Source organism: Streptomyces sp. NPDC038200 (genome assembly GCF_055600785.1).
Map to the genome: position 1 here is coordinate 57,134 of NZ_JBVJYH010000001.1, position 111,610 is coordinate 168,743.

Sequence of the window (111,610 nt, forward strand, 5' to 3'; positions counted from 1 at the left end):
CGGTCATCGGGTGCCCCGCTCGGTGTACTCCGCCAGCGCGGACGCCTGGTCCCGGGTGATGATCTGGGGGCCGGTCAGCACGGGCTTGCCGCCGCCGAGGACGTCGCCGTTGTACTTGTACAGCCACAGCAGGTCGACGGCCTGATAGCCCTGGAGGTACGGCTGCTGGTCCACGGCGAAGCCGAGGGTGCCGGCCTTGAGCGCCGCGGCGACCTTGGCGTTGAGGTCGAAGGTGTCGATCTCGGCCTTGCTGCCCGCGTCCGTCCTCGCCTTCACCGCGGTGTCGGCGTAGGGCGCGCCGAGGGTGACGACGGAGTCGATGGACCGGTCGGCCTGCAGCTTGGCCTCGATCGCGGACTGCACGTCGGGCATGTTGGTGCCGTTGACGTAAAGCTTGCGCAGCGTGCCGCGGAAGGTCTCGGCGACGCCGTCGCAGCGCTGCTCGTGGCCCACGTTGCCCTGCTCGTGCAGCACGCACAGGGCCTTCTTCTTCCCGCGCATGTTCAGCTCGTCGCCGACCGCCTCGCCCGCGATGGTCTCGTCCTGGCCGATGTGGGTGAGGGCACCGAAGTCCTTGGACTCCGCGGAGCCGGAGTTCACCGTGATCACCGGGATGCCGGCCTTCTCGGCGCGGGCCACGGCGGCCTTCATGGCGTCCGGCTTGGCGAGGGTGACGATGATGCCGTCGACCTTCTTGTCGACGGCCGCGTCCACCAGCTGTGCCTGCTGCTGGGCCTCGTCGTCGTGGGAGTACAGGAACTTGATGTTGTCCTTGAGGGCGGCCTGCTTGGCGCCGCTCTGGACGATGTCCCAGAAGGTGTCGCCGTCTCCCGAGTGGGTGATCATCGCGAAGGTCCAGCGGGGGGTGTTCACCGCCGCCCGCCCCTGGGCGGCGGCGGCCTTGCGGGCGTCCTCCGCCCGCTTGCCTCCGGTGCTGCTGCACGCAGCCAGGGACACGGAGAGTGCCCCCGCCAGCGCTATGCCTACCCAGGTCCGAAACCGTGCCACGAGGCCGTGCCCCTTCTCGCTGTGCTCTTGCTCTGCTCCGACGTGCGTAAGGGGCGGGCGACCTCACCGTGGGTGTGTCCCGGCGGCGACCTCACCAGCCCCAAACACTTCAGTATCGGACACGGGGAACGCGCATGACACGACCGGGGGACCGCAGACCGGTCACATTGTCAGGACATTGCGACGAAGGTCGGAGTGCCCTCAGGGCCGGACGAGCAGCTGGAACTCGAAGGAGTAGCGGCTCGGGCGGTAGGTGTGGTCGCCGAACTCGACCGCGCGGCCGGTGTCGTCGAAGGTGGTGCGCTGCATGGTGAGCAGCGGGGCCCCTTCGGTCTCGGTGAGCCGCTCGGCCTCGGCGGCCGTGGCGCCCCGGGCGCCGATGGACTGGCGGGCGCTGTGCAGGGTGATCCCGGCGGACCGCATCAGCCGGTACAGGCCCGTCGCCTCCAGCTGCTCGGTGTCGAGATCGAGCAGGCCGGGCGGCAGGTGGTTGATCAGGTAGGCCATCGGCTCGCCGTGCGCGAGACGGAGCCGCTCGACGCGGTGGACGTCACCGCCCTCGGTGACACCGAGCGCGGCGGCGACCGTGGCGGAGGCCGGGACGACCGTGTTGACCAGCACCTTGGTCGCGGGGCGCTGGCCGGCCGCCTCCAGGTCGTCGTAGAGGCTGCTCAGTTCCAGCGGGCGCTTGACCTGACTGTGCACGACCTGGGTGCCCACACCCCGGCGCCTGACGAGGAGCCCCTTGTCGACGAGGGACTGGATGGCCTGCCGGACGGTCGGCCGGGACAGACCGAGCCGCGCGGCCAGCTCGATCTCGTTGCCCAGCAGGCTGCCCGGGGTGAGGCCGCCCTGCTCGATGGCGGCCTCCAGCTGCTGGGAGAGCTGGAAGTACAGGGGCACCGGCGAGCTACGGTCCACACGGAGATCGAGCGACACGGTCGGGTCCACATCTGGTTTCGGCACGGGCCCGAGCGTAGCCCCGTGCATGGTTGACGGGAAGTTGTGTAGTCCGGTTGTCCGGACATACCCATTGACAGGGTACGGGGTCCGCCCTCACTTTGATTCCATGCGCATCGGGGTCATCGGTACGGGCCGCATCGGCACCCTTCACGCGAGGACGCTCAGCCGTCACCGTGAGGTCGGGTCCCTGATCCTGACGGACGCGGAGCCGGCGCGGGCCCAGGCGCTGGCGCACCGGCTGGGCGAGACGGTGGCGCCGGGCGTCGACGAGATCTTCACATGGGGCGTGGACGCGGTGGTGATCACCACGGCGACGGCCGCCCATGCGGAACTGATCGGCCGGGCGGCCCGCTCGGGGCTCCCGGTCTTCTGCGAGAAACCCATCGCCCTCGATCTGCCGGGCACCCTGCACGCGCTCGCCGAGGTGGAGACGGCCGGGACCGTGCTGCAGATGGGGTTCCAGCGGCGGTTCGACGCCGGGTACGCCGGCGCCCGCGAGGCCGTCCGCACGGGCCGGCTCGGCCGGCTGCACACCGTACGGGCCATGACCTGCGACGCGTCCCCGCCCCCCGCGGAGTGGCTGCCGCTGTCCGGCGGGCTGTTCCGGGACACGCTGATCCACGACTTCGACGTGCTGCGCTGGGTGACCGGCCGGGAGGTGACCGACGTGTACGCCACCGGCTCCGACGCCGGTCCCGCCATGTTCCGCGAGGCCGGGGACGTCGACACGGGCGCGGCGCTGCTCACGCTGGACGACGGCACCCTGGCCACCGCGACGGCGACCCGGCTGAACGGCGCCGGCTACGACGTCCGCATGGAGCTGGCCGGGGAGCGCGACACGGTGGTGGTGGGCCTGGACGACCGTACGCCCCTCGCCTCCACCGAGCCGACCGGGCCACCGCCCGCGGACAAACCGTGGACGGGGTTCCTGGAGCGGTTCGGGCCGGCCTACGAGGCCGAGCTGAACACCTTCGTGCAGGTGGTGCGCGGTGAGCGGGCCAACCCGTGCGACGGCTGGGAGGCGTTGCAGGCGCTGCGGATCGCGGAGGCGTGCGAGATCTCCCGGCGGGAGCGCCGCCCGGTACCGCTCGCGGAGGTCCCCGACCGGGCGCAGCCGTCGTCCGGCTGAGAACGAGCGGGAACCGCCGGACGCACCGGCGGCGGAGCCGGCCAGGAGTCCCGGCGGTCCCCGGTTCGTCTAGCGCCCGTCGTCGTCGTCCTCCAGGAGCCCCGCGTCGTAGGCGAGCAGAGCGATCTGGACCCGGTTGTCGAGGCCGAGTTTGGCGAGGATGCGGGAGACGTGGGCCTTGACGGTGGCCACGCTGAGGAACAGCTCCGCGGCGATCCCGGCGTTGGCGAGTCCGCGGCCGACCGCGACGGCGACCTCGCGTTCGCGGTCGTTGAGGGCGGCGAGCCGTTCCCGCGCGCGGGTCTGCCGGGTGTCGGCGGCGGTACCGGCCGCGTGCCGCATCAGCTGCCGGGTGACGGTCGGCGACAGGACCGGATCGCCGGCGGCGACCCGGCGCACGGCGTCGACGATCGCGGCGGGCGGGGTGTCCTTGAGGACGAAACCGGCGGCACCGGCGCGCAGGGCGTGCAGGACCTGTTCGTCGGCGTGGAAGGTGGTGAGCACCACGACCTGCGGTGCGTCCGGCCGCGCGCGCAGCCGTCGGGTCGCGGTGATGCCGTCGACCGACGGCATCCGGAGGTCCATCAGGACGACGTCCGGCCGCGTCCGCCGCACGGCCTCCTCGGCCTCCGCGCCGTCGGCGGCCTCCCCGACGACCTCGATGTCCCCGGCCCCGCCGATCATCAGCGCCAGCCCGGCGCGTACGAGGGGGTCGTCGTCCACGAGAAGGAGTCTGATCGGCGTCGCAGTCATGGGGTCACGTAATCACGGGCGGGGAGCGGGGGCGGAGGAATCGGTCAGGACCGAGGGGTCACACGGGCGCGTGCGGGGTGGGCGTGCGGGGACCGGCACGGCGGACGCGGGGGCGGGCACGTGCGGAGACCCCCGGACACCCGCACCTCCTGCCCCGCACCCGCCCGCCCCCCTCTCTGCTCCGCACCCCGCCGCCCCGCACCTCGCTGCCTCGCACCTCGCACCCTGCCGCCCCACACCTCGCTGCCCCGCACCCTTCCACCCCGCACCTCCCGCCCCGCGCCCTTCCGCGCACCCCACACCTCGGCCGCCCTGTCGTTCAGCCCCGCGGCCACGGCAGCCAGCCCCGTACCTCGAAGCCTCCGTCGGGCCGGGCCTCGTGTTCCAGGCGGCCTCCCGCCAGGGTGGCTCGTTCGATGAGGCCGATCAGGCCCTGGCCGGAGCCGGGGACGGGCGGGACGTCGGCGGGCGGGGCGGGGTTGGTGACGGTGACGGTCAGGCCGTCGCCGGGGGTCCCGGCGAGGCGGACCACGACCTCGGTGCCGGGGGCGTGCTTGCGCGCGTTGGTCAGGGCCTCCTGGGCGATGCGGTAGGCGGTGCGGCCGACGGAGGCGGGAACGGCGGCCGGTTCGGCGACGCGGTGGTCGAGGGCGACCTCCATCCCCGCCTCCCGGCACTCGGCGACGAGGGCGTCCAGCCCGGCCAGCGTGGGCTGGGGGCGCCCGCCGGACGGTTCGTCGGACTCGCCGGCCCGCAGCACCCCGATGATCTCCCGCAGGTCCTGGAGGGCCTCGTGGGCGCTCTCCCGGATCACCCCGGCGGCCCGTGCGATCTCCTCGCGGGGCGCGTCCGGCCGGAACTCCAGGGCACCCGCGTGCACGCTGAGCAGGGTGAGCCGGTGGGCGAGCACGTCGTGCATCTCGCGGGCGATGGCCTCGCGGGCCAGCCGCTGGGCCTGCTCGGCGCGGAGCCGGGCCTCGGTCTCCGCCCGGTGGGCACGGTCCCGGAGACTCAGCATCAGCATCCGCTTGGCGCGGACGAACATGCCCCAGCCGATGATCGTCACGGTGAGCAGCGCGGTGAACGCGACGACCCCGGCGTACGGCATGTCCGGGTCGGGGCGCAGCCAGTAGAAGAGCGGGACCAGCGCGAGCTCGACCCCACCGACCCAGGCGACGTACCGGAAGGGCCGGTGCACGGTGAGGGTGAACAGGACGACCAGCTCCGCGCCGCCCGCCGAGTTGGACAGGAAGCCGACCGGGACCAGGGCGACGGCGAGGCCGACCGGCCACCGGCGCCGCAGCCAGAGCGCCGCGCAGGCGAGGGCGCCCAGGACCTGGTCGAGGACGGCCAGGGGACCCGGCAGCCCGGGTTCGCGGGCCAGCGTCACGGCGGCGGCCAGTCCGAGGCCGACCGCCAGGAGGAAGCAGGAGAAGTCGACGACCCAGTCGCGCGCCGTGCGTCTCGGCCGGCGGCCCGCGGCCCCGGCGTCCGGGTCCAGCTCGTGGATGAGGGCGGAGGGGAACAGCCACCGGCGGCCCGCGAACTCCTTCGGCGCCCGCGCCTGCTCGTCATTGGTCACGGTCGGCCAATCTACGCACGGACCGCTCCCCGGCGCCGCCCCCGCCCGGGATCGCCGACCGAACGCCCGGGGTCAGCGACCAAAGTCGCACCGCTGTCGACTTCGGGTGCCGCCCGCCGGCGCGGGCGCCGACTTTCGGCGCCGTGCGGGCGCCCGGTGGCCGACGCGCGCAAGGATGCCGCCGGGCGAGAGTCGTACCGTGAAACAGGTACGGGAACTTCTCGGGTTCATCGCCCTGGTGCAGGGCGCGCTGGGGCTGGTGCACGAGCTCACCGACTGGCACGTGGGTCTCGTCCAGCGGCTCGGCTTCCTCGACGGCTACGGGATCTACGCGAGCGTGGCGCTCGTGGTCCTCGCGTTCGCGCTGTTCGCCGTGGCGGAGAGCCAGGGGCCCGGCTGAGCGAGGTTAACTTCCCGAAAACTCATCGGACTTGCCGGGAGAATCTTCCGGATTGTCATTGACATGCCATCCTCTACGCGCGTCATCATGGCGCCATGAGATTCCCCCCACGCATCACCCGTATCGGCGCCGCGGCCGCCGTCCTGTCCGCACTCCTCGTCGGCGGCACCGTCACCGCCACCCCGGCGGCCGCCGCGGTCGGCGACATCTGCTACGGCGACCTGCCGTCCCAGGCGCACGACACGCTCGGCCTGATCGCCCAGGGCGGCCCGTACCCGTACTCGCAGGACGGCACCGTCTTCCAGAACCGCGAAGGCGTCCTCCCCCGGCAGACCTCCGCCTACTACCACGAGTACACCGTGAAGACGCCGGGCTCCTCCACGCGCGGCGCACGCCGGATCATCACGGGCAAGCAGTACGAGGAGGACTACTACACCTCCGACCACTACGCGACGTTCGATCTCATCGACTTCGACTGCTGACATCCGGCATCCCCCCACACCTGGAGGCCCGGCGCACGGTGCGCCGGGCCTCCTGGCGTCCGCGCACCGGTGCCGGCTCAGGCGTCTTCCGGGGACTCGTACGACCCGTACTCGGGGCTGCCCGCGAAGTCGTACGTCTGGAGGGAGACCCCCGCGGGCGTGACACGTCCGGCGCGGTGCGTGAAGCGGGCGGGGACCGCGCCGTCCGCGAAGAGGCGGCGGCCGGCACCGAGGACGACCGGGAACGTCAGCAGGTGCAGGGTGTCGACGAGCCGCAGGTCCAGCAGCGAGCGGACCAGGGCGCCGCTGCCGTGGATCTGCAGTTCGCCGTCCGTGCGCTCCTTGAGGGCGGTGACCTCCTTGGCGAGATCGCCCGAGACGACGGTGGTGCCGGACCAGCGCGGCGCCTGGAGGGTGGAGGAGACGACGTACTTCGGGAGGCCGTTGAGCTTGGCCGCGATCGGGTTCGCGGGATCGGTCACCTTCGGCCAGTAGGAGGCGAAGATCTCGTACGTACGGCGGCCGAGCAGGAAGGCGCCCACCTGGTCGAAGAGCCCGGTGACGAACCGGCCGGAGTCGTCGTCCCCGAGCGGGAAGCTCCAGCCGCCCTGGCCGAAGCCGCCGCTGGGGTCCTCCTGGGGGCCGCCGGGCGCCTGGTAGACGCCGTCGAGGGTGACGAAGACGGTGGAGACGAGCTTGCCCATGGCGGGTGCCTTCTTCCGGGGAGCGGGGTCTGCTGTCATCTCCTCGGACCCCGCTCGCGCCGGGAACTCATCGGTTCAGCCGGCGTGCGTCGAGAACAGTCCGCCGGTCGGGCCCTGCTTGTCGCCGCCCTGGGCCTTCTTCAGGGCGTTGGCGAGGCTCTCGATGGTGAGGGACTGCAGGATCACGCGTCCGTTGCCCTCCAGGGTGGCCAGGGACAGGCCCTCGCCGCCGAACACGGCGTTCATGATCCCCTGGCGGTTGAGGCCGCCGACGCGCTGGACGCCGTACTGGATGCCCTCCTCGAAGGCGACCACGCAGCCGGTGTCGACCTCGATGCGGCCGCCGAAGTCCGCCGGGTTCAGGTCGATGAAGTTGCCGGCCCCGGCGATGATCACCGTGCCGTGCCCGGTGAACTTCTCCAGGACGAATCCCTCACCGCCGCTCGTGCCGGTCCGGCCGCCGGCGAAGGCGATGCCGAACTCGACGGTGGACTCGGCGGCGACGAAGGCGTCCTTCTCGGCGAACCACGCGCGTGTGCCGTCCAGCTCCAGGGCGCGCATCTCGCCGGGGAGCACCCCCGCGAAGCCGACCGTGCCCTCGCCGCCCTGCGCGGTGAAGTACTGGAACGCGAGCGACTCGCCGGCGAGCATCCGCTGGCCGACCTGCATGGCGGTGCCCATGGCCTGGCGCAGCAGACCGCCCATGCCACCGCCCGAGCCGCTCTGCTGCTGTCCGCCGCCTCCGGACGGGCCGGACAGCCGCGTCTCCATGGTCACGTCCACCGTCTTGAACAGGAACTTCCCGGCCTCGCAGTACACGGTCTGGCCGGGACGCAGGTGGACGACCGCCATCTGCATGGCGTTGCCGACGATCTCTTGCTGAAGGGTCACGTGGGAGACAACGCGGGAGGTGGACGGAAGAGTTCCGGACCACGGGGACGGGGGGCCGCGGGCGTGACGCGTGGGGCGCCCCGGTGCTGTCCGGCCGGGACGTCCCACGCGGGCGCGTGGGCGGCGGTCAGCCGCCCAGTTCCTGGTGGCGGGCGGCGAGACCGCTCGCGCCCCGCTCGGTCAGGGAGCCGAACAGCCGCAGGCGGGAGATGCCGCCGTCGGGGAAGATGTCGATCCGCGCGTGCGTGCCGACCGCCGGCTCGGGCAGGACGAAGCGGTGGTTGGTGTCCGGCTGGAGGCGGGTGCGCGGGAGGACCTCGGTCCACTCGCCGTCCTCGCCGTCCTTGACCGAGACCGCCGCCCAGCCGGCGCTGTTGCCCTTCAGATAGGCGGTGTCGATCTCGACCGCCCGGATCCGGGACTGCGCGACCAGCCGGTAGCGGATCCAGTCGTTGCCCTGGTCGCGGCGGCGGCGGGTCTCCCAGCCGTCGTCCATCTTGCGGGAGCGGCCCGGCTGGATGGTGTGGGTGGCCGGGGAGTAGAAGAGGTTCGAGGCGTCCTCGACCTGGCCGCCGTTCTCCAGGGCCACCACGTCGAGGGTGCCGAGGACCGCCAGCCACTCCGGGTCCGGGACGACCTCGCCGTACACGCGCAGGCGGGCGATGCCGCCGTCGGGGTGCTGGTTGATCCGCAGGTGCGTGAAGCGCTGCTCGGCCGAGACGGCGAACCCGTTCGCCGCGTGCCCGCCGACCGCGGTGCGCGGGACCAGGGTGGTCCACTTCACGTCGTCGCCCAGCAGCTCCTCCGGGGACGGCGAGCCGGGTACGGAGGCGCCCTCGACGGAGACGGCCTGCGGGTAGTTGCCGCGGAAGTGGGCGGTGTCGACGACGATCCCGCGGATCACGCCGGGCGCGCCGAGGCGGACCAGCGCCCAGTCGTGGTCCTCGGCGGCCGGCCACGGGTGCCCGGCGGAAGCACCGCGCCGGCGGCGGGTCTCCCAGCCGTCCATGATCTTGCCCTTGTGGCCGAAGTGCTCGGGGTCGAACTCGGCCCGCTCGGGCACCAGCAGGTTCTCCCGCTGGGCGAAGAACTCGTCGTTGGCGGCGATGACACCGGCGCCGAGCTGCCGGTCGGCGAGGTTGGCGTACTGGGTGAAGGGGAAGTCGGCGGTGCGGTAGTCCGCGTACGGGTCGCCGCCTCCGTAGGGGTGCGCGTCGCCGGTGAAGCTCGGTATCGCCGTCACGGTGATCAGGGGGTCCTTTCCGGAGTCGGGCGGGTGGGGTGCGGGGGGGCTTACTGGGGGCGGGCGAGCAGCGTGCCCTTCGGCTCGGTGAACTCGCCGTCGGCGACGATGCGTTCGCCGCGCAGCCAGGTGGACTTGACGACGCCGTACAGGGTCCTGCCGGCGTAGGCGGTGACCCGGTTGCGGTGCTGGAGGCCGGCCGGGTCGACGGTGAAGGTCTCGTCGGGGGCGAGCACCGCGAAGTCGGCGTCGCGGCCGGCCTCGATGGCGCCCTTGTGGCCGAGGCCGGCCAGGGCGGCGGTCCGCGTGGACATCCAGCGGACCACGTCCTCCAGTCCGTGGCCGCGCCCGCGGGCCTCCGTCCACACGGCGGAGAGGCTGAGCTGGAGGCCCGAGATGCCGCCCCAGGCGGTGGCGAAGTCGTGGGTCTTCAGGTCGGCGGTGGAGGGCGAGTGGTCGGTGACGACACAGTCGATGGTGCCGTCGGCCAGCGCCTCCCACAGCAGGTCCTGGTTGGCGGCCTCGCGGATCGGCGGGCAGCACTTGAACTCGCTGGCGCCGTCCGGGACCTCCTCGGCGGTCAGGGTGAGGTAGTGCGGGCAGGTCTCCACGGTGAGGCGGACGCCCTCGGCGCGGGCGGCGCGGATCAGCGGCAGCGCGTCACCGGAGGACAGGTGCAGCACGTGCACACGGGCGCCCAGCCGCCGGGCCTGCCCGATCAGGTTCGCGATGGCCGTGTCCTCGGCGTCGCGCGGGCGGGAGGCGAGGAAGTCGGTGTACTTCGGGCCGCCCTGCTGCGGGGCGGCGGCCAGGTGGTGCGGGTCCTCGGCGTGCACGATCAGCAGCCCGTCGAACCCGGCGATCTCGGCCAGGGACTGGGCAAGCTGGTCCTGGTCGAGGTGCGGGAACTCGTCCACGCCGGACGGGGAGAGGAATGCCTTGAAGCCGAAGACGCCGGCGTCGTGCAGCGGGCGCAGGTCCTTGACGTTGTCGGGCAGGGCGCCGCCCCAGAAGCCGACGTCGACGTGCGCCTTGTCCCGGGCCACGTCCTGCTTGATCCGCAGATGCTCGACCGTGGTGGTGGGCGGCAGGGAGTTGAGCGGCATGTCGACCAGGGTGGTGATGCCGCCGGCCGCCGCGGCGCGGGTGGCGGTCCAGAAGCCCTCCCACTCGGTGCGGCCCGGGTCGTTGACGTGGACGTGGGTGTCGACCAGGCCGGGCAGCAGGACGTGGTCGCCGACGTCCTCCAGCCGGGCCGTGGCCGGGATCTCGGCGTCGTACGGCAGGACGGCCGTGATCTTCCCGGCGGACACGGTGACCGTGGCGGCCCGTGTCCCCTCCGGAGTGATCACGCGCGTCGAGCGCAGCACCAGTTCAGCGTCGGACACCCGAACCCCTCTCTCCACCGCCGTTTTACGTCCAGGAAACGGGATTTACACCCACGAAACGGATTTCAACGTTCTGTTGAAGGAGTCTTCACTCCCGCTTCCCCGCCGTCAAGAGGCACACTTCCGGGCAACGCGACGGGGCCCGCCCTCTGGACGTTTCCACAAAGCGGAATTAGAATTCCAGCAAGCAGAACGTAGCTATGTACAAGCGGGGAGTCAACCGGCCGCCGGGTAGGCTTCTGCCCTCCTGTCAGTCCCGAAAGGAACGCGCCGTGCCGACGTCCAGCGCCAGCACCACCGACTCCGCCAAGCCCTCCGCCGCCGGCGGGGTGCAGTCCCTGGAGCGTGCCTTCGACCTGCTCGAGCGGATGGCGGACGCGGGCGGCGAGGTGGGCCTGAGCGAGCTGTCCGCGACCAGCGGGCTGCCCCTGCCGACCATCCACCGGCTCATGCGCACGCTGGTCGCCTGCGGCTACGTACGCCAGCAGGCCAACCGGCGCTACGCGCTCGGGCCGCGGCTGATCCGGCTCGGCGAGTCCGCGTCCCGCCTCCTCGGCACCTGGGCCCGGCCGTATCTGGCCCGGCTGGTGGAGGAGACCGGCGAGACCGCGAACATGGCGCTGCTCGACGGGGACGAGATCGTGTACGTGGCGCAGGTGCCGTCGAAGCACTCGATGCGGATGTTCACCGAGGTGGGCCGGCGGGTGCTGCCGCACTCCACCGGTGTGGGCAAGGCGCTGCTGGCCGGCGTCCCCGATGACGAGGTACGGGCGTTGCTGGCGCGCACCGGCATGCCCGCGGCCACCGAGAAGACCATCACCACACCCGAGGGGTTCCTGGCGGCACTGGCGGATGTGCGGCAGGCGGGATACGCCGTCGACGACAACGAGCAGGAGATCGGGGTGCGATGCCTCGCGGTGTCCGTGCCGGACTCCCCCACCGCGGCCGCCATCTCCATCTCCGGGCCCGCGGGGCGCGTCACCGAGGCGGCCACGGACAAGATCGTGCCGGTGCTCCAGCAGATCGCCCTGGAGCTCTCCCAGGCCCTGGCGAGTTCGGGCGCCTGACGGCCCGGAGGCGGTGACCGCCGGCGGGGACGGGCGGATGGCGGCTCGTCCCGCGGTTCCCCGCGCCCCCGGTCAGGCCGGGGCGCCCCGCGCCGTCACGGGCGCGACGTCTCCCCGAAGAGGTCCACCGCCGCACGCACCCCCCGCAGTCCCCCCGCCAGGGCGCTCATCGAGCCGATCGCACCGGCGATCAGTAAGAGGGAGCCGCGCAGCCGCGGGATCTCCGGAAGGCCGCCGGCGGCCATCGCGGCCAGGGCCGCCAGCTCGTCCTCGGCTATCCCCCGGTCGGGGAAGTCCGCCGGGAGGGCGGCGAGTTCGCGGCGCAGCCGGGACACCGCGGTCCGCAGTTCCGCCACCCTCGGGTCCTCGTCGCTGCCGGTCACCGGCCTCTGCCCCAAGCTCCGCAACTCAGCCCTCCCCCTGGCACGCCTTCGTGCGCGGGACAGTAAACGCCACGTCGTGCGGGAGCGCCACAGGGCGGACCGAAATTCAGCCCAACGGAATCGGCGCCGGAAAAACCGGCCGGTTCCGTCGCCGTCGGGTATGCAGGACCCATGACGGACAAGCAGGATCTTCAGGGGGATGTCGCGGGGCTGCTGCTCGCCGCTGGCGGCGGCAGACGGCTCGGCGGGCGCCCCAAGGCGCTGCTGCCGCACCGGGGGCGCCTGCTGGTGGAACACGCGGCCGGGGTGCTGCGCGCGGCCGGGTGCGGGCGGATCCATGTGGTGCTGGGCGCCCGGTCCGACGAGGTGCGCGAGCGCGCCCGGCTGGACGGCTGCGTGCTCGTGGACAACCCCGACTGGGCGGCGGGCATGGGCTCGTCCCTGCGCGCCGGGCTGGCCTCGCTCGCCGGCACCGGGGCACCCGCGGCCCTGGTCAGCCTGGTCGACCAGCCCGGCATCGGCCCCGCCGCGGTGGCCCGGGTACTGGGCGCGTACGAGGACGGGAAATCGCTGGTCTCGGCCGCCTACGACGGGGTGCGCGGCCATCCCGTGCTGTTCGGGGCCGCGCACTGGGCGGGCATCGCAAAGACGGCCACCGGGGACCGCGGGGCCCGGGCCTACCTCGCCGCGCACGCGACGGAGATCCGGCTCGTGGAGTGCGCGGACGTCGCCGAGCCCTACGACATCGACACCGAGGCCGACCTGAGCCACCTTGAGTGAACGAGGTGGCACCGAGCGCCACCTTCCCTCGACTCAGAGAATCTCGACATCAACAAACCATTGAAGTTCCACGATGAGGAAACTACTATCCACTGCTCAGAAGCGCCTGACCGCACAGCCGGCGCTGACTGTCCTGTTTGTGCCACTTGGCACCCGGTGCCACCGCTGAAGGAAGTGACAGCTCATGTCCGCACCAGCGCCGTCCCCGCTGGCCATCGTCGACGCCGAGCCCCTGCCCCGGCAGGAGGAGGTCCTCACGGACGCGGCGCTCGCCTTCGTGGCGGAGCTGCACCGGCGGTTCACCCCGCGCCGTGACGAACTCCTGGCCCGCCGGGCCGAGCGCCGCGCCGAGATCGCCCGCACCTCCACGCTCGACTTCCTGCCCGGGACGGCCGCGATCCGCGCGGACGACTCCTGGCGGGTCGCCCCGGCCCCGGCCGCGCTGAACGACCGGCGCGTCGAGATCACCGGCCCCACCGACCGCAAGATGACCATCAACGCCCTCAACTCGGGCGCGAAGGTCTGGCTCGCCGACTTCGAGGACGCCTCGGCTCCCACCTGGGAGAACGTCGTCCTCGGCCAGGTCAACCTGATCGACGCCTACACCCGGTCCATCGACTTCACCGACGAGCGCACCGGCAAGTCGTACGCCCTGCGGCCGAACGAGGAGCTGGCGACCGTCGTCATGCGCCCGCGCGGCTGGCACCTGGACGAGCGGCACCTCGTCGACCCCGACGGCAAGGCGGTCCCCGGCGCCTTCGTCGACTTCGGCCTGTACTTCTTCCACAACGCGCAGCGGCTGCTCGACCTCGGCAAGGGCCCGTACTTCTACCTGCCGAAGACCGAGTCGCACCTCGAAGCCCGCCTGTGGAACGACGTGTTCGTCTTCGCCCAGGACTACGTCGGCATCCCGCAGGGCACCGTCCGCGCCACCGTCCTGATCGAGACCATCACGGCCGCGTACGAGATGGAGGAGATCCTCTACGAGCTGCGCGACCACGCGGCCGGCCTGAACGCGGGCCGCTGGGACTACCTGTTCTCCATCGTGAAGAACTTCCGTGACGGTGGGGCCAAGTTCGTCCTGCCGGACCGCAACGCGGTGACGATGACCGCCCCGTTCATGCGGGCGTACACCGAACTCCTCGTGCGCACCTGCCACAAGCGCGGCGCGCACGCGATCGGCGGCATGGCGGCCTTCATCCCCTCCCGCCGGGACGCCGAGGTCAACAAGGTGGCCTTCGAGAAGGTCCGCGCCGACAAGGACCGGGAGGCGCACGACGGTTTCGACGGCTCCTGGGTGGCCCACCCCGACCTGGTGCCGATCGCCATGGAGTCCTTCGACAAGGTCCTCGGCGACAAGCCGAACCAGAAGGACCGGCTGCGCGAGGACGTGCACGTCGAGGCCGCCGACCTGATCGCGATCGACTCGCTGGCGGCCAAGCCGACGTACAACGGTCTCGTCAACGCCGTCCAGGTCGGCATCCGTTACATCGAGGCCTGGCTGCGCGGCCTCGGCGCCGTCGCCATCTTCAATCTGATGGAGGACGCGGCCACCGCCGAGATCTCCCGCTCCCAGATCTGGCAGTGGATCAACGCCGGCGTCGAGTTCGAGAACGGCGACAGGGCCACGCCCGAACTCGCCCGCAAGGTCGCCGCCGAGGAACTGGACGCCATCCGCAAGGAGATCGGCGAGGAGGCGTTCACGGCCGGGCACTGGCAGGAGGCGCACGACCTGCTGCTCCAGGTGTCCCTGGACGAGGACTACGCCGACTTCCTCACCCTGCCGGCGTACCGGCAGCTCAAGGGCTGACCCCCTACGCGGATCCCTCCGAGTGGCCCAGGGACTTCCCCGGGGCCACTCGGTCGCGTACGCGCCGCTTCACCGCCGTCGGCTCCGGGAAGCCGTCCTCGCGGCGGTCCCACACCACCTCGTCGTCCACGCGGACGACGAAGACGCCGCCCGTCCCCGGCTTCAGCGACAGCTCGGCCAGCTCGGCCTCGAACGTCGTGAGCAGCTCCTGCGCCAGCCAGGCGGCACGCGGCAGCCAGCGGCACTGGGTGCAGTACTCGATCTGGACCTTCCGGCTCATCCCAGATGCACCGACCAATCCTGTTCCGCCGCCGGCTTGCCGTGCAGGTCGGGGACCCGCTTGAGCCAGTCCGGACGGCCCGCCTGCGTCTTCGCCGTACGGGCGGCCTCCTCGGCCGCGAGTTCCTCGCGGCTCGGGAAGTCGGTGGGCAGCCACTGCGGCGAGAGCCGGACCCGGTCCAGGAGATAGCCCACGTAGGCGTCCCGGACGTCGTCGGGCGTGGCGAACCCGGCGTCCTCGGCGAGCCAGGCGTCCGGCACCTCGGCGACGATCCCGCGCAGCAGCTCCTCCGTCACCCGCGGCGCCAGCTCGGCGTCGGCGGCGCGCACATCGGGGGCGTAGTGGCCGAGGGCGTGATGCCGGAAGTCGTACTTCTTGCCCGGACTCGTGGTGTCCCAGCGGTGGTGGAAGACGAGGGCGGCGCCGTGGTCGATCAGCCACAGCCGCGGGGGCGCGGTGCCGAGCGTGGGCCAGACCATCAGGTTGGAGCTGTGGACCGTACGGTCGACGTTGACGGTCAGCGCGTCCAGCCACACGATCCGGCCGGCCTCCAGCGGGTCCACCGGGAAGACCCCGGCGATCTCCGGAGTGAAGTCCCGGGCGCCCGGCAGGTAGTCCATGCCCAGGTTGACGCCGGCGCTCGCGCCGTGCAGCTCCCGGACCTCCTGGTGCGGCTCGTCGGCGGCGATCACCGGGTCGAAATGGACGAGGACCAGTTCGGGGAAGCGCAGACCGAGCGCGCGGGCGAGTTCACCGACGATGATCTCGGCGACCAGCGCCTTGTGGCCCTGGGCCGAGCCGGTGAACTTGACGACGTACGTGCCCAGGTCGTCGGCCTCGACGATGCCGGGCACGGAGCCGCCTGACCGCAGGGGTGCGACGTAGTGGGTGGCGGTGACTTCAGTCAGCATTTTCCCAGCCGATCCGACTCTCCGACCTTGCGATCAACGACCAGCCTCGGACGAGCGCACCCCGTAGAGGTGGCATGAAGTGTTCATTTTAACCGAGCGTGACAGCTGACGACGCCCCCGCCGGGACCCTCCGGCGGCGGCACGGAGCTGACCAATCTGGAACTCACGCGGCTTCTCCTGAGGGAATTCGACTGCACCACGGACATGATCGAGCCGGTCCCCGACCGCCTCGGCCACGACCGCCGCTATGCACTCGACGACTCGAAACTCCGCGCTCTCGGATACCGGCCCGGCATCCCCTTCGAGGAAGGACTGCGGGCGACGGTGGCCTGGTACCGGGAGCACACCTCCTGGTGGAGGGCGCTCCTGCCCTGACGCGGAGTCCGGAGGACCGCACGCGTGGAGCCTCCTCGCCCCGGCGGGAGCCGGTCTCCGCTCAGCGGTCCGCGGCCCGGGCCAGCGGGTTCGGCAACGGCAGATAGCGGGCGTCCGCGCCGTCCGCGCCGGTCCAGCGCAGCAGCAGGTTGGTCTTGCCGGGCAGCGTGGGCGCGGTGAGCAGGGCGGGGATCTCGGGCAGGGCGTGCCGGGCGAGTTCCCGGCGGGCGGCGGGCCAGGGATCGAGGCCGGGATGGTGGTCGGCGAGGGCGCCGGCGATCTCGGTGAGGTGGTTGACGACCAGGCAGTACACCAGCCGCTCCCAGCCGGCGGCGCGGGAGACGTCCGGCAGCAGCTTCGTGCCCTCGGCGTCCCGGAACAGCGCCTGTACGGGCGTGCCGGACGCGTCGACGGCGACGAGGGTGTTCTGCAGATGGGCCTCCAGGACGACCCCGTGGTCGTCGAAGGCGGCCAGGGCGGGCGGCACGACCTGCCGCAGGTACGCCTCCCACCAGCCGGCCGGATCACCGGTGGCGGCGAGCGGGCTGCCGTCGAAGCCCTCGGCGAGGCCCGCGGCGAGCAGCGGGGTGGCACCCGGCAGGAGGTGGCCGCGCAGCCCGTCCCGGACGAGGACGGCCAGCTCCTCGAAGGCGAAGGCCGCGGTGCGGTAGCCCCGGTCGCTCAGCCAGGCCGCGGGCGGGCCCATCGCGGCGAAGGCGTGCCCGGCGGCGGTGTCGGTACGGCGCAGCCGGCGCAGATCGTGACGCCACAGCCGGCGGATGTCATTGGTGATGCGCACGTCCAGGCTGAACTTCAGGAACAGATCGCGGCGGGGCTCGTACACCGTGCGGACGGCGGCCGTGGGCCAGGTGTCGGACGCGGTGGTGCCGAGCCGCAGCAGGCGGCCGTCGGCGAAGGCGGGGGCGAGGTCGCGGGCGGCCAGGTCGAGCTGCCAGGGGTGGGCGGGCAGCAGCCGGTAGCCGGGCGGGGCGGTACCGAGGGCGTCGAGGGCGGTGGTGTCGCCCTCCTCGGCCACCTGGTCCTCGCGGACGCCGAGCAGCGCCAGCGGGAAGCGGGCGTGCGCCTCCGGGGCGTACGGCAGCCAGGAGGCGACCGGGCCGCCGCCGCGCGCCTTGGGGGCCGGATGGTACGGATGGCCGGTGAGCAGGGACTGCTCGGAGCGCAGATACGGGTCCTCGGGTGCGGCGGCCCGGGCGCGGGCGGCGAGCAGGGCGGCGACCGTGTCCCGGCTGTCGATCATCTCGGCGGGCAGGTCGCCGCCGGGCAGCCCGGTGTGCCGACGCAGCTCCTCCGCGACCAGTTTGACCAGCTCCGGATGGCCGATCGGGTGCCAGGCCCCGGCCGAGTACACCTCGGGGTCGGCGGGCCGCCGCCCGGCACGCACCCGCAGCAGGCGGCCGTCCGGCAGCCGGTGCACGCGGCGGCCCCCGGTGTCCGGCAGCGGCTGGGCCACCTCCCGGAGCAGACAGTTGAGCAGGGGGGCTGCCGCGTACGCGTCGGCGCGGCGGCCGGTCTCGCCGGTGGGGGGTGAGAGGTCCACGCGTTCCCTTCGTCCGTCGTCCAGGGGGCCCGCGGTCGTCCCTGCGCACGCCGGGTGCGCCGTCCGGGAGCCGGTGATGATCAGTATGGCTGTCGTCCCCGGCAGTCCCCGACAATCGTGCCGTGCCCGCGTACCCGAGGAGCCGACCGTGCACCGTCCCCCCACCGCCGAGGCCGAGATCGCCGAGGAGCTGGCCGCCGTCCGGCCCGGTCTGCTGCCCCGGTACGCGGCGGAGCTGCCGGGTGCCCGGGCCGCCGTGCTGACCCGGCTGTGGCGGGCGCTGGCCCATGAGCCGCTGCCGTGGCTCGCCGGCCGGGCGTCCGGGGCGCAGGGGCTCGCCCTGCGCCTGGCCGACGGCCGGACCCTGCGCGGGCCGCACGCGGACCCGTACGCCACGAGCGCGTACGTCACCGCCGTGCGCCTGGACCGGGAGCGGTACGACGATCCGGCGCGGCTGATGACGGCGCTCGGGGTGCCGCACGCGTCCGGGTTCGCGGCGGAACTGGCGCACAGCGTGGCCTCGCTGGCGTTGTCCCGGGCCGGTGCGGACCACCCGAAGGAGTGGCCCGAGCAGGACTGGGAGTGGGAGCAGCGGGTGGTCGACGGCCACCCGTTCCATCCCAACTGCCGTTCCCGGCCCGGTTTCTCGGTGGCCGACCAGCTGGCGTACGGCCCGGAGCACGGCCCGGTGGTCGAGCTGGGAACGGTGCCGGTACCGGGGGCGGACTGCGTGGTCTCCGGACACTGGCCGGCCGAACTCCGTGCGGGCGAAAGCCTGTTGGTGCCGGTCCACCCCTGGCAGGCCGCGCACGTGCTCGGGCGGCCCTACGACGGCTGGCGGCCGGCCCGGCCGCTGATGTCCCTGCGCACCCTGGCGCTGCCCGGCGGCCCGCACGTGAAGACGGCGCTGAGCGCCCGGCTGACCTCCTCGGTCCGGGACATCTCCGGCTACTCGGTGCGGGCCGCGGCGACCCTGTCCGACTTCGCCGAGGACCTGGCGGCGCGCACGGACGGTCTGCTGCACATCACCCGCACGCTGGGGGCGGTCACGGCCCACTCCCCCGACCTGGCCGCGCTGCTGCGGGAGTCACCGGAGGTGTACGCGGCACCGGGCGAGCGAGTGCTCCCGGTGGCCGCGCTCGCCACCACGGCCCTGCCCGACTCGCCCGCCTGGCTCGCCGCGTTCGCCCGGCTGGCGCTCACGGTGGGGCTGCGGCTGCTGGACCTCGGCGTGGCCCTGGAGGCCCACGGCCAGAACCTCCTGGTCGTCCTGGCGGCCGACAGCGCTCCCCTGCGGCTGGTCTACCGCGACCTGGCCGACATCCGGATCAGTCCCGCCCGCCTGTCCCGCCACGGCATCGCCCCGCCCGCCCTCACCGGCCGCCTCGTCACGGACGACGAGACCGCCCTGCGCCGCAAGCTGTTCGGCTCCCTGGTGGCGGGAGCCCTGGCCGGCACGGCGGGCTCGGGGCCGGCCCTGGCCGGGGCCCTGGCCACGGCCCTCCCCGACCTGCCGCACACCCCCGACCTGCCGCCCCTGCGCGACGCCCCGGTACCGGCGAAGGCCCTCACCCTGATGCGCCTCTCCCCCGACCGCCCCGGCGACCTGTGGACGGGGCTGCCTCATCCCTGCGCCGCACCGCTTCCGGACACACGCTGATTTCGCGTCACGTCGTCGGTCGAAAAGTCACGTCGGCCTTCCTTGCGCCCGGGGGTGTACCTCTGGGACAGTCCGCGCCGGCCGGTGTCCGTCACCGCCCTACGCCCTGAAGGGAGACCACATCCCGTGCGAGCCATGGGGATCGAAGGTGCCTGGGTCCATGAGCCGCAGGTCTTCGACGACGCACGTGGAACCGTCGACGAGTGGTTCCGGCCCGACGTTCTGCGCGCCTCCACCGGACGGTCCATGAGCGTCGCCCAGGCCAACCGATCGGTGCCCCGCCGCGGCGTCGTCCGGGGCATCCACTACAGCGCCGTACCGCCCGGCCAGGCCAAGTACGTCACCTGTGTGCGGGGAGCGGTCCTCGACGTGGTCGTCGACCTGCGCACGGGAGGCGCGGCACTGGCCCGCCCCGCGCCGCGTCCGTCCCACAGCGTCCTGGGACACTCTCGGTGGGCGGAAGCGGGTCTGCGCCCGCTCGGCTCCTGGCAGTCGGCTCCGGCCCGGGCACCGCCCACTCTCGTCACACTCGACTCACACTCCCGGAACGTCGAGCCAACCCGGTGTGACGGTGGGGCGAACCGAACCGGACGGACGGTGTCCCGGGCAGCCGGCAGGGCCGCCGTTTTGAAGTGCGACCTGTCTGATCAATAAGATCCGGCGATGATCAGAAGACAACGGCTGGCGGCGGGAGTATGTGCTCTGCTCGCCGCCCTGACGGCCGGGATCGCGTTCCCCGCCGGAGCGGTCGCCGATGAGACGGAACAGGCCGCTCCGCAGGTCGAACTGGTGCTGGACGTCAGCGGTTCCATGCGCACCCGCGACATCGACGGCGGCACCCGGATGGCCGCGGCGAAGCAGGCGTTCAACGAGGTGCTGGACGCCACCCCCGAGGAGGTCCGGCTCGGCATCCGTACGCTCGGTGCCAACTACCACGGCAACGACCGCAAGGAGGGCTGCAAGGACACCGAACAGCTCTACCCGGTCGGGCCGCTGAACCGGACCGACGCGAAGACGGCCGTGGCCACGCTGGCCCCGACCGGCTGGACCCCGATCGGGCCCGCCCTGCTGAAGGCGGCGGACGACCTGAACGGCGGCACCGGAACCCGCCGTATCGTGCTGATCAGTGACGGCGAGGACACCTGCCAGCCGCTCGACCCGTGCGAGGTGGCCCGCGAGATAGCGGCCAAGGGCATCGGACTGACCATCGACACCCTCGGCCTGGTGCCGGACGCCAAGACCCGGGCCCAGCTCAGCTGCATCGCGGACGCCACCGGCGGTACGTACACCGACGTGCGGCACAAGGAGGAACTGTCGGACCGCGTGGGCCAGTTGGTCGACCGGGCGGCCGATCCCGTGGTGACTCCGGTGGCCACCGAGGGCGCGGACCGGTGCGAGAAGGCGCCGGCCCTGAAGTCCGGGCTGTACACCGACCGCGAGGAGTTCGGGCAGCAGCGCTGGTACAAGGTGGACGTCGAGCCCGGCCAGGAGCTGCGCGCCTCGGTGAGCGTGGCGGACGACCGGGCCGTCGCCCCGAACTACGGGGTGCTGCTGCGGGCGGTGACCCTGCACGGGCGGGAGATCGTGCGCGGTGAAGCCGCGGGCACCGGCCGTACGGACGTCGTCTCCACCGGTCTGCGGTACCCGAAGGCGGAGAGCGACGACGACTCGGCGCCCGCGGAGACCGTGTGTCTGCAGGTCACCCAGTCGTTCTCGGCGGCCTCGGGCGTGAAGACGACGCCGGGTCTGCCGCTGGAGCTGACCGTCGACGTCGTGGACGGGCCGTCGGGCCACCACGACGTGGCCTCCTTCGGTCTCGGCCGTGGCTGGTGGCTGCTCGGCGCGCTGGTGCTGGTCGGCTTCCTGGCGGGTCTGGTGTGGGGCTGGCTGTCGCGTTGGCGGGTCGCGGTCTGGAGGACGAACTGATGCGGATGACACGAGTGCTGGGCGCCGCCCTGCTGGCGCTGGGACTGGCCGCGGGGCCGGCCGCCGCCGACTCCTCGCCCTCCCCGAGCGCCTCCGACGACGGCAAGGCGCCCACGCAGGCCGGCACGTCGTTCCGTACGGCGACGGAGATCGAGCAGGGGCAGCGGGCCACCGCCGCCGCCTCCGCCGGCGACTACCTCTACTGGTCGTTCCCCGCGGACACCGGGCAGCGCCCCACCGTCAAGGCGACGGTGAAGCTCCCGGACACGCACGCCGCGCAGACCTGGCAGCTCGATGTGTACGACGGGCTGCGGCGCCGCCAGGCGTGCCAGTACGGCGCCACGACCCGCGCCGCCGAGCAGGGTGCCTCCTCGGTCGAGCTGGCCTGTGTGCTACGCACGGTGCGCGGCTGGTCGGAGCCGTGGGCCGACGACCCGCTGCCGGGCACCTACTACGTCCGGCTGACGGTGGTGGACCTCGGCGCCGCCGACCTCGGCAAGCCGGTCGGCGCCGAGGTGCGCGTCGACTCCAAGGACATCGGCGGCGCGGCGGCGGTGGACGGTTCGCTGGGCAAGCCCCTCGTCCCCGGTATCGCCGTCACGTCCGAAAAGGACGAGGACGGTTCGAAGGCGGCCGTGCTGTCCAGCTTCGGTTCGGACGACGGCTGGTCGTCGGGCTGGTGGTCCGACCGCTGGGTGTGGACCGCGATCGGCGGCGTGCTGGCCGCGCTCGCCGGCATCGGCGGCTACGCGCTGACCCGTGGGTCGGGACGGCCGTCCGCCGTGCCGCCGGGCGTCTGAGCCGTACGACTCCCGCATCCCTGTCGAAGGCCCGCCGCTCCGGCGGGCCTTCCGCTTGTTCAGGCCTCTCGCAGGGCCTTGGCGAGCGCGCCCTCGCCGGTCACCGTGACGCGGCCGGACCGGACGGCGTCCAGCAGCGTCGACTCGCCCCGGGCCACGGTCTCGCAGGTCTCCGCGTCCAGTACGAGCCGCGCGTCCGGCTCGCCGGGAGCGGGCCCGTCGGCGTAGACCGGCCCGTCCGCCGCACCGACGTGCAGGTGGAAGTCGCCCTCTTCCAGGGCGACTTCCACGACACCCTGCCCGTCCAGGGCCCGCAGCAGCGGCAGGGCGAACCAGTGCGCGCGCACGGCGTCGGTGGGCCTGCGCTCGCCCAGCTCCCCCTCGCCCCAGGCGCCCAGCGCCTGCAGCACGGGCAGCAACTCCCGCCCCCGTGGGGTGAGCTCGTACACGTAGGCGACGCCCGGCGGAGGCAGCCGTCGGCGGCCGGCGAGGCCGTCCCGTTCCATGTCCTTCAGCCGGGAGGCGAGGACATCGGTGCTCACGCCGGGCAGGTCCGCATGCAGATCCGTGTAGCGGCGGGGGCCGGCGAGCAGCTCCCGGACGATCAGCAGGGTCCAGCGGTCGCCGACGAGGTCGAGGGCGCGGGCTGCGGAGCAGTACTGGTCGTAGCTTCGGCGAGGTGGCATGCGACGCAGTCTAGACATGTTGTTGGACTTTCCAAGCTCCTACTTGGTAAAACCAAGCAACACGAGTTTCGGAGGGGCGCATGGAGTTCCGGCAGTCCAACAAGCTCAGCGAGGTGTGCTACGAGATCCGCGGTCCGGTGATCGAGCACGCCAACGCGCTGGAGGAGGCAGGGCACAGCGTGCTGCGCCTGAACACCGGCAATCCCGCGGCCTTCGGCTTCGAGGCGCCGGAGGAGATCCTCCAGGACATGATCCGGATGCTGCCGCGGGCGCACGGCTACACGGACTCCCGTGGCGTCCTCTCCGCCCGCCGCGCGGTCGCCCAGCGCTACCAGAACCTGGGTCTCGACGTCGACGTGGACGACGTCTACCTGGGCAACGGCGTCTCCGAGCTGGTCTCCATGGCGGTCCAGGCCCTGATCGAGGACGGCGACGAGATCCTCGTCCCGGCACCGGACTTCCCCCTCTGGACGGCCGTCACCACCCTGTCCGGCGGCAAGGCCGTCCACTACCTCTGCGACGAACAGGCGGACTGGAACCCCGACCTGGCCGACATGGCGTCGAAGATCACGGACCGGACGAAGGCCGTGGTCATCATCAACCCGAACAACCCGACCGGCGCGGTCTACCCGAAGGAGGTCGTCGAGGGAATCCTCGACCTGGCCCGCCGGCACGGCCTGATGGTCTTCGCCGACGAGATCTACGACCAGATCCTGTACGACGACGCCGTCCACCACTCGGCCGCGGCCCTCGCCCCCGACCTGGTCGTCCTCACCTTCTGCGGCCTGTCCAAGACCTACCGGGTGGCGGGCTTCCGCTCCGGCTGGCTGGTCGTCACCGGTCCCAAGCAGCACGCCAAGGACTACCTGGAGGGCCTGACCATGCTGGCCTCCATGCGGCTGTGCGCGAACGCGCCCGCCCAGTACGCCATCCAGGCCGCGCTCGGCGGGCGCCAGTCCATCGGCGAACTGACCGTGCCCGGCGGCCGGTTGTACGAGCAGCGGAACGTGGCCTGGGAGCGGCTCAACGAGATCCCCGGCGTGTCCTGCGTCAAACCCAAGGGCGCGCTGTACGCGTTCCCGCGCATCGACCCCAAGGTGCACCGGATCCACGACGACGAGAAGTTCGTCCTGGACCTGCTGCTGCGCGAGAAGATCCAGGTGGTCCAGGGCACCGGCTTCAACTGGCCCTCCCCCGACCACTTCCGGATCCTGACGCTGCCGCACGCGGACGACCTGGAGGCGGCGATCGGCCGGATCGGCCGGTTCCTGAGCGGGTACCGGCAGGAGTGACCCGTTTCCCCCGTGCGCGCGAAGATCACCCGTCGGTACCGCCCGGCACCGCACCGGCGGCGTGATCGACATCCGGGTCCGCACCACGGTGCTCACCGCGGCCCGGGTCCGCACCCCCCTGCCTCCGTACCGGGGGCCGGAGGGCACGCTGCCGGGCTGCGCGCACGCCGGCGCGGGGCCGCGCTCAGGGTCGCCGGCGGCCCCGGCCGCGCCCGGGACGCCAGCGGCCGTCTGGCGCAGTCCGTCCTGCGGGCGGCGGCCACCCTGTGGCACCGTGCCGTCATGGGTGACCTCTTCCTCGTCCGGCACGGTGAGACCGAGTGGTCGCGGTCCGGGCGGCACACCGGCTGCACCGACGTACCGCTCACCGAGCACGGCCGGGACGAGGCGCGCCGGCTGGTGCCGCTGATCCGCTCGCACCGGATCGGCGCGGCCTTCGTCAGCCCCCTGCAACGGGCCCGCGAGACCGCCCAGCTCATCGGGATCCCGGACGCACGGGTCGACGCCGACCTGCGCGAGTGGGACTACGGCGGGTACGAGGGCGTGACCACCCCGGAGATCCAGCGGACCCGGCCCGGCTGGTTCCTCTTCACGGACGGTGTCGCGCCCGGTCCGCCGGACCACCCCGGGGAGACCCCGGAGCAGGTCGGGGAGCGGGCCGACCGGATGCTGGCCAAGGCCGAGGCCGCCTTCGCCAACACCGAGGGAGTCGTCGTCCTGATCGCCCACGGCCACTTCCTCCGCGTCCTCACCGCCCGCCGCCTCGGCCTGCCACCCCAGCAGGGGGCGCTCTTCCAACTGGCCACGGGGGCCCTGGGCCGGCTCGGCACGGAGCACGACCGGCCCGTGGTGGCGGGCTGGAACATCCGGCCCCGGGAGTAGGGGGCGACCGGAGACCGGACACGGTTCCGCGCCCGGACCGGAGAGGCCGCGCCGCCCGACCGGGGCGAGTCCGAGTACGTGCTGCCGGGCGTGGTCGGGGGGGGGAGGGGCGTTGTCGGACCCGGGCCGTACTCTGCGAAGGGGCCGTCTCTCCGGCGGTCCCGTGGAGCCACGTCGCCGGAAGGAGCATTCCGTGACCCGACCGCCGACCGCCGCGCAGCGGCGGGTGATCGAGGCCGCCGATCCGGTCACCGGCCGGCTGCGCGGTACGGAGACCCAGCTCGCCGCACTGGTGAAACGGGGGCTCGCCTTCCGGCACCCCCGGCCGCCGCACGACCACTTCCTCACCCCGACCGGCCGTCGTCTGCGTGAGGAGACCCCCGAGGCGACGGTCGAGTCCGTGCCGGACACCGGGGTGTTCGCGGCCCGCGTCGGTGGCGAGGAAGCGCCGCCCGCCTCCGGTCCGGCCCGGCGACGCGAGGTGCACAGCGCCTGGCAGGGACTGCTGGAGCTGCGCCGGATGACGAATCCGGACGGCGCCGTGGACCGGCCGTGCGGGTGGGAGCGGACGCATCTGGTGCAGGCCGCGGCGCTCGCCCTGGAGGCGGCCGGACACCGTCCGGCGGGCGGGGAAGCCGACGGCTACCGGGTCCGGGCGACACCGCAACCGGAGGCGGTCGCGGTGTACGCGCCGGACACGGAGACGCTGGCGGCCGGCGCGGCCACGCTGGAGCGGGCCGGCTGGCAGACCGGGGAGTACACCGAGCCACGGTCGAGGGCCCGTTATCTGCTCGCCTCGCCCCGCCGGGTGTGACCGGCGTGCCAAGATCGATCGACCGGAGATCCGAACTCGAGAAGGGCCGGCAGTGGCCGAACCGTATTCCGTCCGTGTGACCGTCCGCGGCTACGAGACCGACACCCAGGGCCATCTCAACCAGGCGGTGTACCTCAACTACGCCGAGCACGCCCGCTGGTCGCTGCTCCAGGCGGCCGGGATCAGCCAGGCCCGGCTCGTGAGCCAGGGGGTGGGCCCGGTGGCGCTGGAGACGAACATCCGCTACCGGCGTGAACTGCTCGCCGGTGACGAGGTCGACGTGACCTGCGAGTTCGAGTGGGGCGACGGCAAGACCTTCCGGATACGGCAGGAGATACGCACAACCGACGGCACCCTGGCGGCCGAGGTCACCGCGGTGGGCGGCCTGCTGAAGCTGGAGGAGCGCAAGCTGGTCGTCGATCCGCGGGAGGTGTTCAAGGAACTGGCGACGGACCACGCCCTGTTCGGCCTGTAGCCGGCGGCCGCCCACGTGTCGAGCGATCCGTGCCGCCGCTCGGCGCCGCGGGCCGCCCCTGTCTCGCCGCCGCGCCGGCGGGCGGATCAACTCCCCTCGAAGGCTGCCCTGTTGTCCCTCGCCCAGGCCCGGTAGGTCCGGGCCGTCCTGCCCAGCACCTCGGGTACGTCCTCGGTGACCACCGCGTTGCCGCCCCCGCGGACGTAGGTGACCCCGGCCAGCACGCCCTCCGCCCGTTCCGCGTCGAAGCCCCAGGCGGTACGGAGGAACTCGCGCGTCTCGTCGGGCGAGAGATCCCGGGTGGGGACGGGGCGGCCCAGGACCGAGGCGAGCACGGCCGCCTGCTCCGGGACGCTGATCGCCTCGGGACCGGTCAGGGTGTACGTCCGTCCCGCGTGCCGCCCGTCGAGCAGGGCCCGTACCGCCACCGCCGCGATGTCGAGCGGGTCGATCACACCGGAGGCCCCGTCGCCTGTCATGTTCGGCACCGGCTCGCCCGCCCGGAGCGCCGCGCCCCAGCTCAGCGTGTTGGTGGCGAACGAGGAGGGCCGCAGGACGGTCCACTCGGCCCCGCTCTCCCGGACGGCCCGCTCCCCCGCCGTGTGCCACGCGCCGGACGGGCCGGACCGCGGGTCGCCGGTCGCGATCGCCGAGAGCTTCACCAGCCGGCGCGCTCCGGCCGCACGCGCCGCCGCGACCGTGACGGCGTCGTGCCCCTCGTCCGGGCCCGCGGGCCGGAGCAGGAACACGGCCGTCACTCCGGCCATGGCGCCTTCCAGGGCTTCGGGGTCGCCGTAGGAGCCGCGCACCGCCTCCACGCCGTCGGGCACCCGGGCCCGTCCGGGGTCGCGGGTCAGGGCCCGCACCTTCTCGCCACGCGACACCAGCTGTCGCACCACTTCGCCGCCGATGGTGCCCGTGGCACCCGTCACCAGAATCATGGCTCCACGCTGACTCCTCGACGGCGTCCGGCTCTTGTAGATTCCGGCACGGCCGGGGCCGCCCCGGAACGCGTCGGCGCCCTTACCGTGGAGGCATGCCGCAGCCCATCGCCGAGCAGGACCTGGCCACACCCGAGGTCCTCCGCCCCTGGATCGCGGGGGTACGGACCGCGTCCTACGCCGACCCGCCGCAGGAGGCCCTCGTGCGCCTGCCCGACGCGGTGACCAGGGTGGTGCTCCGCGTGGCGGCCGACGGACACCGTGACGTGCTGGTCGTCGGGCCCCGGGTGCACGCCTCCTACCACCGGGGCAAGGCGGACCTGACCTGTGTGGAGGTGCGCCTGTCGCCGGGCACGGTCCGTCCCCTGCTGGGGGTGGCGGCCACGGAACTCGTGGGCCGGGTCGTGCCCTTGCGGGCGCTGCCGGGCGAGACGCCGCGCCGGCTGGCGGACGCGCTGCGCTGGCTGGAGCCGGCGGACGCCGTGCCGCAGCTCGAACAGTCGCTGCCCGCACTGCTCTCGGCGTCCGCGGACCCGGCGCGCGCCGCGCTGCTGCGGGCCGGGGTGGCGGCGCTGTCGGTCCGGACGGACCGGGCGCCCGCGCAGGTGCGTGACGTGGCCCGGGAGATCGCGGTGAGCGAGCGCCAGTTGCGCAACCTGTTCGCCGAGGGAGTCGGGGTCTCCCCCAAGCAGTACGCCCGCATCGACCGCGTCCGCGCGGTCGTCACCGCAGCCCCGACCACCCCCTGGTCCCGGCTCGCGGTGGCCACCGGCTACTTCGACCAGGCGCACATGTCGTCCGACTTCCGCGCCCTGATGGGTGTGCCGCCGCGCTCGTACTTCACCGGCCGGCTGCCTGCCGTCACCCCGTGCCGGGCGAGCCACCTGGCCCGGGACGGCAGCCGGTGAGGGGTGGCGGCCCGGACCGCTCGCCCACCACGTGCGAGGGCCGGGGGTCACGGCGTCGTTCCCGTGTCCCCCGGCCTCCTAAGTCCTGACCGTCGGCTTCAGTGCGCAGCGGCGATCTCCTCCCCCGCCTCCATGGGATGGGTGACGTCCTGGGCTTCGCGGCCCCTGCCCACGTGGTTGAAGAGAAGGTTGAGCACCACCGCCGTGACGCAGCCCGTGGAGATGCCCGAGTCCAGGACGATCTTCGCGGTCTCGGGGAAGGCGTGGTAGAAGCCCGGCGCGGTGATCGGGATGATGCCGACCGCGAGGGACACGGCGACGATCAGGACGTTGTTGTCCTTGTCCAGCCCTGCCCGGACCAGGGTCTGGATGCCGCTCGCGGCGACCGAGCCGAACAGGACGACGCCGGCGCCGCCGAGCACCGGGCGGGGCACGACCGCGATGAGCGAGGCGGCCATCGGGCACAGGCCCATCAGGACCAGGAAGCCGCCGCCGGTGGCGACGACGTACCGGCTGCGGATCCTGGTCATCGCCACGAGCCCGATGTTCTGGGCGAAGGCGCTGCACATGAAGCCGTTGAACAGCGGGCTGAGTGCCGAGCCGAGGGTGTCGGCGCGCAGACCGGCCGCGATGGTCTTCTCGTCGGCGGGGCGTTCGACGATCTCGCCGAGCGCCAGCATGTCCGCGGTGGACTCGGTCATCGAGACGACCATCACCACGCACAGCGAGAGGATCGCGGCCGGCTGGAACCGCGGCGCGCCGAAGTGGAACGGGGTGGGGAAGCCGACCACGTCGGCGTGGGCGACGGGGCTGAAGTCGGTGACGCCGAACGGTATCGCCACGAGCGTGCCGACGACGAGACCGAGCAGGACGGCGATCTGCTTGACGAAGCCGCTGGTGAAGCGGCGCAGCAGCAGGACGATCAGCAGGGTGACGCCGGCGAGGGTGAGGTAGGTCGTCGAACCGTAGTCGCCGGCGCCGGGATCGGGGCCCTGGGCCCAGCCGAAGGCGACCGGGAGGAGGGAGACACCGATCAGGGTGATGACGGATCCGGTGACGACCGGCGGGAAGAAGCGGACCGCCTTGCAGAAGACGGGGGCGGCGAGGAAGCCGAGGAGTCCGGCGACGATGACCGCGCCGAAGATGATCGGCAGGGCGTCGGACTTGTCCTCGGTCGAGGCGACGATCGCGGTCATGGGGGCGACACCGGCGAAGGTGACGCCGTTGACGAAAGGCAACCGGGCGCCGATCTTCCAGAAGCCGAGCGTCTGGAGGAAGGTGGCGAGGCCCGCGGTGAACAGGCAGGCACCGGTGAGGAAGGTCAGGTCGGTGGCGGACAGGCCGATGGCCGCGCCGACGATGAGCGGTGGGGCGACGACTCCGGCGTACATGGCGGCCACGTGCTGCAGACCGCTGGTCGCCATTTTGAGGGCGGGGAGTTTCTCGTCAACTGGATGGGCGGCCACGGCGGCTCCTCCGGGCGGGTAACACGTCGTCTTCGACGTGGGTTTCATGGAGGTGGTGCGTGTGGTCGTGCGGGACCATGACGGGGGGTGACGAATGAGCGGTGGGCGAGCGGTGCGGGGGTGACCGTCTCCGGGGCGCGTGCGTCCGCACGAACCCCGGAGACGGCGTGCCGTGGATCCCGCTCGGATCCACGTCCCGGCCGAGAGCCGTCCCTCCCGGCCGGAGTCTGGGGGCACCCGGAGCGGATCAGCCCTGTGCGGCGATCCGGGCCAGGCGCTGGGCCTCGTCGCGGGTGGCCGCGGCGATCGCGTCCTCGTCCACGGTCAGCAGACGGCCGTTCTCGACGATCTGCCGGCCGTTGACGAAGGAGGCGGTGACCGGGGCGGCCGCGCCGAAGACCAGCGCGGTCACCGGGTCGGCGATGGAGGCGTGGGCGAGCGTGTCCATCTTCCAGAGCACGAGGTCGGCGAGCTTGCCCGGCTCCAGCGAGCCGATCTGCTCGGCCCGGCCGAGGACTCGGGCACCGCCGTGGGTGCCGAGCCGCAGCGCCTGACGGGCGTTGAGCGCTGCCTCGCGGTGGGCGCCGAGGCGGTTGATCAGCAGGGCGTTGCGCAGTTCGGTGTGGAGTTCGCCGGACTCGTTGGAGGCGGTGCCGTCGACGCCGAGGCCGACCGGGACGCCCGCCTTCAGCATGTCGGGCACCCGGGCGATGCCGGCCGCGAGGCGGGCGTTGGACGACGGGCAGTGGGCGACACCGGTCTTCGTCCGGCCGAACGCGGCGATGTCGGAGTCGGTCATGTGGACGCAGTGCGCCATCCACACGTCCTCGCCGAGCCAGCCGGTGGACTCGAAGTAGTCGGTCGGGCCCATGCCGAACAGCTCGTGGCAGAACTTCTCCTCCTCCACCGTCTCCGAGCCGTGGGTGTGCAGCCGGACGCCGAGGCGGCGGGCCAGCTCGGCGCCCTGGCGCATGAGTTCGGTGGAGACGGAGAACGGCGAGCAGGGGGCGACCGCCACCTGGGTCATCGCGTCGAAGGAGGCGTCGTGGTGCTTCCTGACGGTCTCCTCGGTGGCGGCGAGCGCGCCCTCCAGCGTCTCGACGGCGAAGTCCGGCGGCAGGCCGCCGTCCTTCTCGCTGCGGTCCATCGAGCCGCGGGCCAGCGTGAAGCGGACGCCCGTCTCGGCGGCGGCCCGGATGATCGAGCCGGACAGGTCGCCGGAGCCGTGCGGGTAGACGTAGTGGTGGTCCATGGCGGTGGTGACACCGCCGCGGGCCATCATCGCGAGGGATCCCTGGGCGGCGGTGTACGTCATCTGCTCGTCGATGCGCGCCCAGGTGGGGTAGAGCGCGACGAGCCAGTTGAACAGGTTGTGGTCGGTGGCCAGGCCCCTGGTGATCCACTGGTAGAAGTGGTGGTGGGTGTTGACCAGGCCGGGCGTGGCCAGGTGGCCGCTCGCGTCGATCCGGCGTACCACGTTCTCCAGGCCCTCGGGGGCCTTGCCCGCGCCCACCGACTCGATCCGGTTGCCGGCGAGGACGAGGTGTCCGGAGGCGTACTCCGTGTCGCCCGCGTCCACGGTGGCGATCGCACAGTTCTCGATGACGATGCGCTGGGCTGCCGATGCTGCCATCGTGCTTCCTTGTCTTTCAGTGGCGGCCCGCGGACCGAAGGGGTGTCCGCGGGGAGGGCACGGCAGGACCCTAGGAGGATTTGAGTGCCGGGGCCGGTTGCCGCCCCCGGGTGCCGAGATGGTGGAAGAACAGGTTCAGCAGGACCGCGACGAGCGCGCCCGCGCTGATGCCGGAGCCGAGGACGGTCTGTGCCCAGGCCGGGAAGTCGGCGTAGAAGGTCGGTGCGGCCAGCGGGATGATGCCGGCGCCGAGGGCCACGGCCACCAGGATGATGTTGGAGCTGTCGTCCAGGCCCGCCTCGGACAGCGTACGGATGCCGCTGACGGCGATGGAGCCGAACAGGACGATGCCCGCGCCGCCGAGGACCGGCATGGGGACCAGGGAGACGACCGTGCCGAGGACCGGGAAGGCGCCGAGGACGAGCAGGGCGCCGCCGGCGACGGCGACGACGTAGCGGCTGCGCACCCGGGTGAGGGAGACGACGCCGACGTTCTGGGCGAAGGCGGAGGTGGGGAAGCCGCCGAAGACGGGGCCGAGCAGGGTGGCGATGCCGTCGGTGCGCAGGCCGCGGGTGATGGTCCCGGCGTCGGTGCGGCGGTCGCAGATCTCGCCGAGGGCGAGCATCCCGGCGCTCGACTCGGTCATCAGGACCAGCATCACGATGCACAGCGAGAGGATGGCCGCGGGCTGGAACTCGGGGGCGCCGAAGGCGAACGGGGCGGGCAGCGCGGCGATCGGCGCGGACTTCAGGCCGCTGAAGTCGGCCATGCCGAAGGGGAGTGCGGCCAGGGTGCCGATGAGCAGGCCGAAGAGCAGGGCGATCTGCTTGACGAAGCCCTTGCCGAAGCGCTGGATCAGCAGGATGACGGCGAGGGTGAAGCCGGCGAGCGCGAGGTGCCGCATGGCTCCGAAGTCGGCGGCGGTCTTGTCGCCGCCCTGGGCCCAGCCGACCGGGACGGGCATCAGGGTGACGCCGATCAGGGTGATGACGACGCCGGTGACCAGGGGCGGGAAGAAGCGGAGCAGCCGGCCGAAGAACGGGCCGAGCGCCAGGCAGAAGGCGCCGGCCACCATCACCGCGCCGTAGATGGCGGGGAGTTGGTGCCCTGTGCCGTTGGTCTCGGCGATCGCGAGGATCGGGGCGATGCCGGCGGAGGAGGCGGCGTTGACGAAGGGCAGCCGGTTGCCGACGTATCCCTTGACGCCGATGGTCTGGAGGATGGTCGCGATGCCGGCGATGAGCAGGCTCGCGGCGATGAGCCGGGTGCGGGCCGCGATGTCGAGTCCGCAGGCCTGGCCGATGATGAGCGGAGGAGTGACGACGCCCGCGTACATCGCGGCGATGTGCTGGAGCGCGGCGGGGACCAGCCGTGTCGGGTGCAGCTTCTCGTCCACCGGGTGCACGGACGTGACGGCGTCCTCGGTGTGCACCGGCGGGGTGGAACACGGGGCTGTGGCGGGCCCCTTCGCAGGCTGTGCCATTTTGTTCCCTCCGGTGTCGCGTGCCCCGGCCCGGGTGGCGGGGCCGGGGCGCGCGTCCCGCGTCAGAGGTTGGTCATGTCGACCGGGATAAGGGCCTCACAGCCGTCCCGCAGGACGGTGGCCTCGATGAGGCCGTAGGGGCGGTCGGCGGCGAAGTAGACCTCGTTGTCGTTCTTCAGTCCGAACGGCTCCAGGTCCACCAGGAAGTGGTGCTTGTTCGGCAGCGAGAAGCGGACCTCGTCGATCTCGCCGCGGTTGTTGATGATGCGCGCGCCCATCTGGTACAGCGTCTGCTGCAGCGAGAGGGAGTAGGTCTCGGCGAAGGCCTGGAGCATGTGCTTCTTGACCTGCTCGTAGGACTTCTCCCAGTGGGGCGCCTTCTGCTCGTCGTCGGTCCAGTTGAACCGCCAGCGGGCGGAGACCTGGGTGGCCAGGATGCGGTCGTACGCCTCCTGGAGGGTGGTGTACTTGTCCTTGACGTAGCCCCAGAACTCGGAGTTGGTCGAGTTCATCACGACCAGGTCCTTCAGGCCGGAGACGACCTCCCACTTCTCACCGTCGTAGGTGATCTGGGTGAGCCGGGTCTCCTGGCCCTTGCGGACGAAGGAGTGCTTGACCTCGTCGGCGCCGATGAACCGGGAGTTGGCGTCGGAGGTCTCGATCCGCTCCCAGGCGTACTCCTCGATGCGGATGCGGGCCTGGTGGATCGGCTCCTGGCTGGTGACGAAGTGCCGGGCGAGGTGGATGCCGAACTGCTCGGCGGACTCGATGCCGTACTCCTTGGCGAACGCGTACACCGTGTTCTTGGTGGTGTCGGTCGGCAGGACGTTGGCGTTGGAGCCGGAGTAGTGGACCTCTTCCATGTCGCCGCTCAGCGCCACGGATACGTTGAGGTCCTTGATGTGATGGGTGGCGCCGTCCCGCGTGATCTTTACGACTCGGTTCTCGGCCTTGCCGTACTGGTTCTGTCCCAGGATGGTCGGCATGAGCTAGCTCCCTCGGTAAACGGAGTAGCCGAACGGGTTGAGCAGCAGCGGTACGTGGTAGTGCTCGCCCGGTACGACGGCGAACGTGATCGCCACCTCGGGGAAGAACACGGACCGCGCACCGCTGTCCCGATTCGCGGGGGCGTCCTGCTGCGCATCGGCTTGCTTCTTCTCGAAGTACGGCTCCACCGCGAAGTCGAGCCGTACGTGGGTCGTCCCTTCCGGCAGCGCCGGCAGGTCCTTGCACCGGCCGTCGGCGTCGGTCGCGGAGCCGCCGAGCGCCTGCCAGTCCGCGTTCCGGCCCGGACGGGCGGACAGGTGGATGGCGACGCCCTCCGCGGGGCGGCCGATCGAGGTGTCCAGGATGTGCGTGGACACGGAGGCGGTGGTGCTGGTGCTCATGGTGTCAGGCGTCCTCTTCGACGAGTCGGGCCAGTCGGATGCGGTTGATCTTGCCCAGCTCGGTGCGGACGATCTCCCGCTCCTGCTCCGGCGCGTTGCCGATCCGCTCCTTGACCGCGTCGCGCATCTGCTCGCCGGTCCGGCCGGTGGCGCAGATGAGGAAGACATGGCCGAACTTCTCCTGGTAGGCCAGGTTGAGTTCGAGCATCTCCGTCTTGAGCCGGTCGGAGGCGCCGGCCATGCCGCGCTGTTCGCGGGCGGAGGTCGGGTCGCCGGGCTTGGGGCGCCCGATCGGCGGGTGCCCGGCCATCGCCTCCTCCAGGTCCGCGCCGGTCAGCTCGGCCATGGCGGCGTCACTGGCGGTGTAGAGGTCCTCCGCGGTGGCGTACGGGCGGGCGGCGAGCAGTCGCCGGGCCCACTCGGTGGAGGCGCACGCCTCGTGGAGAGCGGCGAGGGCCGCACGCTCCTCCAGATCGTTGAACCGGGCCAGGCCCGGGGGCGTGGAAGTCGACGTCACGGGAGCCTCCGTGGCCACGATGGGCCGTCGTGCTGAACGGGCTGCCGATAGCTAACGCCCTCGGAAACATCCCGTCAACACTTTGTTGAAAATTCCGCGTAACAAGCCGCCGGACTCCAGGGCGGCCGTGTCGCGAGGGGGCGCGGGGGCCGCGCGACCAGCCGCGACGGACGCGCGACGGCGGGGCGAGGCACTCCGCCGGCGGGCCGTGCCCCCTGCGGGTTTACGCGCCCTTCTCCCGGTTGAGGTAGTTGTAGACCGTGAAGCGGCTGACGCCGAGCGCGCTCGCCACGGTCTCCACGCCGTGCCGTACGGCGAAGGCGCCCCGCGCCTCCAGCGTGCGCACGATCTCCTGCTTGGTCCTGCGGTCCAGGTCGGCCAGCGGCCGACCCCGTCTGCGTTCCATGGCGGCGAGGATGTGGTCGAGCGAGTCGGCGAGCTGGGGCAGGCGCACGGCGACGACGTCGACTCCCTCCCAGGCGAGGACGACATCCTCGGGGCCCGCCTCGTCCGGCGGGAGCATCGCCCCGCCCATGGCGTCGACCAGCGGCTTCACCGCCGCGATGAAGGGCTCGTCCCCGGTCACCTATCGCCCTCCCCGATCCCGTCGCCGATCACGTTGACCTGGAGCGAGACCCGGGTGGCACCCGCCTCCAGGGACTTGCGCAGCAGCGCGTCCACCGCGGTGAGCACACGGTCGGCACTTCCCTCGGCCGTGTTGCCGAAGGGGCCGACGTCGACGGCGTCCAGCTCCGCCGTCTCGATCACCTCCCGCGCCACCAGGGCGTGCGCGGGCGCCTCGTCCAGGTCGAAGGGTTCGGTCGTGAACTCCACTCTCAATCGCACGCGCTCAACCTAACGCCCGGCAGGTCTTTTCGGGCGGCCGGCGGCCCACCCCCCTTGACAAGCGGCGACGCACGGCGGCAATCTTCCGTTAAGCAGAAACGAACTTCCGTAATACGGAATATCAACCACGGAAGGGAGCGCGGCCCGAATGGGATTCGCAGACCAGCGCTTCAACGTCAACCTGTCGATCCTCTTCACGGAACTCCCGCTCCTGGAGCGTCCCGCGGCCGCCGCCGCGGCGGGCTTCTCCGCGGTCGAGCTGTGGTGGCCCTGGATCGACTCCCCCACCCCGCCCCGGTCCGAGCTGGACGCCCTGAAGACGGCGATCGAGGACGCGGGCGTGCGGCTCACCGGGCTGAACTTCTACGCCGGACGGCTGCCCGGCCCGGACCGCGGCGCCCTGTCGGTGCCCGGCGAGGAGTCGGAGAGGTTCCGCGCCAACATCGAGGTGGCCGCCGGCTTCGCGCGGTCCCTCGGCTGCACGGCCCTCAACGCCCTCTACGGCAACCGGATCGAGGGCGTGGACCCGGCCGAGCAGGACGCGCTCGCCCTGGAGAACCTGACCCTCGCCGCCCGCGCGGCCGACCGGATCGGCGCGGTCCTGCTGATCGAGGCCCTCAACCAGCCCGAGTCGCCGCTGTACCCGCTGGTGTCGGCGCCGGCCGCGGTCGGGGTCGTCGACAAGGTGAACGCGGCGACGGGCCTCGGCAACGCCAAGTTCCTGATGGACCTGTACCACCTGTCCATGAACGGCGAGGACCTGCCGGCGGTCATCGAGACCTACGCGGCGAAGACCGGGCACGTGCAGATCGCCGACAACCCCGGCCGCGGCGCCCCCGGAACGGGTTCGCTGCCGCTGGAAGAGCTGCTCGACCAGCTGCGGAAGGCCGGTTACGACGGCTGGGTCGGCCTGGAGTACAAGCCGGGCGACCGCCCGAGCGCCGAGGCCTTCGACTGGCTCCCGCGCGAAGCGCGCACCGCGCGCTGACCCCCCGACTTCGCACAGCAGTGAGAGAGGCACCCCCAACCATGAGCAACCTCCCCAAGATCGCCTGGATCGGCCTCGGCATCATGGGCTCCCCCATGTCCGAGAACCTGATCAAGGCGGGTTACCAGGTCACCGGCTTCACCCTGGAGCAGGAGAAGCTGGACCGGCTGACCGCCGCCGGCGGCACGGCCGCCTCCTCCATCGCCGAGGCCGTGCGCGACGCCGACGTGGTGATCACCATGGTGCCCGCGTCCCCGCAGGTCGAGGCCATCGCCTACGGCCCGGACGGCATCCTGGAGAACGCCAGGCAGGGCGCCCTGCTGATCGACATGTCCTCGATCACCCCGCAGACCTCCGTGGATCTGGCCGCCGCCGCCAAGGACAAGGGCATCCGCGTGCTGGACGCCCCGGTGTCCGGTGGCGAGGCCGGCGCCGTCGAGGCCGTACTGTCGATCATGGTCGGTGGTGAGCAGGCCGACTTCGACCAGGCGAAGCCGCTCTTCGACGCCCTGGGCAAGACCATCGTGCTGTGCGGTCCGCACGGCTCGGGCCAGACCGTGAAGGCCGCCAACCAGCTGATCGTCGCGGTGAACATCCAGGCGTGCGCCGAGGCCGTGGTCTTCCTGGAGAAGTCGGGCGTGGATCTGAGGGCCGCGCTGGACGTCCTCAACGGCGGCCTCGCCGGCTCGACCGTGCTGACGCGGAAGAAGGACAACTTCCTCGACCGCGACTTCAAGCCGGGCTTCCGCATCGACCTGCACCACAAGGACATGGGCATCGTCACCGACGCCGCCCGCAACGTCGGCGCGGCCCTGCCGGTGGGCGCCGTGGTCGCCCAGCTGGTGGCGTCGCTGCGCGCCCAGGGCGACGGCGGCCTGGACCACTCGGCCCTGCTGCGGGCCGTGGAGCGCCTGTCCGGCGCCCAGGTCTGACGGCCCTCCCCGGACTTCCGGGTCGCGGCGCCGCCGACACCTGTCCTGTCGCGCCCAGGCGGCGTCGCGGCCCGGAATCTACTTCAACAAACTGTTGACGCTCAGAACACCCCCCTCCTAGGCTCCACAAAGCGGAAACAGGTTTCCGCTGACTCCCGCACGGAAGGTCCACGATGTCGAAGCGCGTGCTCACGACAGAGTCCGGCGCACCGGTCGCCGACAACCAGAACTCCGCCTCCGCCGGCGTCGGCGGCCCGCTCCTGATCCAGGACCAGCACCTCCTGGAGAAGCTCGCGCGCTTCAACCGCGAGCGGATCCCGGAGCGTGTGGTGCACGCCCGTGGCTCCGGCGCGTACGGCCACTTCGAGGTGACGGACGACGTCACCGGCTACACCCACGCCGCCTTCCTCGGCACGGTCGGCAAGCGCACCGAGGTGTTCCTGCGCTTCTCCACGGTCGCCGACTCCCTCGGCGGCGCGGACGCCGTCCGTGACCCGCGTGGCTTCGCGGTGAAGTTCTACACCGAGGAGGGCAACTACGACCTCGTCGGCAACAACACCCCGGTGTTCTTCATCAAGGACCCCATCAAGTTCCCCGACTTCATCCACTCGCAGAAGCGGGACCCGTTCACCGGCAAGCAGGAGCCGGACAACGTCTGGGACTTCTGGGCGCACGCCCCCGAGGCCACGCACCAGGTGACCTGGCTGATGGGCGACCGCGGCATCCCGGCGTCGTACCGGCACATGAACGGCTACGGCTCGCACACCTACCAGTGGACGAACGCCCAGGGCGAGGCCTTCTTCGTCAAGTACCACTTCAAGACGAACCAGGGCGTCCGCAGCCTGTCCACCGAGCAGGCGCAGGAACTGGCGGGCAAGGACGCCAACTCGCACCAGACCGACCTGCTCCAGGCGATCGAGCGGGGTGTGCACCCGTCCTGGACCCTGTACGTCCAGATCATGCCGGCGGCCGAGGCGGCGGACTACCGCTTCAACCCGTTCGACCTGACCAAGGTGTGGCCGCACCAGGACTACCCGCTCCAGCGGGTGGGGCGCCTGGTCCTCGACCGCAACCCGGACAACGTGTTCGCCGAGGTCGAGCAGGCCGCGTTCTCCCCGAACAACTTCGTGCCCGGCATCGGCCCGTCCCCGGACAAGATGCTCCAGGGCCGCCTGTTCGCCTACGCGGACGCCCACCGCTACCGCCTGGGCGTCAACCACACCCTGCTCGCCGTGAACGCCCCGAAGGCGGTCCCGGGCGGCGCCCGGAACTACGGCCGCGACGGCCTCATGGCGGTCAACGGCCAGGGCCGCGGCGCCAAGAACTACGAGCCGAACTCCTACGACGGCCCGGCGGAGACCGGCCGCCCGCTGTCGTCCCCGCTGGCGGTGGCCGGCCACACGGGCACCCACGCGGCTCCGCTCCACGCCAAGGACGACGACTTCTTCCAGGCCGGCGAGCTGTACCGGCTGATGTCGGAGGAGGAGAAGTCCCGCCTGGTCGCGAACATCGCCGGCAGCCTCTCGCAGGTCTCCCGCGACGACGTGATCGAGAAGAACCTGGCCCACTTCCACGCCGCCGACCCCGAGTACGGCAGGCGCGTGGAGGAGGCGGTCCACGCCCTGCGCGAGGACTGAGCACCGGGAACCACGAGCAGCGTACGGGATCTGACGGGAGGTCACGATCTCCGCACGCGGCCCGCGCAGCACGCCCGGCGGCCCGGATGAGGGGTGGCCGGCGGACGGAGAGCGCGGGCAGGGCGAGGACCGCGGCGGCATGCGAGCCAGTGCGGTGGTGAAGGATCCGAGTGCCCTTCTCGACCAGAGGGAAGGGCTCCCGGCTCCGTCGCATCCACCGCGGTCCCACCCAGCCCCCTTCGCGGGGCCACCCGCCCCGTCCGGCGGCGCGAACGACCTGTCGCGCCCAGCCTCGCGCCGTCGGACGGCCACCACGTGACACCGGAGCGCCCCCCTGGCCAGGGGGGCGCTCCGCGCTGTTCCGGCTCCGGCGTGCGCACCGGGCGCTTCCGCAGGACGCTGATGCCATGGGCAATCCGACGCACCACCCGCACATCGTGGTCCACTCCCCGGCCCTGGACGGCTCCCGGCGGGTCACCGAGGGGGACGTGACGCTGGGGATCGCCTCGCATCTGGACGACGTCGTGGAGATCCTGCGGCTGGCGGACCTGGACCGCATCGAGGTGGAGGAGAACGACCTGATCGAATGGCAGGGCGGCGGCCCGGACGACTGGCCCGGCCTGTCGGAGCACGAGCTGTAGCGGCGACGCGTACGGCAGGGGCCGTAGCCGGGCTACGCAACCCTCACATCGACCTCTGAACAGCGCGGCCCAGGCTTCGACGCCCCGGCGAGCGGGCACATCAGGGGCACACGGGGCCCGTCGGCACGGGGCGGCGGGCCCGGCACCGGGGGGTGTCCCATGGGCCGTACGACGTCTGTTCCACTGGATCCGTGCGCGGTCGCGCTGCTGCGCGGGGGCGACCGCGCCGCCGTGACCGTGGCCGTGCTCGGACTGCATCTGCGCGGCGCGGTCGAGGCGGGCCGGCCGGGCACGCTGCGCAAGGCCGCCACGGGCGGCGCCGAGGCCGTCCGGCACCCGCTGGAGAAGGCGGTCCGCACCGGCCTCTACCGGCCCGCCGGACCGCGGGAGCTGCCCGGCCGCGCGGTGGTGCGGCGGGCGCTGGCCCGGATGCGCTCCGAGCTGGCGGCTCAGGGGCTGCTGCGCGCACTGCCGCCCGGCCGTACCCGCGCCGCCCGCCGCGAGCTGGCGGAGCTGCGTGAGCGCCGCCCGCTCCCCGAGGCGCCCGACGGCCTGCCGGAGGCGGAGATGCTGCTCGCCGTCGCGCTGTACGGCGAGCGGGCCCTGACCGTCCTCGTGCCGCGCTTCGCCCGCGAGGCCGGGCTCACCGGCCGGGGCGCGCTCGCGGACGAGGGGCGCTTCCCGTTCGGCCGGGGCGACGATCTCCGCCGCCTGTACGACGACTCGGACCCGGCCGGCTGGGACGGCGACGGTCACGGTCACGGTGGTGGTGCGCACGGGGGGCACGGCCACGGGGGCCACGACCACGGGGGCGGATGCGGAGGCGGCGGGTTCGACTGAGGGACGGCCGGGCCCGCGGGGTGGGCATGCCGCAGGGGCGGCCCGTCTCCCCTGGACGGGCCGCCCCTGCTCGCCGGAGGTCTGTCAGACCTTCAGCGTCCTGATCGACGTCGGCGCGTGGCCGGGCTCGGTGGCCAGGTCCTCGAACTCGCTGATGTCGCTGATGTCCATGGTGCGGCTCATCGAGATGTTGGTGATCCGCTCCAGGATCGCCTCGACGACGACCGGCACCCGGTACTCGGCGGCCAGCTTCTTCGCCTGCTCGAAGGCGGCGCCCAGCTGGTCCGGCTCGGTGACCCGGATCGCCTTGCAGCCCAGGCCCTCGGCGACCTTGACGTGGTCGACGCCGTACACGCCGATCTCGGGCGTGTTGATGTTCTCGAACTCCAGGTTCACCTGGAAGTTGATGTCCAGACCGATCTGCGCCTGGCGGATCAGGCCCAGGTAGGCGTTGTTGACCAGGACGTGCACGTACGGGATCCGGTGCTGGGCGGCGACCGCCAGCTCCTCGATCATGAACTGGAAGTCGTAGTCGCCGGAGAGCGCGACCACCGGGGAGTCCGGGTCGGCCTTGGCGACGCCGATCGCGGCCGGGATGGTCCAGCCGAGCGGGCCGGCCTGGCCGCAGTTGATCCAGTGGCGCGGCTGGTAGACGTGCAGCATCTGCGCGCCGGCGATCTGGGAGAGGCCGATCGTGGTGACGTACCGGGTCTCGGGGCCGAAGGCCTTGTTCATCTCCTCGTACACGCGCTGCGGCTTCATCGGCACGTTGTCGAAGTGCGTGCGGCGCAGCAGGGTGGCCTTGCGCTCCTGGGTGGAGGCGACCCAGCCGGCCCGGTCGGGCAGTCTGCCCTCGGCCTTCAGTTCCTTGGCGACCTCGACGAACAGCTCCAGGGCGGCCTTGGCGTCGGAGACCACCCCGTAGTCCGGCGGGAAGATCTTGCCGATCTGGGTGGGCTCGATGTCGACGTGGACGAACTTGCGGCCCTGGCGGTAGACGTCGAGCTTGTAGCCGGTGTGGCGGTTGGCCCAGCGGTTGCCGATGCCGAGGACGAAGTCGGACTCCAGGAAGTTCGCGTTGCCGTAGCGGTGCGAGGTCTGGACGCCGACCATGCCGGCGTTGAGGTCGTGGTCGTCGGGCAGGGTGCCCCAGCCCATCAGGGTCGGCACGACCGGGGTCTGGGTCAGCTCGGCGAACTCGACCAGCAGGTCGGAGGCGTCGGCGCCGATGACGCCGCCGCCGGCGACGATGACCGGGCGCTCGGACTCCAGGAGGAAGGAGAGGGCCTTCTCGATCTGGGCACGGGTCGCGGTCGGCTTGTAGACCGGCAGCGGCTCGTACGTCTCCGGGTCGAACTCGATCTCGGTGAGCTGGACGTCAATCGGCAGGTCGATCAGGACCGGGCCGGGGCGGCTGGAGCGCATCAGGTGGAAGGCCTGCTGGAAGACGCCGGGGACCTGCGCGGCCTCCAGGACGGTCACCGCCATCTTGGTGACCGGCTTGGCGATCGAGGCGATGTCGACGGCCTGGAAGTCCTCCTTGTGGATGACGTTCGTGGGCGCCTGCCCGGTGATGCACAGGATCGGGACGGAGTCGCCGATGGCGGAGTACAGACCGGTGATCATGTCCGTGCCGGCCGGGCCGGAGGTGCCGATGCAGACGCCGATGTTGCCCGGCCGGGTGCGGGTGTAGCCCTCGGCCATGTGCGAGGCGCCCTCGACGTGGCGGGCGAGGGTGTGGCTGATGCCGCCACCCTCTTTGAGTGCCTTGTAGAACGGGTTGATCGCCGCGCCCGGCACACCGAAGGCGTCGGTGACGCCCTCGCGCTTGAGGATCTCAACTGCCGCGCGGGCAGCGGTCATACGAGCCATCGAGTACTCCTGCTTCGGCTTCTCGGATGCGTACTCCCGTCGCGCCCCGCGGTGAGCACAGTCTCCAGATGATCGATCTCCGCATTTCCGTATTGCGGAACTCAACTTCTACTATCTGGAAGCAATGTAGGGAAGTGGGCGGAGGTCGTCAAGAGCGGTCCGGACACCGGCAAGCGCCGGACAGGAGCGTCCGGGGAGGAGCACCATGGGGAGCGCCGTCCCGACGCGACGCCTTGGAGTGGGCCATGCCCGAGAGCGTTCCGGTGCGCTGTCCGATCTGCCGGCGCGCGCACGTCTACACCGCGCCGGCCTATCCCTGCGTCTGCGGGACGCCGGCCGCCCCGCCGCTGGATCCGGCGGCCGAGCCGGCCGTGGCGGCGCACCGCGCCTGGGAGGAGGAGTGGCTCACCGTGCCGTGCGCGGCCTGCGGGCGCCACAACCACTGGCCCCGACCGGAGCTGGGCTGCCCGTGCGGCACGGTCCTGCGCGTTCCGGTGGCGGCGGCGCCCTCCGGCGGCCCGGCGGCGGCGCAGGGCGACGGTCCGCCGGCACGGGCCGCCGGCCACCCACCGGCCGACGGCGGCACCCGGGAACCCGGTGACGCACCCCGGCCGGCCGGGCACCGGCCTCCGTTCCGGCCCCGCAGCATCCGCACCGCCCGCGACGCCGTCACCACCGCCGCGCTCTACTTGCGCTGGCTCGGCTACCAGGGCATCCGCCGGGCCGACCAGCGGCCCCCGAACGGCATCGGGCTCGCCGCCCGCGGACTGCTCGCCCAGGTGGACCCCGGCGTGCGCCCGGCCGCGCCGCGGGACGTGGAGTGCCTGTGGCTGACGGCGATGACCGAGAGCGCCGGATGCGTGTACTTCTCCCTCGCCGGCTACACCGACGCCGCCCGGTCCGGTGCGGACACGCTCGGGATCCCGTTGTTCGTGCTGGACCTGGCGGGAGTGCCGCAGCCGGTGAACGACCCGGCCGAGACCCTGCACGTCACGGGGGCGCCGGTCCCGGGGAGGCGGGCGCGGGACGGGCGGGCCTGACCCTCCCGCGGACGCGGCCGGCGCGGCACCCCGGGCGCGGCCGCCGGCCGGACAGTCCCGACGCCCCCCGGGGCGAGTACGCCGCCGACGGCGCGCTCACCCGGGGAGCGCCGTGGAACACTCAGCGCATGCTCGTTCGCGGGCGTTTCACACCCCGTACTTCTCCCGCAGTTCCACCTTGCGCACCTTCCCCGACACCGTCATCGGGAAGGAGTCGAGGATCCGCAGCCGACTGGGGATCTTGTAGTGCGCGAGCCGGCCCGCGCAGAAGTCCCGCACCTCCTCCAGCGTGAGCGGGTCGGCGGGGTCGCGCGGGATGACGCAGGCGAGGACCTCCTCGCCGTACCGCTCGTGCGGCACCCCGACGACCTGGACGTCCCGGATCTTCGGGTGGGCGTAGAGGAACTCCTCGACCTCGCGCGGGTAGATGTTCTCGCCGCCCCGGATGATCATGTCCTTGATCCGGCCGACGATCTCGACGTAGCCGTCCTCGCGCATCACCGCGAGGTCCCCGGTGTGCATCCAGCGGCCCGCGTCGATCACCTCGGCCGTCTTCTCCGGCTCGTCCCAGTAGCCGAGCATCACGCTGTAGCCGCGGGTGCACAGCTCGCCCGCCGTGCCGCGCGGCCGGGTGACGCCGGTGGCCGGGTCGACGACCTTGACCTCCAGGTGGGGCAGGACGCGGCCGACCGTGGCGGTGCGGTGCTCCAGGTCGTCCTCGATCCGTGTCTGCAACGACACCGGTGACGTCTCCGTCATGCCGTAGCAGATGGAGACCTGCTCCATGTGCATCTCGGCCACCACCCGCTTCATCACCTCCACCGGGCAGGGCGAGCCCGCCATGATGCCGGTGCGCAGGCTGGAGAGGTCGTAGGAGGCGAAGTCGGGGAGGTTCAGCTCGGCGATGAACATGGTCGGGACGCCGTACAGGGACGTGCACCGCTCCTGCTGCACCGCCTCCAGCGTGGCCCTCGGGTCGAAGGACGGGGCCGGGATGACCATGCAGGCGCCGTGCGAGGTGGCCGCCAGGTTGCCCATGACCATGCCGAAGCAGTGGTAGAAGGGCACCGGGATGCAGATCCGGTCGCGCTCGGTGTAGGCGATCGACTCCCCCACGAAGTAACCGTTGTTGAGGATGTTGTGGTGGGAGAGGGTGGCGCCCTTCGGGAAGCCGGTCGTGCCCGAGGTGTACTGGATGTTGATGGGGTCGTCGCAGGACAGCTCCGGGTAGGAGACGTCCGGGGCCGCCCGTCCGAGCAGCGCCTCCCAGCTCGGGTCGCCGAGGTACACGACCTCGCGCAGCTCGGGGCACTTGCCCCGCACCTGCTCGGCCATCGCACGGTAGTCGCTGGTCTTGTGGCGGAGCGAGGCGACGAGGAGGCGGACGCCGGCCTGCTGGAGGACGTACTCGACCTCGTGGGTGCGGTACGCCGGGTTGATGTTGACCATGATCGCGCCGATGCGGGCGGTGGCGTACTGGACCAGGACCCACTCCGGGCAGTTGACCGCCCAGATGCCCACCCGGTCCCCCTTGGCGATCCCACTGGCCATCAGGGCCCGCGCCAGCTCCTCGACCGCCGCGCCGAACTCGGCGTACGTCCAGCGCCGCCCCGACTCCACGTCGACCAGGGCCTCCCGGTCCGGCCAGGCCGCCACGGCCCGGTCCAGGCTGGCGCCGATGGTGTCGCCGAGCAGGACGGTCGGACTCGTCCCGTGCGTGTAGGACTGCTGCGCGGTCACCGGAAGTCCTCCTCGCGGTACTCGTCACGCGAGCCGGCGGCCGTGGCCTCGCGCAGCTCGATCCGGCGGATCTTGCCGGAGACGGTCTTGGGCAGGGCGCCGAACTCCAGCCTGCGGATGCGCTTGTACGGAGCGAGCACTTCCCGGGAGTGCTCGAAGAGCACCTTCGCGGTGTCGGGTCCCGGCGTCCAGCCCTCGGCGAGGACGACGTAGGCCTTCGGCACGGCGAGCCGCAGCTCGTCCGGGGCGGGCACGACGGCCGCCTCGGCCACCGCCTCGTGCTCCAGCAGCGCGCTCTCCAGCTCGAACGGACTCACCTTGTAGTCGGAGGCCTTGAACACATCGTCGCTCCGGCCGATATAGGTGAGATACCCCTCTTCGTCCCTGGACGCGATATCACCCGTCCGGTAGTAGCCGCCCGCCATGACCTCCGCCGTGCGGTCGGGGTCACCGTGATACCCGGTCATCAGGCCGACCGGGCACTCGGAGAGATCGAGGGCGATCTCGCCCTCCTCGGCGCCGGGCGCTCCGGAGACGGGGTCGAGGAGTTCCACCCGGAAGCCGGGGCTGGGACGCCCCATGGAGCCGGTCTTCAGCGGCTGGCCGGGGCTGTTGGAGACCTGCACGGCGGTCTCGGTCTGCCCGAAGCCGTCCCTGATGGTCACGCCCCAGGCGCGCCGGACCTGTTCGATGACCTCGGGGTTGAGCGGCTCGCCGGCGGCCACGGCCTCCCGGGGCGGGGTGCCCAGCCGGCCGAGGTCGGCCTGGATCAGCATGCGCCACACGGTCGGCGGGGCGCAGAAGGTGGTGACCTTGGCCCGGTCCATCTCGGCCATCAGCCGGGTCGCGTCGAAGCGGGTGTAGTTGAAGATGAAGACGGTCGCCTCCGCGTTCCACGGCGCGAACAGGTTGGACCAGGCGTGCTTGGCCCAGCCGGGCGAGGAGATGTTCAGGTGCACGTCGCCCGGTGCGAGACCGACCCAGTACATGGTGGACAGGTGCCCGATGGGGTACGAGGTGTGGGTGTGCTCGACCAGCTTGGGGCGGGCGGTCGTCCCCGAGGTGAAGTAGAGCATCAGCGGGTCGTCGGCCAGGGTCGGGCCGTCGGGGACGAAGTCGGCGGGGGCCACGTACGCGTCCTCGTACGGCTCCCAGCCCTCCTCCGGCAGGCCGCCGACGGAGATCCGGGTGTAGGTGCCGGGCACGTCGGCGAACTTGGCGGTGTCCTCGGCCCGCACGATCACATGCTTCACCCGGCCCCGGTCCACCCGGTCGGCCAGGTCGGCCGGGCCGAGCAGCGGGGTGGCCGGGATGACCACCGCGCGCAGCTTCATCGCCGCCAGCGCGGTCTCCCACAGCTCGGCCTGGTTGCCGAGCATGACGAGGATGCGGTCCTCGGCGGCGACCCCGCGCTCGCGCAGCCACCGGGCCACCCGGGTGGAGCGTTCCGCCAGCTCGGCGAAGGACAGCCGGATCTCGGAGCCGTCCTCCTCGACGATGTGCAGCGCCGTGCGGTCGTTGCCGGCGGCGATCACGTCGAACCAGTCCAGCGCCCAGTTGAAGTGGTCGGGCCGGGGCCAGCGGAAGCCCTCGTAGGCGGTGGCATAGTCCTCGCGATGCTCCAGCAGGAAGTCCCGTGCGCTCCTGAAGGCATCCGTCGCCGTGGTCATCAGCGTCTCCCCTGCTCGTCTGGTCGTTCCCCTGCGGGCGCTCCCGGCCGGTGGCGAGTCCGCGACCGTGCTCGCCCCCCGGGGCGCGCTCGCGTCCTCGCCGCCGGCGTGCCCTCGGTTCACTCCCGTGTTCCGGACCATTGCCGGGCGGCTCTCTGGCATCGTCTAATCCGTGATGCAGGTCTCACTACCCCCGAACGGGGGTGTGGGCGGCCGAAGGGGCGGAAAGGTGACGGCAGACGCGGTGGGGGCGGTGGAGATCGGCGGCGCGCTGGCCCGGCTGCGACGCCTGACGGGGCTCCCCGTCGCCTTCGGCGGCCTGGTGGAGTCGGGCAGGCCGCAGATCCGCATCAGCGAGCTGAGCGGCACCACCACGGCGGCCCTGCGCTCCCTCGCGGTGACCTCCGGCAACGGGCTCGGCGGCAAGGCGGTGGCACTGGCCCGGCCCTGCGCGGTCCCGGACTACTCCAGCTCCCGGCAGATCAGCCACGAGTACGACGTACCGGTGGCCGCCGAGGGCATCCGGTCGGTGCTCGCGGTGCCGGTCGTGGTGCGGCGCCGGGTGCGCGGGGTGCTGTACGGAGCGCTGCGCTCGGCCCAGCCGCTCGGCGACCGCACGCTGGCCGCGGCGATGGCGGTGGCCCGGGACGTGGAGCAGGTGCTGGTGGTGCGGGACGAGGCGCGGGGGCTGCTGGCGGCGGCCCGGCCGGAGCGGACCGGCCCCGATCGGGGTGCGGCCTGGGAGCAGGTGCGCGAGGCGCATGCGGCGCTGCGGGCGCTGGCCCCCCGGATCGGCGACCCTCGCGTGCGGGCGGAACTGCTGGCCGCGTGCGGTCTGCTGACCGCACCGCCGCGAGCCGAGGGCGTGACCCTGGCGCCACGCGAGCTGGACGTGCTGTCCTGGGTGGCGGCAGGGGCCACCAACGCGGCGGTGGCCGAACGGCTCGGCCTGCGCCCGGAGACGGTCAAGGGCTATCTGCGCTCGGCGATGCGGAAGCTGGGCGCGCACACGCGAGGGGAGGCGGTGACCGCGGCCCGGAGGGCGGGGCTGCTGCCGTGACCCGAAGGCGGCGAGGAAACCTGCCCATTCATTCAGCGCCGCTTTGAATTTACTTATGCTTGACCGTTTGTTATTTCCCTCACCACGGCTTCCGTCCGAATTTCAAGGATCGTTGCCTAGAATTTGGCCCGGACACGACACACGAGGGGAGCGGTGACCGTGCGACGGGACTTCCAGGAGCCTGCAAGGTGCCGCCCCGACCTGGTCATCGGCCGCGAGGAGCTGTCCGCCGGCGCCCGCGGGCAACTCGCCTCCGGGGGCAGTGTGCTGCTCCACGGCCCCGCGGGAATAGGAAAGTCCACCGTCCTGCGGGCATTGGCCGAGGAATACGGCGCCACCGCGCGCACCGTCTTGCGCTGCTCGGCGACGGAGTCCGAATCCCATCTCCCCTTCCTCGCCCTCGCCGACCTCCTCGGCCTGGTCCTCGACGAGGTCTCCCCCCGGCTGCCCGCCGCCCAGCGCACCGCCCTGGAGTCCGCGCTCACCGGTCGCGGCGAGTCCAGCCTGCAACGCGACGGCCTCGCCCTGCGCCTCGCGGTGCTCTCCGCGCTGCGCGCGCTCGCCGCCCACGGCCCGGTCCTGGTCGTCGCCGACGACCTGCAGTGGCTGGACCCGGCCAGCGCCGAACTCCTCGGCTTCGCCGCCCGCCGCCTGGAGGGCACCCCCGTACAACTGCTGTGCGCGGTCCGCACCGAGGGACAGGAGAGCCAGGAGTACGACCGCCACCTGCGCGCCTGCCCGCCGGACACCCGCGCGGTCCGGCTGGGCCCGCTGACCCGCACCCAGGTCGCCCAGCTGCTCGACCACCGCGGCCACGGCGCCCTGACCCGCTCCACCGTCCGCGAGATCCACCGCACCAGCGGCGGCAACCCGTTGTTCGCCCTGGAACTCGGCCGCGCCCTCGCCGAGAACCCCACCCCGCCCCGGCCCGGCGAGCCGCTGCCGGTACCGACCTCGCTGCGCGCCCTGGTCCTCAGCCGCCTCGACATGCTGTCCGTGGAGGCCCGCCGCACCCTCCTGGTGGCCAGCGCGGGGGCCCGCCCCACCCCGGCGCTGCTGCTCGCGGCCGGCCGGGACAACGCCGAGGCCGAGTGCGCCCAGGCCGCCGAACTCGGGCTGCTGGCCACCGAGCCCGACGCCCCGGCCGTACGGTTCGCGCACCCGCTGATCTCGGCCGCCCTGTACGCGGAGGCCCCCGCGCACGAACGGCGGGCCGCCCACGCCGCGCTGTCCACCGCCGCCTCCGACCCGATAGAACGGGCCCGGCACCTGGCGCTGGCCACCACCGGCACCGACCCCGAGGTCGCCGCCCGGCTCGCCGAGGCCGCGGCCCTCGCCCGGGACCGCGGAGCGCCGTCGGTCGCCGCTCAACTGGGGCTGCTCGCCGCCCGGCACACCCCCGCCGACGGCACCCCGAGCCAGGAGGAGCGCCGGCTCACCGCCGCCGAGGACGCCATCACCGCCGGCGAGGTCGACCTGGCCCGGGACATCGCCCGCGAGGTGCTGACCCGGGCGACCGTGCCCGCCGACCGGGTACGGGCCTGGATCATCGTGATCGACACCGCCGGGCACACCATGGCCGAGGTCGACGCCGTCTTCCCGCAGGCCCTCGCCGACGCCGGCGACGACCCCCGGCTGCTGGCCCTCGTCCACTACCAGCTGGCCTGGCGGGCACTGATCGTGGAGGGCGACTTCACCGAGGCCCGGGAGGCCGCCGCGCACGCCGCCGAGCTGGCCGCCCGCGGCCGGGAGCGGCGCACCGAGCTGCTCGCCCTCGCCTTCCAGGCCCAGACCGAGACCCTGATGGGCCATCCGGAGGCACCCCGCACCATCAAACGGGCCCTGAAGGAACCTCAGGACCCCCGGGTCGCCTGCCATCACAACGGCGCGGGCAGCGCCCGGTTCCGCTGGCTGGTCATGGGCGACCAGCTGGCCGAGGCCCGGGCCACCGTCACCGCGCTGCTGCGCGAGGTCCGCCGGCGCGGTTCGGTGGAGAGCGAGGTGCACTTCCTGCGCGGCCTCGCCGAGACCGAACTGCGGGCCGGGCACTGCGGGCGCGCCCTCGACCTGGCCCAGGACAGCCTGCGGCTGGCCCGGGACTCCGGGATCGGCGAGACCGCCTCGGCGATGCTCACCTCGCTCGCGGAGGCATCCGGCGGCGACGTGGACCGGGCGCTGGCGCTGGCCCGGGAGGCGGTGGAGCACGCCGAGGAGGACGGCGACCAGATGTACCTCTCCCGTGCGCTGGGCGCCCTCGGATACGCCCAGCTGGTGGCCGGGGACCCGGCGGGCACCGTGCGCTCGCTGCGCCGGGTGCGCAGCCTGGAGCTGGCGCTCGGCATCACCGACCCGGCCCGCGGCCGCTGGCACGGCGACCTCGCCGAGGCGCTCGTCCGGATCGGTGAACCCGCCGAGGCGCAGGACGTCATCGACGTCAGCCGCGAGCACGCCCTGCGGCTCGGCCGGGAGAGCGTGCTGGCCGTGCTCGACCGGTCCGAGGCCCTGGTGCGCGCCGCCCAGGGAGACCTGGAGGCGGCCGTCGCCCAGCTGACGTCCGCTCAGGACCGCCTCGGCAAGCTCGGCTACGGCCTGGAGGAGGCGCGGGCCGCGTTCGCGCTGGCCCGGCTGCGGGGCCGGCGCCCGGCCGAAGGGGCCCGTCCGTGGCAGGAGACCGAGCGCACGGAGGCCCGCAGGCCCGAGCACGGCCGGTATCCGGCCACGGGCTTCGGCACCTCGGACGCCCGGAAAGGCACGGCCGCGGCGGCCTTCGACGAGGCCACCCGCATGTTCCGGCGCTGCCGGGCGCTGCCCTGGCTGCGCCAGGTGGACGAGGCCCGTACCGTCCGCGAGCCGGAACCGGCGCCCGCCGTGCCGGACACCCTGGGCGCCCTGGACGCGCTGGCCGCGATGGAGCGTCAGGTCGCCGCACTCGTCATGGAGGGCGCCACCAACCGGGAGATCGCGGCCCGGCTGTTCATCAGCGTGAAGACGGTGGAGGCGACGCTGACCCGGGTCTACCGCAAGCTGGGGATCCGATCGCGCGTCGACATCGTCCGATTGGCGGCGGCTCGCCGCGCGAAGTGAGAACACGGCCGGTTAACTGAACCGGACCGAGGGTTTTCCCTCACCCAACCCCTTAGGGGGTTCCCTCATTGGGAGCCGAGGGTTCCGGGTCCTAGCGTAAAGGGCGTGCCGCTCGCCCGGGCACATGGGGGTCGGTCCCGCGACCCCCATGCAGAACCCCCACACCCGCGCGACCCCCCACCGGTGCAACCCCCACTGAGGAGACTCATGTTCGGGCTCAGACGTGCCAGAAAGACCGCCGCGACCCTGGTGGCCACCGCCGCCGCCGCGGCGACCGCGCTGCTCGCCTCCCCCACGGCGAACGCCGCCCCTCAGCCCATCGTCGGCGGTACGACGACCACGACGACCGCGTACCCGTTCATGATGCAGATCACGGACGCGTCCCAGAACCAGTTCTGCGGCGGCACCCTGGTGGCGCCCAAGAAGGTCGTGACCGCGGCGCACTGCATGGTCGGCGAGACCACGAGCAGCGTCCGCGTCGTCGGCGGCCGGACGTATCTGAACGGCACCAACGGCACGGTGAGCCGGGTCAGCAAGATCTGGATCAACCCGGACTACTCGGACGCCACCAACGGCGACGACGTGGCCGTGCTGACCCTTTCGACGTCGATGCCGTACACCACGGCGTCGTACGTCTCCTCCTCCCAGACGAGCGTCTACGCGGCCGGCACCACGGCCCGGATCCTCGGCTGGGGGACCACCTCGGAGAACGGCAGCTCCTCCAACCAGCTGCGGACCGCGACCGTGCCGATCGTGTCCGACTCCAGCTGCCGTTCCTCCTACGGATCGGACTTCGTCCAGTCCGACATGGTGTGCGCCGGATACACATCCGGCGGCGTAGACACCTGCCAGGGCGACAGCGGCGGTCCCCTGCTCATCGGGGGCGTCCTGGCAGGGATCACTTCTTGGGGCGAGGGGTGCGCGGAGGCCGGTTACCCGGGTGTCTACACCCGGCTGACCACCTTCTCGAACCTGGTGACCACGCAGGTCAACTCGTAACCCGGAAGATTTCCCGAGCACCCCTCGGGTGATTGCCAGGGGGCGTTGCGAGCCACCACGAGCGGCCCGCAACGCCCCCTATCCAATGCCCGGCTCGCGCCGGACCGCGGCCCACGCACGCCCGCACCGCCCGCCGGCGGCGACGAGGCGCCCCGCCGTGCACTCCGCGCCGCCGGGTCTCACCGCCGCGGCACCTCCCCGAACCGGATGGCGTACGACGCCCCCGGGTGCGGCACGCGCAGCATCCGCTCCCCCTCCGCGGCCACCTCCTCCCGCCGGGCCTTCGTCAGCTCACCGAAGACTTCGACGACCAGGGCGTCGGGTTCCAGCTTCCACAGACCGGCCAGGAAGCCGTCGACCAGCAGGGTGCGATGGGCTGGTGCACGGCCCACACGGCCCCGGATCTCCTCGCAGGCGGCCACCCTCTTCGTACCGGCCCTCGTCGGCACCACGGTCCGGCGGCGGGGAATGCGCGCGGGCCCGTCCGGTGTCGTACGCAGGGATCAAGGACGTGACGGAAGGGGTCCGTATGAACGGGGCGTTGGTGCTGGGTGGCGGTGGCGTGGGCGGGATCGCCTGGCTCACGGGGCTGCTGGCGGGACTCCGCGACGCCGGGCAGGACGTGACGGGGGCCGGTCTGCTCGTGGGGACCTCCGCCGGGTCCACCGTGGCGGCCCAGGTGGGCAGCGGGCTGAGCCTGGAGGAGCTGTACGCGCGGCAGACGGACCCCGCGTTGCAGAGCGCCGAGATCAGGGCCGAGATGGACCTGGAGAAGTTCGCCGCGGAGATCGGTGCCGCCATGGAATCCGCCGCCTCCGTCGCGGACTTGCGGCGGGCGGTCGGTCAGGTGGCGCTCGCGGCGCGGACGGTGTCCGAGCCGGAGCGGCGCGCGGTGATCGCCTCGCGGCTGCCCGCCCACGGGTGGCCGGAACGGGCCCTGAAGGTCGTCGCGGTGGACGCGGCGAGCGGTGAGCCCCGCGTCTTCGACCGGTCCTCCGGGGTGCCCCTGGTGGACGCCGTCGCGGCGAGCTGTGCCGTGCCGGGCGTGTGGCCGCCGGTGACGATCGGCGACCGCCGGTACGTGGACGGCGGGGTGCGGTCGATCGCCAACGTCGACCTCGCCGCCGGTGCCGACCGGGTGCTGGTGCTGGTGCCGCTGGGCGCCGTCGAGCCGTTCCCCAGCGAGCAGCCGCTGGAGCAGACCGTGGCGGAGTTGCGCGCCCGGGGCGCCGAGGTCGTCGTGGTCGCTCCCGACGAGGCGTCGGCCGCGGCGATCGGCGACAATCCGCTGGACCCGGACACCCGCCGGCCCGCCGCGGAGGCGGGCCGGGCGCAGGGGCGGGCGCTCACGCTCCCCTGGGGACGCGGCTGAGCCTGCCGCCCCGTCCGGGGGGGGCCGGGCGTACGGCGCCGCGCGCCAGGGGTTCACGGCGAGCGGTCGCACACCGACGGCAGCCAGGTCTGGTCCCGGGTCCGGCTGAGGGTGTCCAGGGAGCGCAGCAGGGCGTCCAGGTGGCGGGGGTGGGCGAGGAACTCGATCGTCGCCTCGGCGAACGCGTCGCGTACCGCGGGCGGCATCGCGTCGGAGGCGTCGAAGCAGTGCACCGCCCGCTCGTCGCGGAGAGCGAGCGCGAGCGAGCGGTGCCAGGCCGAACCGGCGTCACCGGGGGCGGCGGGCCGGACGCCCGCGTGGACGGAGAAGCCGGACTCCTGCTCGCTCCAGGCGCGCTGGGTGTCGGCGGAGGCGAGATGGCGGATCAGCTTCTTCGCCTCCGGGGTGGCGTGCAGCAGGGCCACCAGGTCTCCGGAGACCTCCCACGCGCGGGGACCGGCAGCCCCGAAGATCAGCCGGGCGGAGGACTCGTAGCGGCCGTCGGCGTCCTGCCACACGGGCCGGTTGCGGATGAACGACGCCTGGTGTTCCAGCGTGCAGCCCCGCGGGGACCGGGCGACGGGCTGCGACGCGGCCTCGTACGGGGTCTTCAGGGTCCGCCGCACCAGGCCGGGGTCGCCCCCGGCGCCGACGAGGTCGCCCCAGGCGGTCCACGCCGCCTTCACCTGCTTGGAGTGCCAGGGCAGCTTGCCGCCCGCCCACTGCTGGTAGACGCCGGGGCCGTACCGCTGGAGCAGGATGTCCTCGATCCAGTCGGTGCCGGGCCAGCCGCTGGTGGCGCCGGAGCCCATGCCGACGCACCACGCGGCCGGCCGGCGCACCGCCTGTTCGCGCTGCCGCTTCCCGACGTCGGCCGGGTACCAGACGATGCTCTTCAGGTCGGCCTTGAGCGGGAACCAGTACACGTGCCCGTCCGCCAGCGGTGTGGCCCAGGACTTGCCGAAGTCCGCGCGATCCACCAGGCCGTCGAGCGGCAGGAGGTGCTTCTGCCGGGCGTACTGGGCGAGTTCGCCGGGGCCGGTGAGCACCACCACGTCGGGTGGCGTCCCGGCCTCCACGTCGGCGCCGAGCACCTGGCTCTCGGCGTTGCTGCCCTGGTAGTCGACGTTGATGTGGTACTTCCGCTCGAAGGGCGCGATGACCGCCTCCCGGAAGTTCGTCTCGTCGTCGCCGGTCCAGTTGGCCAGCAGGGTGACGGTCGGCTCCTGCCCGAGGGCGCGTACGCCCGCCACGAGAGCCGCCGCCAGGACGGCCAGACAGCTCGCCACCACGGTGACGGTGCGGACCAGGCGGCGGCCGGGCCGGGAAGAGGTGCCGGGGGCGGCCGTGGCGGGCCCGCCGGGGTGCGCGCTCACCGGGGCCTGAACCGGTAGTCGTCGATGTGCCGTCGCAGGCCCGTCTCGGCCAGTGCCATGAGCAGGACGCCTCCTATCAGGATCCACACCGCCGCCGCCGCGCGGAAGCCGGTGTGCGCCAGGTACGAGGCGGTGCGCCGCCCCGCGTCGGGGATGAGCCGCCCGGACAGCGGGCGGTCGAGCAGGGCCCGGGTGTCCGCCATCCCCTGCTGGGTCCAGACGGTGAACAGCACGGTGACGGCGATCCCGGCGAGCAACAGGACGGTCGCGGCGATGAGCCGGCGGTTGTAGCGGCGCCGGAAGCGGTGGCGCAGGAAGCGCTGGGTCTCCAGCAGCGCCGCGCCGAGGGCGAGGGTCAGCAGCACGGTCGCGCTCCAGGCGGTCCACAGCAGCGGGCCGAACGAGGTCTGCCGCTCCACGGCGGCGCGCTGCTTTCGTTGCAGGCCCTTCAGGCGGGCCTGTATCCCGGAGCGCTTCTCGGTCAGGATGCTGGTGGCGTAGCTGAGGTAGGCCTCGCGCAGCACGCTGCCGTCGGGCTGGAGTTGGGACTGCTGGACCTTGACGGCGTAGACGGTGATCAGCCCGGCGACCGTCTGCAGGGCCTGCCGGCCCGCCGGCCGGCCGATGTCGTCGTCGGCCGCCGCGGCGGCGAGGCTCTGCGCGGCGACCGAGATCTGCTTCTGGAAGTCGCTGGTCGGGGCCGGCGCTCCGGCGTCCTGCTGGGCCTCGCCGAGTGCGTACAGCGCGGTGTCGAGCGACAGCACGGCCGGGGCGCTGGAGGTGCGCAGCGGGTTCGCGTCGGCGTGCACGCCCTGGTACGACAGGAACAAGGACAGCGTGAGCAGGGCCGACAGGGCCAGCAGCAGGCGGCGGCGGACGGCGAGTTCGTGGGCGGTGGTGCTGCCGTCCGCCGGTGGCCGCGGCCCGGCGCCGGTGAGCCGGGCGAGCGGTGCGGCGAGGCGGCGGGCGGCCGGGCCGGGTGTGCGCCGGCCGGCCGGGCGCACCCGCGGCTGTGCCGGGGTGGTGGTGCCGCTGCCGTCGCCCGCGCGGGGCGTCGTGCCTCGGCCGGCGTTCATGCGGGCGTCCCGCGCAGCAGGCGCCCGCAGTCGCCCCCGCAGTAGACCGAGTCGGCCGGGCCGAGCCACTTGCAGTCGGGGCATTCGACGAGCCCGTCGGGGCGGACGGGCACGGCGGAACCGGAGACGTCGGGCGGGCCTGCGGTGTCGGGCGGTGTGGCGGCACGGGGCGGGGCGGCAGGGGGTGGGGCGGCGGCATCGGGTGGGGTGGCGGTGTCGGCCGCGGGCGGAGCGGGAGCCCCGCCTCCGGCCCGCGCGGCGGTGCCCGCTCCGCCCGGTCCCGCCGCCGGTGCGGGCGCCGGGGGTTCCGGCGGGGTCGTCAGGGCGCTGGAGAGGATCAGGTGCTGCCAGTCGACGTCCTTGAGTCCGGACCGGACCCGGCCGGAGCCCGGCGCCGCCTCGATCAGCCGAAGCGCCCGGAGCAGCTGGGCGTCGCCCAGTTCACCGGCGAGCGCCAGCGCGCGGGCGAGGGCGCGGTCGGCCGTGTCGCGGCCTTCCGTACCCCGCAGCCAGGCCCGGTAGGCCTGCGCGACGGCAGCGCTCGCCTGCTGGTACAGCTCGTGCCGGCGGACTCCCGGATGCTGCCGGGAGGCGTCGAGCGGGTTGTCGGTCCAGCGCACCAGGACGGGCTGCGGCGCGGGCAGCCGTACCGGCCGCCGGGTGTCGGGTACGGCGATCTCCACGGCGGCCAGCTGGAGGTCCTCGCCGGTCTCGCGGCCGGTGGGGTCGGCGCTCAGCACGACCTGGAAGTGCCGTACCTCGTCGCCCCAGGCGCGGGTGACGTACTCCGCGCCGCGCCCGCCGGGGCCGGCCGGGACGGGTGACAGCTCCTGCTCGTTCGGCACCACCTGCTTGACCTGGCGGATCACCGTGCCGGGGGTGGGAGTGATCCGGACACGCAGTTCGGGCACCGCCGTACCGAGCAGTCCGGCCACCAGCTCCTCGTAGGCCGCGGCCAGTTCGGACTCGGCGCGGACGGCTCGGGCGCGGCCGTCGAGCCGTCGGGTGATGCGCAGCAGCAGTTCGGCGTCCCAGTCGTCGCCGATGCCCCAGGCGTCGCAGACGAACCGGCCGGCGCAGGCGTCGAGGACGGTGTCCAGCGGCCGGTCGGAGCGGTCGTCGTGCTCGTTGCGTCCGTCGGTGAGCAGCAGGACGTGGCGGACGGGCGCGGGCTGGTCCTTGAGCAGCCGCCGGGCGAGGTCGAGCCAGGCGCCGACGGCGGTGCCGCCGTCGGCGTCCAGGATCCGTACGGCTCGCTCGGCGGCCTCGCGTTCGCCGGGGCCGGCGACGGCGAGCACCTGACGGCCGGGCCCGGGATGGACCACGGTGGCGTCGAACCGCCCGGAGAGGACGGCGAAGGCGGTGCCGTCGGGCAGCATCCGCACCGCCGCCACGGTGGCGTCCTTGGCCGCGTGCAGCTTCGCGGCCGGGTGGAGCATCGAGCGGGAGGTGTCGACGATGAGCACCTCGGCGAGCGCGGGACCGGTGCCGGGTGCGGGCGCGCCGGTGCGTTCCGCGCCGCCCGGGCTCCTGACGCCGATCTCCAGGATGGCGTGCATCTCCCGGTCCGGGCGGTGCCCGGCCGTGTCCGGCACGGCGGGCAGCTCCTTCTGCTGGCCGACCGCGAGGGTCACCTCGGTCTCCTCGGCCACGGTCATCGCCGCCTCTCCCCCGGGCTCGTGTGTGGTCAGAAGGTGGTCATCGGCCGGACCGCGTGGGCCAGGTCGAGCAGCCGGCCGTGTTCCCCGGCGGTGCGGGCCTGCGCGGCCAGCTGCCGGAAGGAGTGCTCCAGCCGGACGCGCAGACCGTCCTCGTCCCCGGGGCCGAGGAGGTCCCCGGCGGGGAAGTCCGGTCCCCAGCCCTGGGCCGGCCGGCTGTGCAGGGCGTTCTCGCGGACCTCGGCGACCAGCCGGGCCCGGGACTCGCCGTCCGCGGCCCCGCCGTCCAGGCGCAGTTCGGGCAACCGCCGGGCGGCGTCCCGCAGTCCGGCCGGGGTGGGCGGGCTGCCGTGCAGGATGCCGGCCCGGATGCGGACGGCCGCGATGCGCGCGGCGTCGTGGTGGCGGGAGGTGGCGGGGACCTCGTCGAGAACGCGGACGGCGGCGTCCCGGTCGCCGCCGGCCAGGTGGCCGCGGGCCAGGCCGAACGCGGCGGCGGTGTGCGCGGAGTCCCGTTTCCAGACGGCCTCGTGGTACCGCATGGCCCGGGCCGGGCGTCCGCCGCCGGTGTGCTCGGCGCAGTGGCCGAGAGCGAGCTTGGGCACGTACTCGCCGGGCAGGGCCTGGTACACGGCGTCGAAGCGGGCGCCGGCCCGGTCCACCTCGCCCTTGCTGAGGTGCAGGACGCCGTGGTGCCAGGCGATGCGCCAGTCGTGGGCGGCGGCGCGTTCCCCGAGCTGGGTCTCCGCCTCGGCGAGCCAGTTCTCCGCCGCGTGCAGCTCGCCCGCTCTGAGGTAGGCGCGGCACAGCCACAGCGCGGTCTCGGGGGTGCCGAGGCGGGATTCGCGGGGCCACTGCCGGGCGACCCGGTCGGGGGCGTCGGGTGGGAAGGTGTCCAGGAGCAGGGCGGCGCCGTCGTCGGGGTCGGGGACCGGTTCGGGCAGGGCGCCGGCCACCTCGGCGGGCGGGGGCGGGGTGACGTCCAGGCCGGCGGGGCGGTCGCCGGGGCGGCCGGTCCAGTGGGCCAGGGCGGGGATCGCGCCGAGCCCGGCGTCGAGGCTGGCGCCGGACGCGCGGAACCGGGTGGAGCTCTCCGGCAGCTGCTCGCCGAACTGGAGCGAGCGGAACTCGCGCAGGACCTCCCAGAGTTGGCGGGACATCTCGGCGGCCGAGCGGAACCGGGCGCGGGGTTCGGCGTGGGTGGCGCGGGCGATGAGGCGGCGGAAGGAGTCGGGGGCCAGGCCACGGGCGGGTTCGGTGCCGCGGGCCAGGGCCTGGAGGGTCATGCCGACGGTGTAGAGGTCGCTGTCGACGTGCCAGCCGCGGCGGTCGATCTCCTCCTTGGGCGGGGCGAAGCCGGCCGTGTAGACGTAGGCGGAGGTGCGGTCGCCGATGGCACGGACGGCGCCGAGGTCGATGACCTTGACGGCGCGGCCGAAGTGGATGACGTTGGCGGGCTTCATGTCGCAGTAGAGCAGGCCGCGTTCGTGCATGTACTGGAGGGCCCCGAGGATCTTGCAGCCGTAGGTGAGGACGTGGTCGAGGCGCGGGCGGCCGTGGAAGATCCGCTCGACGTCGCCGGCGTCGAGGAGCTGTTGCAGGGAGCGTCCGCCGATGTAGTCCATGACCAGGTAGCCGCCGGGCGGGCGGCCGGGGACCTGGTGCTCGGTGTAGGTGATGATGCGGACGATGTCCGGGTGGTGCAGATCGGTCAGGGAGCGGCGTTCCTCGACGGCGGCGCGGCGGGCGAGGGTGTCGTTCACGTTGATCTGGCCCTTGAGGACGACCCGGTGGCCGTCCGCGTGGACGTCCTCCGCGAGGTGGACCCAGCCGAGGCCGCCGTGGGCGAGGCAGCCGAGGACCTTGTAGTGGTCGCCGACGACGGTGCCCTCGGTCAGCTCGGGCAGGAGGGAGTACGGCGTGCCGCAGCGGGGGCAGCGGCCGGTGGGGCGGGCGGGCTGGCCGCCGTAGCCGATGCCGATGGTCATGGTGCAGCCGTCGGCGCCGCACCGGCGGCCCCCGGTGGGCGGGCGGGGGTCCGCCAGGAGTACGTCGTCGGGGACGGGGACCTCGGGCAGGACGACCAGTCCGTGCTGGTCGAGTTCGCCGAGTCCGGCGACGGCGTGGACGGCCGCCGGGCCGGGGGTGTCCTCGGTGGTGCCGGCCGGGGGCCGGGCCGGGGGTACGGTGCGCGGCTCGGCGTGCCGGTGTCCGCAGGTGTCGCAGTAGCCGGTGGCCATGATGCGGCCCGCGCAGCCGGGCCGGATGCACGAGGTCATGACGCGCCTTCCTCTCCGGATGCGGTGGCGGAGCAGAAGCCCACGAACCGCTCGACGGCGGCCTCGGCCCGCTCGATGTCGCAGGGGGACTGGCGCAGCAGCGACACGGCGTGTTCGTAGAGCCGGTAGGCCGCCATGACCCGGTCGCCCTGCGCGGCGGCCCGTTGCCGGCACAGCGGCCACTCGGCGCCGACCCGGCCGAGGAGTTCCGCACGGCGGCGCAGCCGGGCGTCGAGCAGGGCGATGGCCTGCTCCAGGCGCCGGCGGCGGCGGCCGACGGCGTCCTCGAAGGTGAACAGCAGGTCCGCGCGGCCGGGTTCGCGTTCCTGGTCGGGGGCGTGGGCGAGCCAGGCGCGCAGCATCCGGGTGCGCCGTACGCCCGCCTCGGCCTGGTCGAACAGGGTCCCGGGGCCGGGGCCGGGGAGCACGCGGTCCCGGCGGACGTCCAGGGCGGGACCCAGCTCGTCGGTGATCCGGCGGAGTTCGGCGTGCAGCCGGGTCCAGCGGTCGCGCAGCGGGCGGTGCACGAGGGTCTCGGCGGTCCGGGTGACGCGCTCGCCGGGGCGGCGGAACGCCAGCAGCAGCCGGGCGCCCTGCCGGGCGAGCCGGTCCAGCAGGGCGAGCAGGGCGTCGGGGTCGTCCGCCCGGTCCACGGCGACGAGTACGGCGGTGAGCGGGACGCGCAGGGTGCCGAGCCGTTCGGGGCGGGGGTCGTCGCGGATGCCGAGGCGTTCGGCGATCCGGTCCATGACCTCCGCGACGGTCATCCCCTCGACGTCGAGGGCGAGGTCGTGGGCGCCGGCCGGGGGGACGGTCTCGGGCGGGTCGTGGCTGACGGCGCTGGTGTTGCGGAGGGTGCGCAGCTCGCGGTCGGCGAGGGTGACGGCCCGCTGCAGGGTCCAGGCGCGGTCGCCGCGGGCGGGGACGACGGTGACGAGCACCGGCCAGCCCTCGCCGCGGAACCAGGAGGCGAGCTGGGTGGCGAAGGGGACGTCGAGCCGGCCGGCGGCGGTGCCGGTGCCGTCGCGGAGCCGGGGGTCGACCGCCTCGGCGCCGTCGCTCCAGGCGGCGACCTGCGGCAGATGGCTGAGGATGGTCTCGGTGGGGCTCATGTAGCTGAAGGCGGAGCGCGGTCCGTCGTCCACGCTGAGGACGATCCCGATGACCTGGTCGGTGGCGTGGTCGACGACTCCGCCGCCGCTGAAGCCGGGGGCGGCGAGTTCGCCGGCGGTGAGCGGCCGCAGTTGCACCTGGCTGTCCCGGCCGCGGGCGGCGACCAGGGTGGCGCCGTGCCAGCGCCCGCCGTCGTCGCCGTCCGGGAAGCCGTACATGCTGACGGGTCCGTGCGGGGCGGCGAGGCGGTAGAGCCGGGTTGTGTGTTCGGCGGGCAGGGGTGCGGCCAGGCGCAGCAGGGCGAGGTCGCCGCTGCGGTCGCCGAAGGTGTCCTCGCGCTGCGGCACGTGCTCGTCGGGGCGGACGGTGGCGGCCACGGCGGCCAGGCCGGGGACGCCGACCAGCCGTACGGTGTAGGGGTGGCCGGGGCTGACGACGTGGGCGGCGGTGAGGACCCGCTCGGGAGCGAGCAGCACGCCCGCGCCGAGGACCCTCCCGTCCGGCGCCTCGATGCGCGCGATCCAGGACGGTGTCCGTAACCGTGATGTGACGACTCGCTCCCCCGTGCGCGTCATGGTCCTGAGGTTACTCCGCGTACCCGTCCGGTACCACTGGTGTGCACGGGGTCGTGGCTCAGGCCCGGGGCCGGTCTCGCGGGTGCGGTGCGGGACGGCCGCGCGGGCGGGGACGCGTCGGCCTCAGAACTGCCGCAGGGCGGCGAGCACCTGGACGTCGCTGAGCTGGTCGAAGTCGTCGTACCACTGGCCGACCGCGGCGAAGCCGGCCGGGCGGTGGGGGCAGACGACGATGTCGGCCTCGGTGGCGAGGGAGCCGAGGGCGTCCGGGGCGCCGACCGGTACGGCGAGGACGAGGCGGGCGGGGCCGTGGCGCCGGACATGGCGCAGGGCGGCACGGGCGGTGGCGCCGGTGGCCAGTCCGTCGTCGATCACGATCACGGTGCGGCCCTTCAGGTCCGGCGGGGGCCGGTCGCCGCGGTAGCGCCGCTCGCGGCGGTGCAGTTCCCGCCGCTCGCGCTCCACGGCCGTGGCGAGGGCGTCCTCGGTGAGGCGGAGCCGGGCGAGGGTGTCGTGGTCGAAGAGCGGCGGGTCGTCCGCGGCGAGCGCGCCGACGGCGAACTCCCGGTGCTGCGGGGCGCCGATCTTGCGGACGACCAGTACGTCGAGCGGGGCGCCGAGGGCACGGGCGACGGGCTCGGCGACGGCCACTCCGCCGCGGGGCAGGGCGAGGACGACGACCGGGTCGGCGAGGGCGCCCTCGTCGCGCAGGGCGACGAGGAGTCCGGCGAGTCTCCGGCCGGCTTCGGCGCGGTCCCGGAAGCGCATGGGGGTCCTTCCGCCGGGGCGTGTCCGTCCCCTCTCCCCATGGTGCTACGGCACCGGTCCCACCCCTCGGGATTCGAACGCATGCACTATACACACAGTGTATAGTCCCGGCATGCACTTTACGACCGACACGATCCCGACGCCGCAGCACGCGACAAGGAAGATGCGCGGAACGGCCCGGAGGTTGCGTGGCTGGGCACTCGCGTCCGCCGCGGCCTGCCTGGCGTTCACGCTGTCCGGCTGCGCGCAGGTCGACACGACCGCCCCGAGCAGCGCACGGGCCGGGGCGGCGCACGGGGCGCCCGCCCGGTTCGGCACCGTCGACTGCCGCGAGGCCAAGTGCATCGCGCTCACCTTCGACGCGGGGCCCAGCGAGAACTCGGCGCGGCTGCTCGACATCCTCAAGGAGAAGAAGGTCCCGGCCACCTTCTTCCTGCTCGGCAAGCGGCACATCGAGAAGTACCCGGAGCTGGTCAAGCGGATGGCGGCCGAGGGCCACGAGGTCGCCAGCCACACCTGGGACCACAAGATCCTCACCCGCATATCGGACGCCGAGATACGCAAGGAGCTGAAGCGGCCCAACGACGCGATCCAGCGGCTCACCGGCCACAAGCCGACGCTGATGCGCCCGCCGCAGGGCCGTACCGACGCCAACGTGCACGAGATCTGCAAGGAGCTGGGCCTGGCGGAGGTGCTGTGGAGCGTGACCGCCAAGGACTACACGACCGACGACTCGGCGCTCATCACCAAGCGCGTCCTCGACCAGTCGTCCCGGGACGGGATCATCCTGCTGCACGACATCTATCCCGGTACCGTGCCGGCCGTGCCCGGCATCATCGACGCGCTGAAGGCACGCGGCTACGTCTTCGTGACGGTCCCCCAGCTGCTGGCGCCCGGCAAGGCCGAGCCCGGCAAGGTGTACCGCCCCTGAGCGGGGAGCGGACGGCCACGGGGCTCGCCGGTCACAGTCCGCCGAGCCCCGGCGGGTCGTTGACGACGTACTCGGGCTCCGGGGGCGGGGGCGCGAGCACGTGGCTGAGCGGCAGCGCCCGTCTGCTCGCCAGGGCGACCCGGCCGAGCCGCTCCGGGGCGCCTCTGTCCGACATGGCGCCTCCCCCGGCCGGCTCTGCCGCGAGGGCGGCCTACCCGCGGCCGTGCACCGGAACGCCGCTTTCCTCGCGAGCGGCGGAATCGGGCGGCTGCCGGAGCCGCCGCCCGGTGGCCCACGGGTCCTGGCGACGGCCGGCGGGCATTGCTCCGAACCGGTGAGCCGACGGTGAACGCGCAGGCCGGGGCCGCCCGTTCCCTACGATCGTGCCGTGCCCTTCTTCTCGCTCGAACGCACCGTGCCGCTCCCCCTCGACGAGGCGTGGCGCCGGCTCACCCAGTGGCCCCGCCACGCCGACGCGGTCCCGCTGACCCGGATCGAGGTGCTCACGCCCGCGCCCACCCGTGAGGGCACGCGCTTCGTGGCCCGCTCGGGCTTCGGCCCGCTCACCGTGGCCGACGTCATGGAGGTGACGGTCTGGCGGCCGCCCTCCGACGGAGAGGGCGGCCTGTGCCGGCTGGAGAAGCGCGGCCGGGTGGTCCTCGGCTGGGCGGAGATCGAGGTGCGGCCGGGACCCGGGGGTCGTAGCCGGGTGGTGTGGCGGGAGGAGCTGCGGGTCCGGCTCCTGCCCGGCGCCTTCGACGGCGTACTGGAACGAACGGCCCGTGTCGTGTTCGGCCGGGCGGCGAACCGGCTGCTCAGGCAGCCCTGAACGGCACCGGTCCATCCGTCCGTGCGACTCGCCACGGCGACCGTCGGTCCCTGCGGCCCGTCACGGCGACCGTCAGTCCTTGCGGCCCGTCACGGCGACCGTCACGCCCAGGCCGATCATCGTCAGCCCGCCCGCCCCGCCGACCGCGGCCAGGCGCCGGGGCGAGCGGGCGAACCAGTCGCGGGCGGCCGAGGCGGCGAGGCCCCAGACGGCGTCGGAGACCACCGCGATGGCGTTGAAGACCAGCCCGAGCAGCAGCATCTGCGCCGGGACGTGCCCCTGCTCACGATCCACGAACTGCGGCAGCACGGCGGCGAAGAACACCATCGTCTTGGGGTTGGCCACGCCGACCGCGAACCCCTCCCCCAGCGTGCGCAGGCCGCCGTGCGCGGGGCCGGGCTCCGCGACCGCGGCCCGCAGCGAGCCCCGCTGCCGCCACGCCTTGACGCCGAGATGCACGAGATAGGCGGCGCCGGCGAGCTTCAGGACGGTGAAGACGAGGACCGAGCGCTCGACGACCGATCCGATGCCGAGCGCCACGGCCACGACGAGCAGATACGCGCCGAGCGTGTTGCCGACGACGGTGGTCAGCGCGGCGCGGCGGCCGTGGGCCAGGGCCCGTCCGACCACGAACAGCACGCTGGGGCCCGGCACCACGATGAGCAGGAAGGACAGGGCGGCGAAGGCCGCCAGCCGGTCGGGGGACACCATGGCCTCATGCAAGCACGGGGACGGCACCGGCCGGCAACCCCTTTTCCCGGCCCACCGCCCGGCAGGCGTTCCCGCCTCGGCCCCCCTCAGGCCACTGCGGGGCAGGCGTTCCCGCCGCGCCCCCTCAGGCCACCGACCCGATCCGCCCCGCCGGCCGCGCGTCCGTCTCGTGGTGGATGGGGGTGTGCGCGCCGGTCAGCGAGAGCCCGCTGCCGCCGCGCCGGCCGGCGACGATCTCCGCGGCGATGGACAGCGCCGTCTCCTCGGGCGTACGGGCGCCGAGGTCCAGGCCGATCGGGGAGCGCAGCCGGGCCAGTTCCAGCTCGGTGACGCCGACGGCGCGCAGGCGCTCGTTGCGGTCCAGGTGGGTGCGGCGGGAGCCCATCGCGCCGACGTAGGCGACCGGCAGCCGCAGCGCGAGCCGCAGCAGCGGTACGTCGAACTTGGCGTCGTGGGTGAGGACGCACAGGACGGTGCGGCCGTCGACGTCGGTGCGCTCCAGGTACTTGTGCGGCCACTCCACGACGATCTCGTCGGCCTCGGGGAAGCGGGCGCGCGTGGCGAACACCGGGCGGGCGTCGCACACCGTGACGTGGTGGCCGAGGAACTTGCCCACGCGGACCAGGGCCGACGCGAAGTCGATGGCCCCGAAGACGATCATGCGGGGGGCGGGGACCGACGACTCGACGAGGAGCGTGAGCGGGGCGCCGCAGCGCGAGCCCTGCTCGCCGATCTCCACGGTGCCGGTGCGGCCGGCGTCCAGGAAGGCGCCGGCCTCGGCGGCGACCGTGCGGTCCAGCTCGGGATGGGCGCCGAAGCCGCCGTCGTACGACCCGTCGGAGCGGACGAGGAGGGCCCGGCCCCGCAGCTGCGCCGGACCCTCGGCGATCCGCGCGACCGCCGCCGCCTCCCCACGAGCGGCGGCGGCCAGCGCGGCCGCGAACACCGGCCGGGCGGGACCGTCCGCCCGCACCGGCGTGACGAGGATGTCGATGACGCCGCCACAGGTCAGGCCGACGGCGAAGGCATCCTCGTCGCTGTACCCGAAACGTTCGAGGACGGTTTCCCCGTCTTCGAGCGCCTGTTGGCACAGCTCGTACACGGCGCCCTCCACGCACCCGCCGGAGACCGAGCCGACGGCCGTGCCGTCGGCGTCCACCGCGAGGGCGGCGCCGGGCTGGCGCGGGGCGCTGCCGCCGACGGCCACCACGGTGGCGACGGCGAAGTCACGGCCCTGCTCGACCCACCGGTTCAGCTCCTCGGCGATGTCCAGCATCTGTCGGTCTCCTTAGGCGAGTGCGTGGTCGGGGACGGGGGCGGCTAGTGGACGCCGAGCCAGCCCTCGATGGGATGAAGGGCGAAGTAGACGAGGAACACGACCGTCAAACCCCACATGAAGGCGCCGATCTCGCGGGCCTTGCCCTGGGCCGCCTTGATGGCGACGTAGGAGATGACACCCGCGGCGACACCGGTGGTGATGGTGTACGTGAACGGCATCAGGACGACGGTCAGGAAGACGGGGATGGCGGTCGCGCGGTCGGCCCAGTCCACGTGCCGGGCGTTCATCAGCATCATGGCGCCGATGACGACCAGGGCGGCGGAGGCGACCTCCTGCGGGACGATCGCGGTGACCGGGGTGAAGAACAGACAGGCCGCGAAGAACAGACCGGTCACGACGGAGGCCAGGCCGGTACGGGCGCCCTCGCCGACGCCGGTGGCCGACTCGATGAACACCGTCTGGCCGGAGCCGCCCGCCACACCGCCGATCGCGCCGCCGGCGCCGTCGATGAACAGCGCCTTGGACAGGCCCGGCATCCGGCCCTTGTCGTCGGCGAGGTTCGCCTCGGTGCCGACGCCGATGATGGTGGCCATCGCGTCGAAGAAGCCGGCGAGCACGAGGGTGAAGACGATCATGCCGACCGTCATCGCGCCGACCTGGCCCCAGCCGCCGAACTCGACGTGCCCGAAGAGCGAGAAGTCGGGCATCGAGACCGCGTTGCCGGGCAGTTCGGGGGCGCCGTTGGCCCACTGCTCGGGGTCGATGACACCCAGTCCGTTGAGGACGGCGGCGACGGCCGTCCCCGAGACGATGCCGATGAGGATGGCGCCGGGGATGTTCCGGGCCTGCAGCATGAAGATCAGCAACAGGGTGCCGGCGAAGAGCAGCACCGGCCAGCCGGCGAGTTCACCGGTGGGGCCGAGGGTGACCGGGGTGGCCTTGCCCTGGTGCACGAAGCCGGCCTTGTAGAAACCGATGAGGGCGATGAACAGGCCGATGCCCATGGTGATGCCGTGCTTGAGCGCGAGCGGGATCGCGTTCATGATCATCTCACGCAGGCCGGTGACGACCAGCAGCATGATGACCACGCCGTACATCACGCACATGCCCATGGCCTGCGGCCAGGTCATGTGGGGTGCGACCTGCGAGGACAGGACGCCGGAGACGGAGAGGCCGGCGGCGAGGGCGAGCGGTACCTTGCCGACGAAACCCATCAGCAGCGTGGTGAAGGCCGCCGCGAACGCGGTCGCGGTGATCAGCGCCTTCTGGCCGAGTGTGTCCCCCGCCGCGTCCTTGCCGGACAGGATGAGGGGGTTGAGCAGAAGGATGTACGACATCGCCATGAAGGTGGTGATGCCGCCGCGCACCTCACGCGCGACCGTGGATCCTCTTCTGGATATGTGGAAGTACCGGTCGAGCCAGGACCGCCCGGCCGGGACGCGGCTGCCATCGCCCGCGTCGTCGGCTGCGGTCCTGGGCTCCACTGACTGCTGGGTCATGGTGCCATCTCCCAAGGTTCACAGGGGCACCCGTGCAACCGCCCTGACGGTCACGGGATTTGGGAATGGACGACCCGGGGGACGGCCCGAGACGAACGAATTTCCTGGTACTTCAAGGACCGCGAGCGGAGCGGAACTCAAAGGGGTTCCCCCGGGCGGCGCGGCGGAGTGTGTGACGTTCCCTGCGCCGCCCGGAGAGCTTCGGTGTTACGCGGTTCCCGTGAGGTGCTCGGGCCGCACCGGCGTGCGGTTGAGCTCCAGCCCGGTCGCGTTCCGGATCGCCGCGAGGACGGCCGGGGTGGACGACAGGGTCGGGGCCTCGCCGATGCCGCGCAGCCCGTACGGAGCGTGCTCGTCGGCGAGTTCGAGCACGTCGACCGGGATGGTCGGCGTGTCGAGGATGGTGGGGATCAGGTAGTCCGTGAAGGAGGGGTTCCTGACCTTGGCGGTCTTGGGGTCGACGATGATCTCCTCCATCACCGCCACGCCCAGGCCCTGGGTCGTACCGCCCTGGATCTGGCCGATGACGGAGAGCGGGTTGAGCGCCTTGCCGACGTCCTGGGCACAGGCCAGTTCGACGACCTTGACCAGGCCCAGCTCGGTGTCGACCTCGACCACGGCGCGGTGCGCGGCGAAGGAGTACTGGACGTGTCCGTTGCCCTGGCCGGTGCGCAGGTCGAAGGCCTCGGTCGGACGGTGCCGCCACTCCTCCTCGACCTCCACGGCCTCGCCCTCCAGGACGTCGACCAGGTCGCCGAGGACCTCGCCGCCGTCGGTGACGACCTTGCCGCCCTCCAGCAGGAGTTCGGCCGTCGCCCAGGCGGGGTGGTAGGAGCCGAACTTGCGGCGCCCGATCTCCAGCACCTTCTCGCGGACCAGCTCGCAGGCGTTCTTCACGGCACCGCCGGTGACGTACGTCTGCCGGGAGGCCGAGGTGGAGCCCGCGGAACCGACCTGCGTGTCCGCCGGGTGGATGGTCACCTGGGTGACGCCCAGCTCGGTGCGGGCGATCTGCGCGTGCACGGTGACACCGCCCTGGCCGACCTCCGCCATCGCGGTGTGCACGGTCGCGACCGGCTCACCGCCCACGATCTCCATGCGCACCTTGGCGGTGGAGTAGTCGTCGAAGCCCTCGGAGAAGCCGACGTTCTTGATGCCGACCGCGTAGCCGACCCCCCGTACGACGCCTTCTCCGTGCGTGGTGTTGGACAGACCGCCGGGCAGCTGCCGTACGTCGGCGCCCTCGCTGGACTCCCACTGGCGCTCGGGCGGCATGGGCATCGCCTTGATGCGGCGCAGCAGTTCGGCGACGGGGGCCGGGGAGTCGACCGGCTGCCCGGTCGGCATGAGGGTCCCCTGCTCCATCGCGTTCAGCCGCCGGAACTCCACCGGGTCCATGCCGAGCTTCTTCGCCAGCTTGTCCATCTGCGCCTCGTAGGCGAAGCACGCCTGGACCGCGCCGAAGCCGCGCATGGCGCCGCAGGGCGGGTTGTTGGTGTAGAGGGCGATGGCCTCGATGTCGACGTCGTCGATGACGTACGGGCCGACCGACAGCGAGGAGGCGTTGCCGACGACCGCCGGGGAGGCGGAGGCGTAGGCGCCGCCGTCCAGGACGATCCTGCACTTCATGTGCGTGAGCTTGCCGTCCTTGGTGGCGCCGTGCTCGTAGTGGAGCTTCGCCGGGTGCCGGTGGACGTGCCCGAAGAAGGACTCGAACCGGTTGTAGACGATCTTCACGGGCTTGCCGGTGCGCAGGGCCAGCAGGCAGGCGTGGATCTGCATCGACAGGTCCTCGCGGCCGCCGAACGCGCCGCCGACGCCGGCCAGCGTCATGCGCACCTTCTTCTCGGGCAGGCCGAGGACGGGTGCGATCTGGCGCAGGTCGGAGTGGAGCCACTGGGTGGCGATGTAGAGGTGGACGCCGCCGTCCTCCTCGGGCACGGCGAGGCCGGACTCGGGGCCGAGGAAGGCCTGGTCCTGCATGCCGAAGGTGTACTCGCCCTTGACGATCACATCGGCGCGCCGGGCGGCCCGGTCCGCGTCGCCGCGGACGATCGGCTGGCGGTGGACGATGTTCGGGTGCGGGACGTGGCCCGAGTGGTGGTCGTCGCGGCCCTCGTGGACGAGGATCGCGTCCGGGGCGGTCGCGGAGGCCTCGTCGGTGATGACGGGCAGCTCCTTGTACTCCACCTTGATCTTGGCGGCGGCGCGGCGGGCCGTCTCCGGGTGGTCGGCGGCGACGATCGCGACCGGCTCGCCGTGGTGGCGTACCTTGCCGTGCGCGAGGACCGGGGTGTCCTGGATCTCCAGGCCGTAGTTCTTCACCTCGGTGGGCAGGTCGTCGTACGTCATGACGGCGTAGACACCGGCCATGGCGAGGGCCTCGGAGGTGTCGATCGAGACGATCTCGGCGTGCGCGACGGTGGAGCGCAGGATCTGCCCCCACAGCATGTCCTCGTGCCACATGTCGGACGAGTACGCGAACTCGCCGGTGACCTTGAGGGTGCCGTCCGGGCGGAGCGTGGACTCGCCGATGCCGCCCTTGGTCCGGGAGCCCTGCGTGATCTTCGTAGGAGCGCCGTTGGTCGGCATGTCTGTCAGACCCCCTCGGACTGGCGGGCGGCCGCCAGGCGGACCGCGTCCATGATCTTCTCGTAGCCCGTGCAGCGGCACAGGTTGCCCGACAGCGCCTCGCGGATGTCGGCGTCGGACGGGTTCGGGTTCCGCTCCAGGAGTTCGTCGGAGGCGACGAGCAGGCCCGGGGTGCAGAAGCCGCACTGGACCGCGCCGGCGTCGATGAACGCCTGCTGCACCGGGGAGAGTTCGGTGCCCTCGCCGGTCTGGGAGTCGGTGCCCTTGGCCGCCCACTGCCGGGCCTCGTCGAGCGCGGTGCCCTTCGTGCCGCAGGACTCGCCGCAGGAGCGCTGCTCGGCGAAGTCCGCGAGGCCCTCGACGGTCACGACCTCCCGGCCCTCGACCTGGCCGGCCGCGACCAGGCAGGAACACACCGGCACGCCGTCGAGGCGCACGGTGCAGGAACCGCACTCGCCCTGCTCACAGGCGTTCTTGGAACCCGGCAGACCGAGGCGCTCGCGCAGCACGTACAGCAGGGACTCGCCCTCCCAGACGTCGTCGGCTTCCTGCGGACGTCCGTTGACGGTGAAGTTGACGCGCATTACGCAGCTCCCTCCGAGGCGTGGCGGGTGCCGCGGTACGACTCCCAGGTCCAGGTGAGTGTCCGGCGGGCCATGACGCCGACCGCGTGCCGGCGGTAGCTCGCGGTGCCCCGGACGTCGTCGATCGGGTTGCAGGCGGCCGAGCACAGGTCCGCGAACTGCTTGGCGACCGACGGGGTGATGATCTTTCCGTTGTCCCAGAAGCCGCCCTCCTCCAGGGCCGCGTTCAGGAACTCCTCGGCGGCCTTGGCCCGCACCGGGGTGGGGGCGGCCGAGCCGATGCCGGTGCGCACGGTCCGGGTCTCGGGGTGCAGGGCGAGCCCGAAGGCGCACACGGCGATGACCATGGCGTTGCGGGTGCCGACCTTCGAGTACTGCTGCGGGCCGTCGGCCTTCGCGACATGCACGGCGCGGATCAGCTCGTCGGGCTGGAGCGCGTTGCGCTTGACGCCCGTGTAGAAGTCGTCGATCGGGATCAGCCGGGTGCCGCGGGCCGCCGACTCCACCTCGACCTCGGCGCCGGCCGCGAGGAGGGCGGGGTGGGCGTCGCCGGCGGGGGAGGCCGTGCCGAGGTTGCCGCCGACGCCGCCGCGGTTGCGGATCTGCGGGGAGGCGACCGTGTGCGAGGCGAGCGCCAGACCCGGCAGCTCGGCACGGAGATTCTCCATGATCCTGGAGTACGGGACGGAGGCACCGAGCCGTACGGTCTCCTCGCCGACCTCCCACTCGTAGAGGTCACCGACGCGGTTGAGGTCGAGGAGGTACTCGGGCCGGCGGTGGTCGAAGTTGATCTCGACCATCACGTCGGTGCCACCCGCAATCGGCACAGCGGTGGGGTGCTCGGCCTTCGCGGCGAGCGCCTCCTCCCAGCTGGCGGGGCGAAGGAAGTCCATGACCGGCTCTCTTCTTCGTCTCGTGGGTCGTTCAGATTGAGCCAATCCGTGTGCGGCGGGCCCGGCTCGTTCATGTCCTGTTAACGCGGAGTGGACTCAGTACACCGCTCCGTACTCCAGCGGGGTCAGTCACCGAAACCATGAAGGAGTTGGCTGGCCAGGCCGGGCATCTTGTAGATTCGTATGAACGGAGGTCATCGGTAACCTCTCCGTTTTCCCGGGGAAACGCGAGAAACAGCACGGAGGCCGCGCCACGCGCCCCCCGGGCGTCCGGTTCCGGGTGGCTCACCTCCCACCCTCAAAGATCCATCGTAGGTTTCGAGACAAAGAACGGCGGCGACGAGATGCGGCTGCGCGCACTGCTGGACACCGATGCGCTGGGCCTGCGGCTGCTCGGCGGCGAGGACGAGCTGGACCGCACGGTGCGCGGGGTCATGACGACCGACCTGCGCGACCCGAGCCGCTACCTCTCCGGTGGCGAGCTGGTGCTGACGGGACTGGCCTGGCGGCGGGACGCCGCCGACGCCGAGCCGTTCGTCCGGATCCTGGTGCAGGCCGGGGTGGCGGCTCTCGCGGCCGGCGAGGCCGAGCTGGGCGATGTGCCGGACGACCTGGTGCTGGCCTGCGCGAAGCACCGGCTGCCGCTGTTCGCGGTGCACGAGTCGGTGGCGTTCGCGACGATCACCGAGCATGTCGTCCGGCAGGTCTCCGGCGAGCGCGCCGGTGATCTGGCGGCCGTCGTGGACCGGCACCGCCGGATGATGACCTCGGGCCCGGCGGGCGGCGGCCCGGACGTCGTCCTGGACCTGCTCGGCTCCGACCTGGACCTGCGCGCCTGGGTGCTCTCCCCCACCGGCCGGATGATCGCCGGCTCCAAGGAGGCGGGCCCGGCGCTGCCCGCCGAGACCTGCGCCCGGCTCGCCGCCGAGCATCTGGCGGCCACCCGCACCGGCCGGCGCGGCCCGCACCGGGTCCTGCTGCACGGCACCACCTACTCCCTCTTCCCGATCCGCTCCTCCGGCCGCTCCCCGCAGGCCGCCCGGGACGTCCGGGAGACGGTCCTGTCGGACTGGCTGCTGGCCGTGGAGGCGGACGCGGGCGACTGGCCCGGGGAACGGCTGGATCTGCTCCAGGGCGTCACGCAGCTGATCGCCGTCGAGCGGGACCGCCGGGACGCGGCCCGCACGGTCCGGCGCCGGCTCGCCCAGGAGGTGCTGGAACTGGTGCAGACGGGCGCCGCGCCCGCCGAGATCGCCGCCCGCCTCCGGGTCGCGGCGCCGGTGCTGCTGCCGGGCCTCGGAGCGGCCCCGCACTGGCAGGTCGTGGTGGCCCGCGTGGAGTGGGAGGGCGAGGAGGTCGACGGCGGCCCGGTCGCCCAGTCCCTGCTGGAGGAGGTGCTGGTCGACCCGCTGGCGACCGGTCCGGAGCCCCTGGACCGCATCGCCGTGGCCCACACGGGCGGCGAGGCGATCGCCCTGGTCCCCCTGCCCGCGGTCTCCGCCGAACACGACGGCTCCGAAACCGGTCTGCTGGCCGATTCCCTCCTCCAGGCGGTACGGGAGCCGCTGTCGGCGGGCCTGGACGACGACGGCCGGCTCACCCTCGGCGTCAGCGCGGCCGTGCACTCGGCGGAGGGCCTGCGCGGCGCCCTGGAAGAGGCCCGGCACGCCCGCCGGGTCGCCGCCGCCCGCACCGGCCGGGTCTGCGCGGCCGGCCACCAGGAGCTGGCCTCGCACGTCCTGCTGCTCCCGTTCGTCCCCGACGACGTCCGCCGCGCCTTCACGGCCCGGCTGCTGGACCCGCTGCAGGACTACGACCGCCGGCACCGGGCCGAGCTGATCCCGACCCTGGAGGCGTTCCTGGACAGCGACGGTTCCTGGACCCGCTGCGCCACCCGCCTCCACCTCCACGTCAACACGCTGCGCTACCGGGTCGGCCGGATCGAGCAGTTGACGGGACGCGACCTCTCCCGCCTGGAGGACAAGCTGGACTTCTTCCTGGCACTGCGCATGAGCTGAGGTCAGTGGGGGCGCGCGGGGATCGAACTCGGTCACGCCCGCGCCCCTCCACTTTGTGAAATCTTTCACCCACCCTCTTGGCCCGGCCCCGCGATTGGTGCTGGAATGCCGCCACCACTCAACAGCTCGATGGCGCGCTCGGGGAGGGCAACGTGGCGTATACCGCCATGTCTGGTAACGGAACCACCGGTGACGATCCCCTCCAGACCGCGGTATGGCGGTTGCGAAGCCGGGCCTGCTGGGTCGACGCGGCGGCCCTGCTGCCGGCCGACGATCCCGCGCCCGCGCTGCAGCGGGCCGCCCTGCTGGCCGAACGGTGTCTGTACACCGAGCGGGGCTGGGAGGACGCGGAGGACGCGCTGCGGACCGCGGAGGCGGTGGCGCACAGCGACGAGGAACGGGGGGCCGCCGCCTGCGAGCGGGGCTACCTGGCCTACGCCGCCACACTGCTCGGCGTGCGCGACCGGGCCGACGAGGCGCGGGCCGCGCTGGGCCGGGCGGCCGCGCTGATCCCGCCGGGGGCCGCGGGACGGGCCCAGCTGGACTTCCGGCGCGGGCTGGTGGCCCAGAACCTGGCCGGCGTGCCGCAGGCGGCCCGCGCCGCGTTCCGCCGCGCCCACGCGGGCGCCACGGCGCACGGCGACCAGCTCCTGCTGTCGTTCACCTGGCGGCATTTGGCCGGACTCGCGCTGCGCGAGGGGGAGTTGGCCGAGGCGCGGCACGGCTTCGCCGAATCCCTGCGGATCCGAGAGGAGTTGGGCTACCTGGTGGGCACGGCACCGGCGCTCGCCTCGCTGGCCGACACGGAGGAGGAACCGGAGGCGTCCCGCCTGCGGGAGGAAGCCCGCCGCCTGTTCCGGCTGCTCGGCGGGGTGCCGACCTGGCTGGCCCGGCAGTTGGCACCGCCTGCGCCGGGGGCGGCGACGGCGTAGGGGGCCGGGGGCGACACAGGGCGGCGGTGACGGCGCAATGGGCCGGGGCGACACAGGGAGCGAGGCCCAGGGGCGGCGGGCGGCTGGAGACCCGGGGGCGGCGGACGGCTGGAGACCGGGGGCGGCTGGAGACCGGGGCGGCTCAGGGAGCTGGGCTCAGGGGCGGCGGCTGGAGGGCGGCGCTTCCGGTACGGCTCAGCCCGTGCCCGCGAAGTGCTCGCCCACCAGCCTGCGCACCACATCCAGGTCCCCGTCGGCCAGCGCGTCCAGCAGCGCCAGGTGTTCGGCCGCGTCCGCGACCAGGCCGGCCCGGCCGTGCCGGACCGGCGGCCACTGGGCCCGGCGGTGGAGGTCCTCGGCGATGCGGACCAGCTGCCGGTTGCCCGCGAGGGCGAGCAGCGCCCGGTGGAAGGCGCGGTCGGACTCCGCGTACGTCGCCGCGCAGCCGGTGGCCGCCACGCGTACCGTCTCCTCGGCCAGGGGCCGCACCTCGGCCCACCGCTCGGCCGGCACCGTGCGCGCGAGCCGCAGCATCACCGGCACCTCGATGAGCGCGCGCACCTCCGCCAGCTCGGCCAGCTCCCGCGCCCCGCGCTCCACCACCCGGAAGCCGCGGTTGGGCACGACCTCCACGGCGCCTTCCAGCGCCAGCTGCTGCATGGCCTCCCGCACGGGCGTGGCCGAGACGCCGAAGCGTTCCCCGAGCACCGGCGCCGAGTAGACCTCGCCCGGCTTCAGCTCGCCGCCGACCAGGGCCGTGCGCAGCGCGTCCAGGATCTGCCCGCGCACCGAGGAGCGCCGCACCTCGGCCCGCGGCCCGGGGAAGGGCCGCTCGGCGTGCGTGTGCTCGCCCCGCGCCGCGCCGGGGACGGCGGCGTCCCGCTCCCGGCCGGGGTCGGCCTCGGCCGCCGGGCGCTGCTGCGCCGGCACCCGGGCGGCGACCGGCGCGCCCGGGGAGCCCTGCACGCCCTGCTTCACGGGTCCTCCTGGCGGCTTGTCGGCACTTGGGGTCATTGACGACGGGTTGTCGCTTGTCCGTCAAGCACCTTAGGCGCACCCGGCGGTAGTTCAAACTCCGACAACGACGGGTAAGGTAAGGCTTACCTATGCAAGCCTGTCCGCGCTCGCGGACGCGTCCAAGGATCGGTGGTTCCGCCATGCCCGCTGCGGCCTCGCCGCTCACCGCCGCGTACGACCGCCTCCGCGCGGCCTTCCCGGGGCTGACCGTGACCGAGCTGGGCCCGGACGACCCGGCGCCCTCGGGCGGGGGCTGGGTCGGCACCGCGGAGCTCGCGGCGGGCGACACGGCACTGGACGCCTTCCTGGCCTGGGACGCGGCCCAGGTGGTGCGGGACTACGGCCGGCCCGCCCGTCCGGACGTCGTGGCGAGCTTCGGCCTGCACCGCTACGCCTGGCCCGCCTGCCTGCTGATCACCGTCCCGTGGTTCCTGCACCGCCGGGTGCCCCGGCTGCCCGTGACGCAGGTCTCGTACGACCGCACCGCCGGCCGGATGGCCGTGCGCCCCGCCTCCGTCGCCTGCCTGCCGGACGACCCCGCCGCCGCGCTGCCCGGCACCGTCGTCGTAGCGGACGAGGAGGCGCTGCGGGCCGAGGTGCGGGCCGCCGTGGCCGAGCACCTGGAGCCGGTGTTGGCCGCCTTCGGGCCCCGGATGCGGCGGCGCGGGCGGGCGCTGTGGGGCATGGCGACCGACGAGGTCGTGGAGGGGCTGTGGTACGTCGCCGGGCTCCTCGGCGAGCGGGAGGCGGCGCGAGCCGTGCGCGAGCTGGAGCTGCTGCTGCCGGGGACGACCCTGCCGTACGCCGGTTCGGCCGGGTTCCGGGTGCTGGCGGCGCCGGACGGCTCCCCGCTGCCCACCCGGGACCGGGCGAGCTGCTGCATGTTCTACACCGTTCGACCGGAGGACACCTGTGCGACGTGTCCCCGCACCTGCGACAGTGCGCGGATCGCCAAACTGGCGGCGGCCGTGGCGGCTTGACGGGAGCTCAGGTCGAGAGCACCGCCCGCGGTCCACTAAGATCGCCGCCACAGGACCGCCCGCCCGCGAACCGGCTCACGCACAGGTTCGCGGACCGGCTCCCGGACCGTCCCCGGACAGGTGATTCACACCTTCCTCACTTGCCGCGGGAACTTTCCGTGGAACCACCCGTACGGGTAGTCTTATTCGAACTCAACTCCCGCCCCTCACGCGGCAGTTCGAGCAGAACGCCGCCCTGGGCATCCCCTTGCACCTCCTTGGCGGCCTCTTGCCCCGAAACCCCCTGAGGGCCCTCGGGAGTGGGCCACTATGGCGGGCGTTACGCCCTGATCCCAATGCAAGGGACCCCTGATGAGACTGACCGACATATCGCTGAACTGGCTGCTTCCGGGCGCCGTACTGCTCCTGGGCGTGCTGGCGGCGGTGGCGGTGCTCGCGCGCGGCAAGCGCTCCTCCGGGGAGAGCACGAGCGCCGACGACTCGTGGGAGCGCAGCGAGGAGCGCCGCAGGCGCAAGGAGGCCATCTACGGCACGGCCTCCTACGTCCTGCTGTTCTGCTGTGCGGCGGTGGCGGCGGCCCTGTCCTTCCACGGCCTCGTCGGCTTCGGTGAACAGAACCTCGGGCTGACCGACGGCTGGCAGTACCTGGTGCCGTTCGGCCTGGACGGCGCGGCGATGTTCTGCTCCGTCCTCGCGGTGCGGGAGGCCAGCCACGGTGACGCGGCGCTCGGCTCCCGGATACTCGTGTGGCTGTTCGCCGCCGCGGCGGCCTGGTTCAACTGGGTGCACGCGCCCCGGGGCGTGGGACACGCCGGTGCGCCGCAGTTCTTCTCCGGCATGTCGCTGTCGGCGGCCGTGCTGTTCGACCGGGCGCTGAAGCAGACCCGCCGGGCCGCGCTGCGCGAGCAGGGCCTGGTGCCGCGTCCGCTGCCGCAGATCCGGATCGTGCGCTGGGTGCGGGCGCCCCGCGAGACCTACAGGGCCTGGTCCCTGATGCTCCTGGAGGGCGTGCGCAGCCTCGACGAGGCGGTCGAGGAGGTCCGCGAGGACAAGCGGCAGAAGGAGGAGACCCGGCAGCGGCGGCGCGACCAGCAGCGTGTGGAGCGGGCCCAGCTGAAGGCGATCAGCCGCGGCCACCGCGGATTCGTCGGCCGGGGTGCCGGCCGGCAGGTCGAGGTGCAGGCGGTGGAGCGGGGGGCCGCCCCCGCGACTGCGGAGCCTGCCATATCGACCGCGGAGCAACTGCCCGTCCGCGCCCGGCCCTCCCTGCAGCCGGTCCGCAGCGGGGCTGAGCCGGTGACCGTCGACCTCACCGCCGAGGACGACACCATGGCCCTGCCCCGCCTGGACTCCCTGGAGCGCAAGCTCAAGGACCTGGAGCAGCAGTTCGGCTGAGAGCCGGGCACCTGCGGTGTGACCGCAGTACGGGACGGGGGCGTGACCGCGCGGGTCACGCCCCCGTCCCGTTGCCGTCCGCGCGAGCCCTCACGCCGCCTCGGCGCCGAGCTCGAACCACACCGACTTGCCCACGCCGTGCGGCCGTACCCCCCAGGCGTCGGCGAGGGACTGCACCAGCACCAGGCCCCGGCCGTGGGTGTCGTCGTCCGTGTCCGGGGCGTGCAGCTCGGGTCTGCGGGCCACGAAGTCCCGCACCTCCACCCGCAGTCCGCCGGTTCCCACGACGGCGATGAGGACGGCGTCGTCGTCGGTGTGGACGAGCGCGTTGGTGACGAGTTCGCTGGTGAGCAGTTCGGCGATCTCCGAGCGGCCCGGTCTGCCCCAGTGCCGCAGCAGTTCGCGCAGCTCCCGGCGGGCCTCCGGCACCGCCTTGAGATCCGCCCGGCCCAGCCTGCGCCGGAGCCGTCGCGCGTGTTCCGTGATGGTGTCGGTCTCTTCCCCCGTTGTCGCCGAGGAGGCCCCTATGGTCACGGGACCGCCCCCTCGCGCCTGCCTCTTCATGACCCCCGCCCGCACGCCGCTGGACCCTGTCCCTCCTGGTCGAACACGTTCACGGGGGATGCTTGCCCAGCACGCTCGCGGGCAGTCCTGGCCCCTGCCCGAGGCCCGGCGGTTCGGCCATATCCGCACCCCACCCCGGCCGGCCACCGGACTCCGCTTTCCCCCCGCCTCGGGCACCCCGGGCGGCGCTGGACGCCACGGACGCCCCGTGACAGCGGTCCGGCTCCGTCCGGCACATGCGGTCGGCACGTCGCCATGTGCCGTGAAACTGGCCGAAATCCACTCCCTCCGGCCGGCGCTCAGGGACGCGGTACGTTGCGCAGGTTGGAGCGGGCCATCTGGACCATCCGGCCGACCCCGCCGTCCAGCACCATCTTGGAGGCGGACAGCGCGAACCCGGTGACCATCTCGGCGCTGATCTTCGGCGGGATGGACAGGGCGTTGGGGTCGGTGACGATGTCCACCAGGGCGGGTCCCTTGTGCTTGAAGGCGTCCTTGAGCGCCCCCGCGAGCTGCTTGGGCTTCTCCACCCGCACCCCGTGGGCACCGCAGGCCCGGGCGACGGCGGCGAAATCGGGGTTGGTGTTGGCGGTGCCGTACGAGGGCAGTCCGGCGACCAGCATCTCCAGCTCGACCATGCTCAGCGAGGAGTTGTTGAACAGCACCACCTTGACCGGCAGGTCGTACTGCACCAGCGTCAGGAAGTCGCCCATCAGCATGGAGAACCCGCCGTCGCCGGACATCGACACCACCTGCCGGCGCCGGTCGGTGAACTGCGCGCCGATCGCCATCGGCAGCGCGTTCGCCATCGAACCGTGCGAGAACGAACCGATGACCCGGCGGCGGCCGTTGGGCGAGATGTAGCGGGCGGCCCAGACGTTGCACATGCCGGTGTCGACGGTGAACACCGCGTCGTCCGCGGCGACCTCGTCCAGGACGGCGGCGACGTACTCGGGGTGGATGGGGACGTGCTTGTCGACCTTGCGGGTGTACGCCTTGACCACGCCCTCCAGCGCGTCGGCGTGCTTCTTCAGCATGCGGTCGAGGAAGCGGCGGCTGGTCTTCTCCCGCACCCGCGGGATCAGGCACCGCAGCGTCTCGCGCACATCGCCCCACACGGCCAGGTCGAGCCGGGAGCGGCGGCCGAGCACCTCGGGACGCACGTCGACCTGGACGATCCGCACGTCGTCGGGCAGGAAGGCGTTGTACGGGAAGTCGGTGCCGAGCATGATCAGCAGATCGCACTCGTGCGTGGCCTCGTAGGCGGCGCCGTAGCCGAGCAGCCCGCTCATGCCGACGTCGTACGGGTTGTCGTACTGGATCCATTCCTTGCCACGCAGCGCGTGGCCCACCGGGGACTTGATCTTCCCGGCGAACTCCATCACCTCGGCGTGTGCGCCGGCCGTGCCGCTGCCGCAGAACAGGGTGACCTTGCCGGCCGCGTCGATCATCTCCACGAGCCGGTCGATCTCGGCGTCACCCGGCCGCACGGTGGGCCGGGAGGTGACGAGCGCGCTCTGCGCGGCCTTCTCCGGGGCGGGCTCGGCGGCGATGTCGCCCGGCAGGGACACCACGCTCACCCCGCTCTGGCCGACGGCGTGCTGGATGGCGGTCTGGAGCAGCCGGGGCATCTGCTTGGGGCTGGAGATCAGTTCGCTGTAGTGGCTGCACTCCTGGAACAGCCGGTCCGGGTGGGTCTCCTGGAAGTAGCCCAGGCCGATCTCGCTGGACGGGATGTGCGAAGCGAGGGCGAGCACCGGGGCCATCGAGCGGTGGGCGTCGTACAGGCCGTTGACGAGGTGCAGGTTTCCGGGGCCGCAGGAGCCGGCGCAGGCGGCCAGTTTCCCGGTGATCTGGGCCTCGGCACCGGCTGCGAAGGCGGCGGTCTCCTCGTGCCGGACGTGGATCCAGTCGATGGCCGCGTTGCGCCGGACGGCGTCCACGACCGGGTTGAGGCTGTCGCCGACGACACCGTAGAGGCGACGCACCCCGGCCCGGACGAGGATGTCGACGAACTGCTCGGCGACGCTCTGTTTTGCCATGGCTCTCGTCTGCCCCTTCACTGTCCCGGGATACGTCCCTCCCGTTCCATGAATCCACAGGGGCCGCGGTCACGCCTCCCACACGGCCGCCGCCGTACGGTCGTCGGCGTAGCCCTTCACCCGTACCTGGGCGTCGGCGAGGAACCCGGCGAGACCGGGCGGGGTACGGCCGGACCAGCGGCGGGCCAGGTAGGCGCAGAGGGCGGGCTCGCCGCGCAGCGGCTCGGCCAGGCCCGCCGTGCACATCACCAGCGCATCACCCGGCCGGGCTACCGAGGCACGGAACCGGAAGGGCTCGCGGGGCGGCTCCGGGGCCGGCTCGAACGGGCTCGGCGGGGTCGGGATGCCCAGGTCCCTCGTCAGCCGGTCGCCCGCGGGCGTCCGTTCCGGCGGGGAGCCGAAGCCGACGACGGGGTCGCCGCTGGTGCCGTCGGGTGACACGCGCGGTTCGATGTCCTGCCAGACGCCGTCCCGCAGCCGGAACAGACCGCCGTCGCCGACGCCGAAGAACACCCGCGTACGGCAGTCGGGGTCGGCGGGCAGCAGCAGGCAGCGCAGGCTCGCCGTGTACTCCTCGGGGCCGACGCCCTGTTCCGCCGCGCTCGCCCGGAGCTTGCCGAGGCTGCGGTCCGCGAGCCGGTGCAGCCCCGACTTCAGATCGCCGCGCCGGGCCGCCCGGAGGTCCTCCACGAGCCGCTGGTGGCTGCGGCCCACGGCACGTGCGATCCCCCGGCACGCCTCGGCCGCCGCCAGGTGCGCGGCGGGGGCGCCCCGCGCGCCGGTCGCCATCGCGACGAGGAGCAGCGCCTGTTCCCCCGTACCGAACCGTGCGGTGAGCAGCGCGTCCCGGCGCGGCTCGCCCCGGTAGCGGGCCGAGTCCCCGCGCAGCGACACGGCGCGCAGCGTGCACGCTCCGTACCGGGCACCGTCCAGCACGGTGTCCGCGACCAGCTCTCCCAGCCGGTCCGGGTCGGCGAGCGGAAGCGCGGTGGGCTCGGGATCGTAGGTGGGAGGCCCTGAGCCGACGTAGTCGACGGAGGGAGCCGGGACCACCGGCGGCACCGGGGCCGCCGGCGGCTGGGCGGGCGGACCGGCGCCGACGGAGACGGAGACGGAGACGGACCGCTCGGCGGGCGGAACGGCGTCGTTCGGTCGGGACCTCCCGGTGGGCGGCACGGCGTCCGTGGGAGCGGGCGGCTCGGCGAGCGGGGCGGAGCCGGCGGGAGGGACCGGCCCGGCCGACGGAGCCGAGTCGGTCGGCGTGACCCGGTCGGTCGGCCTCGCCCCGTCAGTCGCCGTAGCCCGGTCCGTCGGCGTCGGCGGGCCTGTCGGCGTGGCCGGGTCGGCCGGTGCTCCTTGCGGTGTGGGCGCGGGCGGGTCGGCCGGTGCTCCTTGCGGTGTGGGCGCGGGCGGGTCGGCCGGTGCTGCCCGCGTCGTCGGCGCGGGCGGATCGGTCGGTGGCACCGGTACGGTCCGCTGGGTCGGCACCGCCGGTCTCGGCGACGGTGGCCGGGCGGATGCCGGTTCCGGCGGCGCCGGATCCACGGGCGCCGGCTTCCGGGCCTTCGTCGGCCGTCCCGCCACCGTGTTCCGGGCCGAGGCGAAGCGGTCGTCCAGGGAATCGGGCGCCGCCGTGGGACCCGTGTCCTGGGTGGAGTCGTCGTACAACTGCCCCCACCAGTCGTCCTCGTGACGGGCGGGTCGTCCCCCCTGCTGGCTCATGCCCCTGATTGTCCACCGCAGGGGCCGTCTGAAAACGGGGCATCCGGAAAATCCGGCCCACCGAACGTCTCGCAGGGCGTGTCGGGTGAGCGGCTGAACAGCCGTACGAACCACGGTTGGTGGCCGCCGGGCGGCCCCACCCCCCACGGGAGGACCGCCCGGCGACGTCCGGAGTGGCCCGGCCCCGCATCCCCTTCGTGCGCTCGCACACGCCCGGGCCCGGGCCACGGTCTGGTGACCGGGCCGCGACGAGCGGCACCGGTCGGGACGGCGAGATCACGGCTGGGTTTCCTGGGACGCGGCGGTGCACCGGACACCGGCCGCGCGTCCCCCGGTGCTGCCACCTTGGCAGATGCGCCACCGGAACGGCGATGATGTTCGGCGGCGGGTTTGCGCCGTGGCCGGTTTCCGCCAGGCCGCTCCGCCACCGATGGTCTGTTCGCAGGGGAGGGACGCGGGGCGATGCTGGCAGCGATAGGGCTGGACGAGACGCACGAGGCGGCGTACCGGGCGCTGGTGTCCGTGGGCGCGGCCGACGTGGCCGATCTGGCCCGGCGCCTGACGCTGACCGAGCACGACACCGAGCGGGCGCTGCGCCGGCTGGAACGGGAGGGCCTGGCGGCCCAGTCCTCGGCACGGCCGGGCCGCTGGGTGGCGGCGCCGCCCGGCGTGGCGCTGGGCGCGCTGCTCACCCGGCAGCGGCACGAACTGGAGCAGGCGGAGCTGGCGGCGGCGCTGCTCGCGCAGGAGTACCGGGCGGCGGCGGCCGAACCGGCGGTGCACGACCTGGTGGAGGTGGTGACCGGCGCCTCCGCGGTCGCCCAGCGCTTCCTCCAGCTCCAGCTGGGCGCGGCCGACGAGGTGTGCGCGCTGGTGACCGGCAACCCGGTGGTCGTGTCCGGCACGGAGAACGACGCGGAGGAGCAGGCGGCCGGACGCGGGGTGCGCTACCGGGTGGTGGTGGAGCGAGCGGTGCTGGACCTGCCGCACGGGCTGACCGAGCTGACCGCCGCGCTGGGCCGGGACGAGCGGGTCCGGGTGGTCGACCGGGTGCCGACGAAACTGGTGGTGGCCGACCGCTCGCTCGCGATGGTGCCGCTGACCTCGAAGACCGCGGAGCCGGCCGCGCTGGTGGTGCACTCCAGCGGACTGCTGGAGCTGCTCGCCGGGCTGTTCGAGTCGGTCTGGCGGGATGCGCTGCCGCTGCGGCTCGGCGCCTTTGGGGTGACCGAGGAGCAGCCGGACGGCCCGGACGCCACCGATCTGGAGGTGCTCTCGCTGCTGCTGGCGGGGCTGACCGATGCCAGCGTGGCCAAGCAGCTCGACCTGGGCCTCAGGACCGTGCAGCGCCGGGTGCGGCGACTGATGGAGCTGGCCGGGGTGACGACCCGGCTCCAGTTGGGCTGGCACGCCTGCGAGCGGGGCTGGGTGACCCGGGAGGACTCGCGCTGACCCGCGCCGGCGTCCGTTCCTCGGCACTCCGGGCGGGCGGACGGCGATGCGGCCGGGCGGCTCGGGCGTGCCGGCGGAACGGTTCACCCGCCCGCTGATCGCGGGGGCGTGGCGGGGTGCGGTGCTGTGGGGGTGACGGGTGTGGCCGGCCGGGTGCCGCCCGTCAGGACGGGTCCGACCGGGCGGCGGATCAGCACGCGGTGGACGGTGTCGGCGACGGCGGCCATGCCGGTGTCGTTGAAGTGCAGGTGGTCGCCGGGGTCGTAGGCGGGCAGGATGCGGGTGGGGTCGGCCGGGTCGCGGACGGCGGCGTCCGCGTCGGCGACCGCGTCGAAGGCGCCGCCGGTGCGGATGAAGCCGTTCACCTGGAGCCGTACCGCCTCGCGGGCGGGGGTCCAGGCGGAGTAGCCGCCGTAGGGGGTGAGGGTGACGCCGACGACCCGGACCCCCCGGGCGTGGGCGCGGGCCACCAGCGCGCGGTAGGCGTCCGCGTAGGCGCCGGCGTCGCTCGCCTCCGGGACGCCCTTGATGTCGTTGATGCCCTCGAAGACGACCAGGACCCGTACCCCGGCCCGGTCGAGCGCGTCCGTGTCCAGGCGGGCGAGGGCGCTCGGTCCCGTGCCGTCGTGCAGCAGGCGGTTGCCGGCGACGCCCGCGTTGAGGACGCCGAGCCGGTACGGGCGCAGCCGCTGGGCGAGCCGGTCGGGCCAGCGGCGGTTGGCGTCGGGGGTGGAGCCGTTGCCGTCGGTCAGCGAGTCCCCGAACGCGACGACGCTGCCGGCGGTGACACCGCGGACGTCGACGCCGGTGACGTAGTACCAACGGTTGATGGTCGCCGTGTACGCGGTGCCGTCCTCGTCGGCGGCCCGGCCGGCGCCGGCCCGCGCCAGGTAGCTGGTCTGCAGGGCGGTGCGGTGGTAGGTGGCGGGCCCGGAGTCGTCCGGGGTGTGGACGGTGACGAGCAGGTCGGCGGCGGCCGGCACGGTCAGCCGTACCGGATCGGTGACCGCTTCCGCGCCCGGCGGGACGGTCACGTCCCGGGCGCCGTGGAAGGTGGCGGTGCGCAGGCTGCCGGGTACGGCGTCGGGGCCGGCCGCCCGGCGCAGCGCGACGGTGACCGCGCCGAGGCGCAGGGGCCGGGTGCCGAGCCGGTTGCTGAGCCGGACGCGGACGGCGACACCGCCGACGCTGAGGTGGACGACGTTGCGGACGGCGGCGCCGGGCAGCGCGGCGGCGGTCCCGGAGGGCGCGGTCTCCCAGCTGCCGGTCCAGGGCAGCGGGGCCGGCTCGGCGACGGCCGGCACCGTCAGGCCCGGCAGCAGCGCCGGGAGGAGAACCGCGAGGACCCGTACGACCGTGGCCATGTGTGCCGCCCTTCCCGGTGGCTCGTCGGAGGTGACCGTGCCACACGACGGGACCGCGCCACCGGAACGTCGGCGCCGGTCCACCCGCTCGGCGCAACGCCTCCGGCGAGCGGTACCGGCCGCCACGGGAAGCACACCTCCGGCCGGGCACCGCACCCCTGCCCGACGCCCCCTCCCGCATCCGCATCCGCACCGGCACCGGCTCCGGCAGGCGGTGCCTCAGCGCAGGACGCCCTCCAGGGTGAGCAGCCACGTCTTGCGCTCCAGGCCGCCCGCGTATCCGGTCATCGAGCCGTTCGCGCCGATCACCCGGTGGCAGGGGCGCACGATCAGCAGGGGGTTGGCGCCGATCGCCCCGCCGACGGCGCGGACGGCCGCGCGGGGTGCGCCGATCCGGGCGGCGATCTCGCCGTACGTGGCGGTGGCGCCGTACGGCACCTCGTCCAGGGCGGCCCACACCCGCTGCCGGAAGTCGGTGCCGGACGCCCGCAACGGCAGCCGGAACTCCGCCAGTTCGCCGGCGAAGTAGGCGGCGAGCTGGTCGGCCGCGGCGCGGAACGGCCCGGGGTCGTGCCGCCAGTCCTCCTGGACGGTGCGCCCGCCCTTCTGTCCGGGCACGGACAGCGAGGTGAGCGCGCCGTCCGCGTCCGCGGTGAGCAGCAGCCGCCCGACGGGCGCGGCCAGGTGGGTGCAGTAGACGGTGGTCATCGGATCGGCTCTCCCGCCACGCGCAGATGCTGAAGGGCGTACGACCGCCAGGGCCGCCAGGTGTCGGGGACGTCGGCGCCGGGCGGGGCGACGTCGGGGTCGCCGAGGGCGCGGACGCGGACGGTGGCGACGGTGGCCGGATCCATGCCGTCCAGCGCGAGCAGGGCCTTCTCGGCGTCGTGCCGGTCGGCGCCCGGGTCCAGCCGGACGACGCCGTCGGCGAGGGCCGCGGCGAGCGCGCCCAGCGGGCCGTCCGGTTCGGCCTCGGCGAGGACGGCGGGCTCCGGGAAGAGGTGGGTGAGGCCCCCGTGGGGCGCGTCGAGCACCTTGCCGTAGCGGTGCACCAGCCGCTCGGCTCCGGCCCGGCCCACCAGGGCGTGCACGACGGGCTCCAACGGGTCCACGGCGCCGGGCGAGCGCAGCCCGGGGCGGGCGGCGACCAGCGGGGCGAGCCGGGGGTCGGCGCCGAGCCGCTCGTCGACGGCGTACGGGTCGGCGTCGAGGTCGAACAGCCGGCGCAGCCGCTGCACGGCGGTGGTGAGGTCCCGGGGGTCGGTGAGGTGCAGTCGTGCGTCGAGCCAGCCGCCGAGGTGGGTGCCGGTGCCGGTCCTGGGGGCGTGGGTGCGTTCCTGGACGGCGGCGAGCGCGGTGCCGTACGGCAGCCGGAGGGTGCGCCGGTAGGTGCGGGCGCCGGGGGCGCCGGTCACCTCCTCGACACCCGGCACGGCCTCCCGCGCGAGCTGGTCGAAGACGGCGGCGGCCTGGTAGGGGCCGCGGTGGGCGAGCCGCAGGGGGATGCCCGCGCCGGGTGCGGCGCGGCGGGCGGCCCGGCCGCGGGGGGCGGTGGCGCGCACCTGGGTCGGTGTTCCCGCGTACACCTCGCGGATGGTGTCGTTGAACTGCCGCACGCTGGCGAACCCGGACGCGAACGCGATCTCGGTGACCGGCAGCTCGGTGGTCTGGAGCAGGACGCGGGCGGTGTGTGCCCGCTGGGCCCGGGCGAGTGCCACGGGCCCGGCGCCCAGCTCGGTGGTGAGCTGGCGCTGCACCTGCCGGGCGCTGTAGCCGAGCCGCGAGGCGAGCCCGGCGACGCCTTCGCGGTCCACGACGCCGTCGGCGATCAGGCGCATGGCCCGGCCGACGACGTCCGCGCGGACGTTCCACTCCGCCGAGCCCGGTACGGCGTCCGGCCGGCACCGGCGGCAGGCCCGGAAGCCGGAGCCCTGCGCGGCGGCGGCCGTGGCGAAGAACCGCACGTTGTGTCGTTTCGGTGTCACGGCCGGGCAGCTGGGGCGGCAGTAGATCCCGGTGGTCTCGACGGCGAAGAAGAACACCCCGTCGAACCGCCCGTCGCGGCTGCGCACCGCCTCGTACCTGCTGTCTTCGTCCTTCACGTGTTCCAGTGTGGGCCGGGGCCGAGGGGGCGGGCCAGCGGAAATCGGACGTGACGTTCCCGACCACGCCCGCCACCCCGCCCCCGGGCAGCGGCAGCGGCAGCGGACGCCTGCCCGGCCGCACCCGCCGGACCGCCCGGCCCGGGCACGGGACGCCGGCCTTCGGCGCCCCGTGTCCCGCCCGGTCCCGGCACGGCGTGCCCGACTACTTCCAGCGCCCCCGCTTGGCCTCCATCGCCGCCCTTCCCTCCGCCCCCTTCCGCTTCCAGTCCCGCTTGATCTCGGCCCGGAGCCGGGCGTCGGTCTTGGCCACGATCCACTGGTTCTCCCGCATCAGCTTGCGGTAGCTCTCCAGCCGCCGGAGGGGAAGCTCCCCGCTCTCCACGGCGGAGCGCACCGCGCAGCCCGGCTCGGACTCGTGGGAGCAGTCGTGGAACCGGCACCGCTCGGCCAGTTCCTCGATCTCGGCGAACACCTGCCCGACGCCGCTCTCCGCGTCGAAGAGGCCGACGCCCCGCAGCCCGGGGGTGTCGATGAGCACCCCGCCGGTGGGCAGGGCGAGCAGATTGCGGGTGGTGGTGGTGTGGCGACCCTTGCCGTCGACGTCCCGCGCGGCCTGCACGGCCATGACGTCGGTGCCGACGAGCACGTTGGCGAGGGTGGACTTGCCCGCGCCGGACTGGCCGAGCAGCACGCTCGTGCCCGAGCCGACGAGCGCGACGAACACGTCGAGTCCGTCGCCGTGCAGGGCGCTGACGGGGAGCACGGGCACGCCGGGGGCGCTGGTCTCCACGTCCTGCACGAGGTGGGCCAGGGTGGCCGGGTCGGGCACGAGGTCGGCCTTGGTGAGGACGACGACGGGCTGGGCGCCGGACTCCCAGGCGAGGGCGAGGAAGCGCTCGACGCGGCCGAGGTCGAGTTCCACGGCGAGGGACACGGCGACGACGGCGTGGTCGACGTTGGCGGCGAGGACCTGTCCCTCGGAGCGCTTGGAGGAGGTGGAGCGGACGAACGCGGTGCGGCGCGGCAGACAGGTCCGCACGTACCGCGGGTCGCCGTCGGGGTCGACGGCCACCCAGTCCCCCGTGCACACGACCTTCATCGGGTCACGGGGCACGACGAACTCGGTGTCGGCACGGACGGTGCCGACCGGTGTGACGACGTCGCACTGACCGCGGTCGACCCGGACGACCCGTCCGGGCAGCAGCCCGTCGGCCTCGTACGGAGCGAACGCGTCGGCCCAGGTCTCGTCCCAGCCGTAGGGAGTCAGCGCGGAGGACACAGCAGAGGTGGAAGTCAAGGGAGACCCTTCACAGGGTGGCCCCGGGCAGGCGCGCAGGTGCGCGGTGGGTTCAGCCGGTGGCCACGGAGGTGGACTTGAGGAGTTCCTGGATGAGGGCAGCGCCCAGCACAGTGACAGCCATCGGTCGACACCTCCTCGTCCTCGCTCGCGTTCGCACACACCACCTCGGCGTGCCCGGCAACTGTAGCCCGTGGGCGGGGACGTGCGTCAACGTATTTTCCGCACGTCCCCGAACGTCCCCGCCGTCGGCCTCAACCCGCGGTGCAGGGCTCGCCGTTGAGCGTGTAGTCCCGCGGCGAGCGGTTCTGGTCCCGCCAGGAGCCGAGGAAGCCGAAGGACAGGCTGGAGCGGGCCGCGACCGTCTTGTTGTAGTCGGCGGCGGTGGCGGTGACGCGGGAGCCGTCCTGGTGGACGGTGGCGTCCCACATCTGACCGACCTGCTGGCCGTCGCGGAAGGTCCAGGACACCTGCCAGCCGGTGAGGGCCCGGTCGGTGGTGACGGTGACGGTGGCCTGGAAGCCGTCGGGCCACTGGCTGTCCAGGTCGTAGGCGACGTGGCAGGCCGGGGCCGGCTCCGTCGTGCGGCCGGGCCCCGCGCCGGCGCCGGCGGTCGTGGAGGAGGTGCCCTGGGGTTCGGGGTCCGGCTTCTCCCGGCGGGGCGTCCGCGGGGTGGTGACGGTCGTCGAAGGCCGGGCGGAAGGCCGGGGGGAGGGCGAGTCCGTCGCGGTGGGGCGGGCGGCCTCGGTGCGGGAGACGTCCGGGTCGGCGACCGGCTGCCGGTCCTCCTGGGCGGCCGCGGTGCCGTCGCCGGAGCCGTCGAACGGCATCATCGACACGCCGAGCGCCAGCGCCGACAGCAGGGCCGCGGTCACGAGCAGCCCGCCGCGCAGGACCCGGCTGCGGCCCGCGCCCTCGTCGGGGTCGGCGGGGGCGGTGTCGGGGCGGCCCGCGCCGAGGCGGACCTCGGTGGCGCGGCGGCGCCGTTCCAGGTAGGCGAGGCCGCCCCAGCCGATGACCCCGCCGGCCAGTGCGGCGGGCAGTCCGCCGCCGTGCAGGCGCAGGCAGGCGGCGGCCTCGGCGCACTGCACACAGGTGGCGAGGTGCCGCGAGAGGTCACCGGGGGTCTCGGCGGAGGGCGAGCGGGTGACGGCGTCCAGGAGGCGGGCGTAGCTGCGGCACTGCGCGTCCATCGGGGAGTCGAGGTGGGCGCGGTGGCAGCGGTCGCGGAACAGGGTGCGGACCTGGTCGAGTTCGTCGGCGACGGTGGCCGGGTCCAGTCCGAGCCGGCGGGCCACGGTGGGCAGCGGCAGGGCCTCCACCTCGGCCAGCCAGAGCAGCGCGGCGTCCGCCTCCTGCATGTCCCGCAGTGCGCGCAGCGCGACCGGGCGCCGCAGCGGCGGCCCCGAGAACCGGGCGGCGCCCTCGGCGTTGAGCCACAGCCGCAGATCGGGGTCGAGCCGGTGCCCCTGTCCGTCGGCCTCCCAGGCGGCGGCGGTGTTGCGTACGGCGGTGAGCAGCGCCGGGATCGTCGGCAGCCGTGCGGTGCGCCGGCCGCCGCGCACATGGGTGCTCGCGGCGGCGCGGACCTCGCGCATGCCGAGCGTGAACGCCTCGGTGGCGAGTTGATGGGCCGTCAGTGACCCGGAGGTGCACAGGTCCGCGTACGAGAGCACCGCGTCCCAGCACTCCGAGAACAGTGCGGCCTCGATGTCGTCCTGAGGGGTCGGCAGGTCGGGCATGGAACTCCTGCATCCACGAGCGAGGTCAACTCACCAAAGGGATAGGCGAGTTGCTGGGAACCTCGCGGCAGGCACAGAGCCTTTCACGTCTCCGACACAACTGACAAGCGGCCTGTTCACATCCGGTTACCCTCGGTGTCGGCCCGGCCGCGTGCCGCGATGAACCCGCAACTCCGCTCTCCGGTACGGACGCGGAGACGGTTCGGCTCACCGCCGGGCCGACTTCCGGAGCCGGATCACCCCCGCGCGGGCACCTCCGCCGTCTCCCGCGCCGGCGTGTCCGCGGGGAGGCTGTCCATGAAGGAGCTGACGGAGAACACCGCGCGGCCGGGGCCGGGCGGGCCGTAGCCGGGCGGGGAGGACAGGCCGAAGTCGTCCATCGTCTGCCGGTAGGCCTGGAGGAGCCGGATGTGGTACTCGAGCGGCGCGCCCTGCGGGTTGGCCTTGCCGAGGGGGGTGGTGGGCTCCGGGCACCAGGTGGTGAAGCGGGGGGTGATGCCGTGCGACATGAAGAACCGCAGCCCCTCGGTGGTGGAGGCGATGGCCTCGTCGACGGTGGTGAAGCCGAAGGGCTCGGCCATCTCCACGCCCGCCACGAAGTTCGGGATCACGTTGCGCGCGCCGAACACCTCGGCGGAGTCCAGGATCCGGCGGTGCCACTCGTCCCGGCCCACGTACCGCTCCTTGCCGGGGCAGTACAGCTCGAACAGCCGGCGGTCCCACACCTCGAAGTTGGGGTGGTAGATCTGCACGCCGTAGTCCTTGAACCGCTGCACGTCCGCCTTGGGCAGCGCCTGCGCCACGACCTTGCCGATCCAGCGGCCCGGGAAGCGCTCCTCGATGGCCTTGGCGTAGTGGCCGTAGAAGTCGGCCTCGTCCCGGCCGGCGACGGTCTTGGTGATCGCGCCGCCGGTGAGGGTGTAGGCCGTGGACGCCTTCTGGGTGTCGTACCGGTCGATGATCTCCAGCGCCTCCAGGACCTCCTCCACGTCCTTCACGCCGGTGTAGGGCCGGCCCGCGGCCTTGTGCTGGCGCCAGTTGTGGTTGATGTCGCAGTACTGGCACTCCTCCTTGGCGCCGAAGTACTGGCAGACGCGGAAGACGGTCAGGTAGATCAGGTACCCCCACTGGATGGTGGGCGCGACCTCCATCACGGACTTCCCGTTGGAGAGGGTGTGCCGGTAGTACTCGGGCATCGGCGGCACCCCCACGTCGGCGATCCGCTTCCCGTCGAGGTACAGCCCGAGCAGCCCCTCCTCGTCGGCGGCGACCCGGTACGGCGAGGCGGGGTTCACCCGCACGGAGACGACCGTACGGCGCAGGTCGTACGGGCCGCCGGTGAGGATGATCTCCTCCGGGGGGCGGCGCAGCGCGGCCTCGCCCAGTTCGGGCAGGGTGCCGTGGTCGAAGGAGAAGATGAAGTACGACTTCGGCTTGACCTCGCCGCTCTCGTTGTCGCTGAGGGCGGACGGGTCGAAGGCGACGCCGCCCCGGAGCAGGTCCTCTTTGAAGACGGCCTCCCGCGGCACGTGCGGGAACCGCTCCATCAGATCCTCGACCAGCGCGGTACGACTGCCCATCCGTCTGTCTCCTCCCGGCTCAGGCGTGCGCCTCTCACCGTATGCCCCCGTCCGCGCGTCAGCCGTGGCGGGTCCCCGCTCGGCGCGCGATGTGCTCCGGTACCGCGGTGCCGGGCGGCAGCGCCGGGTCGGGTACGGGCTCGCCCCAGGCGGCGGTCAGCGGCAGGACCCCGGCCCACAGCCCCAGCGCGGCGTCGGGGCCGTCGCCGTCGTCGGGAGCGCCGGTCCGGATCTTGACGGAGGCCTCTTCGAGGGAGAGGGCGAGGAGGGTGGTGGCGGCGAGTTCCCTCCGGTCGGGGAGCCGGGCGTAGGACCACTGGCCGGGCGTCGCGTGCTCGGTGAGCCGCCGCAGCCCCGCCAGTTTCTCCTCGGGCCCGGTGACCTTGCGGGCCGTGCCGTGGATCATGGCGCTGCGGTAGTTCACCCCGTGCTCGAAGACGGACCGGGCGAGCACCAGACCGTCGACGTGCGTGACGGTCACACAGACCGGGGTGTCCCCGGCGAGGCTGCGGCCGGCCACCGAACCGTGCAGGTACAGCCACCGCTCGTCGCGCCCGTAGACGGTGGGCACGACCACCGGCCGCCCGTCGATCACGACCCCCAGGTGGCAGACGAACCCCGCGTCGAGGATCGCCTCCAGGTCCGCCCGCTGCAGACTGCCCTGCTCACGCAGCCGCCGGTGCCGGGTGCGGTCGGTGACGGGCAGAGTGGCGGGGAGAGATTCCATGGTCATGCCCGCACGCTACCGATTGCGCACTCGACAGACCACATAATTGCGATTCCAGTAGTAACTGCCCCTCATGAGCAACGAAATCCGCAGGTTCCTTACGGCGCCGCCGCTCGGCCGAGCCGGGCGTCACGCCGCCCGGTCCAGTTCCGCCTCGTCGACCGCGTACCGCAGCTCCGCGCCCGACGTCAGCCGCTCGGCCTCCTCCACCACCGTGCGGCCGAGGCGGGCCACCTCGTTGCCCTGCGAGCCGGCGAGATGCGGGGTGACGAACGCGTTCGGCAGCTCGTACAGCGGCGAGTCGGCGGGCAGCGGCTCGGGGTCGGTCACGTCCAGCACCGCGCCGAGGCGTCCGCCGCGCAGTTCCGCGATCAGCGCCTCGTGGTCGACCAGGGCGCCGCGCGCGGTGTTGATCAGCACGGATCCGGTGGGCATCAGGGCGAGTGCGCGGGCGTCGATCAGATGCCGGGTCTCGGGGGTCTGGGGGGCGTGCAGGGTGACGATGTCGCAGGTGCGCAGCAGTTCGTCCAGCGGCAGCAGCGGTACGCCGAGGCGGGCGGCCTCCGGCGCGTCCACGTACGGGTCGGCGAGCGCGACCGCGAGGTCGAACGGGCGGAGCAGTTCGATCAGCCGGCGCCCGATCCGGGAGGCGCCGACGATGCCGACGCGGCGGCCGTGGTTTCCGATGCCGGGGAGGATGCCGCCGTAGGGAAAGGCGCGGCGCTCGCGCAGCCGGTCGCGAAGGGCGAACACGTCCTTGCCGGCGAGCAGGATCATGGCGAGCGTGTACTCGGCGACGGGCAGGGCGTTGGCGGCGGCGGCCGAGGAGACGGCGATGCCCCGCCGCCAGACCTCGGGCGTGGTGAACCCCTTGACCGAGCCGGCCGCGTGCAGCACCGCACGCAGCTTCGGTGCGGCGTCCAGAACGGCCGCGTCCAGGCGGGGGCAGCCCCAGCCGGTGACGAGGATCTCGGTGCGGGCCAGGATCTCCCGCAGCCGGGGGTCGGTGAGGTCCTGCGCCACCAGGCCGGGGTCGATGTCCACACACGCCTTCAGCCGCGCGAGCAGCTCCGGCGGGAAGACGTGCGGCACGTTCCGGGCCGTCATGGCGAACAACGCTGGGGGGCGCTCGGTCAAGGACCTGATCCTCCGGCTCGGCGACGCACGGGCAATCGGTTTCTACGGTAGGTCGCGGCAGATGAGAGGGTCAACGGACACGCAACTCTCCGGGAGGGACGTCAGGATGACGGACACGGTGACGAACTGGGCCCGCACCATCACGTACACCGCGAAGGAGTACCGGCGTCCGCGCACGCTCGACGCGCTGCGGGCGGTGGTGGCCGCCGCGGAGCGGGTACGGGTGCTGGGCAGCGGGCACTCCTTCAACCGGATCGCCGACCCGGGCCCGGACGGCGTGTTGCTGTCCCTCGCCGGACTGCCGCAGGTGATCGACGTCGACACGGCGGCGCGTACGGTCCGCGTGGCGGGCGGGGTCCGCTACGCCGAACTGGCGCGCGCGGTCCACGCGCACGGCCTCGCCCTGCCCAACATGGCGTCCCTGCCGCACATCTCGGTGGCCGGTTCGGTGGCGACCGGCACGCACGGCTCGGGCGTGCACAACGGCCCGCTGGCGTCCGCGGTCCGGGAGGTGGAGATGGTCCTCGCGGACGGCAGGACCGGGACGATCGGCCGGGACGACTCGCGGTTCGACGGTGTGGTGACCTCCCTCGGCGCGCTGGGCGTCGTCACCGCGCTCACGCTCGACCTGGAGCCGGCGTACGAGGTCGAGCAGCGGGTGTACACGGAACTCCCCTTGCACGGGCTGGACTTCGAGGCGGTCGCGGCCGCGGGGTACAGCGTGAGCCTCTTCACGGACTGGCGGCAGCCGGGCTTCCGGCAGGTGTGGGTCAAGCGGCGCACGGACCGGCCGGCGGTGGACTTCCCGTGGGCGGCACCCGCGGCCGGGCCGCTGCACCCGGTACCGGGGATGCCCGCGGCCAACTGCACCGAGCAGCTGGGGGTGCCGGGTCCCTGGCACGAGCGGCTGCCGCACTTCCGGGCCCGGTTCACGCCGAGCAGCGGGGAGGAGATCCAGTCGGAGTACCTGCTGCCGCGGCCGGCCGCCCTCGACGCGCTGCACGCGGTCGACGGGATCCGGGAGGCGGTGGCCGGGGTGCTGCAGACCTGCGAGGTGCGTACGGTCGCCGCCGACGCGCAGTGGCTGAGCCCGGCCCACGGACGGGACTCGGTCGCGCTGCACTTCACCTGGGTGCGGGACGAGAACGCGGTGCTGCCGGTGGTGCGCCGACTGGAAGAGGTACTGGACCCGTTCGATCCGCGTCCGCACTGGGGGAAGGTCTTCGGGACCCCCTCGGCCGTGCTCCGCGCGCGGTACGCGCGGTTCACCGACTTCCGGGCCCTGGTCCGCTTCCTGGATCCCGCCGGCACGTTCGCCAACGCCTTCGTGCGGGACCTCCTCGACCCCTGAGGGCCGCTCGGTCGGGCACTTTCTCCAGCCCCTTTCCTAACCCCTTGTCGAAAGCCCCTCCCAGCCCATAGCCTGGCGCTCGCGCCGGGGCCGGTCCCGCCCCGGCCCGAGCTGGCCCGGACGGGACGGGAGGGACGGCAGCGTGAAACGCACATCACGTGACATCCGCACCGCGAACCGCTACGAGGTGCTGCGCCAGATCATCGCCGAGTCTCCCACCTCCCGTCAGGAGCTGGCGGCGGCCACCGGGCTGAGCCTGGCCACGGTGGCCACGCTCGTCGGCGAGCTGCTGGACCTCCGCATGATCACCGAGGTCGGGTTCGAGGACTCGGCCGGGGGCCGGCCCCGCGGGCTGATCGCCGTCAACGCGTCGGGGGGCGCGCTGATCGGCGTGGACATCGCGGAGACGTACGTCCACGTGGAGCTGTTCGACCTGGCACTGAACGTGCTGGCCCGCGCCGACGAGGAGATGCGGCCCGGCGAGAGCCGGCCCGAGCAGGTGGTCGGGCATGTCGCCGCCGCGGTCGGCTCGGTGGTCGCCCAGGCCGGCATCGAGGCGACCCGGGTGCTCGGCGTCGGGGTGAGCGTGCCGGGCCAGGTGGACCGGGACACCGGGGTCGCCGAGTACGCGCCCAACTGGAACTGGCACGACGTGCCGCTGCTCGGTCTGCTCGCCGAACACATCGACCACCCGCTGTACCTGGACAACCCGCTGCGCGCCTGCACGGTGGCCGAGCTGTGGTTCGGGGCGGCGCGGGGCCGCGGGGACGCCGTGGTCGTCAACCTCGGCACCGGGGTCGGCGCCGGCCTGGCTCTCGGCGGCGGTCTGCACCGGGGCGTGAGCAACAGCGCCGGCGAGTGGGGGCACACCACGCTGGTGCTGGACGGGCGGCCGTGCCACTGCGGCAACCACGGCTGCGTGGAGACGTACGTCGGCGCGCCCGGCATCATGCGGAACCTGCGGGAACTGAGCCCGCACTCCGCACTGCTGCACCCCGGGGACCAGACCGCCACCATCGACGCGCTGGCCCGCGCGATGGCGGAGGACGACCCGGTCGCGCTCAAGGTCGTCCGGGAGACGGCCCGTTATCTGGGCGCGGCCGTCTCCGACCTGATCAACCTCCTCAACCCCGAAGTGGTCGTCCTCAGCAGCTGGGTGGCCTCCCGGCTGGGCGAGCCGCTGCTCGGGGAGGTCCGCCGGGCGGTCGCCCGGCACGCGCTGCGCCGGCCGCTGGCCGCCACCGAGATCGTCCTCTCCCCGATCCCCACCGACCCGGTGTCCCTCGGCGCGGCGACCTTCGCGCTGGAGGGGGCCTTGCAGTCGGCCGGGCAACGGACGGCGAAGCGCACCGTCGCAAGGAGCCGTACCGCGCACCCCTCGCCCCTCACCTCCCCCACTCGTTCAGCCCGTTCGTGATCCCGAACCGCGTGCAACAACTCGCCCCCACTTCGTCCAACCCCTTGCCGGAGCAGTAGCCGAAGGGGAGCGTCCCGCACCACACGACCCAGCGGTTTCACCTGCTTCCTGTTCCGGCAGTACTTCCTCGGGTTCCCGAAGGAGTGGAGGAGGCGGCGCGCGTGGCGCCTGGACGGTCCAGGTCGCGCTGTCGTCGTCCCTGACCGACCGGACCGTCAACCACCACCCGATCTTCCAGGCGACCGACCTTTCCATCCTGCCCCTGCCGTTCGTGTCCCTCTTCCTCCGGCGCCGGCTGGTGCGGGGGATCGCGCGGACCGGCATCGAGGGCCGAGCAAGGAGATCCATGTCTTTCCGTACCACCTCATCCGGCTACGTCGAGGACGTCTCCCCGGGCAGTGGCGCCCTGCCGCCCCGCGCCTGGTACGCGGCCTCGGACAGCGCCTCCCTGTCCCTCGGCGGCCAGTGGCGTTTCCGGCTGTCGGACACGGCTGACGCCGAGGACGACTCCTTCGCGGCGGCGGGGTACGACGCCGGCGACTGGGCCGAGATCACGGTCCCCGGCCACTGGGTCCTGCAGGGGCACGGCTCCCCCGTCTACACCAACCACCTCTACCCGTTCCCGGTCGACCCGCCCCGGGTACCGACCGAGAACCCGACCGGCGACCACCTGCGCGTCTTCGACCTGCCCGCGGACTGGCCGGCCGACGGCGGCGCCGTGCTGCGCTTCGACGGCGTGGAGTCCTGCGCCCGCGTCTGGCTGAACGGCACGGAACTCGGCGAGTTCAAGGGCTCCCGGCTGCCGCACGAGTTCACGGTCGGCCGTCTGCTCAGGCCCGGCGGCAACGTCCTGGCCGTCCGCGTCCACCAGTGGTCGGCGGGCTCGTACCTGGAGGACCAGGACCAGTGGTGGCTGCCGGGCATCTTCCGGGACGTCACGCTGCTGCACCGCCCGGCGGGCAGCGCCGGCGACTTCTTCGTGCACGCCTCGTACGACCACACCGGCGGCCGGGGCACCCTGCGTGTCGACTCCGACGTGCCCGGCCGGGTGAGCGTCCCGGAGCTCGGCATCGACATCGCGACCGGTGAGCCGGTGACCGTCCCGGTGGAACCGTGGTCGGCGGAGTCGCCGCGGCTGTACTCCGGCCTGCTGGCCACCGAGGGCGAGCGGGTGCCGCTGCGCATCGGCTTCCGCACGGTGGAGCTGGCGGACGGACTGATCAAGGTCAACGGCAGGGCCGTGCTGTTCAAGGGCGTCAACCGGCACGAGTGGCATCCCGAGCGGGGCCGGGCGCTCGATCACGCGACCATGCGCGAGGACGTGCTGCTGATGAAGCGGCACAACGTCAACGCCGTCCGCACCTCCCACTATCCGCCGCACCCGGCCTTCCTCGACCTGTGCGACGAGTACGGGCTGTGGGTGATCGACGAGTGCGACCTGGAGACGCACGGCTTCACCGAGCAGGGCTGGCGGGACAACCCCGTCGACGACGACCGCTGGACGCCGGCCCTGCTCGACCGGGCGGCCCGCATGGTGGAGCGCGACAAGAACCATCCGTCGGTCGTCATCTGGTCGCTGGGCAACGAGGCGGGCACCGGCCGGGGACTGACCGCGATGGCCGAGTGGATCCGCGGACGCGACGGTTCCCGGCTGATCCACTACGAGGGTGACCTCGACTGCCGTGACACCGACGTCTACGCACGGATGTACGCGAGCCACGCCGAGGTCGGGCGCATCGGCCGGGGCCTGGACGGCGGCCCGCGCCGGCGCCGCGAGCTGCCCTTCATCCTCTGCGAGTACGCGCACGCCATGGGCAACGGGCCCGGTGGACTCGCCGACTACCAGCGGCTGTTCGAGGCGCACGACCGGCTCCAGGGCGGCTTCGTCTGGGAGTGGATCGACCACGGCATCGCCCATCCCGAACTGGGCTTCGCCTACGGCGGCGACTTCGGCGAGGAGCTGCACGACGGCAACTTCGTCTGCGACGGTCTGCTGTTCCCCGACCGGCAGTCCTCCCCCGGCCTGGCCGAGTACAAGAAGGTGATCGAACCGGTCGCCCTCACCGGCGACGGCGCGGACGGCACGGTCCGGATCACCAACAGGTACGACTTCGCGGACCTGTCGGCGCTGGCCTTCGCGTGGTCGTACGACGTCGAGGGCGAGAGCGTGCGGTCCGGCACGCTGTCGGTGCCCGCGCTGGCGCCCGGCGAGTCCGCCGAGGTCGAGCTGCCCGGCGCCCCGGCCGGGGCGCCGGCCGGCGAGGCCCGGTGGACCGTCCGGGCACAGCTCGCCTCCCCCACCTCGTGGGCGCCGCGCGACCATGTCGTCGCCTGGGGCCAGATCCCGGTGTCGGGCCGCCCGGCGCCGTACGTCGCCACGACCGCCCGGCCGGCCCCGGGCGACGGCCTGATCACCCTCGGGCCGGCCGCGTTCGACGCCCGCACCGGAGCGCTGCGCACCATCGGCGGCGTGTCCGTCACGGGTCTGCGCCTGGACGTGTGGCGGGCCACCACCGACAACGACGACGGTGCCGCCTGGCAGGGCGACCCGCGCTACGGGCTGCTGTGGCGCAAGCTCGGCCTGCACCGGATGCGGCACCGCCTGGACGCGGTGGAGGTGGGCGAGGACGCGCTGACGGTCCGTACCCGGGTGGCACCGGCCGCCCGGGAACTGGGGCTGTCGACCGTGTACCGCTGGACGTCGGACGGCGACCGGCTCCGGCTGACGGTGTCCACCGTCCCCGACGGCGACTGGGACGTGCCGCTGCCCCGTCTCGGCGTCCGCTTCGGGCTCCGTGCCGCCGACCGCGTGCGGTGGTACGGCGGCGGCCCCGGCGAGGCGTACCCCGACACCAGGGAGGCGTCCGCGATCGGCCGCTGGGAGTCGACCGTGGACGATCTGCAGACGCCGTACGTGCGCCCTCAGGAGAACGGCGCCCGCGGCGACGTCCGCTGGGCGGAGCTGGGCGGACTGCGCATCGAGGGCGACCCCGTGTTCCACTTCACCGCCCGCCGCTGGACCACCGAGCAGCTGGACGCCGCGACCCACCGCCCCGACCTGGTGCCCGGGGACACGGTCTGGGTCAATCTGGACCACGGCCAGCACGGCATCGGTTCCCAGTCCTGCGGCCCGGCCCCGCTGCCCCGCTACCACCTGCGGGCCGAACCGGCCGAGTTCTCCTTCGTCCTCACCCCGTCCGCCACCCCCGGGACCACGTGACCGGTACGGCCCTGCCCCTCCGGCCGGCCGGGTCTTCACCCGGTCGGCCGCGGTCGGGCGGAAGCCGACGCGGGCACGGCCACAGGTCACCCGAGGGACGGCGCCGACCGACGGAACACACGCCCCTTTCCTAGATGCTCTAGGATTCACCCTAGACATCCAAGGAGGTGGGCCTGTGGCCCGGGCGGGGATCACCGTCGAGCGGCTGGTGGCGGCCGCCGCGGAGCTGGCGGACGAGGTCGGTTTCGAGCACGTCGGCATCTCCGCGCTGGCCCGCCGCTTCGGCGTCAAGGACGCGAGTCTGTACTCGCACGTCCGCAGTCTCCAGGACCTGCGCACCCGCCTCGCCCTGTACGCGGGCGGCGAGCTGATCGACCGGATCGCGGCGGCCGTGGCCGGGCGGGCGGGCAAGGAGGCGCTGACGGCGTTCGCCGGTGCCTACCGGGACTACGCCCTGGAGCACCCGGGCCGGTACGCGGCCACGCAGATCCGCATCGACCAGGCCCTGATCGCCGACTCCCCCGCGCTGCGCCGCACCGCCGAGATCACCTACGGCATGCTGCGCGCGTACGGCCTGGAGGAACCCGACCTCACCGACGCCGTGCGCCTGCTGCGCAGCACCTTCCACGGTTACTGCGTCCTGGAGAGCGCGGGCGGCTTCGGCGCGGAGCGGGACGTACGGGCCTCCTGGGACAAGGCGGTCGACGCCCTGCACCTCGCCCTCGCACACTGGCCCCGGGAGACGGACGACGATGACTGACACGCCGTACCACGACGTCACGGGCAGCGGTCCCGTGCTGCTGCTCGTGCCGGGCGGGGCCGGGCACCCGATGGGCCTCGGGCCGCTGACCGAGCGGCTCGCGACCCGCTTCACCGTGGTGACGTACGACCCGCTGGGCCTCGCGCACGGCCGGCTCGGGCGGCCGGTACCCGAGCAGCGGGTGGCGGACTGGAGCGAGGGGGCGCGGCGGGTGCTGGAGGCAGTGCTGCCCGAGGGCGAGTCGGCGTGTGTGTTCGGCACCAGCTCCGGCGGCATCGCGGTCCTGGACCTGCTGGCCCGGTACCCCGAGCGGCTGGCGCACGTGGTGGCGCACGAGCCGCCCTGCGTGACGGTCCTGCCGGACGGGGAAGCGCTGCGGGAGGGGCTGATCGGGCAGCTGGACGGGCCCGGACGGCCGCCCGCCGAGGGAGAGTCGGCGACCCCGACGGGTGTCTTCCTGGCCCGTGTCCTGCGTCCGTTCAGCCGGTACGCGCCCACGGTCACCCCGCCCCCGGGCCGGCTCACGATCGCCGTCGGCGCCGCCTCACGCGGTCAGCTCCTGGACCGCACGGCCCGGTTCCTCGCCGAACGGCTGGGCAGCGCCTGTGCCGAGTTCCCGGGCGGGCACCTCGGCACGCTGGATCATCCCGAGGAGTTCGCGGACGTGCTCGCCGAGACGCTGCGTTCGAGCGCGCGCACGTCGGCGTAGGAGGGGGTGGTACCGCCCGGGGCGCGGCCGGCCGCGATGTCGGCCACCGCGTCCAGGGCCGCGCCGAGCGCCCTGCGGTAGAGCAGCGAGCCCAGGCTGACCCGGCCCACGCCGAGGTCGGCCAGGCGGGCGAGCGGGGGACCGGTGGGCGAGTAGAGCACGTTGAGCGGGACGGCGGTGTGCCGGACGAGGGCCGCGATCCGCTCCGGATCGGTCAGGCCCGGCACGAACACCCCGTCCGCGCCGGCCTCCTGATAGGCGTCGAGCCGGCGCAGGGTGTCCCGCTCGTCGCCCCGGCCCGCCCAGTGGGTGTCGGTGCGGGCGTTGACGAACAGGCCCGGTACGGCCGCCTTCACGGCCGCGATCTTCGCCGCGTGCCGGTCCGCCGGGCCCAGGCCGTCCTCCAGGTTGACGCCGACGGCCCCCGCCGCCCACAACTCCCTCGCGAGTTCGGCGACGTCGTCGGGGTCCTCGCTGAAGCCGTTCTCGGCGTCGACCGAGAGGAGAGACGGCCCGGAGCCGAGGATCAGGGCGAGGCGCACGGTGTGCTCGCGGGTCGCGGCCTCCCCGTCGGGCAGGCCGACGGCCGCCGCCACCGCCAGGCTCGTCGTGCCGACCGCCGGGAACCCCCGGGCGGCGAGGGCGGCGGCCGAGGCGTGGTCCCAGGCGTTGGGCAGCAGCAGCGGCTCGCCGGGACGGCGGTGAAGCGCCGCGAAGGAGGAAGCGGCGGAGGCGGAGCATACGGCGGGAGCGGCAGCGGTGGCGGCCGGGGTGGCAGCGGTGGCGGCCGGGGTGGCAGCGGCGGAGGCCGGGGTGGCAGCGGCGGAGGCAGCGGTGGAGGCAGCGTAGGGGGCGGGGGTGGCAGCGGCGGCGGGGGCGGGCTCTGCGGTCATGCGGCCACGCTAGGTCCCTGTCGTTGCGGTGCCCGCCGAAACGTCCGCGGAGATCGCCGGTCCGGGGCGGCGGCGCCGCTCACCCGGGCGCCACGGACCACGACGGCTCCGCGGACCGCCCGTCCGACGCCGTGAACCGGAAGACGGCCACCGGGCCCGCCGCCCAGGTCACCCGAACCTCGTGGCCCGCGTGAGCGTCGTCGGCCCCCCGCACCGCCACGGACACCAGCTCGGTGAGGGGCAGCGGATCCGGCTCCCCGGTGAGCCGGGCGAGCGCCACGAACAGCGTGGGCCCCCTCTCCCCGGTCACCCCCGTCAGCTCCGCCGACAGGCCGGTGACCGGCACGAGTTCGGCCCGTACGCCCGGCCCGGCCGGCCAGCCCGTCACGCGCACCGGCGTCCCGGGGGCCGCGCCCGCCACCAGATGGGCCCGCACCTCCACGGCGCCCCGGACGGCCACCAGACTGGTGACCGCACTCCCGGCGCCCCCGGTGTGCCGGGAGGCGATCCACCCCTCACCCGTGCCGAGCGGCTCGATCTCCGTACGGCCCGGATCGCCGCCGACGATCACGCTGTTGTCGTACGACGGCACGGGCGCGGTGGCCGTCGAGTAGGCGAGCCGGGTGTAGCAGGGGTCGTAGCGGACGTCCTCGCTGCCGTGGTTGTGCAGCCGGACCAGACCGTCCGAGCGGGTCGACTGCAGCAGCCAGTTGGGCGACGGCACGGGGTGTGCCCGGTCCGCGCGGTCGGCCGGGGCCGGTTCCTCCCGCGCCGTCCACACCTCGTGCCCGGGCGGCAGCAGCAGACCGAGAAAGCCCTTGCCGGCCCAGTACGGGGAGGCGGGACCCGAGTAGTTCTGCACGAGCGAGGTGTCGGGGCCGAGCCAGCCGAGGGGCAGCAGGCCCCGCTCGTCGACCGCGCCTCCGTCGAGGAAGTAGCGCAGCGCGCCGGAGGCCAGCCGCCGTGTCTCCCCCGGCGGCAGCGGGGTGTGTCCGGTCAGTGCACCGAGCCACAGGGGGGCCGTCGTCGCGAAGCGGTAGGTGAGGGAGCGGCCCTGGCGCAGGGGTGCTCCGTCGGCGCCGAAGAGGCGGGCGTAGTCGGCGAGGTGGCGCGAGAGCCGGCGGCCGTAGTGGGAGAGCAGGTCCTCGTCGTCCGCGAGCCAGGCGTGCAGGACCGGGTAGAGGTGCATGGCCCAGCCGTTGTAGTAGTCGAACTTGCGGCCGTCGCCGTCCGTGTACCAGCCGTCGCCGACGTACCAGTCCTCGATCCGCCGCAACCCGCGGTCGATGGCCTTGCGCGCCGCTTCCTCCCGGTGGCCGATCTCCGCGAGGAAGCCGCCGACGGTGACCGGGAACAGCTCCCAGTTGCACGGCCAGGGCTCGGCGGTGAGGGCGTCCGCGAGCCAGTCGGCGGTCCGCTCGCGCACCGCGTCGTCCAGGCGGTCCCACAGCAGCGGCCGGGTGAGCCGCAGGGCGAGCGCGATCGAGGCCGCCTCCACCAGCGGCTGGCTGCGGTCGGTGACACGCGGCCAGACCCCGCCGGGACCGGCCGCGAGGCCCTCGGCGTACCGGCCGAGCACGGTCTCGTCACGCCGGAAGGCGGCCGGCAGCAGCGTGCGCGCGTACCCCTCCAGGCCGTCGGAGAGGTGTCCGGAGCGGCTCACGTGGTCGCCGGGCAGGTGGTAGAGGGCGCGGTCGGGGGTGGCGTACGGCTCGACGGCCGCGAGCAGCGCGTCGGCGGCGGCCTCCCAGTGGGCACGGGTGTATCCGGTGTACGGGCTCGACACACGGTCGTCGGCGGGCAGTTCGATCACGGCGGTGGCTGTCCTTCCTGGCGGAACCCGGAGCGCCCCGGTTCCGGTCGGAGCGCTCCGGGAGTTCGTCCCGCTCGGTCATTCCCGGCGAGAAAGCGAAGGCTCTTTCGTGGCAGCGGTTCGCACCGGACCGACCCGTCAGGGGGCGGCGCGTTCGTCGTACTCCTGCTGGGCGGCCTGGATGGCGGCGATGTTCGCCTGCGACCAGTCGGTGACGGTCTGGACCAGTCCGCCCAGCTGCCGGCCCAGTCCGGTCAGCCGGTACTCCACGCGCGGCGGCACGGTCGGATACACCCGGCGGTCGAGCAGGCCCGCGCGCTCCAGCGCGCGCAGGGTCCCCGTCAGCACCTTCGGCGTCACGCCGTCCAGGCGCCGGCGCAGTTCCGCGAACCGCATGGGCCGCCCGTCCTCGAGCGCCACCAGGACCAGCATGGTCCACTTGCCCGCGATCAGTTCGAGCACGGCGCGGGTGGGGCAGTCGCGGAGGAAGATCTCCACACCGCCGTGCTTTCTCAGGTCGAAGCCGGTATCCACGAGGAACCTCGATATCAGACAAGTGCCTTCTTCCGCAGGGTCGTCGCCCGGCCCGAGCATGGAACGCACCGCGATCCCCTGCCGAGGAGTCCTGATGTCCGCCCGTATGCACGCCATCGTCCAGTCCGAGTTCGGCGGCCCGGAGGTGCTCACCCACACCGAGACCGATGTTCCGGAACCCGGTCCCGGAGAGGTGCTGCTGCGGGTCGCCGGGGCCGGGGTCAACCCGGGTGACGCCGTGCTCCGCTCCGGCCGCGTGCCGGAACTGGTGACTCTGCCGTGGACGCCGGGCAACGACGTGTCCGGCGTCGTCGAGCGGGCCGGGGAGGGGGTGACACGGTTCGTGCCGGGCGACGAGGTGTACGGCATGCTGGCCGTCACCCGGCACGGCGCGTACGCCGAGTTCACCTCCGTACCGGCCGACGCGCTGGCCGTCGCGCCCGGGAACCTGGACCTGGCGCACGCGGGAGCCGTACCTCTGGTCGCGGTCACCGCCTGGCAGGCGCTGGCCGTGCTGGCACGGGTCCGGCCCGGCGACCGGGTGCTGGTGCACGCGGCGGCGGGCGGCGTCGGTCATGTCGCGGTGCAGCTGGCCAAGGAGTTCGGGGCCCATGTCGTCGGCACCGCGCGGGCGGCCAACCACGACTTCCTGCGCGGGCTGGGCGCCGACGAACTGATCGACCACACCACCACCGACTTCCGGACCGCCGTGGCTCCGGTGGACACGGTCCTGGACCTGGTCGGCGGCGCCTACGGGCCCCGGTCCCTCGACGTGCTGCGGCCGGGCGGCCTGCTCGTCGGCGCCTCGATCGACCCGGGCACGGACGAGCGGCAGGCCGCCGCCCGCGGCCTGCGCTACACGTGGGTGACGGCCGAGCCCTCCGGGGAGCTGCTGGAGCGGATCACCGAGCGCATCGAGGCGGGTCGGCTGCGGATCTCGGTCCGGCACGTCCATCCGCTGGCCGAAGCGGCCGAGGCCCACCGCAGGATCGAGGAGAAGCGCACCACCGGCAAGATCGTCCTCGTGCCGTGACCCGGCCGAAGGTGTTCTCGCTGTTGTGGTCCTCGCCGAACCAGTAGGAGCAGGCGCCGGCTTCGACGACTCCGCCGCCGTGGGCGTGCACGGGGTCGCCCCAGCAGGACCGCGTACGCGCGTCTCGTCTCACGCACCCTCCCGCACGGAGTCGGCGACGGGCACGCCGAAGTCCGGGGTGCCGTCCGGCTTCCAGCCGAGTCTCTGGATCCGGGTGTGCCGGTTGGGGTCGTACAGCGGGTCGCCGGTGATCTCCTCGTACTGGCGGGCGTGGTAGACGAGGACGTCGGTGCGGCCGTCCTCGGCGACGGTGAAGCAGTTGTGGCCGGGACCGTACTGCCGGGTGGTGTCGTTGCTGGTGAAGACCGGGACCGGTGACTTGGCCCAGCTTCGCGCGTCCATCAGGTCGCTGCCGGCGTCGGCGGTCAGCAGGCCCACGCAGTAGTGCCGGTCGGTGGCACTGGCCGAGTAGGTGAGGAAGACGCGGCCGTTGCGCCGCAGGACGGACGGGCCCTCGTTGACCCGGTAGCCCACGCACTCCCAGTCGTACTCGGGCGTGGAGAGCCGGACCTGGGGTCCGGTCAGCGTCCACGGGCCGGCCATCCGGGAGATCCACAGCGCGGTGTTGTTGTCCATGCCGGGCTCGTGCTGGGCCCAGACCAGGTAGCGGGTGCCGCGGTGCCGGAAGGTGGTGGCGTCCAGCGAGAAGGTCTCCCAGGCGGTCCTGATCCGGCCCCGCTCCACCCATGTGCCCCGGAAGGGGTCGTGATGGGCGTTCTCCAGCACCCAGATGCGGATGGCCCACACGTCCTCGGCGGGGGCCGAGGCGAAGTAGATGTACCACTTGCCGTCGATCCGGTGCAGTTCGGGCGCCCAGATGTGGGCACCCATCGGACCCGTCGGGTGCGCCCGCCAGAGCACCGACTCGGGAGCCGTGGCGAGGCCGTTAAGGGTCCGGGCGCGGCGCAGCACGATGCGGTCGTACTCGGGGACGGTCGCCGTGAAGTAGTAGTGGCCGTCGGTGTGGCGGGTGATGTGCGGGTCGGCCCGCTGGCGGACGAGGGGATTGGCGTAGGGGGCCGTCTTCGGCGCGGCGGGGGCGGCCTGGGCCGTGGCGGGGGTGAGGGCCAGGGCGCCGGCGGCGAGCGCGGCGCCCTTGAGCACCGCTCTGCGGCCGGGGGCTTCGGGCAGGTCGTGGTCGCGGCTCATGCGGACTGCCTCTCGGTGGGGGTCGACGAGCGTGGGGAACAGCGAGCGGGTGCGGGCGTGGGGACGACGAGCAGGTCCGACGACAACGGCAATGTTCGGGATTTCGATCACCATCTGTGATTCCGAACGCCGAAAAAGGTAAGGGCGTGCCACCGGAGGGTCAATGGGGCGATCGAGAGGAGACGAGGGAAGCGAACGGCCCGGCACGCCCGCCCCCCCTCCTCACCTGCTGGACACCCGGACCGCGCGCGTTCCGCTTCGACTAGCGTCGGGACATGACCAGCGACACCTCCCCCCGCCTCGCCGACGCCCTCGCCACCGGGACGGTCGTGCTCGACGGCGGCCTGTCCAACCAGCTGGAGTCGGCCGGGCACGACCTGAGCGACGAGCTGTGGTCGGCGCGGCTGCTCGCCGAGCGGCCCGAGGCGATCACCGAGGCCCACCTCGCCTACTTCCTCGCGGGCGCGAGCGTGGCGATCACGTCCAGCTACCAGGCCACTTTCGAGGGCTTCGCCAGGCGCGGCCTCGGCCGCGAGGAAGCCGCGCGGCTGCTCGCCTCCAGCGTGGAGCTGGCCCGCACGGCGGCCGGGCGCGCGGCGGACGCGGGCGTCGGACGGCCGCTGTGGGTGGCGGCCTCGGTCGGGCCGTACGGGGCGATGCTCGCCGACGGCTCCGAGTACCGGGGCCGGTACGGGCTGAGCGTGGCCGAGCTGGAGCGGTTCCACCGGCCCCGGATCGAGGTGCTGGCCGCCGCCGCGCCGGACGTCCTGGCGCTGGAGACGGTCCCGGACGCCGACGAGGCCGCCGCGCTGCTGCGAGCGATACGGGGGCTGGGGGTGCCGGCCTGGCTGTCGTACACCGTCGACGGCCCTCGGACCCGGGCCGGCCGGCCCCTGGAGGAGGCGTTCGCTCTCGCCGCCGACGCGGACGAGGTGATCGCGGTCGGCGTGAACTGCTGTGCGCCGGCGGACGTCGGACCCGCCGTGGAGATCGCGGCCCGGGTCACCGGCAAACCGGTCGTGGTCTACCCGAACAGCGGCGAGGGCTGGGACGCCCGGACGCGCGCCTGGCAGGGGCGTACGACGTTCAGCGCCGCGGAGATCACGGCGTGGCGCGAGGCGGGGGCGCGGTTGATCGGAGGCTGCTGCCGGGTGGGGCCGGAGGCGATCGCCGCCATGGCGCGGGTGGTCTGAGCGGCGCGAGCCCCTCGTGGCGGGCGGCCCGTCCGGTCAGTGACGCAGGGCGCCCACCGAGCGGCGCAGCCGGCGCATCGCGGCGGCCAGTTCGATGCCGGGGGCACGGGGTACGAAGGCGCGCGGCGGTTCCGGGACGGTGGGCGCGGCCGACCACAGGGCGAGCTCCGCGTCCCGGGGACCGTGGGCGAGGTCCGCGGCATCGACGTCGAAGATCCGTACCGGATGCGAGGCGTCCCAGGCCGGCCAGCCGGGGTCCCCGGTCGTCGCGAACCGCACCCAGGCGGCGTGCATGACGTCGCACAGTTCCTGCGGGGCGCCCTCGCCGGCCAGCTTCTTCGACTCGGGCGCGTCCCCGGTGCCGAAGACGAAGCCCAGTTCCAGGGCGTGGCAGGAACCCAGGCCGGGGAGGCGGGAGGGCCAGGCGAACTCGTACAGGTAGGAGCTGCCGGGGCGGGCGTCGGCGAGCCGGTGCAGCGGCCCCCGCAGCAGGTGGTCCGTGACCATCTGGCCGACGATCTCGGCGGCACCGGCGTCGGGGTGCAGGGCGCGGTAGCCGCGGGGAACCTCGTGACCGGCGTGGCAGCGGGCCATGGCCCCGGCCAGGGCGACGGCACCGAGCCGGTCGACGCGTTCCAGCAGTCCCCCGGGCACCAGCCACAGCCGGTACTCGTCCCGGGTCCAGCCCATGAGCAGCTCGACGTCCCGGGCGGCGGTGCCCTCGGTCAGCGCCTTCAGCGGGTCGCCGGGCACCAGGTCGCCGTCCACGACGATGCCGAACGCGGGTCCGCCCAGCACCGGGCTGCTGAGCCGGCCGGCCTCGGCCTGGGTGCGCAGCAGCAGTTCCCGGTCGACGGTGGCGAACGCCTCGGCGGTGGCGGGGATCCGGAGCCGGGTGGCCATGCGGCGCACCATCCGCCGCACCTTGTCGCGCTCGGAGACCTCGGGCGGGCCGCTCTGCAGCACGGCCCGCCGGATCAGGCCCTGCGTCTGGGGCGCGGCGAGCAGGGCGCCGGCGCTGATGGCGCCGGCCGACTGGCCGCACAGGGTGATCCGGCCGGGATCACCGCCGAAGGCCCCGATCGTCTCGTACACCCAGCGCAGGGCGGCGAGCTGGTCGCGCAGGCCGGGGTTCGGGGGCGCGTCCGGGAACAGTCCGTAGCCCTCGACCCCCAGCCGGTAGTTGACCGAGACGCAGACGATCCCGTCGCGCGCGAACGCGCTGCCGTCGTACACCGGCACGGCCGAGGAGCCCCTGGTCAGAGCGCCGCCGTGCAGCCAGACCAGCACGGGGAGCCGGGCGCCCGGCCCCGGCTCGGGGGTCCAGACGTTGAGGTTGAGACAGTCGTCACCGGGGATGACCGGGTCGGACAGGTACGGGGCGAACGCCTCGGAGTACGGCGGTTTCGGCGCGGTCGGCCCGAAGGCACCGGCGTCCCGCACCCCGTCCCAGGGCTCGGGCGGCACGGGCGGGCGGAACCGGCGGGGGCCGAAGGGCGGAGCAGCGTACGGAATGCCCCGGAAGACCGCGATCCCCCGCTCGTACCGGCCGCGCACGGCCCCGTGGGGCGTTCCGACCACGGGGCCCGTCTGGTCTGCCGTCATCGCCCACCAGCCCTTCGCCGCGCTCCTGCGCCCGCGCGTACCAGCACGGCGGCGCGGTGCACCGTTCATTTCAGAGCACCACAGGGCGCCGAGGTATTCCGGTGCAGGGGCCGCTCGCTGGGCCGTTCGGTGTACCCCGGCCACGTGCCGTACCTCTCGGTCACGTCGCGTGCACCCCGGCTGCCGCGCGTGGGGCCCGGGTCGCCGGGCCCGGCTGGTCGCGGCCGCCGGACCCGGGGGGCGCGCCGTCACGTCCCGTGCCTGACGGGCGTGTTCGGTCCGCCGGGGTGCGTGGGTGCGGCACCGGGGGCGAGTACGTGCGGCTCGCGGGCTTCGACGAGACCAGCGCCCGGCCACGCATGCACGAACTGCCGGACCTGCCCGAGCGTGGACGGGCCCCGCTCCGCCCGCCGACCACGATGTTCGTGCGCTCCGACCGGAGGGCGCTCGGGGTGTGCGCGGCCCCACCGGCCAACTGCGTGACATGGGCGGCCCGTTCGGGCGCGGAACGGTGACGCGGCCCGACGGGGCTCGTTCGCCGGTCATGAACCACACCACGCGTACCGCAGGGGCCCTCGCCGGGACGGCAGTCGCCCTGGTCACCGCCTACGGCACGGCCCACGCCGCCTGCCACACCCTCGCCCCCGGACAGCAGCGCGCCACCGTCGCCGGGCCCGCCGACGAACACGACCCGAAGGAGGACGTCGAGGTCGACGAGAACGGCCGCCCCGACCTCATGGAGGACTGAACCCGGCGGCACCGGTCGCACGACGACGGCCGGGCACCGCCCGCCACGGGGTGCCCGGCCGTCGTCCTGTCCGGGTGCTCCTCAGTCCTCCTCGCCCCGGCCGGTGGCGGCCTGCCGCTCGCCCTGGCCGGTGGCGTCCTGACCGGTGACGCCCTGCCCCTCACCCCGGCCGGTGGCGTCCTGGCCCTCACCCTGGCCGGTGGCGTCCTCCTCGTCCCGGCCGGCGCCGGCGAGGGCCTCCACCACGTCCACGGCGCTGCCGTCGTGGTCGCTGCCGGCGGTGCCACTGCCGTTCTGGACGTTGGCCGCGCGATCGATCTCGAGCCAGGAGTCGGCGTGCGAGTTGTCGACCACCGTGATCAGGCTTCCGGACGCGCCCACGGGCGCGGCACCGGCCCCGAGCAGCGCGGCCGCCGCCACCGCCGCGAGCCCCAGCCGGGACACGGCACCGGTCACACGCCCACGCCCTCGGGGGTGAGCCGCTCGGGGGCGATGTTGCGCTCCAGCAGGCTGGTGGAGGCCTTCACGCCGATCCCGCTCGCGGGATCCACCTCCGGCAGCCGGCCGTCCGCCGCCTTCAGGCCGGAGAGCGCGGAGTCCATCGCCTCGTGCGCGGCGAACAGGCACGGGGTGCTGTAGATGGCGACGTCCACGCCGAGGTCGGACAGTTCACCGAGGGACAGGCGGGGGGACTTGCCGCCGGCGATCTGGTTGAACAGCAGCGGCTTGTCCCCGACGACCTTCCGGATCCGCTCGATCCACTCGACGCTGCGCACCCCGTCGACCAGGACGACGTCGGCGTCGGTGGCGGCCAGCCGCTCGGCGCGGTGCAGGATGTCGTGCTCGTCGGTGGCGTCCGTACGGGCGACGACGACCAGGTCCTTGCGGGTCTCCAGGACCTTGTGCAGCTTCTCCAGGTACTCCTCCAGGGGCAGCACCTGCTTGCCGTCGGCGTGGCCGCAGCGGCGGGGCCGCTTCTGGTCCTCCAGGATCACCCCGGAGGCGCCGATGCGTTCCAGTCCCTCGACGACATGACAGGCGACCTCGGGGTCGACGTACCCGTCGTCGATGTCGACCAGCAGATGGTGGTGCGGGAACGCGCCCCGCAGCCGCTGGACGAAGGCCACCATGTCGGGCCAGGCGATGAATCCGATGTCCGGCAGCCCGTAGTACGAGGCCGCGAACCCGAAGCCCGATACGAACATCCCGTCGTAGTGCTTGGCCGCGATCGACGCCGAGTACATGTCGTACACGCCGATCAGCGGTGTGGTCCCGGGCCCGGCGATGCGCTCGCGCAGCTTCTTCCCGTAAGTCAAGGTCCGGCTCCTCCTGTGGGTGGGTGACGCGGGGCGGGAGGGCCACGCGTCTCGACGCCCTTTGCCAAGACAAGAGCATCTCTAGATAGTCACGTGACCTTCCTCCTACGCGAGCTTTACTCACCCCAATGGCGGAACCGGTTCACCGCAGAAACGTCACTGGGCGAGCCGGAACGCCCGGCCCAGCCCCCGTTCGGTCGAGCCGGGACGACCGGTGGCGGACCGGCCGGTGCCGCAGGGTCGCCCGGTCGCCCGGTGGGCACTCCGCTC

At 73.5% G+C, this 111,610-nt stretch carries 102 protein-coding genes and 1 pseudogene (2 of these 103 cut by a window edge); 43 read left to right on the forward strand and 60 right to left on the reverse strand.

Translation table 11 applies throughout. The features are described from left to right. The 3 genes from ACZ7KF_RS00225 to ACZ7KF_RS00235 all read right to left on the reverse strand — a co-directional run. Positions 1-7 carry the beginning of an ABC transporter permease gene (locus tag ACZ7KF_RS00225; protein WP_471067555.1) on the reverse strand. Its footprint begins 1,073 nt before the window's first position, so only the first 7 of its 1,080 coding nucleotides appear in the window; its start codon is at positions 5-7; the stop codon falls past the left edge of the window. Then, the gene (locus tag ACZ7KF_RS00230) at positions 4-1,008 is read right to left on the reverse strand and encodes a sugar ABC transporter substrate-binding protein (protein WP_471067558.1); all 1,005 of its coding nucleotides are present in this window, start codon (positions 1,006-1,008) and stop codon (positions 4-6) included. The genes ACZ7KF_RS00225 and ACZ7KF_RS00230 overlap by 4 nt, the downstream gene beginning before the upstream one ends. A 201-nt stretch (positions 1,009-1,209) precedes the next feature. Then, a complete protein-coding gene (locus ACZ7KF_RS00235) occupies positions 1,210-1,947 on the reverse strand; it encodes a GntR family transcriptional regulator (RefSeq protein WP_471069544.1) in 738 nt (245 codons plus the stop codon). A gap of 130 nt (positions 1,948-2,077) precedes the next feature. On the opposite strand from ACZ7KF_RS00235, the gene ACZ7KF_RS00240 reads away from it, so the two are divergent. Then, on the forward strand, positions 2,078-3,100 hold the full coding sequence (locus ACZ7KF_RS00240) for a Gfo/Idh/MocA family protein (RefSeq protein ID WP_471067560.1): 1,023 nt from the start codon (positions 2,078-2,080) through the stop codon (positions 3,098-3,100). 69 nt (positions 3,101-3,169) lie between these two features. Here ACZ7KF_RS00240 and ACZ7KF_RS00245 read toward each other — a convergent pair whose 3' ends face one another. Both ACZ7KF_RS00245 and ACZ7KF_RS00250 read right to left on the reverse strand, forming a co-directional pair. After that, positions 3,170-3,853, reverse strand: a complete 684-nt coding sequence (locus tag ACZ7KF_RS00245; protein ID WP_471067563.1) for a response regulator — start codon at positions 3,851-3,853, stop codon at positions 3,170-3,172. A gap of 319 nt (positions 3,854-4,172) precedes the next feature. After that, positions 4,173-5,435: a sensor histidine kinase gene (locus ACZ7KF_RS00250; RefSeq protein ID WP_471067565.1), complete on the reverse strand. Its 1,263-nt coding sequence runs from the start codon at positions 5,433-5,435 to the stop codon at positions 4,173-4,175. A gap of 199 nt (positions 5,436-5,634) precedes the next feature. Here ACZ7KF_RS00250 and ACZ7KF_RS00255 point away from each other — a divergent pair, with 199 nt between their 5' ends. Beyond that, positions 5,635-5,835 carry a hypothetical protein gene (locus ACZ7KF_RS00255; protein WP_471067567.1) on the forward strand — a complete coding sequence of 67 codons (201 nt, stop codon included), beginning with the start codon at positions 5,635-5,637 and terminating at the stop codon, positions 5,833-5,835. Between the two features lie 95 nt (positions 5,836-5,930). After that, positions 5,931-6,317 carry a ribonuclease domain-containing protein gene (locus tag ACZ7KF_RS00260; RefSeq protein WP_471067569.1) on the forward strand — a complete coding sequence of 129 codons (387 nt, stop codon included), beginning with the start codon at positions 5,931-5,933 and terminating at the stop codon, positions 6,315-6,317. A 77-nt stretch (positions 6,318-6,394) separates the two neighbouring features. On the opposite strand, the gene ACZ7KF_RS00265 is transcribed toward ACZ7KF_RS00260, so the two are convergent. The 4 genes from ACZ7KF_RS00265 to allB form a co-directional block, all read right to left on the reverse strand. Next, positions 6,395-7,021, reverse strand: a complete 627-nt coding sequence (locus ACZ7KF_RS00265; protein ID WP_471069545.1) for a dihydrofolate reductase family protein — start codon at positions 7,019-7,021, stop codon at positions 6,395-6,397. A gap of 75 nt (positions 7,022-7,096) precedes the next feature. Continuing rightward, entirely contained in the window at positions 7,097-7,912 is an 816-nt protein-coding gene (locus ACZ7KF_RS00270) for an AIM24 family protein (protein ID WP_471067571.1), read from the reverse strand. A gap of 127 nt (positions 7,913-8,039) precedes the next feature. Then, positions 8,040-9,155 carry an allantoicase gene (alc, locus tag ACZ7KF_RS00275; protein ID WP_471067573.1) on the reverse strand — a complete coding sequence of 372 codons (1,116 nt, stop codon included), beginning with the start codon at positions 9,153-9,155 and terminating at the stop codon, positions 8,040-8,042. A 50-nt stretch (positions 9,156-9,205) separates the two neighbouring features. Beyond that, a complete protein-coding gene (allB, locus tag ACZ7KF_RS00280) occupies positions 9,206-10,543 on the reverse strand; it encodes an allantoinase AllB (RefSeq protein WP_471067576.1) in 1,338 nt (445 codons plus the stop codon). Positions 10,544-10,815: 272 nt separating this feature from the next. Here allB and ACZ7KF_RS00285 point away from each other — a divergent pair, with 272 nt between their 5' ends. Continuing rightward, positions 10,816-11,610 (forward strand): IclR family transcriptional regulator, encoded by a 795-nt coding sequence (locus ACZ7KF_RS00285; protein WP_471067578.1) that lies wholly within the window; start codon positions 10,816-10,818, stop codon positions 11,608-11,610. 95 nt (positions 11,611-11,705) lie between these two features. On the opposite strand, the gene ACZ7KF_RS00290 is transcribed toward ACZ7KF_RS00285, so the two are convergent. Further along, on the reverse strand, positions 11,706-11,993 hold the full coding sequence (locus tag ACZ7KF_RS00290; protein WP_471067581.1) for a DUF5955 family protein: 288 nt from the start codon (positions 11,991-11,993) through the stop codon (positions 11,706-11,708). A 171-nt stretch (positions 11,994-12,164) separates the two neighbouring features. On the opposite strand from ACZ7KF_RS00290, the gene ACZ7KF_RS00295 reads away from it, so the two are divergent. Both ACZ7KF_RS00295 and aceB read left to right on the forward strand, forming a co-directional pair. Then, on the forward strand, positions 12,165-12,773 hold the full coding sequence (locus tag ACZ7KF_RS00295; protein WP_471067584.1) for a nucleotidyltransferase family protein: 609 nt from the start codon (positions 12,165-12,167) through the stop codon (positions 12,771-12,773). Between the two features lie 184 nt (positions 12,774-12,957). Continuing rightward, positions 12,958-14,583, forward strand: a complete 1,626-nt coding sequence (gene aceB / locus ACZ7KF_RS00300) for a malate synthase A (protein WP_471067586.1) — start codon at positions 12,958-12,960, stop codon at positions 14,581-14,583. A 4-nt stretch (positions 14,584-14,587) separates the two neighbouring features. Here aceB and ACZ7KF_RS00305 read toward each other — a convergent pair whose 3' ends face one another. Next, the gene (locus tag ACZ7KF_RS00305) at positions 14,588-14,863 is read right to left on the reverse strand and encodes an Rdx family protein (protein WP_471067589.1); all 276 of its coding nucleotides are present in this window, start codon (positions 14,861-14,863) and stop codon (positions 14,588-14,590) included. Beyond that, positions 14,860-15,774 carry a HipA family kinase gene (locus ACZ7KF_RS00310; protein WP_471067592.1) on the reverse strand — a complete coding sequence of 305 codons (915 nt, stop codon included), beginning with the start codon at positions 15,772-15,774 and terminating at the stop codon, positions 14,860-14,862. Before ACZ7KF_RS00310 ends, ACZ7KF_RS00305 begins: the two co-directional genes overlap by 4 nt. Positions 15,775-15,978: 204 nt before the next feature. On the opposite strand from ACZ7KF_RS00310, the gene ACZ7KF_RS00315 reads away from it, so the two are divergent. Beyond that, on the forward strand, positions 15,979-16,149 hold the full coding sequence (locus ACZ7KF_RS00315) for a hypothetical protein (RefSeq protein ID WP_471067594.1): 171 nt from the start codon (positions 15,979-15,981) through the stop codon (positions 16,147-16,149). 61 nt (positions 16,150-16,210) lie between these two features. Here ACZ7KF_RS00315 and ACZ7KF_RS00320 read toward each other — a convergent pair whose 3' ends face one another. Further along, positions 16,211-17,710: an IucA/IucC family protein gene (locus ACZ7KF_RS00320; protein ID WP_471067596.1), complete on the reverse strand. Its 1,500-nt coding sequence runs from the start codon at positions 17,708-17,710 to the stop codon at positions 16,211-16,213. A gap of 148 nt (positions 17,711-17,858) precedes the next feature. On the opposite strand from ACZ7KF_RS00320, the gene ACZ7KF_RS00325 reads away from it, so the two are divergent. The 4 genes from ACZ7KF_RS00325 to ACZ7KF_RS00340 all read left to right on the forward strand — a co-directional run bounded on the left by ACZ7KF_RS00325 (position 17,859) and on the right by ACZ7KF_RS00340 (position 22,096). Next, a complete protein-coding gene (locus ACZ7KF_RS00325) occupies positions 17,859-19,370 on the forward strand; it encodes an IucA/IucC family protein (RefSeq protein WP_471067598.1) in 1,512 nt (503 codons plus the stop codon). Positions 19,371-19,496: 126 nt separating this feature from the next. Next, positions 19,497-20,024 (forward strand): dTDP-4-dehydrorhamnose 3,5-epimerase family protein, encoded by a 528-nt coding sequence (locus ACZ7KF_RS00330; RefSeq protein WP_471067601.1) that lies wholly within the window; start codon positions 19,497-19,499, stop codon positions 20,022-20,024. A 9-nt stretch (positions 20,025-20,033) separates the two neighbouring features. Further along, positions 20,034-21,296, forward strand: coding sequence for a VWA domain-containing protein (locus tag ACZ7KF_RS00335; RefSeq protein ID WP_471067604.1), 1,263 nt, complete (start codon positions 20,034-20,036; stop codon positions 21,294-21,296). Continuing rightward, positions 21,296-22,096 carry a hypothetical protein gene (locus ACZ7KF_RS00340; protein WP_471067606.1) on the forward strand — a complete coding sequence of 267 codons (801 nt, stop codon included), beginning with the start codon at positions 21,296-21,298 and terminating at the stop codon, positions 22,094-22,096. The genes ACZ7KF_RS00335 and ACZ7KF_RS00340 overlap by 1 nt, the downstream gene beginning before the upstream one ends. 59 nt (positions 22,097-22,155) lie before the next feature. Here the strand turns inward: ACZ7KF_RS00340 and ACZ7KF_RS00345 are convergent, their stop codons facing one another. Further along, on the reverse strand, positions 22,156-22,782 hold the full coding sequence (locus ACZ7KF_RS00345; protein ID WP_471067609.1) for a winged helix-turn-helix transcriptional regulator: 627 nt from the start codon (positions 22,780-22,782) through the stop codon (positions 22,156-22,158). An 80-nt stretch (positions 22,783-22,862) separates the two neighbouring features. Between ACZ7KF_RS00345 and ACZ7KF_RS00350 the strand changes: the two genes are divergently transcribed. The 4 genes from ACZ7KF_RS00350 (at position 22,863) to ACZ7KF_RS00365 (ending at position 26,245) form a co-directional block, all read left to right on the forward strand. Beyond that, on the forward strand, positions 22,863-24,074 hold the full coding sequence (locus ACZ7KF_RS00350) for a pyridoxal phosphate-dependent aminotransferase (RefSeq protein WP_471067611.1): 1,212 nt from the start codon (positions 22,863-22,865) through the stop codon (positions 24,072-24,074). Positions 24,075-24,356: 282 nt separating this feature from the next. Further along, a complete protein-coding gene (locus ACZ7KF_RS00355) occupies positions 24,357-24,956 on the forward strand; it encodes a histidine phosphatase family protein (RefSeq protein ID WP_471067613.1) in 600 nt (199 codons plus the stop codon). Positions 24,957-25,149: 193 nt separating this feature from the next. Continuing rightward, on the forward strand, positions 25,150-25,770 hold the full coding sequence (locus ACZ7KF_RS00360; RefSeq protein ID WP_471067616.1) for a hypothetical protein: 621 nt from the start codon (positions 25,150-25,152) through the stop codon (positions 25,768-25,770). A gap of 52 nt (positions 25,771-25,822) precedes the next feature. Continuing rightward, the gene (locus tag ACZ7KF_RS00365) at positions 25,823-26,245 is read left to right on the forward strand and encodes an acyl-CoA thioesterase (RefSeq protein ID WP_471067619.1); all 423 of its coding nucleotides are present in this window, start codon (positions 25,823-25,825) and stop codon (positions 26,243-26,245) included. An 86-nt stretch (positions 26,246-26,331) separates the two neighbouring features. Here the strand turns inward: ACZ7KF_RS00365 and ACZ7KF_RS00370 are convergent, their stop codons facing one another. After that, entirely contained in the window at positions 26,332-27,186 is an 855-nt protein-coding gene (locus ACZ7KF_RS00370) for an NAD(P)H-binding protein (RefSeq protein ID WP_471067620.1), read from the reverse strand. Between the two features lie 95 nt (positions 27,187-27,281). On the opposite strand from ACZ7KF_RS00370, the gene ACZ7KF_RS00375 reads away from it, so the two are divergent. Further along, positions 27,282-28,094, forward strand: a complete 813-nt coding sequence (locus tag ACZ7KF_RS00375) for a helix-turn-helix domain-containing protein (protein ID WP_471067623.1) — start codon at positions 27,282-27,284, stop codon at positions 28,092-28,094. Positions 28,095-28,192: 98 nt separating this feature from the next. On the opposite strand, the gene ACZ7KF_RS00380 is transcribed toward ACZ7KF_RS00375, so the two are convergent. The 8 genes from ACZ7KF_RS00380 to ACZ7KF_RS00415 form a co-directional block, all read right to left on the reverse strand. Next, positions 28,193-29,560, reverse strand: a complete 1,368-nt coding sequence (locus tag ACZ7KF_RS00380) for a nucleobase:cation symporter-2 family protein (protein WP_471067625.1) — start codon at positions 29,558-29,560, stop codon at positions 28,193-28,195. 247 nt (positions 29,561-29,807) lie between these two features. Then, entirely contained in the window at positions 29,808-31,193 is a 1,386-nt protein-coding gene (locus ACZ7KF_RS00385) for an 8-oxoguanine deaminase (protein WP_471067628.1), read from the reverse strand. A 70-nt stretch (positions 31,194-31,263) separates the two neighbouring features. Next, positions 31,264-32,676 carry a nucleobase:cation symporter-2 family protein gene (locus ACZ7KF_RS00390; RefSeq protein ID WP_471067630.1) on the reverse strand — a complete coding sequence of 471 codons (1,413 nt, stop codon included), beginning with the start codon at positions 32,674-32,676 and terminating at the stop codon, positions 31,264-31,266. A 62-nt stretch (positions 32,677-32,738) separates the two neighbouring features. Further along, positions 32,739-33,662, reverse strand: a complete 924-nt coding sequence (pucL, locus tag ACZ7KF_RS00395) for a factor-independent urate hydroxylase (RefSeq protein WP_471067632.1) — start codon at positions 33,660-33,662, stop codon at positions 32,739-32,741. Positions 33,663-33,665: 3 nt separating this feature from the next. Further along, entirely contained in the window at positions 33,666-34,064 is a 399-nt protein-coding gene (gene uraH / locus ACZ7KF_RS00400) for a hydroxyisourate hydrolase (protein ID WP_471067635.1), read from the reverse strand. 4 nt (positions 34,065-34,068) lie between these two features. Continuing rightward, positions 34,069-34,581 (reverse strand): 2-oxo-4-hydroxy-4-carboxy-5-ureidoimidazoline decarboxylase, encoded by a 513-nt coding sequence (gene uraD / locus ACZ7KF_RS00405; RefSeq protein WP_471067638.1) that lies wholly within the window; start codon positions 34,579-34,581, stop codon positions 34,069-34,071. Between the two features lie 223 nt (positions 34,582-34,804). Next, on the reverse strand, positions 34,805-35,116 hold the full coding sequence (locus tag ACZ7KF_RS00410) for a helix-turn-helix domain-containing protein (protein WP_471069546.1): 312 nt from the start codon (positions 35,114-35,116) through the stop codon (positions 34,805-34,807). A 47-nt stretch (positions 35,117-35,163) separates the two neighbouring features. After that, a complete protein-coding gene (locus ACZ7KF_RS00415; protein WP_471067641.1) occupies positions 35,164-35,427 on the reverse strand; it encodes a YkoF family thiamine-binding protein in 264 nt (87 codons plus the stop codon). Between the two features lie 148 nt (positions 35,428-35,575). Here ACZ7KF_RS00415 and ACZ7KF_RS00420 point away from each other — a divergent pair, with 148 nt between their 5' ends. From ACZ7KF_RS00420 to ACZ7KF_RS00440, 5 genes are all read left to right on the forward strand, one after another. After that, positions 35,576-36,415 (forward strand): TIM barrel protein, encoded by an 840-nt coding sequence (locus ACZ7KF_RS00420; RefSeq protein ID WP_471067643.1) that lies wholly within the window; start codon positions 35,576-35,578, stop codon positions 36,413-36,415. 41 nt (positions 36,416-36,456) lie between these two features. Beyond that, positions 36,457-37,347: a 2-hydroxy-3-oxopropionate reductase gene (locus tag ACZ7KF_RS00425; RefSeq protein ID WP_471067646.1), complete on the forward strand. Its 891-nt coding sequence runs from the start codon at positions 36,457-36,459 to the stop codon at positions 37,345-37,347. A 173-nt stretch (positions 37,348-37,520) separates the two neighbouring features. Further along, positions 37,521-38,984 carry a catalase gene (locus ACZ7KF_RS00430; RefSeq protein ID WP_471067648.1) on the forward strand — a complete coding sequence of 488 codons (1,464 nt, stop codon included), beginning with the start codon at positions 37,521-37,523 and terminating at the stop codon, positions 38,982-38,984. Between the two features lie 407 nt (positions 38,985-39,391). Then, positions 39,392-39,625 (forward strand): hypothetical protein, encoded by a 234-nt coding sequence (locus ACZ7KF_RS00435; RefSeq protein WP_471067651.1) that lies wholly within the window; start codon positions 39,392-39,394, stop codon positions 39,623-39,625. 159 nt (positions 39,626-39,784) lie between these two features. Continuing rightward, positions 39,785-40,465: a DUF2207 domain-containing protein gene (locus ACZ7KF_RS00440; RefSeq protein ID WP_471067654.1), complete on the forward strand. Its 681-nt coding sequence runs from the start codon at positions 39,785-39,787 to the stop codon at positions 40,463-40,465. 84 nt (positions 40,466-40,549) lie between these two features. On the opposite strand, the gene gcl is transcribed toward ACZ7KF_RS00440, so the two are convergent. Then, positions 40,550-42,337, reverse strand: a complete 1,788-nt coding sequence (gene gcl / locus ACZ7KF_RS00445; RefSeq protein WP_471067656.1) for a glyoxylate carboligase — start codon at positions 42,335-42,337, stop codon at positions 40,550-40,552. Between the two features lie 245 nt (positions 42,338-42,582). Between gcl and ACZ7KF_RS00450 the strand changes: the two genes are divergently transcribed. Next, the gene (locus ACZ7KF_RS00450) at positions 42,583-43,377 is read left to right on the forward strand and encodes a hypothetical protein (RefSeq protein WP_471067659.1); all 795 of its coding nucleotides are present in this window, start codon (positions 42,583-42,585) and stop codon (positions 43,375-43,377) included. Positions 43,378-43,524: 147 nt separating this feature from the next. Here the strand turns inward: ACZ7KF_RS00450 and ACZ7KF_RS00455 are convergent, their stop codons facing one another. Further along, positions 43,525-45,117, reverse strand: coding sequence for an AMP-binding protein (locus ACZ7KF_RS00455; RefSeq protein WP_471067660.1), 1,593 nt, complete (start codon positions 45,115-45,117; stop codon positions 43,525-43,527). After that, positions 45,114-46,787, reverse strand: coding sequence for an AMP-binding protein (locus ACZ7KF_RS00460; RefSeq protein WP_471067662.1), 1,674 nt, complete (start codon positions 46,785-46,787; stop codon positions 45,114-45,116). Before ACZ7KF_RS00460 ends, ACZ7KF_RS00455 begins: the two co-directional genes overlap by 4 nt. 229 nt (positions 46,788-47,016) lie before the next feature. Here ACZ7KF_RS00460 and ACZ7KF_RS00465 point away from each other — a divergent pair, with 229 nt between their 5' ends. From ACZ7KF_RS00465 to ACZ7KF_RS00475, 3 genes are all read left to right on the forward strand, one after another. After that, positions 47,017-47,847: a helix-turn-helix transcriptional regulator gene (locus ACZ7KF_RS00465; RefSeq protein WP_471067665.1), complete on the forward strand. Its 831-nt coding sequence runs from the start codon at positions 47,017-47,019 to the stop codon at positions 47,845-47,847. A 153-nt stretch (positions 47,848-48,000) separates the two neighbouring features. Beyond that, positions 48,001-50,931, forward strand: a complete 2,931-nt coding sequence (locus tag ACZ7KF_RS00470) for a helix-turn-helix transcriptional regulator (RefSeq protein ID WP_471067668.1) — start codon at positions 48,001-48,003, stop codon at positions 50,929-50,931. 207 nt (positions 50,932-51,138) lie between these two features. After that, positions 51,139-51,930, forward strand: coding sequence for a S1 family peptidase (locus ACZ7KF_RS00475; RefSeq protein WP_471067671.1), 792 nt, complete (start codon positions 51,139-51,141; stop codon positions 51,928-51,930). Between the two features lie 179 nt (positions 51,931-52,109). Here the strand turns inward: ACZ7KF_RS00475 and ACZ7KF_RS00480 are convergent, their stop codons facing one another. After that, positions 52,110-52,322, reverse strand: a complete 213-nt coding sequence (locus ACZ7KF_RS00480) for a DNA glycosylase AlkZ-like family protein (RefSeq protein ID WP_471067674.1) — start codon at positions 52,320-52,322, stop codon at positions 52,110-52,112. A gap of 137 nt (positions 52,323-52,459) precedes the next feature. Between ACZ7KF_RS00480 and ACZ7KF_RS00485 the strand changes: the two genes are divergently transcribed. Then, a complete protein-coding gene (locus ACZ7KF_RS00485; protein WP_471067677.1) occupies positions 52,460-53,302 on the forward strand; it encodes a patatin-like phospholipase family protein in 843 nt (280 codons plus the stop codon). Between the two features lie 53 nt (positions 53,303-53,355). Here ACZ7KF_RS00485 and ACZ7KF_RS00490 read toward each other — a convergent pair whose 3' ends face one another. The 6 genes from ACZ7KF_RS00490 to ACZ7KF_RS00515 form a co-directional block, all read right to left on the reverse strand. Next, positions 53,356-54,678, reverse strand: a complete 1,323-nt coding sequence (locus ACZ7KF_RS00490; RefSeq protein WP_471067679.1) for an ABC transporter substrate-binding protein — start codon at positions 54,676-54,678, stop codon at positions 53,356-53,358. Further along, the gene (locus ACZ7KF_RS00495; protein ID WP_471067681.1) at positions 54,675-55,754 is read right to left on the reverse strand and encodes a hypothetical protein; all 1,080 of its coding nucleotides are present in this window, start codon (positions 55,752-55,754) and stop codon (positions 54,675-54,677) included. Before ACZ7KF_RS00495 ends, ACZ7KF_RS00490 begins: the two co-directional genes overlap by 4 nt. Then, positions 55,751-57,412 carry a vWA domain-containing protein gene (locus tag ACZ7KF_RS00500; protein WP_471067684.1) on the reverse strand — a complete coding sequence of 554 codons (1,662 nt, stop codon included), beginning with the start codon at positions 57,410-57,412 and terminating at the stop codon, positions 55,751-55,753. The genes ACZ7KF_RS00495 and ACZ7KF_RS00500 overlap by 4 nt, the downstream gene beginning before the upstream one ends. Positions 57,413-57,441: 29 nt before the next feature. Then, entirely contained in the window at positions 57,442-59,691 is a 2,250-nt protein-coding gene (locus ACZ7KF_RS00505; protein WP_471067686.1) for a serine/threonine protein kinase, read from the reverse strand. Next, positions 59,688-61,379 (reverse strand): trypsin-like peptidase domain-containing protein, encoded by a 1,692-nt coding sequence (locus ACZ7KF_RS00510; RefSeq protein WP_471067689.1) that lies wholly within the window; start codon positions 61,377-61,379, stop codon positions 59,688-59,690. The genes ACZ7KF_RS00505 and ACZ7KF_RS00510 overlap by 4 nt, the downstream gene beginning before the upstream one ends. Positions 61,380-61,502: 123 nt before the next feature. Then, positions 61,503-62,147 (reverse strand): phosphoribosyltransferase, encoded by a 645-nt coding sequence (locus tag ACZ7KF_RS00515; protein ID WP_471067691.1) that lies wholly within the window; start codon positions 62,145-62,147, stop codon positions 61,503-61,505. Positions 62,148-62,259: 112 nt separating this feature from the next. Between ACZ7KF_RS00515 and ACZ7KF_RS00520 the strand changes: the two genes are divergently transcribed. Beyond that, entirely contained in the window at positions 62,260-63,078 is an 819-nt protein-coding gene (locus ACZ7KF_RS00520) for a polysaccharide deacetylase family protein (protein ID WP_471067694.1), read from the forward strand. Positions 63,079-63,109: 31 nt separating this feature from the next. Here ACZ7KF_RS00520 and ACZ7KF_RS00525 read toward each other — a convergent pair whose 3' ends face one another. Further along, positions 63,110-63,253 (reverse strand): hypothetical protein, encoded by a 144-nt coding sequence (locus ACZ7KF_RS00525; RefSeq protein ID WP_471067696.1) that lies wholly within the window; start codon positions 63,251-63,253, stop codon positions 63,110-63,112. Positions 63,254-63,466: 213 nt separating this feature from the next. Here ACZ7KF_RS00525 and ACZ7KF_RS00530 point away from each other — a divergent pair, with 213 nt between their 5' ends. Beyond that, the gene (locus ACZ7KF_RS00530; RefSeq protein ID WP_471067698.1) at positions 63,467-63,907 is read left to right on the forward strand and encodes an SRPBCC family protein; all 441 of its coding nucleotides are present in this window, start codon (positions 63,467-63,469) and stop codon (positions 63,905-63,907) included. 72 nt (positions 63,908-63,979) lie between these two features. Here the strand turns inward: ACZ7KF_RS00530 and ACZ7KF_RS00535 are convergent, their stop codons facing one another. The 6 genes from ACZ7KF_RS00535 to ACZ7KF_RS00560 all read right to left on the reverse strand — a co-directional run bounded on the left by ACZ7KF_RS00535 (position 63,980) and on the right by ACZ7KF_RS00560 (position 71,465). Next, entirely contained in the window at positions 63,980-64,618 is a 639-nt protein-coding gene (locus tag ACZ7KF_RS00535) for a LysE family translocator (protein WP_471067700.1), read from the reverse strand. Positions 64,619-64,742: 124 nt separating this feature from the next. After that, a complete protein-coding gene (locus tag ACZ7KF_RS00540; protein WP_471067703.1) occupies positions 64,743-65,894 on the reverse strand; it encodes an XdhC family protein in 1,152 nt (383 codons plus the stop codon). Between the two features lie 44 nt (positions 65,895-65,938). Continuing rightward, positions 65,939-67,396 carry an NCS2 family permease gene (locus ACZ7KF_RS00545; RefSeq protein WP_471067705.1) on the reverse strand — a complete coding sequence of 486 codons (1,458 nt, stop codon included), beginning with the start codon at positions 67,394-67,396 and terminating at the stop codon, positions 65,939-65,941. Between the two features lie 207 nt (positions 67,397-67,603). After that, positions 67,604-69,988: a xanthine dehydrogenase family protein molybdopterin-binding subunit gene (locus ACZ7KF_RS00550; RefSeq protein ID WP_471067708.1), complete on the reverse strand. Its 2,385-nt coding sequence runs from the start codon at positions 69,986-69,988 to the stop codon at positions 67,604-67,606. A 5-nt stretch (positions 69,989-69,993) separates the two neighbouring features. Next, positions 69,994-70,572: a (2Fe-2S)-binding protein gene (locus ACZ7KF_RS00555; protein WP_471067711.1), complete on the reverse strand. Its 579-nt coding sequence runs from the start codon at positions 70,570-70,572 to the stop codon at positions 69,994-69,996. Next, positions 70,572-71,465, reverse strand: coding sequence for an FAD binding domain-containing protein (locus ACZ7KF_RS00560; protein WP_471067714.1), 894 nt, complete (start codon positions 71,463-71,465; stop codon positions 70,572-70,574). The genes ACZ7KF_RS00555 and ACZ7KF_RS00560 overlap by 1 nt, the downstream gene beginning before the upstream one ends. A 344-nt stretch (positions 71,466-71,809) precedes the next feature. On the opposite strand from ACZ7KF_RS00560, the gene ACZ7KF_RS00565 reads away from it, so the two are divergent. Further along, complete coding sequence (locus ACZ7KF_RS00565) at positions 71,810-73,483, forward strand: PucR family transcriptional regulator (protein ID WP_471067717.1); 1,674 nt, start codon at positions 71,810-71,812, stop codon at positions 73,481-73,483. A 167-nt stretch (positions 73,484-73,650) separates the two neighbouring features. Next, on the forward strand, positions 73,651-74,415 hold the full coding sequence (locus ACZ7KF_RS00570) for a hypothetical protein (RefSeq protein WP_471067719.1): 765 nt from the start codon (positions 73,651-73,653) through the stop codon (positions 74,413-74,415). Between the two features lie 195 nt (positions 74,416-74,610). Here the strand turns inward: ACZ7KF_RS00570 and ACZ7KF_RS00575 are convergent, their stop codons facing one another. Next, positions 74,611-75,393: a GntR family transcriptional regulator gene (locus ACZ7KF_RS00575; RefSeq protein ID WP_471067721.1), complete on the reverse strand. Its 783-nt coding sequence runs from the start codon at positions 75,391-75,393 to the stop codon at positions 74,611-74,613. Between the two features lie 179 nt (positions 75,394-75,572). Between ACZ7KF_RS00575 and ACZ7KF_RS00580 the strand changes: the two genes are divergently transcribed. Then, positions 75,573-76,412, forward strand: coding sequence for a (2Fe-2S)-binding protein (locus ACZ7KF_RS00580; protein WP_471067723.1), 840 nt, complete (start codon positions 75,573-75,575; stop codon positions 76,410-76,412). Positions 76,413-76,763: 351 nt separating this feature from the next. Then, complete coding sequence (locus tag ACZ7KF_RS00585) at positions 76,764-77,807, forward strand: DUF2637 domain-containing protein (protein WP_471067726.1); 1,044 nt, start codon at positions 76,764-76,766, stop codon at positions 77,805-77,807. Between the two features lie 90 nt (positions 77,808-77,897). Here ACZ7KF_RS00585 and ACZ7KF_RS00590 read toward each other — a convergent pair whose 3' ends face one another. The 3 genes from ACZ7KF_RS00590 to ACZ7KF_RS00600 all read right to left on the reverse strand — a co-directional run bounded on the left by ACZ7KF_RS00590 (position 77,898) and on the right by ACZ7KF_RS00600 (position 81,901). Beyond that, positions 77,898-78,341 carry an ATP-binding protein gene (locus ACZ7KF_RS00590; RefSeq protein WP_471067727.1) on the reverse strand — a complete coding sequence of 148 codons (444 nt, stop codon included), beginning with the start codon at positions 78,339-78,341 and terminating at the stop codon, positions 77,898-77,900. A gap of 329 nt (positions 78,342-78,670) precedes the next feature. Beyond that, on the reverse strand, positions 78,671-80,413 hold the full coding sequence (locus ACZ7KF_RS00595; RefSeq protein WP_471067729.1) for a pyruvate dehydrogenase: 1,743 nt from the start codon (positions 80,411-80,413) through the stop codon (positions 78,671-78,673). Between the two features lie 69 nt (positions 80,414-80,482). Next, positions 80,483-81,901 (reverse strand): protein phosphatase 2C domain-containing protein, encoded by a 1,419-nt coding sequence (locus tag ACZ7KF_RS00600; RefSeq protein ID WP_471069547.1) that lies wholly within the window; start codon positions 81,899-81,901, stop codon positions 80,483-80,485. Here ACZ7KF_RS00600 and ACZ7KF_RS00605 point away from each other — a divergent pair. After that, on the forward strand, positions 81,813-82,106 hold the full coding sequence (locus ACZ7KF_RS00605; protein ID WP_471069588.1) for a hypothetical protein: 294 nt from the start codon (positions 81,813-81,815) through the stop codon (positions 82,104-82,106). The two genes, ACZ7KF_RS00600 and ACZ7KF_RS00605, sit on opposite strands and share 89 nt — an antisense overlap. Before the next feature lie 491 nt (positions 82,107-82,597). Continuing rightward, on the forward strand, positions 82,598-83,587 hold the full coding sequence (locus ACZ7KF_RS00610) for a helix-turn-helix domain-containing protein (RefSeq protein ID WP_471067732.1): 990 nt from the start codon (positions 82,598-82,600) through the stop codon (positions 83,585-83,587). Between the two features lie 83 nt (positions 83,588-83,670). Here ACZ7KF_RS00610 and ACZ7KF_RS00615 read toward each other — a convergent pair whose 3' ends face one another. The 8 genes from ACZ7KF_RS00615 to ACZ7KF_RS00650 all read right to left on the reverse strand — a co-directional run bounded on the left by ACZ7KF_RS00615 (position 83,671) and on the right by ACZ7KF_RS00650 (position 93,539). After that, positions 83,671-84,951: a GDSL-type esterase/lipase family protein gene (locus ACZ7KF_RS00615; protein ID WP_471067735.1), complete on the reverse strand. Its 1,281-nt coding sequence runs from the start codon at positions 84,949-84,951 to the stop codon at positions 83,671-83,673. Positions 84,952-85,170: 219 nt separating this feature from the next. Further along, positions 85,171-85,659 carry a methylated-DNA--[protein]-cysteine S-methyltransferase gene (locus ACZ7KF_RS00620; protein WP_471067737.1) on the reverse strand — a complete coding sequence of 163 codons (489 nt, stop codon included), beginning with the start codon at positions 85,657-85,659 and terminating at the stop codon, positions 85,171-85,173. Further along, positions 85,656-87,053: a bifunctional transcriptional activator/DNA repair enzyme AdaA gene (locus ACZ7KF_RS00625; RefSeq protein WP_471067740.1), complete on the reverse strand. Its 1,398-nt coding sequence runs from the start codon at positions 87,051-87,053 to the stop codon at positions 85,656-85,658. Before ACZ7KF_RS00625 ends, ACZ7KF_RS00620 begins: the two co-directional genes overlap by 4 nt. A 205-nt stretch (positions 87,054-87,258) precedes the next feature. Next, positions 87,259-88,353, reverse strand: coding sequence for a ribosome small subunit-dependent GTPase A (gene rsgA, locus ACZ7KF_RS00630; RefSeq protein ID WP_471067743.1), 1,095 nt, complete (start codon positions 88,351-88,353; stop codon positions 87,259-87,261). Positions 88,354-88,607: 254 nt separating this feature from the next. Continuing rightward, positions 88,608-90,095, reverse strand: a complete 1,488-nt coding sequence (locus tag ACZ7KF_RS00635; RefSeq protein WP_471067746.1) for a cellulose binding domain-containing protein — start codon at positions 90,093-90,095, stop codon at positions 88,608-88,610. A gap of 236 nt (positions 90,096-90,331) precedes the next feature. Next, the gene (locus ACZ7KF_RS00640) at positions 90,332-91,675 is read right to left on the reverse strand and encodes a radical SAM protein (RefSeq protein WP_471067748.1); all 1,344 of its coding nucleotides are present in this window, start codon (positions 91,673-91,675) and stop codon (positions 90,332-90,334) included. Between the two features lie 58 nt (positions 91,676-91,733). Next, positions 91,734-92,408 carry a pyridoxamine 5'-phosphate oxidase family protein gene (locus ACZ7KF_RS00645; protein WP_471067751.1) on the reverse strand — a complete coding sequence of 225 codons (675 nt, stop codon included), beginning with the start codon at positions 92,406-92,408 and terminating at the stop codon, positions 91,734-91,736. A 123-nt stretch (positions 92,409-92,531) separates the two neighbouring features. Continuing rightward, entirely contained in the window at positions 92,532-93,539 is a 1,008-nt protein-coding gene (locus tag ACZ7KF_RS00650) for a hydroxyacid dehydrogenase (RefSeq protein ID WP_471067754.1), read from the reverse strand. 106 nt (positions 93,540-93,645) lie between these two features. Between ACZ7KF_RS00650 and ACZ7KF_RS00655 the strand changes: the two genes are divergently transcribed. The 6 genes and pseudogenes from ACZ7KF_RS00655 to ACZ7KF_RS00680 all read left to right on the forward strand — a co-directional run bounded on the left by ACZ7KF_RS00655 (position 93,646) and on the right by ACZ7KF_RS00680 (position 100,996). Next, a complete protein-coding gene (locus tag ACZ7KF_RS00655; RefSeq protein WP_471067757.1) occupies positions 93,646-94,890 on the forward strand; it encodes an FAD-binding protein in 1,245 nt (414 codons plus the stop codon). Between the two features lie 142 nt (positions 94,891-95,032). Further along, complete coding sequence (locus tag ACZ7KF_RS00660) at positions 95,033-96,307, forward strand: ROK family transcriptional regulator (RefSeq protein WP_471067760.1); 1,275 nt, start codon at positions 95,033-95,035, stop codon at positions 96,305-96,307. 166 nt (positions 96,308-96,473) lie between these two features. Further along, a pseudogene (locus ACZ7KF_RS00665) lies at positions 96,474-96,638 on the forward strand (carbohydrate ABC transporter permease); the annotation flags it as partial. Between the two features lie 15 nt (positions 96,639-96,653). Then, positions 96,654-99,527 carry a glycoside hydrolase family 2 TIM barrel-domain containing protein gene (locus ACZ7KF_RS00670; protein ID WP_471067762.1) on the forward strand — a complete coding sequence of 958 codons (2,874 nt, stop codon included), beginning with the start codon at positions 96,654-96,656 and terminating at the stop codon, positions 99,525-99,527. A gap of 175 nt (positions 99,528-99,702) precedes the next feature. After that, complete coding sequence (locus ACZ7KF_RS00675) at positions 99,703-100,287, forward strand: TetR/AcrR family transcriptional regulator (protein WP_471067765.1); 585 nt, start codon at positions 99,703-99,705, stop codon at positions 100,285-100,287. Then, positions 100,280-100,996 (forward strand): alpha/beta fold hydrolase, encoded by a 717-nt coding sequence (locus ACZ7KF_RS00680; RefSeq protein WP_471067767.1) that lies wholly within the window; start codon positions 100,280-100,282, stop codon positions 100,994-100,996. Before ACZ7KF_RS00675 ends, ACZ7KF_RS00680 begins: the two co-directional genes overlap by 8 nt. Here the strand turns inward: ACZ7KF_RS00680 and ACZ7KF_RS00685 are convergent. From ACZ7KF_RS00685 to ACZ7KF_RS00695, 3 genes are all read right to left on the reverse strand, one after another. Beyond that, positions 100,930-101,889, reverse strand: a complete 960-nt coding sequence (locus ACZ7KF_RS00685) for an isocitrate lyase/PEP mutase family protein (RefSeq protein WP_471067770.1) — start codon at positions 101,887-101,889, stop codon at positions 100,930-100,932. The two genes, ACZ7KF_RS00680 and ACZ7KF_RS00685, sit on opposite strands and share 67 nt — an antisense overlap. Positions 101,890-101,968: 79 nt before the next feature. Beyond that, positions 101,969-103,699 carry a DUF2264 domain-containing protein gene (locus tag ACZ7KF_RS00690; protein WP_471069548.1) on the reverse strand — a complete coding sequence of 577 codons (1,731 nt, stop codon included), beginning with the start codon at positions 103,697-103,699 and terminating at the stop codon, positions 101,969-101,971. Positions 103,700-103,840: 141 nt separating this feature from the next. After that, positions 103,841-104,236: a winged helix-turn-helix transcriptional regulator gene (locus ACZ7KF_RS00695; RefSeq protein ID WP_471067773.1), complete on the reverse strand. Its 396-nt coding sequence runs from the start codon at positions 104,234-104,236 to the stop codon at positions 103,841-103,843. A 94-nt stretch (positions 104,237-104,330) separates the two neighbouring features. Between ACZ7KF_RS00695 and ACZ7KF_RS00700 the strand changes: the two genes are divergently transcribed. Then, positions 104,331-105,269: an NADP-dependent oxidoreductase gene (locus ACZ7KF_RS00700; RefSeq protein WP_471067775.1), complete on the forward strand. Its 939-nt coding sequence runs from the start codon at positions 104,331-104,333 to the stop codon at positions 105,267-105,269. A 129-nt stretch (positions 105,270-105,398) separates the two neighbouring features. On the opposite strand, the gene ACZ7KF_RS00705 is transcribed toward ACZ7KF_RS00700, so the two are convergent. Then, entirely contained in the window at positions 105,399-106,478 is a 1,080-nt protein-coding gene (locus tag ACZ7KF_RS00705; RefSeq protein WP_471067778.1) for a glycoside hydrolase family 43 protein, read from the reverse strand. A gap of 275 nt (positions 106,479-106,753) precedes the next feature. Between ACZ7KF_RS00705 and mmuM the strand changes: the two genes are divergently transcribed. Beyond that, complete coding sequence (gene mmuM, locus ACZ7KF_RS00710; protein WP_471067780.1) at positions 106,754-107,671, forward strand: homocysteine S-methyltransferase; 918 nt, start codon at positions 106,754-106,756, stop codon at positions 107,669-107,671. Positions 107,672-107,707: 36 nt separating this feature from the next. On the opposite strand, the gene ACZ7KF_RS00715 is transcribed toward mmuM, so the two are convergent. Continuing rightward, the gene (locus ACZ7KF_RS00715) at positions 107,708-109,276 is read right to left on the reverse strand and encodes a carboxylesterase/lipase family protein (protein WP_471067782.1); all 1,569 of its coding nucleotides are present in this window, start codon (positions 109,274-109,276) and stop codon (positions 107,708-107,710) included. A 544-nt stretch (positions 109,277-109,820) separates the two neighbouring features. Between ACZ7KF_RS00715 and ACZ7KF_RS00720 the strand changes: the two genes are divergently transcribed. After that, on the forward strand, positions 109,821-110,024 hold the full coding sequence (locus tag ACZ7KF_RS00720; RefSeq protein WP_471067785.1) for a hypothetical protein: 204 nt from the start codon (positions 109,821-109,823) through the stop codon (positions 110,022-110,024). 81 nt (positions 110,025-110,105) lie between these two features. Here the strand turns inward: ACZ7KF_RS00720 and ACZ7KF_RS00725 are convergent, their stop codons facing one another. From ACZ7KF_RS00725 to ACZ7KF_RS00735, 3 genes are all read right to left on the reverse strand, one after another. Next, entirely contained in the window at positions 110,106-110,480 is a 375-nt protein-coding gene (locus ACZ7KF_RS00725) for a hypothetical protein (protein WP_471067788.1), read from the reverse strand. Continuing rightward, positions 110,477-111,340 carry an isocitrate lyase/PEP mutase family protein gene (locus ACZ7KF_RS00730; RefSeq protein WP_471067791.1) on the reverse strand — a complete coding sequence of 288 codons (864 nt, stop codon included), beginning with the start codon at positions 111,338-111,340 and terminating at the stop codon, positions 110,477-110,479. The genes ACZ7KF_RS00725 and ACZ7KF_RS00730 overlap by 4 nt, the downstream gene beginning before the upstream one ends. A gap of 268 nt (positions 111,341-111,608) precedes the next feature. Further along, positions 111,609-111,610, reverse strand: partial view of a membrane lipoprotein gene (locus tag ACZ7KF_RS00735; RefSeq protein WP_471067794.1) — a 2-nt sliver only. Its footprint extends 598 nt past the window's final position; only 2 of the gene's 600 nt are visible here; its start codon lies off the right edge, out of view; its stop codon straddles the right edge of the window (only 2 of its three bases are visible, at positions 111,609-111,610).

What these genes read in the sequence shown, in the direction of transcription:
- ACZ7KF_RS00640 (WP_471067748.1), bottom strand. Translation starts at nt 91,675, where the DNA reads ATGGGCAGTCGTACCGCGCTGGTCGAGGATCTGATGGAGCGGTTCCCG.
- ACZ7KF_RS00615 (WP_471067735.1), bottom strand. Translation starts at nt 84,951, where the DNA reads ATGGCCACGGTCGTACGGGTCCTCGCGGTTCTCCTCCCGGCGCTGCTG.
- ACZ7KF_RS00260 (WP_471067569.1), top strand. Translation starts at nt 5,931, where the DNA reads ATGAGATTCCCCCCACGCATCACCCGTATCGGCGCCGCGGCCGCCGTC.
- ACZ7KF_RS00265 (WP_471069545.1), bottom strand. Translation starts at nt 7,021, where the DNA reads ATGGGCAAGCTCGTCTCCACCGTCTTCGTCACCCTCGACGGCGTCTAC.
- ACZ7KF_RS00545 (WP_471067705.1), bottom strand. Translation starts at nt 67,396, where the DNA reads ATGACCCAGCAGTCAGTGGAGCCCAGGACCGCAGCCGACGACGCGGGC.
- ACZ7KF_RS00305 (WP_471067589.1), bottom strand. Translation starts at nt 14,863, where the DNA reads ATGAGCCGGAAGGTCCAGATCGAGTACTGCACCCAGTGCCGCTGGCTG.
- ACZ7KF_RS00565 (WP_471067717.1), top strand. Translation starts at nt 71,810, where the DNA reads ATGCGGCTGCGCGCACTGCTGGACACCGATGCGCTGGGCCTGCGGCTG.
- ACZ7KF_RS00635 (WP_471067746.1), bottom strand. Translation starts at nt 90,095, where the DNA reads ATGCCCGACCTGCCGACCCCTCAGGACGACATCGAGGCCGCACTGTTC.
- ACZ7KF_RS00715 (WP_471067782.1), bottom strand. Translation starts at nt 109,276, where the DNA reads ATGACGGCAGACCAGACGGGCCCCGTGGTCGGAACGCCCCACGGGGCC.
- ACZ7KF_RS00340 (WP_471067606.1), top strand. Translation starts at nt 21,296, where the DNA reads ATGCGGATGACACGAGTGCTGGGCGCCGCCCTGCTGGCGCTGGGACTG.
- ACZ7KF_RS00375 (WP_471067623.1), top strand. Translation starts at nt 27,282, where the DNA reads ATGCCGCAGCCCATCGCCGAGCAGGACCTGGCCACACCCGAGGTCCTC.
- mmuM (WP_471067780.1), top strand. Translation starts at nt 106,754, where the DNA reads ATGACCAGCGACACCTCCCCCCGCCTCGCCGACGCCCTCGCCACCGGG.
- ACZ7KF_RS00680 (WP_471067767.1), top strand. Translation starts at nt 100,280, where the DNA reads ATGACTGACACGCCGTACCACGACGTCACGGGCAGCGGTCCCGTGCTG.
- ACZ7KF_RS00500 (WP_471067684.1), bottom strand. Translation starts at nt 57,412, where the DNA reads ATGACCGTGGCCGAGGAGACCGAGGTGACCCTCGCGGTCGGCCAGCAG.
- ACZ7KF_RS00390 (WP_471067630.1), bottom strand. Translation starts at nt 32,676, where the DNA reads ATGGCACAGCCTGCGAAGGGGCCCGCCACAGCCCCGTGTTCCACCCCG.
- ACZ7KF_RS00450 (WP_471067659.1), top strand. Translation starts at nt 42,583, where the DNA reads ATGCCCGAGAGCGTTCCGGTGCGCTGTCCGATCTGCCGGCGCGCGCAC.
- ACZ7KF_RS00645 (WP_471067751.1), bottom strand. Translation starts at nt 92,408, where the DNA reads ATGACCATGGAATCTCTCCCCGCCACTCTGCCCGTCACCGACCGCACC.
- ACZ7KF_RS00570 (WP_471067719.1), top strand. Translation starts at nt 73,651, where the DNA reads ATGTCTGGTAACGGAACCACCGGTGACGATCCCCTCCAGACCGCGGTA.
- ACZ7KF_RS00700 (WP_471067775.1), top strand. Translation starts at nt 104,331, where the DNA reads ATGTCCGCCCGTATGCACGCCATCGTCCAGTCCGAGTTCGGCGGCCCG.
- ACZ7KF_RS00705 (WP_471067778.1), bottom strand. Translation starts at nt 106,478, where the DNA reads ATGAGCCGCGACCACGACCTGCCCGAAGCCCCCGGCCGCAGAGCGGTG.
- ACZ7KF_RS00295 (WP_471067584.1), top strand. Translation starts at nt 12,165, where the DNA reads ATGACGGACAAGCAGGATCTTCAGGGGGATGTCGCGGGGCTGCTGCTC.
- ACZ7KF_RS00720 (WP_471067785.1), top strand. Translation starts at nt 109,821, where the DNA reads ATGAACCACACCACGCGTACCGCAGGGGCCCTCGCCGGGACGGCAGTC.
- ACZ7KF_RS00595 (WP_471067729.1), bottom strand. Translation starts at nt 80,413, where the DNA reads ATGGCAAAACAGAGCGTCGCCGAGCAGTTCGTCGACATCCTCGTCCGG.
- ACZ7KF_RS00560 (WP_471067714.1), bottom strand. Translation starts at nt 71,465, where the DNA reads ATGGACTTCCTTCGCCCCGCCAGCTGGGAGGAGGCGCTCGCCGCGAAG.
- ACZ7KF_RS00425 (WP_471067646.1), top strand. Translation starts at nt 36,457, where the DNA reads ATGAGCAACCTCCCCAAGATCGCCTGGATCGGCCTCGGCATCATGGGC.
- ACZ7KF_RS00345 (WP_471067609.1), bottom strand. Translation starts at nt 22,782, where the DNA reads ATGCCACCTCGCCGAAGCTACGACCAGTACTGCTCCGCAGCCCGCGCC.
- ACZ7KF_RS00670 (WP_471067762.1), top strand. Translation starts at nt 96,654, where the DNA reads ATGTCTTTCCGTACCACCTCATCCGGCTACGTCGAGGACGTCTCCCCG.
- ACZ7KF_RS00485 (WP_471067677.1), top strand. Translation starts at nt 52,460, where the DNA reads ATGAACGGGGCGTTGGTGCTGGGTGGCGGTGGCGTGGGCGGGATCGCC.
- ACZ7KF_RS00495 (WP_471067681.1), bottom strand. Translation starts at nt 55,754, where the DNA reads ATGAACGCCGGCCGAGGCACGACGCCCCGCGCGGGCGACGGCAGCGGC.
- ACZ7KF_RS00420 (WP_471067643.1), top strand. Translation starts at nt 35,576, where the DNA reads ATGGGATTCGCAGACCAGCGCTTCAACGTCAACCTGTCGATCCTCTTC.
- ACZ7KF_RS00520 (WP_471067694.1), top strand. Translation starts at nt 62,260, where the DNA reads ATGCACTTTACGACCGACACGATCCCGACGCCGCAGCACGCGACAAGG.
- ACZ7KF_RS00475 (WP_471067671.1), top strand. Translation starts at nt 51,139, where the DNA reads ATGTTCGGGCTCAGACGTGCCAGAAAGACCGCCGCGACCCTGGTGGCC.
- ACZ7KF_RS00610 (WP_471067732.1), top strand. Translation starts at nt 82,598, where the DNA reads ATGCTGGCAGCGATAGGGCTGGACGAGACGCACGAGGCGGCGTACCGG.
- ACZ7KF_RS00335 (WP_471067604.1), top strand. Translation starts at nt 20,034, where the DNA reads ATGATCAGAAGACAACGGCTGGCGGCGGGAGTATGTGCTCTGCTCGCC.
- ACZ7KF_RS00430 (WP_471067648.1), top strand. Translation starts at nt 37,521, where the DNA reads ATGTCGAAGCGCGTGCTCACGACAGAGTCCGGCGCACCGGTCGCCGAC.
- ACZ7KF_RS00540 (WP_471067703.1), bottom strand. Translation starts at nt 65,894, where the DNA reads ATGCTGGACATCGCCGAGGAGCTGAACCGGTGGGTCGAGCAGGGCCGT.
- ACZ7KF_RS00435 (WP_471067651.1), top strand. Translation starts at nt 39,392, where the DNA reads ATGGGCAATCCGACGCACCACCCGCACATCGTGGTCCACTCCCCGGCC.
- ACZ7KF_RS00350 (WP_471067611.1), top strand. Translation starts at nt 22,863, where the DNA reads ATGGAGTTCCGGCAGTCCAACAAGCTCAGCGAGGTGTGCTACGAGATC.
- ACZ7KF_RS00355 (WP_471067613.1), top strand. Translation starts at nt 24,357, where the DNA reads ATGGGTGACCTCTTCCTCGTCCGGCACGGTGAGACCGAGTGGTCGCGG.
- ACZ7KF_RS00505 (WP_471067686.1), bottom strand. Translation starts at nt 59,691, where the DNA reads ATGACCTCGTGCATCCGGCCCGGCTGCGCGGGCCGCATCATGGCCACC.
- ACZ7KF_RS00440 (WP_471067654.1), top strand. Translation starts at nt 39,785, where the DNA reads ATGGGCCGTACGACGTCTGTTCCACTGGATCCGTGCGCGGTCGCGCTG.
- ACZ7KF_RS00410 (WP_471069546.1), bottom strand. Translation starts at nt 35,116, where the DNA reads ATGGGCGGGGCGATGCTCCCGCCGGACGAGGCGGGCCCCGAGGATGTC.
- ACZ7KF_RS00510 (WP_471067689.1), bottom strand. Translation starts at nt 61,379, where the DNA reads ATGACGCGCACGGGGGAGCGAGTCGTCACATCACGGTTACGGACACCG.
- ACZ7KF_RS00370 (WP_471067620.1), bottom strand. Translation starts at nt 27,186, where the DNA reads ATGATTCTGGTGACGGGTGCCACGGGCACCATCGGCGGCGAAGTGGTG.
- ACZ7KF_RS00585 (WP_471067726.1), top strand. Translation starts at nt 76,764, where the DNA reads ATGAGACTGACCGACATATCGCTGAACTGGCTGCTTCCGGGCGCCGTA.
- ACZ7KF_RS00245 (WP_471067563.1), bottom strand. Translation starts at nt 3,853, where the DNA reads ATGACTGCGACGCCGATCAGACTCCTTCTCGTGGACGACGACCCCCTC.
- pucL (WP_471067632.1), bottom strand. Translation starts at nt 33,662, where the DNA reads ATGCCGACCATCCTGGGACAGAACCAGTACGGCAAGGCCGAGAACCGA.
- ACZ7KF_RS00555 (WP_471067711.1), bottom strand. Translation starts at nt 70,572, where the DNA reads ATGCGCGTCAACTTCACCGTCAACGGACGTCCGCAGGAAGCCGACGAC.
- ACZ7KF_RS00460 (WP_471067662.1), bottom strand. Translation starts at nt 46,787, where the DNA reads ATGACCACGGCGACGGATGCCTTCAGGAGCGCACGGGACTTCCTGCTG.
- ACZ7KF_RS00580 (WP_471067723.1), top strand. Translation starts at nt 75,573, where the DNA reads ATGCCCGCTGCGGCCTCGCCGCTCACCGCCGCGTACGACCGCCTCCGC.
- ACZ7KF_RS00550 (WP_471067708.1), bottom strand. Translation starts at nt 69,988, where the DNA reads ATGCCGACCAACGGCGCTCCTACGAAGATCACGCAGGGCTCCCGGACC.
- gcl (WP_471067656.1), bottom strand. Translation starts at nt 42,337, where the DNA reads ATGGCTCGTATGACCGCTGCCCGCGCGGCAGTTGAGATCCTCAAGCGC.
- ACZ7KF_RS00620 (WP_471067737.1), bottom strand. Translation starts at nt 85,659, where the DNA reads ATGACCACCGTCTACTGCACCCACCTGGCCGCGCCCGTCGGGCGGCTG.
- ACZ7KF_RS00525 (WP_471067696.1), bottom strand. Translation starts at nt 63,253, where the DNA reads ATGTCGGACAGAGGCGCCCCGGAGCGGCTCGGCCGGGTCGCCCTGGCG.
- ACZ7KF_RS00685 (WP_471067770.1), bottom strand. Translation starts at nt 101,889, where the DNA reads ATGACCGCAGAGCCCGCCCCCGCCGCCGCTGCCACCCCCGCCCCCTAC.
- ACZ7KF_RS00310 (WP_471067592.1), bottom strand. Translation starts at nt 15,774, where the DNA reads ATGCTGACTGAAGTCACCGCCACCCACTACGTCGCACCCCTGCGGTCA.
- ACZ7KF_RS00315 (WP_471067594.1), top strand. Translation starts at nt 15,979, where the DNA reads ATGATCGAGCCGGTCCCCGACCGCCTCGGCCACGACCGCCGCTATGCA.
- ACZ7KF_RS00385 (WP_471067628.1), bottom strand. Translation starts at nt 31,193, where the DNA reads ATGGCAGCATCGGCAGCCCAGCGCATCGTCATCGAGAACTGTGCGATC.
- ACZ7KF_RS00535 (WP_471067700.1), bottom strand. Translation starts at nt 64,618, where the DNA reads ATGGTGTCCCCCGACCGGCTGGCGGCCTTCGCCGCCCTGTCCTTCCTG.
- ACZ7KF_RS00655 (WP_471067757.1), top strand. Translation starts at nt 93,646, where the DNA reads ATGACGGACACGGTGACGAACTGGGCCCGCACCATCACGTACACCGCG.
- ACZ7KF_RS00515 (WP_471067691.1), bottom strand. Translation starts at nt 62,147, where the DNA reads ATGCGCTTCCGGGACCGCGCCGAAGCCGGCCGGAGACTCGCCGGACTC.
- uraH (WP_471067635.1), bottom strand. Translation starts at nt 34,064, where the DNA reads ATGAGCACCAGCACCACCGCCTCCGTGTCCACGCACATCCTGGACACC.
- ACZ7KF_RS00240 (WP_471067560.1), top strand. Translation starts at nt 2,078, where the DNA reads ATGCGCATCGGGGTCATCGGTACGGGCCGCATCGGCACCCTTCACGCG.
- aceB (WP_471067586.1), top strand. Translation starts at nt 12,958, where the DNA reads ATGTCCGCACCAGCGCCGTCCCCGCTGGCCATCGTCGACGCCGAGCCC.